A 113401-nucleotide genomic window follows, 5' to 3' on the forward strand; every position below is an offset into this window, starting at 1 on the left:
CACCCTGGTTCTCGAGCGAGGCCACCTTCTGGGCCGTTCGAGCCGACTACCGGATCATCGGCCGCTGGGACGCGCTGGTGGAGGTGAGGCAATTGTCGGTCAGCGAGGCACAGGACAGCCGACTGGGCGCCCTCGCGGGAATCTACCGGCACCTCGGGGACACCATCAAAATCGGCGTCGGCTACAATTTCACCGATTATTCCGACGACCTCACCGATCTCAGCTATGACGAGCGAGGATTCTTCGTCAACTTGATCGGCAAGTTCTAGGACGGGGACGGTCCGGTGGCAGGGTCGGGCCGCCACATCCTGGATATTCCTTACTCAAGCTATAACAAATCCGAAAGGCGTCCCCGTCATATGTGATGGGAAGCCTTGGCCGGGTTCGGCTAGGATAAGTCCGAGGCTGGGAACAACTGGGCATGATCATGCAGCCGGCGAGGCTTCAAGGGCACGACCGCAACGACGACCATGTCGCGCATTACTGGCGCGAAGGCTATGCCGTGGTTCGTGGCGTCTTCAGCGCTTCCGAGATCGCCGTGATCGCCGAGGCGATCGAAGCGATCCATGACGAAGCGCTCGCTCACGGACGCTGCTTCCGACACGGCAATCTCTTCTACAATGTGACGGACGGCGCCGACGGACAGCCTCTCGTTCGAATGGCGCAGTGGATGTCCTATCACCAGCCGGTTCTCAACGCCGTTCGCCTCGACCGGCGCATCGCCCACCTGCTGGAGCCGCTGATCGGAAGCGACCTCAAGCAGATCATCAACCAGATCCACTGGAAGGCGCCGGGGAGCCAGGGCGATTTCGCCTGGCACCAGGATTCGCGCTTTCGCCGGCCGGCACGGGCCTATCGCAATCTCGGCACGGCCTATGTGCAGACCGGGCTCGCCATCGATCCGCACACCCCGGAATCCGGCTGCATGCGCTTCATTCCGCGAAGCCATGCCCTCGGCAATCTCAAGCTCGACGAAAACACCAAGGTGCTCGGCTCGGCGATGAGCGACGAAGTGCTCGCCGCGGCCGGCCTGTCGGCCGCCGACGCTGTCGATCTCCTCCTCGAGCCCGGCGACCTGGCGCTGTGGAGCCCCTATCTCGTCCATGGGTCGGGGACCAACCGCTCGAACCACCGCCGGCGGCTCTACATCAACGGCTATGTCCGCGCCGGCGACTGCGATCGCGGCGAATGGGCATTCCGGGGCGGCGAGCCGGTGTCATTCGGGCCGCAGCAGGCGCTCGTGCATTACGAAGAGCTGCGGGAACGGCCCGAGCCGCATTATCCCTAGGGGCGGGGCCTGAGCCGACCGCTGCCGCCGCGAGGCGGCGGCAGCGCCGGTTCAGAAGGCAATTCGGAGGGTCGCCTGGAACAGCCGGCCCGATTGCTCCCGCTCGAGCTCGAACTCGTCAATGTCGCCTGCGGCACGATTGTCGAGTATCTCGTCGAACGAGTCCCCATCATATTTGCGGAAGGTTTCCCGCTTGGCCCGGTTGAGCAGGTTCTGGGCCGACAGCCGGAGCACGACGTTGCGGCCGAAGCGCCGCTCGATAAAGGCTTCGAGATCGGGGTCGTAACTGAGCTCGACGGTTTCGTCGAAATTGCTCTCGACCGCGCGGCTCCGGCCCGACAGCGAGGCGCCGAAACTCATGTCCCACGGCCGAACCGTTTGGATGAAGCCGACATTGTAGACGTGGTGCGGCTGGTTGTTGAACCGCCTTTCCTCTCCGGTGAAGGGGTCGGTCGTCTCGCTGTCCAGATAGGTATAGTTGGCGAACAGCCCAGTATCGGGAAGCCCGGCGAAATCGAGCGACGCGGAAAGATCCAGCTCTACGCCCCAAAGCCGTCCGTCGCCGATATTCTGCGGCGTGAAGCGGTTTTCGCCGATGCTCACGAGCTCGATGAGGTCGCTGATGTCGCGATAGAAAAGGTTGATGCCGAAGATGCCGTTTCGGCCGAGCCGCCGTTCGTAGCCCAGGTCGGCGCCCCAGGCAGTCTGGTTGCGAAGGGCCGGATTGCCGATGGTCGTGTCGTCGTCTCCCGGCGTTTCCTCCTCTTCAAACGGGGAAAGCAGGTCGTAATCCGGACGGCGGACGGTACGCGCGAAGGAAGCGCGGAACTGGTCGGCGGCGGTCGGCGCATAACGGAGATGAACCGAGGGGTTGAGCGTCTCGTCGTCGAACGAAGCGGAAACGCTCTCGCCCGAAACGTCACGACGGGTGATCTCGTAGCGAAGGCCGGCATCGATGGTGAGAACCGGCGAGGGCTGGAAGGTGAGCCTCAAGTAGGGATCGTAGCGATTCTCGTCGATGCTGAATTCGCCGCTGAGAAGATCGCCGTCATTGAGCCCGTCGCGCTCCTTGTGAAGCAAGTCGATTCCGATCTTGACCTCGAGCGGCGAGCCATTGCCGAACAGCAGGCTTGCGGTTCCGCTATATTCGTTGTCGCGGATCCGGAGCGTTTCTTCCTCGTCGAGCTCGACGTCGGTCAGATCGTCCTCATTCTCCCCAACGAAGGTCCGGACGTCGGTATTCTCGCGGAAACCGGCCCAACCCGCCGAAAGACCGAGCTCGGCAAAGCCGACCGGGAGCCGAAGGTCGGCTTCGAGGGCATAGGTGCGCTGGCTGATCCGTTCCTCCTGAACTTCCACCTCGTCGAATTCGAGCTCTTCGCCCTCCAGGGTGATCGAGGTCTCGTCCTCGTCGCGATCGGTATCGACGAACAGGCCGGACAGGCGAAGGCGACCTTCGCCGACCGGGGCGTTGATCTCGAAATTGCCGGAAATGTCGGTTCCGTCGCGGGTGTCGTCCTGAAGCTCGAGATTGTCGAATTCGGGATCGGTCTCGTCCGATCCGGAAGGAACCTCGTCGCCGAAGCGCAGCGAGACCTTCTCCTTCGGGTTGCGGCGCTGCTGATAGTTGAGCGCGGCCCAGAAGCTGGTCGCGCCGATTTCGCCCGCATAGGCGCCGGAGGCCGACGGCCGAACACCGCCATCCTCATTCACCAGAACGCTTCCGCGAAGGAAGCCGCCGCGGAAGGAGGCGCTTTCCTTGGTGATGATGTTGAGCGTTCCGGCAACGCCTTCGCTCGACTGGTCGGCGCGGGGCGCCCGGACGATCTCGATCCGCTCGACCAGGTCGGCCGGGATCCGATCGACGAAGAAGCTTCGATCGGCTTCGGCGCCGGGCGCTCGGCGTCCATTGATCAGGATGTTGGTGAAGCCCGGCGGCAGGCCGCGCATCTGAACGCCGTCATATTCGAGCACGTCGGAGGTGAAGGTCACGCCCGGCACCCGCTTCAGCATCTCGCCGACGGAAACCGGCTCGAACCTTTGGAAATATTCGAGATCGTAGGACAGGACCGGATTAACGTCGGTGGTGCGATTGCGGAAAACGAGCGTTCCGGTGACGATGATGTCCCGTGCTTGATCGGTTTCCGCGACCGGCTGGGCCGGGGCAGCGCCGGTAGAGCCTTCGTCCTGGGCAGCGGCCGGCGCAGCGAGTGCGCCGAGCGCGCAGCCGATCAGCCACGTGGTTCTGAATGACATGGTTTCCCCCCAAAGCTGTAATCGAACGGACTTTATCGGCGCCTATCGCCGCCCCGTCGCAGCGGGGGCTTAGGGGGAGAGCATGACTGGATCCGGTCGTTTAGGTTTCGGTTGGATGACCGCTCCGCTTCTGGTGCTGGCGGCGGGCTGCAGCTCCATCGGCGTGGGCGGAGCGCCTGCCGTCACGCTCGTTCCGGCGGGCGAGACCGTTGCGGTCGCGACCGCCAATCAGGACGCCGCCGACGATCCCGCAATTTGGGCCGCCCCTGCCGGTGCGACGGCGATGCTGGGCGGCCGACGAATTGCCGGCTTCATCGCCGGCACCGACAAGAAGGCCGGCCTATATGTCTATGGGCTCGACGGTTCCGAGCTCCAGTTTCTGCCCGAAGGCCGGCTCAACAATGTCGACCTTCGCGAGGGCGTGGTCGTGGAGGGGCGCCCGCATGTGCTGGTCGGCGCCAGCGACCGCGGCCGAATGGGGATCGCGCTCTATCTCTTCGATCCGGCGAACGAAGATCCGGCCAACTCGCTCCGACCCTGGGGCTTCCTCCCCAGCGACGTGGCCGAACCTTACGGCTTCTGCATGGGAATGGCAGGCGGAGTGCCTCACGCCATTCTGATCGGAAAGGATGGCCAGCTCCGCCAGGTCCGGATCGAGGCGACTCTGCAAGGGCCCCGGGGCCAAGAGGTCCGGCGACTCGCGGTCGGCTCCCAATCGGAAGGCTGCGTCGTCGACGAGGAATCCGGCCGGCTCTATGTCGGCGAGGAACTGGTCGGGGTCTGGAGCTACGGCTTTGACCCGGCTTCGGGCGACGACCGGCAGCTGGTCCAGGCCGTGGATTCGACCGGGCGACTGGTCGCCGACGTCGAAGGCGTCGCTCTGATACGGGACGGCGGTCGAAGCTATCTGCTCGTGTCCAGCCAGGGCGACAGCGCTTTTGCCCTTTGGCGCGTCGACATCGGCGAACCCGAATATGTCGGGCGCTTCCGGGTCGGGGCAGCCAACGGGATCGATGCCGTCACCGGGACGGACGGTATCGACGCCCGCAGCGGCCCCGTGGGTCCTTTCCCGGAAGGCCTGGTGGTTGTCCAGGACGATCGCAACGAAGGCGCCCAGAACTTCAAGCTGATCGATTGGCGCGAAATCAGAAGAGCGCTCGGGATCGATGGCTCAAGCGAGTAGCTCGACGAAGCGACTGGCTCGACCGATGCCGCGGGGCATGATCGATGCGGGTCCCGCGAACCTCGGGCGAAGCGCCTTGCCACAGCACGGTCTTTCGAAGCGATCGGTCTATTGACAGGAAGGCGCTAATCGGGCGGCTTGTGGGCCGCGACTGTCCGGGAGTTCGGATGGCGTCGCACGGGAGCTTCGCTGAATGACGAACTTCGCCGAGCAATCGGACATGATCGGCCAAGAGGAGACGCTTCGGCCGCCTCCCAAGGACAATCTGGAAAGGCGCGTATTCCGGATCACCGTAGTGGTCCTGGCGACGCTTGCTGCGGCCTATGTGCTGTGGCTGCTGGTCGATCTTCTTCTCCTGCTGTTTGCCTGCGCCCTGGTTTCGCTCATTTTGCTGAGCTTCACCAATGCGCTTCGAAGGCGCTCAAAGCTGCCCTTCGGGGTCGCACTGGCGCTCGTCGTGGCAGGACTGCTTGGGCTGATCGGCGGATCGACCTGGTTTTTCGGAGCGACCATGCAGGCGGAATTTGCCGAACTGGCCACCCGCCTTCCGGCCGCTTGGGCCGATCTGCAGGAACGAATGAGACTTTCCCCGATCGGTACCGCCCTGCTCGACCGTGCACAGGGTTTGGCACCGAGTGGGCAGGCGATCGTCAACGCCGCCACGAGGGCCCTGGCAGCGGTCGGTGGGGCCCTGTCCGGCCTCATCCTCGTCCTGGTCGGCGGGCTCTATCTTGCCGCCCAGCCGACACTCTATGCGGCAGGCCTCCTTCGTCTCATCCCGGTGAGCGCCCGCGGGTCGGCGGCCGAAACGCTCGATGCCATTTCGGTGTCGCTCCGGAACTGGCTGAAAGGCCAGGCCCTGGGAATGCTGTTCGTCGGTATCGGCACCGGGCTCGGTCTGTGGCTTGCCGGAGTTCCCGCCGCCTGGGCGATCGGCCTCGTCGCCGGATTGGCGGAGTTCGTTCCCTATCTCGGCATTCTCGTCGCGGGGATTCCGGCGGTCATTCTCGGCTTCGGCCAGGGCACCGAAACCGGACTGTGGACGCTTGCCGTCCTGATCGGGGTTCAGCAGCTCCAGGGCAATCTGGTGATGCCGCTCCTCCAGAACCGGATGGTCGACCTCCCGCCTGCAGTCACCATTTTCGGAATCATCGCCGCCGGGATCCTGTTCGGTCTGCCCGGCGTACTGCTGGCGACGCCGCTTACCATCGTGGTGCTGGTGCTCGTCCGCCGTCTCTATCTTGAAGAGGACAAGCAGGAGGTGCTCGCGAGCGGTGATGCTCCTCCGGCGCCGCCACCTCCCGCCACCGCCACTTGAGCAACGGCCTCGACGAGGCTCACAGCGAATAGCCTCCGTCGGCGACGAGACAGGCGCCGGTGACGAAGGCTGCGGCGTCGGAGAGGAGGAAGGCGATCTGCTCCGCGATTTCGGCAGGCTGGGCGAAGCGGCCGAGCAAGGTTCCGGACGCCATGGCTCCGAAAGCGGCCTCCTCGCTCCCGGCGCTCTTCACCAGCTCCTGGAAGAAGGGCACGGCGCTCCAGATCGGAGTTTCGACTCCGCCCGGGGCGACGGCATTGACTCGGATTCGGTGCGGCGCCGCTTCCTTGGCTGCGATCCGCGCCAGGTGGATGACGCCCGCCTTGGATGCGCCATAGGCGGCAATGCCCGGCTCCGCCTTCAAGCCCGCCGCCGAAGCGGTAAGCACGATGGCACCGCCCTGGCCAGTGCCCCGGATCGCCCGCATCGCCGCCTGAAGGGTAAGGAAGGCGCCATCGAGATTGACCGCCATCACCCGGCGCCAATCGGCGAAGGTCATTTCCTCGATCGAAGCGCCATCGGCCACGCCGGCATTGACCACCGCATCGGTAAGACCGGTCAGATCGGCCTCGGTCCAGAGCCGCTCGTTGGTCACGTCGCCGACGATCAGCTGCCGCTCGCAGGGAAGCGAAAAGGCAAAGTCGCGAAGTCGATCCTCGTCCTGATCGACGAGGATCAGCTTCTTGGCGCCGCTACCGGCAAGGCGGGTGGCGACCGCGGCTCCTATTCCCGAAGCGGCGCCGGTTATCAGCGCGACGGCGCCATCGAACTCCTGCATGACTCCGGCTTATACCGAATTCGGGTTGGCTGGACACACCCATGTGCCGGACCCGTTCCGACGCGCTAGGCGGCAGCGTCGATCCCGAGCTCGCCGAGCTTCCGGTAGAGGGTGGAGCGACCGATGCCGAGGCGCCGAGCCACTTCCGTCATTCGCCCGCGATAATGGCCGATGGCCAGGCGGATGACGTCGGCTTCGATTTCCTCGAGGGGGCGCAGATTGCCGTCGGGACGGTAAAGGGTGATCCCGGGACCGTGCGCAAGCGCGGCGGTGGCCGACTGCCCGTCCAGCCGACGGGCGTGAAAGTCGTCGGCGCGGCGGCCATGGGCGGCTTCGGCGGCGATCTGCGGGAAGTCGGCCGCCGTGAGGGCGTCGCTTTCGCACAGCACGGCAGCCCGGAATAGGGCGTTCTGGAGCTGGCGCACATTGCCGGGCCAGCCATAGGACATGAGCACGCCCAAGGCGTCGTCGGTGATCGACAGATGACGCATGCCGGGCTGCTCGGCAATTCGGGAGAGTAGGTGCCGGGCAAGGGCGGGCAGGTCGCTGATCCGGTCGCGAAGCGGCGGGATCGGCACGTGAACGACGTTGAGCCGGTAATAAAGATCTTCCCGGAACCGGCCGGCAGCGACCTCGTCGACGAGCCGTCGGTTGGTCGCAGCGATGATCCGAACGTCGACGGTCAAGGTGTTGCGACTGCCGACGCGCTGAATCTCGCCGGTCTCGAGGGCACGGAGGAGCTTGACCTGGGTGTCGAGCGGAAGCTCGCCGACCTCGTCGAGAAAGAGGGTGGAGCCGTCAGCGTCCTCGAAACGGCCGATATGGCGATCGAAGGCGCCGGTGAAGGCGCCCTTTTCATGACCGAACAGGACCGATTCGACGAGATTGCCCGGAATCGCTCCGCAATTGACGGTGTGAAGCTGCTTCCTGCCCCGCGGCGAAGCGGCGTGGATCGCCTGCGCGATGATCTCCTTGCCCGATCCGCTTTCGCCTTCGATCAGGACGGAAACCCGGGCGCGCGCCGCCTTGGCAGCGACGGCCAGTGCCGCCCGGAAAGCGGGTGCGGAGCCGACAATCTCCTCGAAACCGAGCGATTTGTTGATCTTCTCCGAGAGTGGCCGGAGTTCCCCGGCTCGCTTGCGCCGGTCGGTGGCGGCGTTGAGCGCGGTCAGCAGCCGATCCGGAGCGATCGGCTTGACCAGGAAGTCGCTGGCACCGGCACGCATCGCGTCGACGGCGCAGGCGACGCTGGTCTGGGCGGTCAGCACAAGCAGCGGAAGATCGGGCTTCAGGGCTCGGATCTGGCGGATCAGTTCCATGCCCTGTTCGCCGGGCAACCAATGGTCGAGAAGGATGGCGTCGAACTTCGGCTCCTGCGGATCGGCCATCATCGCCCGGGCCGATTCGAGATCGTTGGCCCCGCGCACCCACCAGCCGGCGCGAGCGCCGATGGCGGAAATGAGTCGGCGCTGCGCCGGCTCGTCATCGATCAGTAGCAGGCAGCGGGTGGGGTCCGGCCGCATTTGTCTTGTCCCTTTCGTCCGAAAGCGGGACCGGGACTAACCGAATCCGGTAAAGGCGCTCTTAAGAGGTCGTCGGTCGCAAAGTGGCTTGGTGCTGCCGCGAAATGGCGACCGTTCGCAGTGCCGGCTTGCCCTCGGCGGCGCACGCTTGGTAAGGGACATGCCGAACAGGGAAATGAGGAAGTCATGGCAGCCGAAGGCGACGCCGACCGGATGACCCGGTCGCACCAGAACACCTACAATTTTTTCATCGGCCTGATGAAGTGGGGCACCATCATCAGCGCGATCACGGCCATTATCGTCATCATGATCATCCGCGCCTGAGGCGCGAAAGGGGGGCGGGTTGAAGATCGCGGTACTCAAGGAGAGCGAGGCCGGCGAACGCCGCGTCGCCGCCACGCCCGAAACGGTCAAGAAGTTCGCCGCCCTGGGAGCGACGGTCGTCGTCGAGTCCGGCGCCGGGTCGAGCGCAAGCGTCTCCGACGCCGATTATGAGGCGGCGGGCGCTCAGATTGTGGCTCGGGCGCAGGCGCTTGACGGTGCCGACGCCATCCTCGTGGTCCAGGGTCCCGATCCGGCAAGCCTCGCCGGTGCCAGGCCGGGCGCCATGCTGGTCGGGGCTTTGAACCCGTTCGGCCGGCGCGATCGGGTGGACGCTTATGCGTCCGCAGGAATCGAGGCGATGGCGATGGAATTCGCACCGCGAATCACCCGCGCCCAGTCGATGGACATCTTGTCCTCCCAGGCGAACCTTGCCGGCTACAAGGCGGTGCTCGATGCCGCGGCCGAATATGGCCGGGTGTTTCCGATGATGATGACGGCGGCAGGCACCGTTCCGGCGGCTCGCCTGTTCGTCATGGGCGTCGGCGTCGCCGGCCTTCAGGCGATCGCCACCGCCCGGAGGCTCGGCGCTGTCGTCTCAGCGACGGACGTGCGCAGTGCGACCAAGGAACAGATCATGTCGCTCGGGGCCAAGCCGATCTTTGTCGAAAGGGTCGCCGGGATCGAGGGCGAGGGGGCCGGCGGCTATGCCACCGAGATGTCCGACGAATATAAGGCGGCCCAGGCGGAGCTGGTGTCCAGCCATATCGCCAAGCAGGACATCGTCATCACCACCGCTCTGATCCCCGGAAGGCCGGCGCCGAGACTGATTTCCGACGCTCAGATCGCGACGATGCGGCCGGGCAGCGTGATCGTCGATCTCGCGGTCGAACAAGGCGGCAATGTCGAAGGTGCAGTGGCGGGCGAGGTGGTCGAACGCCACGGGGTCAAGATCGTCGGCCACCGGAATGTGCCGAGCCGGCTCGCCGCCGACGCCTCGGCTCTTTACGCGCGCAACCTTTACAACTTCCTCTCCGCCTTCTGGGACAAGGAGGCGGGCAGGCCGGTCCTGCCGGACGATGACGAGATCGTCCTGGGCGTCCGCCTGACGCAAGGCGGCAAGGTCGTCAGCGAGCGGCTGCTCTCGGCATGAGGACGGCGGCGGCCAAAGCGGGGATGCTTTCGGCCGCCGTCCTGCTGTCGCCCGGCTGCAGTGGCGACTCCGACGAGCGGATGACCGAGACGAGCGAGCCGATCCGCCGCGCCAGCTTTCGGAGCCTGGCGGCTCGGGACTTCCTTGCATCCTGCCCCGGCGGCGCGAACCGCAGCGAGACGGCACGCCAGGTGGAGCGCCTCGAGGAACTGAAGGCCTTTGCCCGACGCAAGGGTGCCGGACATTCGCTCTGGCTGGCCGAAAACGACTGGGCCGCCGTGGTCCGGCGCTCCGAACGTGAGCCCTGTCCGCCCGGCGAGCCGGCTTATGGCGAGGCGTTGGCCGCGTTCAGCGGGACTCTCGATTCGCTTGCGGCCAGGATCGCAGAGCATCCGGCGGAGGCCAGGCGATGAAGGCCGCGCTCGCCCTCGCTCTGGCGCTGATCGTTGCGGGATGTGCCGCCCCCGGTCCGGTGCCCGGATCCGGGTGGAGCCGCGCGCCCGATCTGTCGGCTTATTCGGCGATGACGACCGTCGCGACCGTGGCTCGCGAGCAGGCAGCGCTCTGCTACGGCTATGATCCGGCGAGAGTCTCGGCAGATTGGGAACGGGATTTCGGCGGGCGCGAGGGAGCGGTCGTCGCCGCTCTGGTCGCCAGGCACGGGGAGGCGGCCGTACGCAAGGCGGAGGCCGAAGCGGCGCCGACGCAGCGGGTCGACTGTCCGGAGGTTCAGAATGCGCGCTGGCGCCGTAGCTATTCGCGGCTGCTGCGCCTGCTCGAAGTTCGGCTGGGGCTAGCTTAGCCAAGAAGAGGAGGGGGCGTTGGATTTCATCAGCATATTGTCCATTTTCGTGCTGTCCTGCTTCGTCGGCTATTATGTCGTCTGGTCGGTCACTCCGGCGCTTCACACGCCGCTCATGTCGGTGACCAACGCCATCTCCTCGGTGATCGTGGTCGGCGCCCTGATTGCGGCGATGGCGGCGGCGGTGCCGGGCGCGAAATGGCTCGGCCTGGCCGCGGTGGTGATGGCCAGCATCAATATTTTCGGCGGCTTTGCCGTCACCGAGCGAATGCTCGCCATGTACAAGAAGAAGGAGCGCAAGGGGTGAGCGGCCGCTTCGGCACCGCTTCCTTTTCGATGAAGACCCAGGGGGGAAAGAACCATGCATGAGACCGCCGCCCCGCCCGCATGGGTGATGCTCGCTTATCTGGTGGCAGGCATCTGCTTCATCCTTGCCCTGAGGGGGCTTTCGAGCCCGGAAACGTCACGAACCGGCAACCGCATGGGGATGGTCGGAATGGCCATCGCCGTTGCCGCGACCCTCGTCTCGCACGAGATTGCGGCGCTTTGGGAGATCGCGATCGCGATCGCGATCGGCGGAGCCATCGGCTTCGTGATCGCCCGCAGGATCGCGATGACGGCGATGCCGCAGCTGGTCGCCGCCTTTCACAGCCTGGTCGGCCTGGCGGCGGTCGCGGTCGCGGCGGCGGCCTATCTCAATCCGGCGGCATTCGGAATCGTCGATTCGGCCGGCCAGATCTTCCAGGTCAGCCGGATCGAGATGGGCCTGGGGTCGGCAATCGGCGCGATCACCTTTTCGGGATCGGTAATCGCCTTCCTGAAGCTCAACGGCAACATGTCGGGCAAGCCGATCATGCTGCCGCTCCGCCACGTGATCAATCTCGGAACGCTTGCGGCGATCCTCGCCCTGATCGCCTATTTCACCCAGGACCAGAGTCCCTGGGTGTTCTGGACCCTGACCGGGCTCGCCTTCGCGATCGGCTTCCTGCTGATCATTCCGATCGGCGGCGCGGACATGCCGGTCGTGATCTCGATGCTCAATTCCTATTCGGGCTGGGCTGCGGCGGCGATGGGGTTCACGCTTCAGAACAGCGCCATGATCATCACCGGCGCCCTGGTCGGAAGTTCGGGCGCGATCCTGTCCTACATCATGTGCCGGGCGATGAACCGCAACTTCATTTCGGTGATCGCCGGCGGCTTTGGCGGCGATGCCGCGGCCGGCGGGGACGCCCAGGCGACCGACCGGCCGTGGAAGCGCGGTTCGGCCGAGGACGCGGCCTTCCTGATGAAGCAGGCGGAACTGGTGATCATCGTCCCCGGCTACGGCCTCGCCGTGGCCCAGGCCCAGCATGCGGTGCGCGAGCTTGCCGACCTGCTCAAGGCGGAGGGCGTCACCGTCAAATATGCGATCCACCCCGTCGCCGGCCGGATGCCCGGCCACATGAACGTCCTGCTCGCCGAAGCGAACGTGCCCTATGACGAGGTGTTCGAGCTCGAGGACATCAATTCCGAATTCTCGCGGGCCGACGTCGCCTTCGTGATCGGCGCCAACGACGTCACCAATCCGGCGGCGAAGACCGACAAGAGCTCGCCGATCTACGGAATGCCGGTGCTCGACGTCGAGAAGGCGAAGACGGTGCTGTTCGTCAAGCGCTCGATGGGCGGTGTGGGCTATGCAGGCATCGACAACGATCTTTTCTACCGCGACAACACCATGATGCTCCTCGGCGACGGCAAGAAAATGGCGGAGGAAATCGTCAAGGCCATCGACTAGTCCGGGGGACTGGTCGATTGACGATTTCCGGAGCCATCGGAGGAGATTGTGAAGTCAATGGACTGAGCCGGGGGCTCAGTCCGCTTCACGATCTCGTCAAGGCCATCGACTAGTCCGGGGAACTGGTCGGTTGACGATTTCCGGAGCCATTGAGGAGATCGTGAAGGCCAGAAGCTGAGCCGGGAAGGGCGCCGCGCCTTGAGGCTTGCCGGAACGGCCGGGCAATGGCAGGAGAACGGCCGCCCGGGCGGTTAGCTCAGTTGGTAGAGCATCTCGTTTACACCGAGAGGGTCGGCGGTTCGAGCCCGTCACCGCCCACCATCCTTGATCCATGTGACCAGGACCGATTCGGCCTTCGGAGGCCGCGAACGGGACGCTCGAGACTGCCCCTCGTCGCCGCCAAGCTCGGAATTGCGACATCGAGAAACCTGCCGCAAGGCGGGGCCCTGCGCCTGCGAAAGACCCGGCGGCGATCAGCCCGTACTGTCCCTGATATGGCCCGCTCGGCAGGACTCGAACCTGCAACCTTCGGGTTCGAAGCCCGACACTCTATCCAATTGAGCTACGAGCGGCCGGCTCGCTTGCGTCATACTGCAACGGCAGATTGGCTCGGGTTTCGACCGGGGTCTGAACCGAAGCCACTCCAGGCGACGATTGATCCAGGCCGAGCCACGGTGCCTCTCAGGCAGTCGCAACGACCGATCCACGGTAACGCATTTCGCCAAGCCGGTACAGGGTTTTCGCCACGAAAGACTGTGTTCGTGGAGCGGCGGAAGACTGTTCGACCGTGATCCCCGCTCCGAAGAACAAGTCAATCCAGGTTAGGGCGATTTTCCAGGAACGCGAACCCCTCCGAAAGTGTTGAAATGCGTATGGAATCCCGAACCGCATCGACTTCCAGAGTCGACCTTCCGCCGCTTCCGCCCTCGGTGGCGGTTCTCCCCTTTCTCTTCATGCGCCGCTCCGGAAGCGATTCCGAATGGGACTTCCACGCCGCCTTGGCCGCGGCCGTCGCGGCGGAGCAGGCCGATACCAGCCACCGCAACACCGTCAGCCGGATCGCCTATCTGCTGTGCGAGATGGCCTGCCAATATGGTCGGCGTACCGGTGACGCCTTCGCTCCGGTCCCCTTGTCGCGGATGGAACTCGCCCGCGCCATGGGCGTGAGCCTGCCTCGGGTGAAGCGGGTTCTTGCGCTTCTCGCCCTGTCCCAGGCGATCGAAAGCAGCGGGGAGTCGATGCGGGTGCAGGATTGGCTGCGGCTGTGCGACGTTGCCGGCTTCGACTCGGGACGGCTCGGCGGCAGGGTGGACGACGAAGCCGAGCCCGAGGCGCGGAACGTGGAAGCGCTGCCGGTCGTGGAAACGCCGCTGGTGTTGACCGCTGCCGGCGATCAGGCCTGCTTCGTCTGATCAGTTGTGCGCCGAAGGATCGTCGCCGCTGTGCGGCGCAGGCTCCGTCGGCTGCTCGGTGAAGCCTTCCAGTCCTCCCAGTTCTTCGACGTCCCGGGTGATCTCCACCGAGCTTGAGCAATAAAGCGCGACCAGCTCGGCAATGGATGTCAGCGCGCTGACATGGATTCGCTCATAGCTGTGGCTCGCGTCGATCCCGAAGGTGATCAGAGCGGTCCTCACGTCGGCCCCGCCTTCGAGCGCAGAGGCGCTGTCTGACCGGTAATAGCGGAAGACGTCGCGCTGGTGCGGGATCGAATTTTCTTCGCAGAGTCGGATCAATTTGCGGGTGAGATGGTAATCGAACGGCCCCACCTGGTCGGCCATTCCGATCGTCACCCCGAATTCGGCGCTGTTCTGGCCGGGCGCGGTGGTGCCGTTGTCGATCGACACCATGGCGACGACATTTTCGAGCAGAACGGCCGAAGCGCCCGAGCCCACTTCCTCGGTGATGGTGAAGATGAAGTGGATGTCGACAGGCGTGGTGACCTTGGCATCGACCATCGCCTTCAGCGCCGCGAGCGCGGAAGCGCAGCCGGCTTTGTCGTCGAGATGGCGCGAGACGATATAGCCGTTGTCGAGAAATTCGCTGCCCGGATCGATCGCGACGAAGTCGCCGATATGGATACCCAGCGCCTCGACGGTCGGCCGATCGTGGCAGTCCGCGTCGATCCTGACTTCGACATGGGGCCAGCCGACCGGTTGCGTATCGACTTCCTCGTTGAACGTATGTCCCGAAGCCTTGAGCGGCAGGATCGTGCCGCGATAGCTGCCTTCCTCCGTCAGGATCGTGCAGCGCGTCGTTTCGGCCGATCGCGACGACCAGGTGCCAATCGGAACGAGCTCGAGCCGGCCATTGTCCTTGATCATCTTCACCGTCGCACCGAGCGTGTCGAGGTGCGAGACGATGGCTCGAGCCCCTTCCATGCTTCGGCCGCGGTAAAGCGCCAGGATGGCTCCGCGGCGGGTGACGGAGAAGGAGACGCCGATCCGGGTCAGCTCCTCGCAGACATAGCGGACGATCGTGTCGGTGTAGCCGGTGGGGCTCGGAATGGCGAGAAGGCGGGCAAGCTGCTCCACCAGATAGGCTTGATCGATCGCTAGCTTCATGGGCTCAGTTGGCAGCCATCGTCAGTGGGAACAAGAGGTCGATGAAGCGCTCGGCGGTCGGCTGAGGCTCGTGGTTGGCGAGTCCCGGCCGCTCGTTCGCTTCGATGAAGACATAGTCCGGCTCGCTGTGACTTTTCACGATGAAATCGACCCCAACCACCGGGATGTCGATCGCCCGCGCGACCGCAATGGCGGCCTCGACCAGCTGCGGATGCACTTCTGCGGTGACGTCGTGAATCGTGCCGCCGGTGTGCAGATTGGCGGCCTTGCGCACTGGGAAGGCGGCGCCCGCCGGCGGTATTTCGTCGAGCTCGTAGCCGGCCTTGGCGACGCAGCGTTTCGTCTCCTGGTCGATCGGGATCTTGGATTCCCCTCCGGTTGCGGCCGAGCGCCTGCGCGACTGGCGCTCGATCAGCTGGCGGACGGTGTCGCGTCCGTTGCCGACCACTTCCGCAGGACGGCGGATGGCCGCGGCGACGAGCTGGAAGTTGATGATGACGAGGCGCAGGTCCTCGCCCCTGTGGAAGCTTTCGACCAGCACTTTTTCGGAAATGGCCGACGCGGCCTCGATGGCTCGCTGGACGCTCTCCATCGATTCGAGATCGACGGCGACTCCGCGCCCTTGCTCGCCGCGTGCCGGCTTGACCACCAAGGATCCATGCCGCTCCAGCATCGCCCTTACCGCTTCTTCGTCGGTCGCCTCCACCTCCTCCGGAACGACGACTCCGGCAGCCTCGACGATCCGGCGAGTCATCGCCTTGTCGTCGCAGATCGAAAGGGCGACGGCGCTGGTCAGTTCGGACAGGCTTTCGCGGCAGCGCACCGTCCGGCCTCCGAAATGGAGCTGAAACAAGCCGCCTTCGGCATCGAGCACGTCGACCATGATGTTGCGCCGGCGCGCCTCGTTGATGATGATCCGCGCATAGGGGTTCATCGCCTTGGCCGGGTCGTGGCCGGCGAAGAGACGCTCGTTGATCACGTTGCGCCGCTTGACGGCAAAGACGGGCAGGCGGTGGAAACCGAGTTTCTCGTAAAGGGCGATCGCGCCCTTGTTGTCGTGAAGGACCGACAGATCCATGTAGCCCGCGCCGCGGGCGATATAATGTTCGGCAAGCCAGCGGATCAAAGCCTCGCCGACTCCGAGATGGGGCGTCTGCGGATCGACCGCCAGGGTCCAGAGGGACGAGCCGCGCTCGGGATCGTCGAAGGCGTGGCAATGGTCGATCCCCGTCACGGTGCCGATGACGGCTCCGCTCTCCTCGTCTTCGGCAACGAAATAGGTGATCAGCCGGGCATCCTCCGTTTCCTGGAAGAATTCGGGCTGTACCGGTACCATCCGATGAAGGGCGTAAAGGCGGTTGACGGCGTCGGCATCGGTGTCCGGAACCATGCGTCTGACGAAGAAGCCTGACGGCTTGCGATCCCAGGCGCGGTAGGTGGAAAGATTCAGGCGATAGGTGTGGCTGGGATCGAGGAACAGTTCCGCCGGCGCCGAGGCGATCAGCACATGCGGGTCGGTCACGTACATGGCGATGTCGCGCTGGTTGGGCTCCTCGGCGCGTATCTCGGCGACGAGATCCTCGACATCCTCGAAGGTCTGGGCGAACAGGACCCGCCCCCAACCGCATTCGACCAGCGCATTGGTCCGGAATTTGGCATCGTGGGGAAATCGGCCGAACGGGAAGAGGGGGCGGCGGGGGCGCACGCGCGTGGCCATCAGCCCACCCCGTGCGTCTGCAGCCACAGCTCGAGCAGTCCAACCTGCCAGAGCTCGGAGCCACGCAACGGGGTGATGTGGGCGGTCGGTTCGGCGAAAAGCATTTCGAGATAATCGCCTGAGAAGAGTCCCCGTTCCCGCGCCGAGCTGCTCGTCAGAGCGTCGCGAACCAGCTCGAGATAAGGCCCGTCGACATATTTCAGCGCCGGCACCGGGAAATAGCCCTTGGGCCGGTCGATCACCTCGGACGGGATGACCCGCCGAGCCACTTCCTTCAGGATGCCCTTTCCGCCCTGCGCGAGCTTCAGCTCGGCCGGCATCCGGGCGGCAAGTTCGGCGAGGTCGTGATCGAGAAAGGGGACTCGGGCTTCGAGGCCCCAGGCCATGGTCATATTGTCCACGCGTTTGACGGGATCGTCCACCAGCATCACCGTGGAGTCGAGGCGAAGCGCCTTGTCGACCGGGTTCGTGGCTCCCGAGCGGGCGAAATGCTCGGTGACGAACTGAAGCGGGAGAGTGGCGCCGTTTCGCCAGTCCGGTCCCAGATGTCGGTTGAGCGTTTCGGGATCGCGGTCGAAAAAGGCTCTCGAATAGGCGGCGACCGGATCGTTTGCGCCAGCCATCGGCGGATACCAGTGATAGCCGGCAAAGACTTCGTCGGCGCCCTGGCCGGACTGGACCACCTTGATATGCTTGGCGACTTCGCGGGAGAGAAGATAGAATCCGATATTGTCGTAGCTCACCATCGGCTCGGCCATTGCCTCGATCGCGCCGGGCAGTTCCCTCAGAAGGTCTTGCGAAGGAACGAATATCTTGTGGTGATTGGTGGCATAGTGGCGTGCGATCAGGTCGGAATAGGCAAATTCGTCGCCCTTCTCGCCATGCGCTTCTTCGAATCCGATCGAAAAGGTGGAAAGTCCGTGTTGCCCCATGTCGGAGAGGAGTCCGACGATCAGGCTTGAATCCACCCCTCCGGACAGGAGAACGCCGACCGGCACGTCCGCGACCATCCGCCGTTCGACGGCCGTCCGCAAAGCGTCCATCAGCAGCGCTTCCCATTCCTCGACGCTGCGACGGGCATCGCCTTCGGCCGGTCCGAAATCGAGCGTCCAGTAGGTCCTGTCGGAGAAGCTTCCGTCTTCCTCGTAGATGCGCACCGTTGCCGGAGGAAGTTTCCGGACGCCTTTCAGGATCGTCCAGGGTGGAGGAACGACGGCGTGCCAGCTCATGTAGAACTGAAGCGCTTCGCGATCGATGGACGTATCCACATCACCCGCAGCGACGATCCCGGGAAGCGTGGAGGCGAAGCGCAGGCGCCCGGGCGACTCACTGTAGTAGAGCGGCTTGATCCCGAAACGGTCGCGGGCAATCGCGATCCGGCCGCTGTCGCGCTCATGGATGGCAAAGGCAAACATGCCCTTGAAGCGCTCCACGCATTCGGCTCCCCAGGCATGCCAGGCCTTGAGGATCACTTCCGTGTCGCCCCCGGAGAAGAAGCGGTAGCCGAGCCCCTCAAGCTCCTGGCGAAGCGGCTGGTAATTGTAGATGCAGCCGTTGAAGACGAGGTCGAGTCCAAGTTCCGGATCGGTCATGGGCTGGGCGGAGCGGCTCGACAGGTCGATGATCCGAAGGCGCTGGTGACCGAGGCCGACCCGACCGCGCATCAGCTGCCCGCAAGCGTCGGGACCCCGCCGCGCCTGGCTCCGCATCATCGCGGCGACCGCCGCCGCGTCCGCCAGACCGGAATCGAACCGTACCTCGCCGGCTATTCCGCACATATCTTCATCTCTCCGCGTTGTGCCGGGCGGGCCGGACGGCCCCACGGGCAAGGCCCCAGGGTCGAGGCCGGTACAGGATCAGGCGTCGCCGAGCGCGACCAGCGGACTGCCGGACTACAGCTCCGGCACTGTCTCGAACTATTGGTCCATCGATCGAGCGTCGGCAACCCATGCTGCGACGGGTGGCCGCCGCCACCCGATCAACTGCCGGAACCCGAACGAGGTTCACCCACATTGATCCAGGTTACACAATTTACCGGCTTGGCCGAAAGGACGCTGTTGCCGGCGATCGGCGGTCGAGGATCACAGGCTGATCCAGCCCAGCATCAGCAGGATCAGCAGGGTCCCGAGGGCGGTGATCAGAAGCGATCCCGCGCAGCCCAGACGATTGGAGAAGAACAGGAACATGGATGCATGGCTCCGGAATGGTGAGTCCAGAGCCTAAAGTCGAATCGCGCTAGAGGTTCCGGATCAGCTTCACGGCGACCGCGATCCACTCCGGGTCGCTGACGACCGCCTGTCGCTGGCCTGTTCCAAGGGGGAGGAGGTGAAGCTTGTCGCCTTCACGTCCGATCAGTCGGCCGAACAGGAAGCGGCCAGCCGGTCGAGGCACGAGGACATCGCGGTTGAGCGCTTTCGGAAAGTCGGCCGGGGCCATCCGGTTGGCCCAGATTTCGTCGCCGCTGCGATAGTCGCCGATGCCGGCACTGACGTGGATCGCGACCAGTCCGGGCGAGGGAAGAGGTGGAACGGCGACGCCTTCGCTGTGCGGCGAATGGGCGCCCTCGACGTCAAGAGTCGCAGCAATTGGAACCTCCTCTCGAGACGGCAGCCGCACCAGGTCGGACGCTTCGACGCCAAGCGCCTGCGCGATCCGGTTGAGCCAGGCGACGGACACGGTCCGAGAGCCCATCTCCAGCCGCCCAATCGTCTGCGGCGTCGTCCGGGGTCGGCAGCGCTCTGCGACGTCCTGGAGCGTCATCCTCTTTGCCCGCCTGACTTCCCTGATCCTCGTGATCATGTTCGTTCCTAACCAGATCGGTTTCCTGCTTCTGGATTGTTCGTTCCGATATGGCAATGCAGGAGCCTGCCGGATTGAGCCCAGCGAACAGCACAGCGCATCCTGAACTGACCGAAAACGTTCAGGCGAAGTGGCGATCTTCTTCACCAGCGACACCCATTTCGGCGATCATCGCACGCTGAACATCCACAAGCGCCCCTTCGCTTCAGTGGCGGAGATGGACTCGGTGTTGCTCGAGCGGTGGAACCGTGCGGTGGGCGAGGGCGACGAAGTCTGGCACCTCGGCGACTTCGCCTTCAAGGGAGAGGCGGTGGAGGGGCTGCTGGCGCGGCTCAATGGAACCAAGCACCTGATCTGCGGCAACAACGATCCCCCGCTCACCCGACAGTCTGTCGGCTGGGCGAGCGTCCGCGACTATGCCGAACTGGAACTGGACGGGTGCAGGCTGGTGCTCTGCCACTACCCCTTCCGAAGCTGGAACGGCCAGCATCGTGGGGCCGTCAACCTGCACGGTCACAGCCACGGCAGGCTAAAGCCGATGCCTCGGCAGCACGATGTCGGCGTCGATATTCGGGAATGGCGACCGGTGGCGCTCGATCAGCTCCTCTGAGCCAGAGCGCTTGCACAAGATTGGCTTTGGAGCGAGAAGACCCGGCGCAGCCGGGGGAGTAGGCCGCGAGGATCTGAGTCGGCGTCGATCGCAAGCCGGATCAGCAAGGGGATGGGCATGGCCAGCATCGCAGCGGGTGACGAGCCGACCATGACGGCACCGGCGGCGAGTGAGCGCGCCACTCCCGTGGGACAGCGGATCGAAGCGCTCGACTTCGTCCGCGGCGTCGCTCTGTTCGGCATCTTGCTGATGAACATCACCGGCTTCGGGCTACCCGACGCCTATATCAACCCCACCAATGCCGGCGGCGCCACCGGCGCCAATCTCTGGTCGTGGATCATCGTTCAGATCGGGTTCGAAGGAACTCAGCGCGGCCTGTTCTCGATGCTGTTCGGAGCGAGCGTGATCCTGCTTACCACCCGACTGGAGGCGTCGGGGCGAGCCGACGCAGCCGACATCTACTTCCGACGCAACTTGTGGCTCATCGCTCTCGGCTTCGTGAACGCCTTCGTCTTCCTGTGGTATGGTGACATCCTATACGCTTACGGCGTCACCGCCTTGTTCCTGTACGCATTCCGCAACATGGCGGCTCGCTGGCTGATGACGATCGGCGTGGCGACCCTGCTTCTGGGCGCGCTGTGGAACGGCGTCGACACATCCAAGATGCTCGCCAAGCACGAGGCGTGGCAGGACGCCGTTACGGCCCGCGATTCCGGGGCCGAGCTGACGCCGGAGCAGGAGACGGCGATTTACGCCTGGGAAGAAGCCCGTACGGAGTTCAAGTCCCCGCCCGAGCGGATCGAGGAAGTGGTGGCGGCGCATACCAGCGGTTATTTCGCGGCTCTTGCCCATGTCGCGCAAATCAACAGCTGGTGGCAGACCTGGGGACTGTACCGCTACTTTTTCGACATGTTCGGAATGATGCTGATCGGCATGGCGCTCTATCGCTGGGGCGTGCTGACGCTCAAGCGCTCAACGCGGCTCTATCTTGCCATGATGGGTATCGGCTATGCGGTGGGACTGGCGGTCAATGCCATGGAAACACGCTGGATCCTCGACCATCAGTTCAGCGCCGTCGCCTTTGCCCAGGCGAATGTCAGCTACGATGTCGGGCGGCTGGCGACGACAATCGGCCATCTCGGGGCCTTGCTTCTGTTCGTCAGATCGGGGTTGCTGCCGTGGTTGAGACGAGCGCTCGCAGCGGTCGGCCAGATGGCGGTGACCAATTATCTCGCCCATTCAGTCATCTGCGGGACATTGTTCATCGGTCTCGGCTGGTACAACCAGCTCGAGCGCTACGAACTTTACTTTGTCGTGCTGGCGATCTGGCTGGCGCAGCTCGTCATCAGCCCGCTCTGGCTCCGCCACTACCGGTTCGGACCGGTCGAGTGGCTGTGGCGCTATCTCACCTACATGAAGCGCCCGCCGCTTCGGCATACGGCGGTTCCAGTGACGGCCTCGGCCGTTTCGGCGGCCTAGCGCGAAACCGGCACGTCCGCTGGGGTCCGCGCCCCATATTCCTGGGCATAACGATCGTTTCTGGACCAGAAGGGCTGACGTTCGCTTCCGGCGAGAAGCTCTTCGAGGACGTCGAGATGGAGGTGCCAGCCGCCCGACACATCGATCACCATCGCTCGGCTCGGCAGTCGCCGGTGTGTCAGGATGAAGAGCGTCTGCTCGCCTCTCGATTCGAGTTCCCAGCTGACTTCGGTCGGCGGACCGGATTCCTCGAACCAGTTGAAGATGAGCCGCCTCGGGGGATCGATCGCGACGATCTCTCCTCCGGACTCCAGGCCTTCATATTGGCGAAACCGCTCCGGGACCTCCTCGTCGGCAGGCGCCAATTCGGAGTTCCGGAAGACGAGCGTCAGTGCGCCGCCCGGGCGAAGCTCCATCTCGCCGCCGGCGAACCATTGGCGCCTGAGCTCGGACCGAGTCAGATATTCCCAGACCCGCTCGATCGGGGCGGGAAGGAGGCGCTCGAAGCGGACGGCGCCCGCCTCCGTGACGATCCCGTACTCGCTCATCCTTCTTTCTCCTGTTCGAGTGCGGCCTCGAGCGCATCGAGCCGCTGGTGCCACTGCCCGCGCACTCTGCCGATCCATTCGTCCACGGCCGCCAGCCCGTCCGGGTCGAGACTGTAGATGCGCCGCTGGCCGTCGACCCTGAACTGGACGAGTCCGGCCTCGCGTAGCGCCTTCAAGTGCTGGGACACGGCCGGAGCGCTGAGCGCGAATTCGGCGGCGAGCGCACTGGCGCTGAGTGGGCCCCGCCCCAGCAGTTCGATCATTCGTCGCCGGTTGGGCTCGGCAAGGGCAGCGAACTCATCCATTGGAGTAACTTAAGCAGATACTTAATTAAGTCAATACTAAAATACACCGTGGATGACGAGGGTCTGCGGCGGCGCTATGCCACAAGCAGATTGAAGCCCAGGGGAGACACTGCCGTGATCATCTACGGATCGTCGCTATCGCCATATGTCCGCAAAGTGCTGGCCTTCGCGGCGGAGAAGGGAATCGAGGTCGAGCTGAAGCCGACCGGTAACTATCCTGCCAAGGACCCTGGATTTCTCGAAGCGAGCCCCTTTGCCAAGATGCCGGCGCTCCGGGACGGCGACTTCACCGTCGCCGATTCGACGGCGATCGTCGCCTATCTGGAGGCCATCAGGCCGGAACCGAATCTGATCCCAGACGAGCCGAGGGCGCGCGCCCGCACGATCTGGTTCGATGAATATGCCGACACGATCCTGAATGCCTGTGGCAGCAAGATGTTCTACAACCGGGTGGTTGCGCCCCGCTTCCTTGGCCAGCCCGGCGACGAACCGGCAGCCGCGAAGGCCGAGTGTGAGGAATTGCCGCCTTTGCTCGATTATCTGGAGAAGGCGGTCCCGGAGAGCGGTTTCCTCGTCGAAGACCGGCTCACGCTTGCCGACTTGTCCGTCGCGAGTCCGTTCGCCAACTTCCGCCACCTTGGCCTCGTCATCGAGCCGAACCGGTACCCGAAGGTCACCCGCTACGTTGAAGCGATCCTCGGCCGGCCCAGTTTCAAGCCATGGATTGATCGCGAAAGCACCTTCCTCGCCCAAGTCGCTCGACCGATCCTTCCGAATCCGGCCTGAGCAGCCTGATCGGGGGCAGGGTCCCGGTTCCGTTCGGCGGCTGAGCTCTTCGCAGCAAGTGGGAGGTTGCGGAAAAATTGAGAGTCAACAAGGCATTAACCCGCATCCTCGAGTTCATCCGATCGTTTCAGGAGCTGCTATCGAGGGAACCAGATGCCGCCCGCTCGTCCTGCTCTGACCAACCTTGCCACGCTGCGCTCCGAACAGCGGTTCGAAACTCGCCTGCCGGCGATCCTGGTGGTCGGGAGGCGGGCGCTCTCCGCCCGATTGCTCGACCTGTCGCGGGGAGGAGCGCTCATCGAGGCGGCATCGCCGCCTCCTGCGGGTAGTCACGTGAAGGTGCGGGTCGCGGGATCAGAATTGGAGGGCCGAGTCGTCTGGGCAGAGCGAACGCGTTTCGGATTGCGCTTTGCCGCAGAGCTCCGGGCAACCGAATTGCTCTTGTTGCTCAGCCGCGCTCGAGATTCGGCGAAGGCCGCAACCGTGGCTGCAGCTTCGCCTGTGCAGACATGACGCAAGTTGGCCCCCGGCCGGTCAGCCGGAGGCCTTCGAACCGCGGGTGTTGCTCGCGTTACGGGCTGTCTGGATCGTCATCGTCGAAGATGACGCCTGTCGCGGTGAGGATTCCCAGCACCACGATCGTAACCGCCACCAGCGGCGCGAACAGGCCTCCACCTGCGAGCGCGTTGGAGTCCTCGGCAGCCGGCGCAGCACGCTGGATCGAGAGCGCCGAAGCGTCCTGTGACTGCGCGAGCGCGGGAGTGGTGGCGAGAGACGTCGCTGCCGCCAAAGCAACCAAATTACGAAACATTCTTGCTACTCCTGGCCCAGAGTTTCTGGTGCGCAGTCAAATCTTGGCAACCTGAACTGGTGCCAGTCGCATCGACGAATCGGGGCCGAACTGAGCCGAGTCGCTCTCGGTGCGTGGGCAAGGCTGCGAATGGAGGCGCGGAGGCACTGGACAAGCGCCGACAAGCGGCACCCGGATCGGACAGGTGGCGCCATCTTCCGGCGAGTGCCGACAGGATCTTGCTTTCTGGGTAGAATGTCGCGCCTGATCAGTGGCGAAGGTCGGCGATCGCCTCGCCGCTTTTCTCCTCTTCCAGCAGAACCGCGGCATCCCCATTGGCCGACAAGCGTATCCGGTCTCCCTCGATGGCGGCAACGAGCCCTGCGGAAAGATAATGATGATGGTCCCGGTGCGTGCCGCTGTCGGCGCGGATCAGCTTGATTCGGTTTCCTTCAACTCTGTCGACGGTGCCGATATGGACTCCGTCGGCGCCAATCACTTCCATATGCTCGCGAATCTGGCTGAGGTCTGGCATCGCTCATTCTCCTCTGGCACGGAACGATCCGGGCGGCACTTCGATGCATCGCCGGCGGTGAGCGTCACCGGCAGTCGTCGGGAAACTGAAGGACGCCAGCCCTGATTTCCTCCACGACGCGCAACGCACTTTCGCTGGTCGCGCCCGAATGGTCGCCCGGTGTGACTGCGAGGCCGGTGAGCACGGCCTCGGCCTCGTCGAAGGCAGCGCACAATTGGTCGGTCAGTTGCGGCTGGCTCTCGGACAATCTCCTGAGGACCGAGATAAGGACCGCCTGCAGGGCCGCAACCTCGGCATGGAGGATGGCTGCTTCCGGATCGGTCATCGACGGCCAACCCGGAATTCGAGTTTGGGTTCCCGCACGATGCACGGCGATCAGCCGCTGCTCTCTGCCTGGTGCGGAGGGAGGGTGAACCTACCGCTGCTGTGCGCCAGGTCCGAACGCGTCGGCTAGGCCGCAGCCTCGTACCAGCGGCGCGAACGCTTCACGATCGACACGACGGACAGCATGACCGGCACTTCCACGAGCACTCCGACGACGGTGGCAAGAGCCGCTCCGGAATTGATCCCGAACAGCGAAATGGCAGCCGCGACCGCGAGCTCGAAGAAATTGGAAGCGCCGATCAGCGCGGCCGGCGCGGCAACGCACCAGGCCACTCCGAACCTGCGGCTCAACCAGTAGGCGAGCCCCGCATTGATATAGACCTGGATCAGGATCGGCACGGCCAGCAAGGCGATGACCAGCGGCTGCGCCAGGATCTGCTCGCCCTGAAATCCAAACAAAAGGACGAGCGTGGTGAGCAGGGCCAGGAGCGAAACCGGGCCGAGCACGCTCAGCAGCCGGTGAAGATCCGGCTGGCCCCCATGAGCCAGTGCCGAGCGCCGAAGCAGCTGGGCAACGACCACCGGGATCAGGATGTAGAGAATCACGGACAGCAGAAGCGTGTCCCAGGGAACGGTGATCGACGCCACGCCCAGGAGCAAGCCGACGATCGGAGCGAAGGCGAAAACCATGATGAGGTCGTTCAGTGCGACCTGGCTGAGCGTATAGTTCGGCTCCCCGTCGCAAAGGTTCGACCAGACGAAGACCATGGCGGTGCAGGGCGCTGCGGCGAGAAGGATGAGACCTGCAATGTAGGAGGGTATGTCGCCCGCAGGAAGCAGTGGCGCGAATAGCCAGCCGATGAAGAAGCTGCCGAGGGCTGCCATGGAAAAGGGCTTCACCGCCCAGTTGATGAACAATGTGACCCCGACGCCCTTCCAGTGCTGACGGACCGATCCGAGAGCGCCGAAGTCGATCTTCAGAAGCATCGGGATGATCATCAGCCAGACCAGCGCCGCGACCGGCAGATTCACCCGTGCCAGCTCGGCCGCGGCAATGGCCTGGAACAGATCGGGAAAGAGATGCCCGAGCGCGATTCCGACGACGATGCACAAAGCCACCCAGACCGAGAGGAAGCGCTCGAACACCGACATGGCGGGCCGCGGTGAATGGGACACTGCTTCTGACATTCTTACCTCGAAATACGGAACTTCGGCTTGCGCTCGGTTGCGAGGAGGGCGGTCGAAATCGCTGGAAATGCTCGGCCTTGCAGATCGCTCGCGCTTCCCGGCCCATCTCGCTGGGCAGGTCAGCAGGCGGCCACGCTTCCTTCAGCCTCTCGCCCGATCGACTGGAGACGATCGCGCAGGGCCATTGGGTCCAGGTCTTCGAACGGGAGCGCGAGGAACAGCGCGATCCGGTTCCGCAGATGATGGAGCGCCCGCTCGAAGGCTTCGCGCTGCCGAGCCTCATCGGCCCTTGCGGGATCTTCGATCCCCCAATGGGCCGTCATCGGCTGACCGGGCCAGACCGGGCATGTCTCTCCTGCCGCGTCATCGCAGACGGTGAAGATGAAATCCATTGCCACGGCGCCCGGAACGGAGAATTCGTCCCAGCTCTTTGAGCGCAGGCCGTCGATCGGCAGCCCGATCGATCTCAGCGTCTCCAGTGCGGCGGGATGCACCTGCCCTCGAGGAAAGCTGCCGGCCGAAAAGGCGCGGAAGCGACCAGCGCCCTCGTGATTGAGCAGCGCCTCGGCGAGTATGGATCGAGCCGAATTGCCGGTGCACAGGAAAAGCACGTTGTAGACCCGGCTCATGCGGCGAGGTCCTGGGTGACGTAGCGCCTGACATAATCGGGTATTCGATAGCCTGCGGACTTCCGCCATTCAGGATCGGTCCCGAGCCGAAGCAGGGCCTGAGCGAACATCTCGACCGGAGGTTTCTTGAATTCGCGCCCCTGCCAGACCCATGCGCGAGTTTCGCCGGCTCCGCCTTGCGCGCCGATCCGGTGTTCGGGGAAGAGATCGAGACTGCCGATACGGATCGAGGGCGATCCCTGGATCCTGACAAGCTCGGCTTCGCGCAGGGTTCGGACCTTCAGGTGGCGAACCTTGGCGAGGATTCCGAGCCGGTCGAGCACGGGAGACACCAAGGCGATCGCTTCGTCGAGGCGTGATCGTGCATCGTCGCAGGCCCGGCAGGAGTCGCGCTCCTGAGTCGGCATCTCAACCTCGATATAGTCGATCTCTGCGACGAAGACCTGCGGGCTCGTGGCACCGTCCATCGGAACCTCCCTGATCAGGCTTCGGCAGGCGCGCAGCAGCGCGCCTTCAAGGCTTCCGGGGAGGCGGATTGGCCGAGAGCGTCAAAGGCCGGGCTTCCGCCATAGACAGTGGATTCGCCGCTCGTGTGGAACGCTTCCCAGATCAATCCGTCCGGATCCGAGATCCAGCTCTTCTGCGATCTGGCATAGCAGCAGGTCGTCTTGCCTTCGTCCAGCACCGGCCGGTCGGCCGCCTTGAGCCGGCCGTACACTTCGACCAGCTCGCTTTCCTGGTCGACCTGGATGCCGAGATGCTCGAATCCGCGCCTGGCCCGCTCGCCGCTGGAAATCGCGAAATTGACTCGGGGGTCCTCGAGCATCCACTTGGCATAATCCGGCTTCACCACCGTCGGCTCGCTTCCGAAGAGGGTCGAGTAAAAGCCGATCGAACGATCGAGATCGGTGACCCCGACATGGACGTGCAGTCGCTTCATGCAGATTTCCTTTCCGCTTTTGGGGGCGCCTTTGCCGGTTCGCCAGCTGCTCCAGTGCAGGCGGCGCCGGAACAGCAATTTTCCATCAGGAAGCCGACCAGCGCGTTCATGGCGGAATAGTCGGCGGAATAGATGAGCGACCGGCTTTGCCGCTCCTGCTTGATCAGCCCAGCCCGGTTCAGATGAGCCAGATGAAACGAAAGCGACGAGTTGGGCACCCCGAGCGATTCCGCAATGGCGCCGGCCGGCATGCCCGCTTCGCCCGCCTGGACGAGCAGGCGAAAGATGGAGAGGCGGTGCTCCTGAGCGAGCGACCCCAAAGCGGCAATGGCTTCGGCACTGTTCACAAATCACCTCGTCGTTTCGATGTTTCTGGAATTATCGTCTTGATGCTCGCGAGTCAACGATATTTCTACAAGTCCCGAAATGAAGGCGCTGGACCAGCAGTTGCCGCTCCACACCCGCGATGCGGATCGTCAGCCGGATCGGGGGATCTCAGTTCGGGATCACTGGCGCCAAGCACCGCCGGCTTCATTTCCTGCCCGATACAATAAATCCCTTGATCCTGATCAGTTTAGGCACCAGAAATCGCCTCGGGGGGCGGGAATGGGCTTCGGCCTGCGAGGATATTTTCATGGCCCATTCCGGCGCGTTTGAAACGCACCTGGCTGACCGTCGGTTCGAGTTGCTGGTCAACTCGGTGACCGATTATGCGATTTACATGCTCGATCCCGAAGGCCGGATCGTGACCTGGAATCCGGGCGCCGAGCGCTTCAAGGGCTATTCCGCCGACGAGATTGTCGGCCAGCATTTTTCCCGTTTCTTCACGGATGAGGATCGTGCCGCCGACTTGCCAGGGCGGGCCCTTCGCATTGCAGCCAGGGAGGGGCGGTTCGAGGCGGAGGGCTGGCGCGTCCGCAAAGACGGTACCCGGTTTTGGGCCAACGCGGTTCTCGACCCGATCCGGGGAGAGGATGGCACTCTGCTCGGCTACGCCAAGATCACTCGCGACATCACCGCACGCAAGCAGGCTGAGGAGGCACTTCGAAGGAGCGAGCAGCGCTTCCAGATCCTCGTCAACTCGGTCACCGACTATGCCATCTACATGCTCGACCCGCGCGGACATATCGTCAGCTGGAACGCGGGAGCGCGTCGGTTCAAGGGCTACGAAGCCGACGAGGTCATCGGCGATCATTTCTCCAAATTCTTCCCGCCCGAAAGCCGGCGCGAGGGGATGCCGTCGAAGATCTTGAAGACGGCAGAAGAGGAGGGCCGGTTCGAAGGCGAGGGCTGGCGGGTTAGGAAGGATGGCAGGCGCTTTCTTGCCCACGTCGTCGTGGATCCCATCAGGGACGAGGAAGGCAAGCTGATCGGCTTCGCGAAGATCACTCGCGACGTCACTGAGCGCCGCGAGCAGGAAAGGGCGTTGTACGAAAGCGAGCAGCGCTTCCGCCTGCTCGTTCAGGGGGTGCGCGATTACGCCATCTACATGCTCGACACGGATGGCCGGATCACCAATTGGAATCAGGGCGCCCAGGCGATCAAGGGCTATGAAGAGTCCGAGATTGTCGGCCAGCATTTCTCGCGCTTCTACACGGAGCAGGACCGGGCATCCGGCGAGCCCGCGCGGGCGCTCGAAACCGCCCTTCGAGAAGGCAAGTATGAAAGGGAGGCCTGGCGCGTTCGCAAGGACGGCACGCTGTTCTGGGCCCACGTCCTGATCGACCCGATCTACAACGAGGTCGGCGAGCATGTGGGCTTTGCCAAGGTCACCCGCGACGCCACTGAACGGAAGCGGGCACAGGAAAAACTGGAGGAAACCCGGGCGGCGCTGCTCCAGGCCCAGAAGCTGCAGGCGCTCGGCGAGCTGACCGGTGGGATCGCCCACGATTTCAACAATCTGATGACCGTGATCGGTGGCTCCGTGGACCTGCTTCTCAAGCGCCGCGACCTGCCGGAGGACAAGCGGGAACGCTATCTTCAGGCGATCGCGGAAACGGTCGATCGGGCGACCAAGCTAACTCAGCAATTGCTGGCATTCGGCCGTCGGCAGCCGCTGAAGCCGGAGGTGATCGACCTCAATCTCCGGCTCGACGCCTTCAGCGAATTGATCCGGCGAAGCCTTGGCAGCCGGCACGAACTCCGCCTGCGGCTCGACCCGTCATTGTGGCGGACGGAAGTCGACCCGACCGGCCTCGAGGCCGCCATCCTCAACGCCGTCATCAACGCGCGCGACGCCATGCCCGACGGCGGAACCCTGACGATTGTCACCGAAAACAAAGCGGAGGCGGAAGGAGACAAGGTCTGCATCTCGATCAGCGACACCGGGGAGGGGATCGATCCCGAGCTGATGGAGCGCGTGTTCGAACCCTTCTTCACGACCAAGCCGGTCGGCAAGGGCACTGGCCTCGGCCTTTCGCAGATCCACGGCTTCGCCGCGCAGTCCGGAGGCCGGGCCGAAATCGACTCGACGCCGGGCCAGGGGACGACCTTGCGGATCCTGCTGCCGCGCACCGAAAAACCGTTGGTCGAGGAACTGGACAGCGGACCACAGGCTGCGATCCCCTCCGGGCTTCGAGTCCTGCTGGTCGAGGACAATGACCAGGTCCGCGAATTTGCCCGGAACATGCTCGAGGACCTTCATTGCCAGGTCATGGAATCATCGGACGCCGACGAGGCGCTCTCCCTCCTCCGCAACGAGGCGGTCGACCTGGTTTTCTCGGACGTCGTGATGCCGGGAATGAGCGGCGTCGAAATGGCCCGGCGAATCCGCAGCGAAGCTCCGAACCTGCCGATCCTGCTGGCCACGGGCTATAGCAACGAACTGTCGCCCGACATGCGCAACGAGTTCGAGCTCCTGAGCAAGCCTTATGGACCGACCACAATGGCAAGTGCGATCGTGACCGCTTTCGAAAAGTCCCGAAACGGCACCCGCTGAGCAGCTCCTCGAAAAGCAGGGTCGCGCTTGCCGCGGGAGCGCCAAAGGCGATTATTTTCGTTCCTTTCGGATGCGAAACTTCGTTGCGACTGTCTCGTTCTGCGCACATGCTCGAAGACTCCTCATCCCGCATCGAAGCCGAATCGCTGCTTGAACCGGGCCGCAACTGCTGGCGGATCGAACGGGCGAGCCGGGCGTCACTTATCGTCGATGCGGCCGACTATTTTCGGCTGGCGCGCGCAGCGATGCTGAAAGCGAAATCCCAGATCCTCCTGATGGGATGGGATCTGGATACCCGACTGAAGCTGATCGAGAGGGAAGAAGATGGGGAAGCGCCGATTCACCTCGGGCCTTTCATCTCCTGGCTGGCGAGGCACAGGCCGGGTTTGCGCATCCGGATCCTGGCTTGGGATGGGGAAGTATACCGGCTGCTGGGACGCGGGACGACGTTGGCGCGGATGGCCGCCTGGCGATTGTTCAACAGAAGCATCGACTTCAAGCTCGATAGCACGCCCCCGCGCCACTGCAGCCACCATCACAAGATCCTCGTGATCGACGATGCCCTGGCTTTTTGCGGTGGAATCGACATGACGGGTTCGCGCTGGGACACTCGCGATCACCGCGACGATGAGCCGGGGCGAATTCGACCGACGACCCATCGCCGCTACGGACCCTGGCACGATGCGACGATGGCGCTTGAGGGAGACGCGGCACGCGCGCTCGGCGATCTCGGACGCCACCGGTGGAAGATGGCCTGCGGTGAGGCGCTTGATTGCACCGACGGCCCTTGCGACCCTTGGCCGGACGAGCTCGAGCCGCACTTTCGCAACGTGGAGGTGGCGGTCGCCCGCACCCGGGGGGAGAATGGCGAACATCAGGAGCTTCGCGAAATCGAGGCTCTGTTCCTCGACATGATCCGGAGCGCGAGGCGCTTCGTCTATGCCGAAAATCAATATTTCGCGTCTCGAGTCATCGCCGAGGCGATCGCCGATCGCCTGAGCGAACCCGATCCGCCCGAGTTCGTTCTCGTGAACCCGAGAACGGGGGAAAACTGGCTGGACGATACGGTGATGGGAGCCGCTCGAGCGAAGCTCGTCGAGGAACTCCGCAAGGCGGACCACAAAAAGAGGTTCCGAATCTACACGCCGGTCACCAAGAAGGGACAGGACATCTACGTCCATGCCAAGGTGACGATCGTTGACGACCGGATGCTGCGCGTAGGATCGGCCAATCTGAACAATCGTTCGATGGGGCTCGATACGGAGTGCGACGTGGTGATCGACGCGGCCCGCACTGCCAATCGCGGGCGTGAGCAACGGATTGCGGAGCTGCGGTTCAGCCTGATTGGCGAACATCTCGGGGTGGCGTCTGAGCGGGTTTCCCAAGCTATGGCAGATTCAGGGTCGCTGATTGCCGCGATCGAGCAATTGCGCGGCCCCGGTCGAAGCCTCGTTCCATTCGAACCGCCAGGTTTCACAGCGGCATCGGAGGCTGTGGCCAAGAGCGAGATCGCCGATCCCGAAAGCGCCGGCGACGCCTTCGAGCCGCTCGCCCAGCACCGTCTGCTCGGCGGGCTGAGACGGCGGCTCCGGCTCCGTCGACCACGTCGTTAGTCGGACATTTACGGTTCACCCCGTAATTGCCCCATATGTCCGGAACCGCCGCTCCTTCCACTTATCACCCGTCCGAACATCAGCGCCAGGTCGACGAACTGGTGGCGGCGGTGCGCGCCGAGGTGAAGGCCCGCCCCACCTTGTTCAGGCCGCCACCGCCGGCGCTCGCACCCTCGGAAGATGCTCTCGATCACCGGATCGCGGAGGAAATCGAATGTGTTCGCCGCCACCTCGACCAGCTCGGCAGCACTTTGGTGTCCGACCCGATCCTTCTCAACCGGCATTCCAGCCAGCTTCAGGCCATCGACCAGATCAACCAGACCTTGGCTCATCTCGCTCGGGTGATCTCGGCTGAGGACAAGCAGCAGGCGGCAAGTCAGGTAAGCCTCGAGGCGCTGAGGGCGCGACTTCAGAGGCGGCCGCTGTCGGCCTTGTTCTGACCGGCGATTGATTCTCTCGGAGTCTCCGCATTTACCTGTGGAGCCGCTACGTCGCGAGGGGCAGCCTGACGCGGAAGCAGGTGCCGCCTTCCGGTCGGTCCTCCGCCCGAATGTCGCCACCGATCGATTCGACGATGGTCCTGCAAATCGAAAGTCCGACGCCGAGGCCATTCTCCTTGGTGGTGACGAACGGCTCGAAGAGCCAGCTCCTGACTTCCGGCGACAAGCCTTCCCCCGAGTCGCTGATTGCCAGCTCCGCCTCATCGCCTGCTTTTCGAGTGACGATCTCCAGCTTGCGGATCTCGCTCCCCTCCATCGCTTCCACGGCATTGCGAAGCAGATTGAGCACGACCTGCTGAAGCTGCACCTGATCTCCGGAAACGGCGAGGTCCGGAGCGAGGTCGACTCGGACGGCGATTCCGAGCCTCGAAGAATCGATTAGGCCAAGGGCGATCGCTTCGCGCACCGCCCCGGCGAGGTCGAACCGGCATCGCCGCGGCCGCCCTTTTCCGATCATGTCCCGAGAACGCCGAATGATGTCGCCGGCGCGGCGGGCGGCTCCCGCAATGTCGGAGATGACGATCGACAGCTCGTCGACGCTCGGCGGGTCCGACGCCAAGAGTCGGTGCGCGGCCGCGGCATAGTTGCTGATGGCTGCCAGCGGCTGGTTGAGCTCGTGGGCGAGCGTGATCGCCATCGCTCCCATCGCGCTCGCCCGCGAGATATGGACCAGCTCCGCTTGTAACATCCGAATCCGATCCTGTGCCAGCTTCTGGTCGGTGATGTCGTAGCCGGCGAAGATGATCCCCTCGACCTTTCCATCGGCGTTGAGGATCGGCTGATAGACGAAATCGATGAAACCGTTTTCCAGCGGGCCGTCGGTGCCCCGGCGGATCTGGAACGGAACGCCGAGACCGCGGTGCGGCTTGCCGGTTTCGAGAACTTGATCGCGAAGCTCGAGAAATCCCTGTTCCTTCAGTTCCGGCAGCGCTTCGCCAAGGGGGCGCCCGACGATGTCGCGATAGCGTGTCAGTTCGCAAAGGGCGGTGTTGGCGAACTCGACGAAATGATCCTCGCCCGAGGTGATCATGACGAAGCCAGGAAATTGCTGAAACAGGTCGAGCCAGCCCGACGGCGTCGCGAGCTTCGGGCGGATGGAGGATTCGGTCTCTGCCATGCGACCGTCTTGCCTGACCTATGATTGGGCGCAAGCCGCCTGACCGCCGTGCGGCTTCAGATTCGGCGCACCAGGATGGACTGGCGGTTCATTGCGCGCTCGAGGGATGTTGGAGACGCGGGTCGGTCGGACGGAAGGTTCGGGTCCAACGCGATCGAGCTTGAAGCATAAGTCGCAAATCGACGCTCCTGCTTTCGAGCGGTGGTGACTTCGAGGCTGATCATCGGCTCGTTCATGGCTTCCTCCAGCTTGCGGAACAGCAGGAGCTCCGTCTATGGAACCTGAACATTAGTTGAGGTCAAGCGATGAATCCGGAGCCTTCGAAGCCGTTGCCGAAGATATTGACGGTCGGAGAGCTTGCGCGACGAAGCGGCGTCGCTGTTTCCGCCATTCACTTCTACGAGCGAAAGGGCCTGATTGAGGGCTGGCGCTCGGGCGGAAACCAGCGGCGCTACGAGCGCGCGGCCTTGCGGCGCATTGCGATCATCAAGGTGGCGCAGCAGCTGGGAATCTCGCTTGCCGAGATCAGGTCTCGCTTCGCTTCGCTTCCGGGGGACCGAACGCCGGGAAAGTCGGAATGGGCGAAGCTCGCAGCCGAATGGCGGGGCGAACTCGATCGACGAATCGCCCAGCTCATCTTGCTGCGGGACCGACTGGACGGCTGTATCGGCTGTGGCTGTCTTTCCGTCGATCAGTGCCCGTTGCGCAACCCTGGCGACTCTGCCGGCAAGGAAGGTGCGGGGCCGCATTATCTCGATCCGGGTCGGGAGCTGGCGAAAGCCGGCGCAACCGGGACTTTGCCAGTGGCTCCCTAAGTCGGGTCCGACTGCCGCGGGAATTCGTGGCGAAAACTTCCTGATCTGCTACTTGCCGCGCCATCGGGAGGCGGCAGCATGCGGCTGAATATCGAGGTTGAGCTCAACTATCGGTTTGCCGCTCCGACGGACCTCTTGCTGGCTGTCGAAGTAGCGCAGCTGCCGGACCAAAGACTGGTCGAGGACCTGCTCACGATCAATGGAGCAGGGCCGCTGAGGCCGCTAGACGGCCAGGATGGGGTAGGCCGTCGGACATGGATGGAGGCTGAAGGTCCGTTTGTGGCCGTCTACCGCGCGGTCGTCGACGTCGACCGGCCGCTGAGCGATATCGCATCTCTTGCCGCCATGCCCCAGCGGACCTTGCCAGCCGAGATCATCTCCTATCTCTGGCCGAGCCGCTATTGCGAGGCGGATCGCTTCGAATCGTTCGTCGAGCGTGAGTTCGGCGGATTGGCAGGAGGCGCCAAGCTGGTCGCGATGGCGGACTGGATCCACCGAAGGCTCGACTATCGTTCGGGGAGCAGCGATTCGACGACGACGGCCGTCGACACTTTCGTGTCGCGTCGGGGCGTATGCCGCGATTATGCTCATCTGCTCGCCGCCTTTGCTCGCGCGGCTGGAATCCCGGCCCGGCTTGTTTCGGCTTATGGCTGGGATGTGGATCCGTCTGACTTCCACGCTCTGGTTGAGGTTTGGCTCGACAATGGCTGGCATCTCCTCGACCCGTCACGACTTGCCACACCGGATGGCGTGGTTCGGATCTGCGTCGGACGGGACGCGGCCGATATCGCTTTCATGACAAGCTTCGGTGTCGCCGAACTGAGCAGTCAAAGCGTGAAGGTCTGGCGGGACGGCGAGGGCAATTGAGCTTCATCCTTGCCGCGGCGGGCTCCGTTTTGTTTGTCAGTGCCGGCGGGGGCATTCGAGGGCGGCCTTGCGAAACAGCGCCGCAGACAGGAGCCAGAGGCCGCCAAGGACCGCGCTGAGGATCCCGCCGCGCAAGTCGGCCGACATTCCAACGACGCTGACAATGATCTGGGCGATGCCCGCGGCCGCCATGGCGTAGGTCATTCCCGCGGCCTGAAACCGCGCAACCGTCGCGCCGGCAAGGGCCAACGCGATGACCGCAAAGAAGACAAGGTTGTAGGCGTTGCCTTCGTCACCGATCATTCCGACCGCTCCGGTGGCCCAGACGATCAGGAATGAGGCTGCGAGAGCCAGAGCAATGCCCAGGCGGAAGGCGCGGTTCTCCGATACCCTCACAGTCAACTCGAACGCCAGGCCGACAATCCCGATCAGCAGGCTCGCAAAGACGAAATCGCCAGCGGTCCAGTTCACCTCCGCGGAGAATTGCATAGCCACCAGCGGCAGAAGCAGCAGGAGCATCGCAAGCCCCCAGCCAATCGCTCGCCAAAGACCGCCGGCTTGTACGCTGCTCTTCATGCTCAATCTGTCCATCCTTGATCTCCCCTGCTGGTCTCGGGGCGGAATGGCTCGGCTGCACCATGAGCGGCATGAGCAATTGCTGAGATATTTCTGAAAACATCGATTCCGATTGTGGGGGCCAATCCGACACGACCTATCCCGTGTTCCGCTAAACTGGACGACGGCAGACATGAGGGGCTGGGCGCCTGCTGTCGGAACCTTGAGAGGCTTTCGGGCTTCTATGCCGCCATGAGCGACAAGACCCATGACGAAGCCAGTGAAGTGACGGTGGAGGAAGGGCAGGTCCTGGTCGACGGGCCCGACGGGGTCGCCGTCGCGATGACTCCCGAAGCGGCTGCCGAAACCTCGCACCGCTTGCTTTCCGGAGCCGCGGAGGCGCGAGGCCAGGAGAGACTGGCGCGCCGGCGGACCGGCAACCGAAACCCCGAACGGGACTGATTGCCCTTTCAGGCGCCGGCGAGGTCGGGGCGGGTTCCCCCGATCGGAAGCCGTGCCAGGGTTCTTTCTATCGGCTGCGATTCCTTGGCGCTGTCCGATCGCTTCGGATCCGGCAAAGGCAGACGGATTCGATGAGTCGTTCCAGTGGGGGAGGAGTCCAGTTCATGGCTGCCGCCGATCTGTCTGATGAACCTGTCGACCAATCGGGTACCGAGACCCTCGCGGCCGGTTCGAATCGCGATCCCGCGGCCATTGTCGGCGACTTCAAGCTCGAGTGCCTCGCCGTCGCGGCGACTTCTTATCTCGACGGTTCCGCAGCCATCCGGAAAGGCGTGCTTGACGGCATTGGTGACTAGCTCGTTGACGACGATCCCCAGGCTGATCGCGGAATCGGCGCGGACCGTGGCCTCCACAAATTCGGTGCGCAGCTTGACCCCTTCCGGCAGAATGCCGCGGCCGATCTGCTCGCACAATTCCTGAAGATGTTCGTCGAGTCGCACGCAGCCGAGCCCGACGCTGCTCAGGGCAAGCTTTTCGTAGGCAAGCGAAACGGCCCGGATCCGATCGGCCGCCTCCTGAAGTGCCGTTTTGACCTCGGCATTGGTGGCACGGTTGCACTGGAGCGATATGAGACCGAGAACGGTCTGGAAATTGTTGTGGGTCCGGTGATCGATCTCCCGGAGCGCCTCGCCGAGAAAGTCGATCTGTCGCTGACGTCGTGCCCCGCTTGCCGCCACCTCTCGCTGGTAGAGGGTGATCACGAGCAGGATGACCAGCTCCGAAATGCTGGCCATGAGCAGTGAGTTGAGCGCGCCGGCGTCGAGCATCTTCAAGCTGCCCTGAATTGGCACCAGCGAATACCAGCTCAGTGATTGTCCGATCCCGAGCGCGATCAGGCCGCTGCGCCAGCCGGCGAGCAAACATGCCAAGACGACGGCCAGGAAGCTGAGCGCATAAGGAGAGCTGCTTCCGGTGAACGGGAACAGCAGCAGTCGAATGCCGAAAAAGAATGCTGCTGCGGCAACCCCGACGACGATCTCCGTCACCCGTGGTGGCAGTGCCCTGCCGAGCCGCTCGGGCAGCCGATTTCTCAGGATTTGCCTCACCTTCACCACCCCCCTGGATGGCCGCCCCAATAGCAGCCAGCCGTTCTTCAGCCGCTAATCTGGAGCAGTTTCTGCAGAAAAATCAGCTACATGCGGACGGTGGAGAAGTCGGAAACCTAGAGCAGCAGGCGAGCTGTGGCCATTCCGGCGACGAGGGCGAGAATGGAGAGGAGCACCGATCCGACAACATAGGCGGCGAGCTCGACCCATTGCCCTCGTTGCCACATCAGCGCGGCATCCAGGCTGAAAGCGGAAAATGTCGTGAAGCCGCCGAGGATTCCGGTGACCAGAAAAAGCCGAAGGCCCTGACCCGCTCCCGGTCTCATCATCAGCCACTCGGCGACTACGCCCATCAGCAGCCCTCCAAGGATGTTCACGAAGATCGTGCCGTAAGGGAATTCGGGGCCAAGCCACGCCAGGGCCGCGCGGCTGACTTGGTAGCGCAAGAGGGCACCGAGCCCGCCGCCGATGAAGACGACCAGGGCATTCATCTGGTCACCTTACCCGATCGAGTTGCGGCAACCCGGGCGGCCGGTCGGCCCCCGCGCCGGTTCTTCTTGCCCGAGCTGCGGTCTGTCGCGAAGGAGATGTGCTTCGACGAGAGCTAGGCTGCGGCAGGGAAGAGCCTGCCTCCAATGGCCTGAACTCCCGTGCGTCGGCGCTGTTATTGCGGCTCCATTGCCATCTGGTAGCGCTCGATGAAGTTGGTCCTTGCGTCGGCGATTTCCTCATCGGCGGTCTGCTCGGCGGTCGCTCTTGTTGCTCGAAGGTCGGTTTCCCGTCGGATGAGGGCGGCTCGGAACGCCGTTTCCTGAGCGCCGCACTCGCGCGGAATGGCGGCCTCGAAATCGGCCGGCGAAGTGCTGGCCCCAAGGCTCCGGTCCATCAATCCTCGAAGGCAGGAGGTGTAGGTTTCACGAGCGCTTCGCGTCGTATCCGTCGCCATGGCCTGAGTGGCGGCGGCAACCAGGGCAAGCATCGACCAGATCATGGCTAGTCCCCTACTGCTTGTAATCGACAAGCCTACGCCACCGGGGTCGAAAAGAAAAGAAGAAGCGGCAAGGACGGAAGCAAGCGGATCGCTACGGACCGCTGACCTCTCGACCCGCAGTCCGACCGCGGCTGACCTTCCTGGAATTGCTGCTTCACGCCCGAGCGGGTCAGTGGCCGCTGACACCCCCGAACCGCACTGGCGGCAGCTTCGCGACAGACGATCGGCAGGGCGGTGGTGAACAGAAAACATCGACACAAGTGCTTATTCAGAAAGGAGTTTTCGCGTATCGATCCAGGTCGTCGACAATATCGGCTGCGACAATTTTGCCACAGTTTCCGTCGGATCGGAAAAAGTTCCTTGCTGCGGTGCAACCAGAGTGGCAGGGGCACGTTACGGCTCCAGTCTGTAATCCGCAGTTCATCTTAAAGGTGAGCTGCGGCTTTTCAGCAACAGGTGTGCGGCTAAGCGTGCTTGCACGTAAACTCCGCTTACCGTAAGGAGTTCACGTCGTTCCCGCTTGGGACGCAGAAGAAAGGGGAAGATTATGCGGAAGCTCGCCATTGTTGTGGCGCTGTCGTCCACTATGCTCGCGACCCCGGCACTGGCGCGCGATGGCGCCTGGTATGTCGGCGGCGATTTTGGTGCGATGATCGTTGAGGATATCGGCTACGATTTCGGCCGTTCGCCCACCATTCCGGGCGGCAACGCCCAGGTCGAAGTCGACCATGAATACGGCTTTGACGGTGCGCTCTTCGCTGGATACGATCTTGGCGCGTTCCGGATCGAAGCTGAAGCTGCCTACAAGCGGGCGCGTCTCGACGAGATCGAGAATACGATCGTTCTGCCTGGCTTGGGTGGTGTTGGTGGTTCGCCTGCGGCCCAGGCCACTCGCGATGCGGGCGGCGGGAGCTCGTCCGCGCTCAGCTTCATGATCAACGGCATGCTCGACTTCGGCGACGATGAAGGCCTCAGCGGGTTCGTCGGTGCCGGCGTGGGCGTGGCTCGTGTCAGCTACAACAACCAGCGTCTGTTCGCCAACCAGGGCGCCTTCCTCGACGACTCCGACACGCGCTTTGCATGGCAGATCGTGGCCGGCGTTCGCCAGGCGATCTCGGACAATATCGATGTGACGCTGCGTTATCGCTTCTTCAACGTCGACGATATCGAGACGGTGAACTGGCTGGGCGACGTCTCCTCGACGCGTTTCCGGTCGCACAGCTTGCTCGGCGGCATCACCTTCAACTTCGGCGCTCCGCCGCCGCCTCCGCCGCCTCCGCCTCCGCCTCCGCCTCCGCCTCCGCCGCCGCCCCCGCCGCCCCCGCCGCCGCCGCCTCCGCAGGTGACTCCGGGGCCGTTCATCGTGTTCTTCGATTGGGACCGTGCGGACATCACTCCGCAGGCGGCCGCGATCCTGGACAACGCCGCGGCCTCCTATCAGCAGACCGGCAATGCCCGCGTCGTGCTGGCCGGCCACGCCGACCGTTCGGGTGCGGCGGACTACAATGTCGGCCTCTCGCAGCGCCGTGCGGACAATGTGCGCCAGTACCTCGCTGGCCGCGGTGTTCCGGAAAGCGCGATGACGACCGAAGCGTTCGGCGAGAGCCGCCCGCTGGTCGAGACTGCCGATGGCGTCCGCGAGCCGCAGAACCGGCGCGTGGAAATCACCTTCGGTCCCGGCTCCGGCTGGTAAGAAGGGGTCCGCCGCTCCGGCGGTGGATCGCAAAGGAATTGGGAGTCGGCCTTGGGGCCGGCTCCCTTTCTTTTTGCCCGATCCTCGTCGACCTCTGCCGATCTGGGAGCGGCATGGTTCGCATTCCGAACAGAGCGGACGCCTTTCAGCGATGGCGCTGCAACGCTAGGGACGGAGGCACGTTGACCAGCTAAGGAGGCGACCGAATGAAACGGATTTCAGCGATATTCCTTGGAGCGGCTTTGGCTTGTGGCTGTTCGACCACACCCGATGAGCTTCCGTCGCCGCCGCAGGGCAGCGCATCCGCAGACATTCGCGACTCCGCGGGCCGGCTTGTCGCTCGTGCCGAAGCCTCGCAAGCCGATGCCGGCGTTCGGTTGCGGGTGGAGGCGGCGGGGCTCGCTCCCGGAATCTATGCCGCCCACATTCACACCGTCGGACGCTGCGACCCGCCGGGCTTCGAGAGCGCGGGGTCTCACTGGAATCCCACCCAGCGGGAGCATGGCGCCCAAAATCCGCAGGGACCGCATCTCGGCGATCTCCCCAACCTCGCCGTCGGCACCAATGGCCAAGGACGGCTTGAATTCACCGTTCCCGGAGCGATGATCGGTGGAGGGGCGCTGGCACTTTTGGACGCAGACGGCGCGTCGGTCATGATCCACGCCAGCCCGGACGATTACCGCACCAATCCCAGCGGAAACAGCGGCGCCCGCATCGCCTGCGGCGTGCTCGGTTGAATTCGGAAGCGGTCTAGATCGGCTCGCCCGCGGCGCGAGCGCGCTCAACCTTCGTGGCCTCGAGCCGTTCCAGGTGGCGCGAGCCGATCCACAACCCGATCAAAGTCAAAGGCGGCATCAGGTAGAGGGCGGCAATGCCCATCTGAAGACTGCCGGTGAGCACGGACATCTTGCCTGCATAATAAGGGCCAAGGGCGAGTCCGACCATGGTGGTGCCGAGAATGTAGGTGGCACCGGCCGTGGCTCGCATCCTTGGAAGAACGAGATCCTGGAGGGTGGCGACCGCTGCGCCCACCCAGGCGGAGGCCAGCATGTGGGCAAGCGGGTTTACCCAATAGAAAGCGGTCAGGTTGTCGGTCGTCAGCATGAAGGCGATCAGCGGCAGGGGCAGAATGGCGGACAGCATGTTGACGAAGATCCGGCCGCGCGGATCACGCTGGCGCCACAGGTCGGAGACATAGCCGCCGAGTATGACCCCGGCCGCGGCGGAAATCGCCGCCGACCAGCCGAGGATGAAGCCGACTTCCTCCTTTGCGCTGAGGCCGCCGAGATAGCGGGCCGGGGCTTCGCCGCCGCCATAGAAATAGGCTTCGACATAGGGAGGGATCCAGAAGCTCGTCGCATAAGTGACGAAGGAGATGCTACCGAAGGTGATGGCGAGCAGAAGGACGATCGGTGAGCCCCAGATAAGCCGATAGGCGGGAAGATCCCTGGCCCTGAGCGACTGCACCCATGAGAAGATGGCGTAGACGCCCAGGCCGTAGGCAATCCACTGCGGCGCATCGCCGGTGAGCCGGTAAAGGCCGTAGCCGACCAGCAGAACCAGAGCGAGCACCAGCAGATTGGTACGAAGCGCTCCGGGAATGCGCGCGACGTTGAAGAGGGTCAGCGGAGGCAGGATCGCCACCAGCTCGCGGCCGAAATCGCGCCAGGCATTGGGCCGGACGACCGGTTGCGGCAGTCCGTCCGATGCGCCACGCTGCGGCTCGCGCAGCGTGAGCACCCAGAGGGCCAGAAGCAGGCCGGGCAGCCCGACGGCAAGGAAGGCCGCCTGCCAGCCGGCCAGGCCCAGCGGTGCCGCCGCGGGATCGGGAAAGGCGCTGTTCCAGCGGCTGACGACGAACCCGCCGATCGGAAGGCTGAGGGCGCCGCCGATATAGAGCCCGCTCGAATAGATGGAGAGTGCTGTGGCGCGCCGCTCCTTGGGAAAGCTGTCCGATATCATCGAATAGGCGGCCGGCGAGGCGCTCGCTTCGCCGATCCCGACGCCGATTCGGGCCGCGGCCAATACTCCGAAGCTGTTGGCGAACCCGGACAAGGCGGTCATGGACGACCAGAGCGCCAGGCCCATGGCCATTAGCCGCCCGCGATACCAGCTGTCGGCAAGGCGGCCGAGCGGAATGCCGAACAAGGCGTAGAAGACGGCGAAGGCGGTGCCGTACAGAAAGCCGATCTGTGCGTCGGAAACGTTGAGGTCGCGCTTGATGTCGCCGACCAGGATCGAGAGGATCTGCCGGTCGATGAAGTTGACGATGTAGACGAGCACCAGGACGAACAGCGCGTACCAGGCATAGGCGCCGATACGAGGCTTGGCGATTACCGGAGCGGCTTCGTCGCTTGTCGTCGCCATACCCACCCTCTCTCGCTCGTTTTGCCAATGGCTAGCACAGCGCCGCGCTTTGGCAACTCGGCTGTTGCCGCCAGGCGCGAGGTTTCGAGCGCGGCTTGATTAGGTGCGGTCGAGCCGCGCCGGGCGGCCGGGTCAAGCGGATTTGCCCGCGCTTCCCGGCCGAAGCAGCTTCTTGCGTCAGCTCCTCGCCATTTCCGTGGTTCGATGCAGCACAAGGTATAACGTAGAATAAATATGCGGGTCGCAGCAGAAGCTGGCAAATGTTAGTTACCGTTTAGAAACAATCAGGTCTTCGTATCAATGCTCATGCAATTTTTGCATTGATTTACAATTGGCCCGGCAGAACTCGTGTATATACCGTAATCCGCAGGTATTGCGTAATGGTTCGATAACCTCAATGATGAGAAAGTCGTTTCGGATCGACTAGTCGGACAAGTGCCGACGGCACTCGCGGGCTGGAAGGTTCGGGTCAAAGGCAAACTGTCGGCGACGGCAGGACGCAAAGCCTCCGGGCTCGAAAGAGCTAGCGGGGTTGCCAGGGGAGCGAGTGACGTGAGGGGTGGCGACGCTAAGGCCCTGAAGATTCTCCGCCTCGGCGGCGCCCCCTACCGTCCAGTCCAAACTCAAAACGAAAATCTGTGGTCGACCGTCGACTGGCAGGCGCCGGTTGACGAGGCGTGCGTGTGAGGGGGAGTCGATGAGCGTAAAGAGCAGTCAGGCCGGACGCGGAAATCGCGCCCAAAGAAAAACCACGCGCTTGTTGTGCAGTGTCTCCATTCCGGCACTCGCGTTCATCGCGCTGCCACCGATCGCCCAGGCGCAGGATACGGTTTATTGGGACCCCAACCGGTCGCAGGTCGGCAGCGGCGGCAACGGCAACTGGGATACGTCGACCGAATCCTGGAGCCAGACGAACAGCGACGTACTCGGCAACTGGGTTGCGTGGGTCAACGACCCGGACAATCCGAACAACGCTGTCTTCGGCACGACCAGCGGCACGACGGCCGGTACAATCAACGTGACCGCACCGATCATCGTCCGCAACATCACCTTTCAGAGCGCGAACGGCTGGGTGCTGAACGGCGGTGCGATTACTCTGGCGGGTGCGACACCAACAATAACGGCCAGCAGCACCACGACCATCAATTCGGTGCTCGCGGGTACCTCCGGCCTCACGAAGGACGGCGCGGGCACGCTCGTCCTGACCGGCGCCAACACCTATACCGGCGGTACGACGATCGATGGCGGCACGCTGCAGATCGGTAGTGGCGGCGCGACCGGCAGCATCACGGGCGACATCGACAATGAGGGGGCGCTGGTAGTCGACCGTTCGGGTGCGCTCACGCTCGACGGCACGATTTCGGGCAGCGGATCGCTCACCAAGCGGGGCAGTGGAATCCTGACGCTGACCGGCACCAACAGCTATGCAGGTGGCACGACGATCGCCGGCGGCACGATTCAGGTTTCGAGCGACGCCAACCTCGGCGATGCGGCCGGCACGCTCTCGCTGCAGATCGGGACGTTGCAAGCCGGCGCCTCGTTCACCTCGGCACGCAATATTCTGGTGGGCGGTGCCGGATCCAATGGCATCGACACCCAAGGTTTCGACGTGACGCTGAGCGGCACTATCGGTGACGGTCCTAACAGCTCGTTCGGCAACTTCTTCGGCAAAGTCGGCACCGGAACGCTCACCCTCACGGGTGCCAACAGCTACACCACCCGCACCGTGATTGCCGGCGGTACGCTGGCATTGGCCGGCGCCGGCACGATCGGCAGGGGCAATATCATCGTGGGTGCAGGTACCGTCTTCGACATCTCGCAGACCGATGTCGGCGCGCGCGTGATCCAGCTCAACCCCGGGCCCGCGGGCACGATCGCGCTTGGCTCCAAACGACTGACGCTCGGATTCAACAATTCGTTCAGCGGTTGGTCGGGGACGATCACAGACGGTGGAATCGGCGGCGGCACCGGCGGCAGCGTGGTGATCACGGCGCCCGCGGGTGTGGTCGGCTTCCTGGAGGCGAACAGCTATACCGGCGGCACGACCGTCGCCGCGGGAACGTTCGAGCTCGTCGGCAACGGCTCGCTTTATTCCGGTGGCGCGGTCGCCGTGAATGCCGGCGCCGTCTTCAGAATTGCTGGACTGGCGGGATCGGGAACGACGATCGGCGACCTTTCGGGCGCGGGAACCGTAGCGCTCGGCAGCAAGTCGCTGACCTTTGGAACCGGCAACGACACCGCATTCTCAGGCACCATCTCCGGGGTCGGCGGCGGGCTGGTGAAGAACGGCACCGGGACCACCGTTTTCAGCGGTGCCAACAGCTATACCGGCACCACAAACGTCATCGCAGGTACGCTGCTGGTCAACGGCAATCAGTCGGCCGCGACGGGCCTTACCAGCGTCGCCTCGGGCGCGACGCTCGGCGGCACCGGCACGATCGGCGGCGATGTCGTCATTGCCGATGGCGCGACGCTGGCGCCTGGCGCCGGCGGGGCAGGGGGGCTCACCATTAATGGCGACCTGTCGCTCGGTGCGGGCTCGCTGCTTGCCGTCGACTTCGGCCGGGCCAATGCGCCGGGCGATCCGCTCAACGACGTGGTCAATGTCGGCGGAGACCTGACGCTGGACGGCACCCTCAATGTCGCAGTGACGCCGGGCGGCGCCTTCGACATCGGTCTGTACCGGATCGCCACTTATGGCGGCACGCTCATCGACAATGGCCTTGCGATCGGCACCGTGCCCTCGGGCGCCTCCGTCTTCGTGCAAACCTCCGTCGCCAACCAGGTCAACCTGATCAACCTCGGCGGCGCGACGTTGAGCTTCTGGGACGGCGCGGCCGGTCCCAAGTTCAACACTGCCGTCAACGGCGGCAACGGGGTCTGGCAGAACGGGACCGGCAACGACAATTGGGCCGATGCGACCGGCGCGGTCAACGCCGGCTACAGCGACGGCGCCTTCGCGATCTTCACCGGTACCGCCGGGACGGTCACGATCGACGATGATCTGGGGGCGGTCACCGCCTCCGGTCTGCAGTTCGCCGTCGACGGCTATACGATCGATGGCGACGCGCTGACGCTCACCGGGGCGCAATCCGTGATCCGCGTCGGCGACGGAACGGCGGCAGGGGCGGGTTATACCGCCACCATCGCCAGCGAAATCGCCGGCGCTACCCAGCTGGTCAAGACCGATCAGGGCACGCTCGTGCTGACCGACGCCAACAGCTACACCGGGGGCACCGCGATCAATGGCGGCATCCTTCGAATCTCGAGCGACGTTAATCTGGGCGATGCTGCGGGCAGCTTGAGTTTCGACGGCGGCACGCTCAACACGACGGCGGATCTGACTAGCGTCCGCGCGGTGGAGCTCACCGGCGCCGGCACCTTCCTCACCGATGGAGGTACGACGCTCACCCTCGGCGGCGCTCTTGCCGGTGCGGGCAGCCTGGCCAAGAACGGAGCCGGCACGCTCGTCCTGGCCGGTACGGGCGCCTATGTCGGCCTGACCAGTGTCGGCGCGGGCACGTTGCTGGTGAACGGCGATTTTGCGGGAGCAACCGGTCCGACCGCGGTCGCTTCGGGGGCCAGCCTCGGCGGCACCGGCACGATCGGCGGCGACGTCACGCTCGCCGATGGTGCCACCCTGACGCCGGGGGCCGGCGGGGCGGGGACGCTCACCATCGCCGGAGACCTGTCGCTTGCGTCCGGAAGCCTGCTCGCCTTCCACCTTGGCGAAGCCAATGTGGCCGGGGGCGCGCTCAATGACCTCGTCAATGTCGGCGGCGACCTTGTGCTCGACGGGACGATCAATGTCTCGGTCACGGCCGGCGGCAGCTTCGACGTCGGCGTCTACCGCTTGTTCAACTATGGCGGATCGCTGACGAACAATGGCCTGACGCTCGGAACATTGCCGACCGGCAGCAACGCGTCCGTACAGACGTCGATCGCGGGACAGGTCAATTTGGTCAACTCGGCAGGACTTACCCTGAATTTCTGGGACGGCGGAGCCGGGCCGAAGAATGATGGCACAATCAATGGCGGCAGCGGCGTCTGGCAAGGCGGCGGCGGCAACGACAATTGGGCCAATGCCGACGGCCGGGTCAATTTGGCCTATTCCGATGGCGCCTTCGCCATTTTCGGCGGCTTGGGCGGCAATGTCACGGTCGACTCCAGCCTCGGCGCCGTCACTGCGGCCGGAATGCAGTTCGCCGCCAACGGCTACACGATCGTCGGCGACGCTATCGAGCTGACCGGAACGCAATCGACGATCCGGGTCGGTGACGGCAGCGCAGCGTCGTCAGGCTTCACGGCGACGATCAACTCGGCCCTGGGTGGTTCGACTCAACTGGTCAAGACGGATGCCGGCACCCTCGTGCTCGGCGGCACCAACAGCTATTCGGGCGGCACCCTGATCAGCGGCGGAACGGTTCGGATCTCGGCCGACGCCAATCTCGGCGCGGCGAGCGGCAACGTCATCCTGGACGGCGGAACGCTCGCGACCAGCGCCAGTCTCAGCAGTGCCCGCGACATCGTCCTGGCCGGTCCGGGAGCAATTTCGACGGTGAGCGGCACGACCTTCACCTTTGCTGGCCTGCTGACCGGATCGGGAACCCTGACCAGCAGCGGCGGCGGCACCTTGCTTCTGACCGGCAACAATTCGGCTTTCGCCGGTAGCACTCGGGTCGAGGGCACGATGGTCGTGAACGGCAGCCTGTGCGGCGACGTGAACGTGCTTGCGGGCGCCCGTCTGGGAGGCACGGGCACCGTCTGCAGCACCGTCAACGCCGGCACGGTCGCTCCGGGAAATTCGATCGGCACCCTGACGGTAGCCGGCAGCTATACCGGAGCGGGCGGAACGCTGGAGATCGAGGTCGAGCTCGGCGGCGATGCTTCGCCAGCCGATCGCCTGGTGGTGACCAACGGGACTTCGGGATCGACACAGGTGGTCGTCGTCAACGTGGGCGGACTGGGCGCCCAGACGGTCGAAGGCATCAAGATTGTCGACGTCACCGGTGGCGACTCGAATGGTACCTTCGCGCTGCGCGGTGATTACAGCTTCGAAGGCAGCCCGGCGGTCATTGCCGGCGCCTATGGCTATCGGCTGTTCCAGGGCGGAGTATCGTCGCCCAACGACGGCGACTGGTACCTCCGCTCGGCCCTGCTCGACGGGTCCGGCGCGCCTCAGGGACCGCTCTATCAGCCGGGCGTTCCGCTCTACGAAAGCTACACCGGCACACTCCAGACGCTCAATGGCCTGCCCACGCTTCAGGAGCGGGTCGGCAACCGGCAATGGTCGGGCTTCACCGCTTCCGGAGTCGGAATGTGGGGCCGCATCGAAGCGGCCCGGCATCGTCCGGACGCGGTCGTTTCGACCAGCGGAAGCGATGTCGATACCGACAGCTGGGGCCTCCAGATCGGGTTCGATGCCGCCCTGACACAGGCCGATGGTGGCACGCTCATCGGCGGAGTGAACGCGCGCTACGGCACCGCCGATGCGCGGGTTCGCTCCCGGTTCGGCAATGGCGAGATCGACACCAAGGGCTACAGCCTTGGCGCGACTTTGACCTGGTACGGCAATGGCGGCTTCTATGCGGACGCCCAGGCGCAGTTCAGCTGGTATGACAGCGATCTCGAATCCGACGTGCTCGGCACGCTTGCGCACGACAGCCAGGGCTCGGGCGAAGCTTTCAGCGTGGAGGTCGGACAGCGCGTGCCGATCGGCGGAAGTCTCAGCATCACGCCGCAGGCACAGATCGCTTATTCCCGTGTGCGGTTCGATACCTTCCTGGATCCCAACCAGGCGCGGGTGTCGTCCGACAATGGCGAAAGCCTGCGCGCACGCCTCGGCCTGTCGCTCGATCACCAGAGGAGCTGGCAGCAGCAGGGCGGGGGCATGGCGCGGACTCACCTGTACGGCTTCGCCAATCTCGAGCATGAGATATTGGACGCCAGCCGGGTGGATGTTTCCGGAACGCCGCTGCTTCGCCGTGACGATCGGCTGTGGGGCGAAGTCGGCCTTGGCGGCAGCTACAGCTGGGCCGATGGCCGGTTCGCCATCTATTCCGAGCTGTCGGCCAATACTGCATTGTCGAACATCGGTGACAGCAACAGCCTGCGGGCGAATGCGGGGTTCCGGATGCGGTTCTGACTTCCGGGGCGGTTGAGGGTGCAGCCTGTGCGGTCGTGGGAATCAGAGCCATGCGCATTCGCCGGAACAAGGGTTGCGCAGCTGTCTGCTCAGAAGCGCAGGGCCGCCGTCATTCCGGCAGTGCGAGGCCTCAGCGTCATCTGCCGAAGCGGCGCTCCGGTGGCCGGGACCAGTTCGGCGCTGCTGAACAGGACGGAACGGTCGTTGAGAAGGTTCCGAATGAAGGCGCCGACCCTCCACTCGTCCGTTTCGTAGCCGACGCGGAGGTTGACACTGTCGAACCCCGATCCGCGATAGACGCGTGGGTCGTAGCTTACGGCGCCAGGCGAGGGCGCGCGTCGGTAGGATCCGGCAAAGCGGTAGGAGGCCCGCAAATACGCCTGTCCCTCGCCCGAGATCGTGAACCGATATTCGGTTGCCAACCGGCCTGACCAGCGGGGAACGAACGGAACCCGGTCATCCTGGGCGACGATGACCTTGGACGGGCCGGAGCCGGCGGGAGCGGCGAGCACCGTTTCCCGGAAGCGCGCCTCGACGAGGCCGATCGAGCCGCTGACGAGAAGTCCGGGAAAAAGGCTAGCGTCCAGCTCGGCCTCGAAACCTTCATTCCGAGCGGTGCCCAGATTGTCGGTGAAGGAGAATCCGCAATTGGGAAGAGTGACCGGCTGCTGGATTCCATTCCAGTCGATCCGGAAGACGGAGGCGGCAAGTCGAAGTCGCTGGCGCGCGAGCACGAGCTTCGTTCCGGCTTCGTAGCTCCACAGCGTGTCGGACCGGTACGAGGTGGGCGCCTCCTCACGGCCGAAGGACGCCAGGTCTTCGCCGCAGTTGGCGCTCGGCACCGGCGGATTGGCACCGCCGATGCGAAAGCCCTTGCCGACACTCACATAGAAGAGCCGCCCCGGCCCGGGACGGTAGCTCAAGCCCAGCCGCGGCGTGATCGGGGTCTCGCGCTGGCGCTGTCGAGCCGGCCCGCCAAGCGATCCGCCAGCATAGGGCCCTTCGGAAAGTACTTCCAGGTCCAGTCGAGAACGCGAGATTCGGGCGCCGCCGCTCAGTTCAAGGCCGGGCAGGGGATGCCACGCCACCTCACCAAAGCCCGCAATCTGGCGTTCCCGAAGATGTTCGGCGCCGCGGTAGGTCACACCGCCGGCGAGCAGCGGCACTCCGAAAACCTCCTCGACGCTCCCGCCGAGCAGCTGCTGGACGAGATCCTCCACCCCCGGCTCCACGACTTCCTGTTCGAGGGCCAGCTTCGAGCGCTGATAGAAGACGCCCGCAACCCAGCGCAGGGAAGCATTTTCGGGCGAAGCGATCCGAAGCTCCTGAGTGAACCGTCTCTGGCGCACATCGGAATAGCTCGAAGTCCCGCCCACCGGCACGAGTCCAGGAATGGCACCGCCGAGAACGAGTTCGCCGAATGTCAGCGAATAGTCGGTGACCTGTTCATCGACCCGGTCAAGCCAGGCCGAAACACTGGTCAGCGTCGCTTCACCAAGCTCGAAGCGGGCCGTGAGGGACGGCAGGATGAATTGATCGAGTGCCGGCTGGGGAAGGATGTTCGCCTGACGATGGGGACCCAGCTTGCTGTCGTAGAAGGGATAATCGCCCCGGTGGCCCCGCTGGTAGCTGAACGCGGGCACCAACTCCGCACGTTCGCCGAGCGCGAGCTTCAGGCCTGCGCGCAGCCCAAGAACGGAGACGCGGTCGACATTGCTCGCCCGCACCTGACCGCTTCCTGGATCGACGCGATCGACATGGCCGGCATCGACCCGCCGGTAGACGGCCGCGCGAAATCCGACCTTGTCCGGAACCAGGGGAGTGCCAACCGCCCCTTGCAGCTCATGGCTCATCCCGCCGCCTTCGGTGAAGGCGATCTCGCCGCTGGCCCTCAGGTCGCTCGTCGCCAGGTCCGGCTGCCTGGTAATGAAGCGGACCGTCCCGCCCATGGAGTTCGCACCGAACAGCGTGCCTTGCGGCCCGCGCATGACTTCGATCCGTTCCACATCGAACGTCCTGAGATCGATGTTGCGCGAGAATCCGAGGGCACGGACCTGGACCGGGATGTCATCGACATAGAGGCCGACGGTCGCTGACCCCGCGGCTGAGAATATGCCCCGGATCGACGGCGTCTCGACGCCGAGCACGCCATTGGGTGTGGACGAGAAGTTGGGAACGTCGCGGGCGAGGTCGCTGACCGTCTCGATGCTGCTTGAATCGAGTGCTCTCTCGTCGAGGGCAGCCACGCTCAGCGGCGTGTCGTCGATCCGTTCCTCGACCCGCCGTGCGGTGACAAGGATGGACGTCTCCGTCACCTGGGCAGCATGGGAAGGCGCGACCAGGTTTCCCGCCAGGATCATAGCCGGCGCCAGCACCCTTCTCGCCACGGCAAGGCTTGGACGCGAGCGAGCCGCGAGTTCTTCCTGCCCCGAATTGGAACAAGTGGGCCGGCGTGCCGCCGCGCGGTCACCAAATGCTGAAATCGTCATGTCATTGCCCCCAGAGGAAAAAAAGGGCAATGTGGCCCGGCTGTCAAGCAATTGCGTCGCCCTTGGGGAGGGGCGGCGCTCATCATGTCCCGGCTGTGCAAATGCCGGACGGACAGGCTTAGCGGGTGGGCGAGTTGATGTCGCAGCAGTTTCGAACGGAAGACATTTACGACGCGGCCACCGATGATGAAATTTTCGATCAGCTTGCCCTGACTCTCGCCAAAGCAATCGGCGCTCGCTCCGGAGTCATTCATTGGAAGGACTTCGAAAGGGACACGGAGGAAGTCTCCTATTCCGGCTACTTCACCGGCGACCAGATGGCGGTTTACGAAAAGCATTTCGCGGATTTCGACCTCTGGTCTGCCGCGGTGCGTCGACCGGAGCGGGTAAACCGGGTCTGGGATTGCGAGCAGCTGGTGCCCAGCGGGGAATATGAAACAGGACGGCTCTACAACGAGTGGATCCGGCCGATGGGCGACGACTCCTTTCGAGGGCTTGGAGCCGCGCTGCAGACGGAGACGGCCGTAGGCGAGATCGGATTCCACCGGGGGAAGGATCAGCCTCCCTTCGGCCCGGACGCCCTCAAGACCGTTGAACAGGGCCTTTCCCACATCCGCCGAATGGTTTCGATCAGGAGCAAGTTCATCGCTGAACGGCGCTCCAGCGACAGCGCGGCGGCGAGCCTCAACCTCATGGGCGACGCCGTTTTCACCCTCGATACAATGGGGCGACTCATCCACTGCAACCTGGCCGCCGAACGAATCCTGCAGCGCGGAGATGCTTTGATACTGAGACAGGGGCGCCTCCGGGCGCCCCAGCCGCGCGATCAGCGGGCGCTCGAAGCGGCGATTGCAAGAGCCACTGATCCATCCGCCAGCGAGGCAAGCGGCCTTCTCCTCCATCGCGGCCGCGGAAGGCCCTATGAGATCTCAATCCTGTCGGCATGTCTGGCGGGACAGCGCCGGGTCTTTCTCGTCCTCACCGATCCCGACGCGACCAACGCAGATCTCGAGAACCGGCTGCGCGCTCTGTACGGCCTTACGTCGGCGGAAGCCGAGGTTAGCGCCCGTCTCGCAGCCGGGGCTTCGCCGGCTCAGCTGGCGGAGGAGCGGGCAGTTACCGTGGGAACGGTCCACTCCCAGCTCAAGTCGATTTTCTCGAAGCTCGGCTGTCGGCGGCAGTCAGAATTGGTTGCGATAATCAGCGGCTTGCCTCGTCTTTACTCCGACAGCTGAGCGCGTCCTGCCGTCGATCCTTTCGCGGAAAACCGCTCAGCATACCATGTTCTGGAGATGAGCTTCCGCACCACAATCCCCTAAACCTGCCAACGCGAGGGGCAGGCCGGCGCACAGATGCGCCGGCCCACGCATGAAGTGCAGGGGACAGAAATGCGAGGGGCCGTCAGTTATCGAGCGCTGGGCGCGCTGAGGCGCGGTGAAAGCGTGGCCGCGAGTTTCATGTTCGCGAGTCTGCTGGCGATGCAATCGTCGCCTGCACTGGCGCAGGCCGGGCCTGCCGCGCCGCCGACGCGTGAGGAAATCGAGCGCGTTCCGGTGCGAACGGACCCGGACCGGCGGGCGCGGCTGGAAGTGGAAGGGGCCACTCCGGCCGCGCCCTGTGCGCTCGACGACGCGCGATTCAACGACGTTCGCTTCACCCTCGGCGCCGTCGAATTCGAAGGTCTCGGGCCAGTGTCACCTTCCCTGCTGGAAGGCAGCTATGCCGGCCTCGTCGGGAGCGAACATCCGGTTTCGGTCCTTTGTCGAATCCGCGACCGAGCCGCCGCCCTTCTCGCCGAAGCCGGCTATCTCGGAGTCGTCGAGATTCCGGAGCAGCGCCTGGGTGACGGTCGGGTTCGCTTTCGAGTCGTGCTTGGCCGACTTACAGCCATTCGCGTTCGCGGCGACGCCGGTCCTTCCGAACGCCTCGTCGCCGGTTACCTCAGGCGACTGACTCAGGAGCCGGTGTTCAATCGCGCCGACGCCGAGCGCTACCTGCTCCTGGCCGGCGATCTGCCAGGCTATGACGTGCGGCTCTCGCTTCGATCCGCCGGAACGACGCCAGGCGAGCTGGTCGGTGAAGTGGCGGTGGTGCGGTCCCCTGCGACTCTGGTCGCGAACGTTCAGAATTACGGATCCCAGGCGCTCGGGCGGTTCGGCGGTCTGGTCAGCGCCGAATTCTACGGCCTGACCGGGCTTGGCGACCGGACGAGGCTTTCGGCCTTCTCGACGCTCGACTTCCAGGAGCAGCAGACATTGCAGCTCGGGCACGACTTCCGGGTGGGAAGCGAAGGCCTGACCATTTCGGCTCAGGTGACGGGAAGCTGGGGCAATCCGGACGTCAACCTGGCCGGGGTCGACATCGAATCGACCACCTTGTTCGCGTCACTGGAGGCGAGTTACCCCTTCCTGCGTTCCCGTCAGTCAAGCGTCAGCGGATCCCTCGGCTTCGACTATGTGGACCAGGACGTCGACTTCAACGACCTCGCGCTGACTCGCGACCGGGTAAGGGTGCTGTTCGGCCGTCTCAGTTTCGACTCGATCGATTCCACAAGCCTTTCGTTCAGCGGCGGCTATTCGCCGGCCGAGCCGCGCTGGGGCGGCCGTGGCTTTCTGGAAGTCCGGCAGGGCATCGATATCTTCGGTGCCTCGCCCGATTGCCGATCGGCACCGGCCGCCTGCCTTGCTGCGGGCGTGACCCCGCCGAGCCGGATCCTCGCCGATCCGACCGGCACCCTGATCCGCTTTGCCGGATCGGCCGAGTTCCGGCCCATCCCCAACGTGACGGTCGTGCTCGGATCCCGTGCCCAATATAGCGGCAACGCCTTGCTCTCGTTCGAGGAATTCTCGGCAGGCAACTACACGATCGGTCGTGGCTACGATCCCGGCATCATGCTCGGCGACAGCGGCGTCGGAAGCAGCATCGAAGTCCGGATCGGCAGCCTTGCGCCGAAGTCCCGGGAGGATGTGGCCGTACAGCCTTATGTCTTCGCCGAAGTGGCTCGGGTCTGGAACGAGGATCCGACCGCGGGCGATCCGAGACTCTCGTCGATCGGTGGCGGCGTCCGGGCGCTCTGGGGTGACCGAATCCAGGCGGATGTCTCGCTTGCGGTGCCGCTCGAGCGGGCCGGGCTTCAGACGGAGCGCGGCGATGTTCGGCTTCTCTTCAGTCTCACGAAAAAGCTTTTGCCCTGGAGTTTCCAATGACCCCTTTCGGACAGGACAGGAATCGTCGCTCCGCCAAGGCATGGCTCCGGCTGAGTTGTGCCGTTGCGCCGATCATTGCCGCCGCTGGCCTGATGGCGGAGCCGGCGCGATCGCAGGCTTTCAACGGCTCTCCGACGGTCGTCTCCGGCCAGGTGGTTTTCGATCGCTCGACGCCCGGCATTGAAACGATCACTGTTGTCGAGGACGCAATCGTCAACTGGACTCCAGTCGAAGATTCGAACGGAAGGATCAATTTCCTTCCGGCTGGGAACACCGTCACGTTCCAGGACACGCTTAACGCTGGCGGCTTCGTCATTCTCAATCGGATACTTCCTTCCGGTACCGGTATCGTCGAACTCAACGGCAACATCGTCAGCCAGCTTCAGACGACGGCGGGGGGCATCGGAGGGGGCACTGTCGCCTTCTACAGCCCCACCGGGATCCTCGTCGGAAGCACCGCGCGATTCGACGTTGGCAGCCTGATCCTCACGGCTGCGGATCCCGATCCGCTGAGTTTCCAGGAGTTCGGGACGGCGAGCGGCGCCCTGTCGCTTGCTACGGCGCCGGGCAGCACCGCCCGAGTCGAAATCCAGCCGGGCGCAATCATCGACGCGAGCTCAGAGAACAGCTTCTTCGCCATCGTTGCCCCGCAAATTATCATGGGCGGAAACATCCGGGTCAACGGCTCGACCGCCTATGTCGCCGCCGAAGCCGCCGACCTGACCCTGGTGGACGGGCTGTTCGACATCGTCGTCACCGTCGGGACCAGCGTCGCGGACGCCATCATTCATACCGGGAGCACCGGTGGCCCGGCGCGGACCGGCTCGGACGCCAGTCAGGTCATCTACGCCGCCGCGGTGGGTCAGTCCCAAGCCGTGCGGCTGCTGTTCTCGGGTAATCTCGGCTTCGATCCGGCTTCGGACGTGAGCATCGTCAACGGCGAAGTGTTTCTCGTGGCTGGCGGCAATGTGGTGGGTGGCAATGGTGCGTCATTCGCGTCGACCCCTGGCGACCTCATCGTCACCAACGCGACGGTCACCTCGCTCTTCTCAGGGCTTGCCAGTCGCGATCTGCGGTTGATCGCTAATGGCTCCGGCAATCTCGATTTCCGGAACGATGTTCGCCTCCTCGCCAGCAACGACGCCCTCTTCGTCGCGAATGGCGGAACGGCGGCGGTTACCGGCAGCCTGTCGGTCAGTGCGCAGGCGAACGGTCGGAATGTAGGAGCCACGGGCGATCAAAGTCTTGCGGATGCGTCAGCGGGCGTAGCTCGGATCGTGGCCGAGAATGGCGGCACGATCACCATTGGCCGCAATGCGTCCGTCAACGCTTCCGCTCAGGGCGGTTCGGGTCCGAACGGAGGATCGGCGACCGGAGGCATCGCGGGCGTGATCGCGGTCGGCGGCGACATTCAGGTCGGGGGCAGCATTTCGGCCAGAGCGGACGCCGTGGGCGGCAATGCGACCGGGCCTGGCGGAGTCGGCGGTTCCGCCCAGGGGGGAACGGCGTTCATCCAGGCACAGTCGCCGGGAGCGGGAAGCATTACCGGCAACAACGCCTTTGTATCGGCGAACGGTACCGGCGGCGTTGGCGGTGCTGGCGACGGCGCTACGATCGCGGCCGGAGCGGGCGGTACCGGAAGGGCAGGGCTTTTCCAGGGCTCGCTCAATTCCGGCGGTGCCTTCATTCTGGCCGGAATCGATGCAGGCAATCTGTCGCTGACCAACATCACGCTTCAGGCAATCGGCAGGGGCGGCGCGGGCGGCATAGGTGGTACGGGACAATCCGGAGGCGCGGGCGGCGAGGCCTTCGGCGGCACAACTCAATTCGGTTCCTTCCGCGGAGAAGCTCCTGGCGACGTTCAGGGCTCGGTTGCAGATTTCGCGACTGCCAGCGCCGATTCCTCCGCTTTTGGCGGCAATGGCGGAACCGGTCCTGCAGGACAGGGCGCCGGCGGTGCAGCAACCGGGGGTGGAAGCTTCATCAGCGGAACGAGCGGCGGCCAGGTGACGGTCGACAGCATCACGCTGCTAGCCAATGCCCAAGGCGGGACCGGTGCCAACGGCGGAGCGGCGGCGGGCGGCTCTACGATCGTGTCCAGCTCTGGCGCTATTGACGTTGCAAGTGCCACGCTGCGTTCGACGGCAACGGGGGGTACCGGTGCCGGCGGTACGCTGGGGACTGCCACGGGCGGCTTTGTCGGGGTCGAATCCGTTGCCGGTGTCGGCGGCTCGGCTGGGGACATCGAGATCGGCAGCTTCACGGCCGAACTCCTCACTCAGGGCGACGAGGCGACGAGCAGTGCCGGCACGGCCGGCATCATCATCGACGCCGGCGAGGCGCGTTTCACGACCTTCGACATTTTCGGCGACGAGAGTGGTCCGACGTCGGTAGCGCCTTCGGCATCGACGATCGCCGTGGCGGGGCGGCTGACCTTCCTCGAGCGCGCTCAAATCCTGCTTTACGGCGACATCGACATCAGCACGACCGGAACCGGACAGATCCTCGGCGGCCCGGACGAGCTTACGCCGACCGCGGACCTGCTCTTCGCCAGTCGGGTTGGAACGATCACCGTTGACGGCGAAAACGACAGCTTCTTCAATATCGGCGCGCAGTCTCTGACCTTCGTTTCCGCGGGCTTCGACCTGCTCGACGGGGCCAGTCTCCGGGCGTTCCGGGTCGCTCTGGACGTCACCGATGCGGGCGGCCTCGCCACGGTCGGGGGAAGCGGTGAGGGCCCTGGCTATACATTCACCGCCGAAGAGGCGGACCGGATCGAAGCTCGGGAATTCTATTTCAGCGGCAACGACCTCGTCGTTCGCGACGTCTTCATCCCCGGCTCTCCGGAGGGCGGGGTCAGCTACGTGGAGATCGAGGGGGACACGATCAGTGTGCAGGGGAGGGTAGAATATCTCGCCGGTCCCGATGACACGCTTGAAATCGATGCGGAAGATTGGATCGAGGTGATTACCCCGACCGGTTCGATCAGCCTCAACGACGGCACGACCTTGTCCGGGCGGCTGCTGCTCGATGCACCGCGGATCGTCGTCGCCGATGCAAGCCTCGCGGCCCAGATCCGAGCCGATTCCAATTTCAGCGGACTTGCCGAAGCGCTGGCGACGAACAATGGCCCCAATAATCCGGAAGGCTATCTTCAGGCATCGACGATCCGCTTCCTGCTGGAAAGCGAGACCCTGAACGAGATCTATATCCAGAACAGCGGCAGTAGCAGCGTGTTCGGTGGCACCGCTGCTCGAGTGCCCGGACTCAGCTTCGGTCCCGAAGAAGATGACGACACCGGTCCGTTCGAGGTTCGGTTGATCGGTTACGGCGCGGGCCTCGACTCCAATGGAACGGTCGTCACCAACGCAGACTATGCTTCGACGGTCGATTTCGGAGAGTCGTTGGGAATCACCTACACCTCCGATTCAACGTTCAATGCGGTGGCCGTGAACGCACCACCGCCGCCACCGCCGCCACCGCCGCCACCGCCCCCACCGCCCCCGCCACCACCACCCCCGCCGCCACCACCGCCACCGCCACCACCACCGCCCGTCGATCCGGTGGAGGGAAGCGGCGCACTGGTGGGGTCCGAAATCATCAACGGACCGATCACCCAGTCGATCGAACTCGAGCCCGGCGAGGACGAGCGCGATGTCGCCTTCGGCGCCGCCTTTCCGGCCCTCGTGGATACCGCAGAGCTGACGATCGACTCTTCGATCGACCAGGCAGTGGCAAGCGGCGGCGACAGCGCTCGATGGCGCAGCGCCGAACCGGACGACGACGATGACGACGATGATGACGATGACGATCGGCAGGACGAGCAGGAGCAATGACCGTGACTCGAGAGATTTTGTTCGGATCGGTGGCTGTCCTGACCTTGGCGGTTGCGATGACTTCGGCCCCGGCCCAGGAACGTCGGGTCAGCCTCGCCGACAGCGTGCAGATCGGATCCAATGCCTTGTGCTCGGCTCAGTTGCTTCCGGTGAGCCCGGGCGACGGAATGTTCGACCGATCCTACGCTCTGGTCTGCCGCGACGCCGCGGCTCCGGTCGGGCGGCTTCACGAGCTGCGAGGAAGTTTCGATCGCGCGCTGGAACGTCTTCAGGGCACGCAAACGGGTTCTTGCACGCCGGCTGAACCGCAAGCGATCGATGGACTTGGTGAAGTCAGAGTCCTGAACTGCAGAACTGAAGCCGGCCTGCTTCACGTGGCCTATCTGCTCGAGCGCGGCAACCGGGTTCTCGCTGCGCAGGGCGTTTCCGGTTACGACAGTGCGCTCAAGGTGGGACTTCAAACGCTTGCGCTCGACCGAGTGGTCGACGTGCCGGTCGAGGTGGCGGTTACAGAAGGCAGCGATGCGGCGGCCTTTGCGCGGGTTCAGGCCACACAGCTGTCTCCGGAAGCCGCATTGGCGGAAGCCTATCGGCGCAGCAATGCCGGCGACTATGCCGCTGCTGCGGAGTTCTTCGCTGTTGCTGCCGGTACCGACTCGACGATCGGGAGCAGCGCCGAGGCTATGCTCAACGCTGCGCTTCAGGAATCCAATCTCGGAAACCATGCGCGCGCCGAGGAATTGTTCCAGGCGGCCGTGCCGGCGATCGGAACGAACCCTGTGTTCGCCCGGATGCTCCGCAATTATCGCGCCATACATCACCTCAACGAAGGTGATCGGCAGGCGGCCCTGGAAGTCCTTTCACACCCCTTGCCTCCCGTTGAGGGCCTGGATCCTGCGAGCGTCGCTTCGCTGCAGATCGATCGAGCCCTTGCTGAGCGGCTGAATGCGGAAGCGGTGGGAGCGGATTCGCTTGCTCTTTCCGGAGAAACATTGCTCCCGTCGGAGCGTGCCGAAGTTCTCGATGGCCAGGCCGCCCAGTTGCGCGGTGCCGTTCACCGGCTCGGCGGCGATCCGGCGCGCGCTCGGACCGAACTCAACCAAGCGCTGGCACGGCTCGCGGCGGTTCGCGGCGGACGCATCGGTTCGGTGGCCTGGATGCGCGCTCAGATCATGGTGGAGCTTGCCGCCATCGCCGAAGCCGAACGCAACGTCGCCGAAGCGGAAAGGCTTTACCGTTCGGCCGCCGATCTGGTGGCCAGCCGATACCCTTCCTCTCCCGCGCTCCTTTCGTCGCAGGCAGAACTTGCCGGCTTCCTTGCCCGGACCGGACGTGAGGAGGAGGCCATCGAAATCTACCGATCGGTTGTCGCACTCGCTCAAAGCACGCCCGCGCCGACACTCAAGACGTTGATCGCACCCTATCTCGACCTGCTCTCGCGCCGCTCCGATCAGTCGGCTGTGGCGGCCGACATGTTCCAGGCTGGGCAGGCGCTCGTTCGCCCTGGTGTCGCTCAGACCCAGGCGGTTCTTGCGCGCGAGCTTTCCGCCGGGAGCGACGCTGCGGCAGCCCTGTTCCGTCGGTCGATCAACCTGTCGCGAGAAGTGGAGCGGACCCGGATCGCGCTCGCCGGGCTGACCAGCCGCCCGAACGCAACCGATGCGGAAAGTCTGCGCTTAGCCGAGCTCCAGGAGCGGCTCGCCCGCCTTCAGGAGCTCCAGGTCTCGACCCAGGCTGAGTTGGCTCGCTATCCACGTTTCCGTGCGGTGTCGAACAACGCGATCGATCTCGCCGCCCTCCAGCAGGAACTTCGACCCGCCGAGGCTTATCTGAAGGTCATCGTACTCGATGGCGCCAGCTATGCACTCTTCGTCACGCAGGATTCGGCACGCGCCTATCCGATTGGGATGGGCGGCGATGAGCTGGATGAGCAGGTGACGGCGATCAGGGAATCGATCGTCAAGATCGAGAACGGCCAAACCGTGACTTACCCGTTCGACGTCGAACGCGCGCATCAGCTTTACCTGCGACTCTTCTCCCCGGTGGAGTCCGAACTGGCCGAGATTCGCCATCTCGTCTTCGAGCCGGACGGTGCGTTGCTGACCTTGCCGCCGAACCTCCTGGTGACAAGCCCGGAGAGCGTCGCCTCCTATCGGGCACGAGCAAGCCAGCAAGGAGGCGACGAATTCGACTTTACCGGCGTCGCCTGGCTCGGCCGGCGGATGGACGTCACCACAGCGGTTTCGGCGAGCGCGTTCCGGGACGTCCGCAACGCCCGCCCTTCGGATGCGCGCCGGCCCTATCTCGGACTCGGCGAGAACCAGCCGCTCGACGTGATCGCCGCGCCGTCAGGAACGCGCGGAGGGATTTTCGGCGGCTCAGCTTGTCAATGGCCGGCGGCGACCTGGGCTCGGCCGATCTCTGCGGCCGAACTCGTGACGGCGCGGGGAACGATCGAACGCTACAGCGGATCGGGCGGCGAAGTCCTCACTGGGGGCGCATTCTCCGACACCGCCGTCAAGCAGATGCCCGGAATTGACGATTTTCGAGTCATCCATTTCGCGACTCATGGCCTCGTGACGGCTCCGCAGCCGGACTGCCCAGCCCATCCGGCTCTCGTCACCTCGTTCGGCGCGGATGAATCCGACGGGCTTCTGACCTTCGCCGAGATCTTCGATCTCCGGCTGGACGCGGATCTGGTCATCCTTTCCGCCTGCGACACGGCCGGGAGCGCCAGCGTGACCACGACTCGCGCGGCCGGGATCACCTCGGGCGGTGGCACCGCGATGGACGGACTGGTCCGCGCCTTCGTCGGCGCCGGGAGCCGAACGGTTCTGGCGAGTCATTGGCCGGTCCCCGACGATTTCTCGGCGACCCAGCGCCTCGTCTCCGGCCTGTTCACGGCTCCGGCGGGCACCTCGACAGCGGAAGCGCTGAAAGTGGCCCAGCAGGCCCTGATGGACGACCCGCAAACCTCCCATCCTTATTACTGGTCCGCTTTCGCCATCGTGGGTGACGGATCGACCCCGGTCATTCGCTCCGGCGGAACCTCGACAGCGGATTCCGGCCAAGGGCCTGGCACCGGTGGGCGAAGCCTGGCCGGCGCCATGGCAACAAGGTGAAGCAAGTGCTTGCGGAGCGGGTCTGAAGCTCGCGCGCAGTCGAGAGCCGAGCCTCTTCCAGGCGTTGGCGAGGCAAAGACTGACGCTTCGTTTCTGACCCGCCCCAAGCCCGGATCGACCGGCAGCGGAACGCGAGGCGGCGCAAGCCATTGATCGGCGGATGATCCGCTCCGCGCTCTCGATCCGGAGCCTGCTGCTCGCCGTCTTCATGCTGATGGCGGGCGGTGGCCTCGTCACGACTCTGGTCGGCCTGCGCCTGGAGGAATCGGGGCACAGCCCGGTCACCATCGGCCTGGTCACGAGCAGCTATTTCGCCGGGCTGACGATCGGATCCCTCAGCGTCGCCCGGATCATCCGCCGGGTGGGTCATATCCGCACCTTTGCGGCGACGGTGGCCCTGATGTCGGCAAGCACGCTGGCTTACGGCCTGCAGGAGCAGGTCGGTCTCTGGCTCGTCCTTCGCCTCATCGACGGCCTGTGCATGGCAGGCGTCTACGTCTGTATCGAAAGCTGGCTCAATGACCGGGCGGAGCGCTCCAGTCGAGGCACACTCCTCGCCGCCTACATGATCGCCATCTATACCGGTCAGGCGATCGGACAGTTCCTCCTGAACCTGAATCATGAGCCGTTCCTGCCCTTTGCCCTGGCCTCGATCCTCGTCACCCTTGCCATCATTCCGGTCGCTCTGACGCGCTTGTCTGGGCCTGAACTGGTTGAGCTGGCGAACTTCTCCGTCGGCCGGCTCTACGCGGCATCGCCGCTTGGGTTTGTCGGAGTCGGTGTGACCGGCCTGATCGTCGGCGCCTTCTACGGACTGGGCGCGATCTATGCGCGAGGATCCGGGCTGTCGGTCTCGGCCACGGCCCTGTTCATGAGCGCCGTGATCGCCGGCGGAATAACGCTTCAATGGCCGATAGGTTGGCTGTCCGATCGTTTCGAGAGGCGACGGATCACGATCGGCGTGATCGCCGGCACCACGGCGACCGGGGTGGCACTGGCGGCCGTCGGGTCCTCGGCCGCGCTGCTCATGCTCCTCGGTGCCCTGTTCGGCGGCCTCGTCTTCGCTCTCTATCCCCTCTGCGTCGCTCACACCAACGACCATCTGACCTCAGCCGAGCGGGTCGGGGCCAGTGGCGGCCTCGTTCTCGTCTACTCGATCGGCGCGGCGCTGGGACCGCTCGCCGGTTCGGTGGCGATGACGGCGGTCGGGCCCGCCGGCCTGTTCGGATGGACTTCCGCCTGCGCCGGCGCCGCGCTGGTCTTCGGCCTGTGGCGGCAGCGTCGCCGGGCGCCCGTGCCGGAGGAGGAGCAGGGACCCTATCAGTTGCTTCCGCGGACTTCGCCGCAAGTGGCAGCGCTCGACCCGCTCGCCTCAGAAGACTGAAGCCATTCGCCAGACTCGTCGGCGGCACGAAGCGAGCGCGGAGGTTGTTGTCGCCTGGCCGGATGGCATCACGTCATCCGCCTGGCCTGGCGAAAGCTGGCGTAGCGCTTCAGCAGATCGTCGATCAGCTGATCGGCGGTGTGGCCGGTTACGTCATGCGGTTGGTCGCCTTGCGAGGAATGGGCGACCGCCCGATAATGATGATCGGGCGCACCGTCGCGAGCTTCCACAAGCGCGAATCTGGGAGCGCGATAGCCGCGGACCCGGATGCAGTAATGGAAGCTGTCCTGATCGCCGTGGGGAATGGTGAGGTCGAGCCGCTCCTCATTCTGCACCAGACTGGGCTGAAGGCCGCTGGCCCGCATCGACTCAGCGACCTGGGCGAGCGCGGGCCGGGCGGTTTGCGCGAGATAGGCCTGAACTTCCTCCTTGCGATGATAGTGGAGGATGGTCGCGAGGCGCTGCTGCCAGTTGAGAGGTACGGACGATCGCGGGGACTCGGCCGCGGCGGCGGAAAGGTCCATGACCGTTCCCTTGCCCTCCATCTGCAGCGCTCGAAGCAGACCGTAGCAGATGAACACCATCACCATGGCGAATGGCAGCGCGCTCGCAATGGCAGCGGTCTGGAGACCCTGAAGACCGCCGGCAACGAGCAGTACCGCTGCAACCACGCCCGCGCCGACGGCCCAGAAGACGCGCTGCCAGACGGGCGAACTTCCGACCCCGCCCGAAGTGATCATGTCGATCACCAAGGCTCCGGAATCTGCTGACGTGATGAAGAAGGTCATGACCAGGATCGTGGCCAATCCGGAGGCGATCGCGGACAGCGGCAATTGTTCGAGCGTGACGAACAAGGCCACCGGCAGGTCGTTGGCCGCGGTTTCGGCGATCGGAGCCACTCCGCTGAGATCCAGGGCAATCGCGGTATTCCCGAAGACCGTCATCCACAGGAAGCTGAAGAGGACCGGTACGATGAGGACGCCGGCGACGAACTCGCGAATGGTTCGGCCGCGCGAAATTCGCGCGATGAACATTCCGACGAAGGGCGACCACGCCATCCACCAGCCCCAGTAGAAAAGCGTCCAGTTGCCGAACCAGGGGTTGGGTTCGTAAGCGTACATGGCGAAGGTGCGCTGAACCAGCTCGCTCAGATAGCTGCCGATATTCTGGACATAGGCCTGGAGCAGGAAGACGGTCGAGCCTGCGAACAGTACGAAGACGAGAAGCAGCGCCGCAACGATGATGTTGAACTCCGAAAGCCGTTTGACGCCGCGGTCCAGCCCCAGCATGACCGACAGCGTTGCCGCTCCGGTGATCAGGGCGATGAGCAATATCTGTACGCCGGAGTTGGTCGGAACGCCGAACAGGTAGCCGAAGCCGGCATTCACCTGAAGAACTCCGAAACCGAGCGACGTCGCCACTCCGAACATCGTCCCGATCACGGCGAAGATGTCGATCGTATGGCCGATCGGGCCATAGATCCGGTTGCCGATCAAAGGGTGAAGGGCGGATCGGATGGTGAGGGGAAGACCTCGTCGAAAGGCGAAATAGGCGAGGGCAAGCCCGACCACGATGTAGATCGCCCAGGCATGAAGGCCCCAGTGAAGAAAGGTGAGCACCATCGCCTGGCGCGCGGACTCGACGGTTCGGCCGGGTCCCACGGGGGGTGAGGCGTAATGCTGGATGGGCTCCGCCACGCCGAAGAAGACGAGTCCGATGCCCATCCCTGCGCTGAACAGCATCGCCAGCCAGGAAAGGTAGCTATAATCCGGCTCGCTGTCGTCCGGCCCGAGTTTCACGTCGCCATAGCGACTGATCATCAGAAACAGGACGAAGACCAGGAAACCGGCCACGACGATGATGTAGAACCAGCCGAAATCTTCAATGATGAAGGCCTGGACTCGCGTGAAGAGCCGCTGTGCCTGGTCGGCGAAGAGGCTGCCGAACAGGACGAAGGCGAGGATCAGGGCTGCCGAAGTCAGGAAGACAGGAGGGTTGATCGACAGTTTCGCTGGCCCCGCCGAGGCGGCCTCGGTTCCGGCGGGATTGCCGCCACTGCTGTTACCGCTGCTTTCCATGTGCGGCGAACGAGGGTGAGCGCTGCTGGTTTCGATTTCCGCACTGCAGCAAGCAATTTTGGCGGTGAACGACTCCGGTGAGCCTCGATCCGGGAAGCAGAGTCGCAAGTCAGGATGGATCGCAAGGATCTGCTCGCGATCTTCGGTCGGCGATATTCGACTCGTTCATCCAGTGCTGTCGCAGAGGCTTGGCTCTTTGAGGGGTGCCTCGGCTTGACGCGAGAACAGGACCGCCGTCAGCCCGATCGCCGCTGTCGCCGCGCCGGCAAGTGCGACGGCCGGGTAGCCGAGACCGACGGCAATCACTCCGCCACCCAGCGCTGCGCCAACGGCATTGCCGAGGTTGAACGCGCCGATATTGACCGACGAGGCGAGGTTTGGAGCCTCCGCTGCTGCCGCCATCACTCGAACCTGCAAGGGTGGCACGAGGGCGAAACTCGCAACGCCCCAAAGGAAGACGAGGAGGGCCGTTGGGGCCGGGAAGGGCATTAGCCAGGCCAAAAGGACGAGAACGGCTGTAAGGGAGGCCAGGGTCACGATCAGTGTGCGGTCCACCGACCGGTCCGCAAACCTTCCGCCCAGCCAGTTGCCCACGGTCAGGCCGACTCCGTAGGTCACCAGCATGGCGGTAACGAAACCGAGGGATCCCCCTGTCGCCTCCCGAAGGATGGGCGCGATGTAGGTGAACACGGTGAACATCGCGCTCGAACCCGCTACCGTCAGCCCAAGCGCCGCCAGGACGCGGGGGCGGACAAGGATCCGAAGTTCGGCCCGGGCATTGCCTCCAGCGGTTGCGGGCAGATCCGGAAGGGTCAGGCGCAGGGCCGCCATGGTCGCGAGACCCAGTGCTCCAATCCCCCAGAACGCGGCTCTCCAGCCGAGATGTTCGCCCGCCCAGGTTGCGATCGGAACCCCGACGACATTGGCGATGGTCAGCCCCATGAACATGGCGGCGACGGCGCTTGCCCTTCGCTCCGGCGCCACGAGCCCAGCTGCGACGATCGACCCGACTCCGAAAAAGGCGCCGTGATTCAGCGAGGTGACGAGGCGGGCGGCAAGGAGCATGCCGTAGCTGCCGGAGATGGCAGCCATGAGGTTGCCGAGGGTGAAGATGCCGGCAAGGAAGATCAGCAATGTCCGGCGCGGTATGCGGCCGGTGGTCAGAGTCATCAGTGGGGCGCCGATCACGACTCCGAGAGCATAGGCGCTGATCAGAAGCCCACCCAACGGAATGGACACGCCAAGGTCGCCGGCAATGACGGGAAGGAGCCCCATCGGGGCGAACTCGGTCACTCCGATTCCGAAGGCGCCTACCGCGAGCGCCAGAAGTCCGGGATTGAGCTTCATGGAGTGGTTCCTGCGCGAGCAAAAGGGGTTGATCTTGGATCGAAGTGCATAGATGCAGCCTCGGCTGCTGGCGGAGAAGCCAGCCCGGATGCGAAGGACTTTTGAGTTTGATGCAAAGATGATGCACGAGGATCGCGCCCGAGCACTCGAGATCTTCGTGACGGTGGTTGCCGCCGGCAGCTTCTCGGCGGCCGGCCGGCGCCTCGATCTGACCCCGTCGGCGATCAGCCGGGCGATCGACCGGCTCGAGCGACGCCTCGGAGTCCGGCTGCTGCTTCGGTCAACGCGATCCCTGACGCTGACCGCCGAAGGACATTCCTATCTCTGCGGGGCCCGCCGGATTCTGGCGGATCTGGAGGAGGTCGAGCAGGAAATCGCCGAACAGGCGGCGCCGCGCGGACGATTGCGCATCAGCGCCGCTCTGTCCCACGGTCGGCTCTGCATCGTGCCCCTGCTTCCCGAATTCCTGACGCGCCACCCGCAGATCCTCGTCGATATCGGGCTCACCGATTCCCTGGTCGATGTCGCTGCAGGTCAGGCGGATGTAGCGATCCGCTTCGGCCCGCTGGCCGACAGCCGGTTGACCGCTCGAAAATTGGGGGAGACTCGCCGGGTCGTTGTCGCTTCGCCCAATTATCTGCAGCGCTTCGGCAAGCCTGAGGTCCCGGAGGACCTGCACGGCCACAACTGCCTCAGTTTCAACTTCCGGCGAGCCGAGCCGATCTGGCCGTTCCTGAAGGCGGGCCGCCATTATGCCTTATCGGTCTCGGGCAATATCGAGGCCAATAATGGCGAAACTCTCGGCCAGCTCGCCGCCGCGGGAGCCGGGATCGCACGGGTCGGCGCGTTCAGCGTTGCCGACGATATCGCAGGCGGCCGCCTCGTTCCCATTCTGGAAGCCTTCAACCCAGGTGACGTCGAACCCGTCCATGCCGTTTTCGTTGGCGGCGCCAACACGCCCGCACGGGTACGGGCTTTTGTCGACTTCCTCGCGGAACGCCTCGGCAATTCGATCGCGAGCCGAGCGATTTGAACTGCCGGACTGTCCGGCTAAGCGCTCTTGTGGCGATGCGCTCGCTCGGCTGAGCCTAGGTAGAATTGCGTAGGCCCGATCGAGCAAATGTTTAGGCGCCGCTTGCTACCGGCGGGATGACTCTGCCGGGATCCAGAATGGTTCGCTCGCTTGTACATCGCCGATTTGCGCGACAGGTCGTGGTTCCTATTGCTCTGTCGATCCTGCTCGTCGCGCTTCTCGTCGCCGGTCTCCTCGTCACTTCGGCACGCCAGGCCGATGCCGCCGCGCTCGCCCGGCAGCAGGAACTGATGCGGCTTGTTCTTGCCCAGAGTCTGGCCAGGATAGCCCATGATCAGGAGGCTTCGACGGTATGGAATGATGCCGTCGAGCAGCTCAGCGTCGCTGAGCCCGACGCTGAATGGCTCGACAACAATCTCGGCGTCTGGTTCGGAACCTATTATCATCACGATGAAACCTACATCCTTCGCGCAGACGGCACGCCGGTCTACGCGATGCGGGAGAGCCGCCGAGTTCCGCCGTCGGACTATGGCCGCCGTGCCGGTTCGCTGCAGCCGGTAGTCGAAGACCTCCGCGCCGCGCTTCGACGGGGCGACGAACCCGCACAAGGCTTCTCCAGCGTCGGCGCCGCTCGGTTCACGATCGTCGGCGCCCGTCCGGCGATCGTCAGCGCGAAGCCGATCGTGCCGGAAAACGAAACGGTTCATCAACGGCCTGGCACCGAGCCGCTTCATATCTCGGTACGCTATCTCGACCGTGACTTCGCCCAGCTGCTCGGGCGCACCTATCAGTTCGACAATGTCCGGTTCCTGAGGCGCGCCGAAACACAGGGCGACGATGCCGTGCAGCCGATAATCGGATCTGGCGGCGCCCCGATCGGCTTTCTCGCCTGGGCACCCTTCCGGCCCGGCCGCGGGATCATCGGCAGACTGGCTCCTGCACTGGCGGGGGCGCTGGTGATCGTCGCCTTGATCGTCTCGGGACTGATCGTCAGGATTCGAAAAAGCACCCTTCTGCTCATCGCCAGTGAGGCACAGGCCCAGCATCTCGCTTTCCATGATGCCCTGACAGGCCTCGCCAATCGCGCACGCTTCGAAGACCAGCTCGAGCATGAACTGGCGCGGGTGAAGCGCGACAGCCAGAGGATCGCCCTGCTCTACCTTGATCTCGATCGCTTTAAGCATGTCAACGACAGTTATGGCCATCCCGTCGGCGACGAACTTCTGCGCCTCGTCGCTCGCCGCCTTCGCGCCCTGACTCGTGAAACCGACATGATTGCCCGACTTGGCGGCGACGAGTTCGCGATCTTGCAGACCGGCGTCCGTTCGCCCGGCGAAACCGAAAGATTGTGCATGCGCTTGATCGAGGCGCTCAATGAGCCTTTCGAGATCGGCGACATGGCCGTCCATGTCGGGGCCAGCATCGGCTTCGCCGATGCGCCGGCCGATGCGGTCGATTCGGTCGAACTCACGCGAAAGGCAGATATTGCCCTCTACGCGGCCAAGACCGGCGGCCGTCACCGTTACGAGCGCTTTACCGATCCAATGGACGAGACCGTCCAGCAAAGACGCGAGATCGAACGGGACCTGCGGACAGCTTTGGCCGCGGGTGATCAGCTGTCGGTCAGCTTCCAGCCGCTGATCGATGCGAGCGATATGCGCCTTTCGGGCATGGAGGCCCTGGCGCGCTGGAGCCACCCGACAAGGGGAGCAATTCCGCCGTCAACCTTCATACCGATCGCTGAGGACACAGGGCTCATCGAGAAGCTGGGATGGTGGATCTTGCGCGAAGCGTGCAAGGTCATCGCCTCCCGGCCGATCCCCTCCATCTCGGTCAACGTCTCGCCGGTCCAGCTTCGAAATCCCGCTTTTGCGAGGGACGTCCTGGCCTTGCTCGATGAGTTTGAGGTTCACCCCTCCCGGCTTGAGCTCGAGCTTACCGAGACATGCCTGGTCGAGAAAGCCGACCAATGCCGGCCAAACATCGCTTCCTTGCGCGCGGCAGGCGTGCGGGTTGCGCTCGACGACTTCGGCACGGGCTATTCATCGCTCAACCACTTGCGCGAGTTCGAGATCGACAGGGTAAAGATCGATCGCTCGTTCGTGGACAGCATCGAGGGTGGCGGGGACGGAAGGGCGATCATCCAGGCGATTGTCGACCTTGCCCGCGCTACCAAGCTGAAGGTCACGGCCGAGGGGGTGGAGACGCCTCACCAGAGCCAGTTCCTTTCGAGCATCGGCTGCAACGAGCTTCAAGGCTACCTCCTCGGACGGCCAATGCGGCTGGCTCAACTCGATGGCTTTCTGGCAAGGGCGCCGCTCGCCGCCTAGGGGCCGCAAAGTCCGATGCTCCTGCAGCCTCATAGGGATGGCGCGCCCGGCAGGATTCGAACCTGCGACCCCAAGCTTAGAAGGCTCGTGCTCTATCCAACTGAGCTACGGGCGCGTGCGGCGGCATTAGCGCGCTTTCACGCAGTTCGAAACGCCGCACATGCAGCCATCGCCGCAAGCCACACCGTGCGGCCGTATGGCGGTGGGGGCGCCCCGGCGAACCGGTCGCCCACCTTCCGTCAGCAGCGCCGGCCGCGATTGGCCGGATCGGCGTAGCGGCCGCTATCCGAATCCGAGCAGGAACGGCGGCAGCTGCGACCCCGGTTGGCTGGATCCGCGTTCGGTCCACGGTCGGAGTCGCTGCATCCACTGGTCCTTCGGCGGCAGCTTCGACCATTATTCGCAGGATCGGCATTCGGCCCCCGATCGGAGTCGCTGCACCCGCTTACCCGTCGCCGGCAGCTTCGGCCGTTTCCGGCCGGATCGGAATTGGGTCCGGCATCGGAATCGCTGCACCCGCTTGTTCGGCGGCAGCTGCGGCCGTTGCCGATCGGATCGGAATTGAGTCCGCTGTCGGAGTCGCTGCACCCGGACTGGCCGGCAAAAGCAGTGCTTGTGACTGCGCCGAGCGCGCCCGCTGCCGCAATGCTGCCGGCCACCGTGCCGAGAAAGGAGCGTCGGTTAAGCTTACGCGTCGGCTTCATGGCAAAACCCCCTTGCCGCGAATGTTGGCGCCGGAATGATAGCAGGAAACCGCTTCACAGGAAGGCCCAGAGTGAAGCAGGATCCGAAATTGCCTGTCGAAGGCTGCTGATTGATCCACTCTGGGAAAGCCCGGATCTCAGCTTGCCGCTTTGGCATTGGCGACAAGGGCGCTAGATGAACCTCGTGGGGACGAATGTCGAAGCGGTGGAGGCGGGGGCGCTGGCGCAGCGGCGGCTTCGCTTCTTCGACTTCGTCATGGCGGCGTTCGTCACCATTCTCCTGCTTTCCAATGTCCTCGGTGCCGGCAAGGTCGCGGTCGTCGACGTTCCGGGCTTCGGCACCTGGCCGTTCGGCGCGGGCATCCTCTTCTTTCCCGTCTCCTACGTGATCGGGGACATCCTGACCGAGGTTTACGGCTATGCGCGGGCCCGGCGCTGTATCTGGGCGGGGTTCGGCGCGCTGCTGTTCATGGCGTTCATGTCCTGGGTCGTGGTTGCGCTTCCGCCGGCGGCGGACTGGACCGGTCAGGCGGCCTACGAGCAGGTGTTCGGCCAGGTGCCGCGGATCGTCCTGGCGTCGATGATCGCCTTCTGGGCCGGGGAGTTCGTCAATTCCTACGTGCTCGCCAAGATGAAGATATGGACCCGCGGCCGCCATCTGTGGACGAGAACCATCGGATCGACGGTGGCGGGGCAGGGGGTCGACAGCCTGATCTTCTATCCGCTCGCCTTCTACGGTGCCTGGAGCGACAGCCTCCTGATCAAGGTGCTTCTTACCCAATGGGCGTTGAAGGTGGCCTGGGAAGCCTTGCTGACCCCGGTCACCTATGCCGTGGTCGGCTGGCTCAAGCGGAAGGAAGGGATCGACGTCTTCGACGAGCAGACCGATTTCACGCCCTTCCGAGCGCGCGTCTAGTCATAGGTCCAGTTCAGCAGGGAAAGCGCCAGCAAGGCGGCCGCGACCCAGATCGAGAGCACGATCAGCAGTCCGGCGAGGCTTCGCGGCCGCTCGGCCGCAGCGGCCGCCGTCGCCCGATGCTCCTCGAACAGCCCGGGCGGGAGCATCTTCAGGAACAGCCAAAGGCCGGCCGGAATCAGAAGCGCGTCGTCCACGAGCCCGAGCACCGGAATGAAATCCGGGACCAGGTCGATCGGCGAAAGCGCATAGGCCGCCACCAGCAGCCCGAAGGCTCGGGCATGCCAGGGCGTCCTCGGATCGCGCGCGGCCAGCCACATGGCATGGACGTCGGTACGAAGCCTCCTGATCAGCGAGGGCGAGCCCTTCGCCATAGCGATGCGCTAGAGGACCTCGAACAGCCCGGCCGCACCCATTCCGCCGCCGACGCACATCGTCACCACGACATATCGGGCGCCCCGGCGGCGCCCCTCGAGCAGGACATGGCCGGTCAGGCGAGCGCCCGACATGCCATAAGGGTGGCCGATCGAAATGGCGCCGCCATTGACGTTGAGCTTGTCGTCCGGGATTCCGAGCTGGTCCTGGCAATAAAGCACCTGGACGGCGAAGGCTTCGTTCAGTTCCCAAAGGTCGATGTCGTCGACCGTCAGGCCGAAGCGCTTGAGCAGTTTCGGAACCGCGAAGACGGGGCCTATTCCCATTTCGTCCGGCTCGGTGCCGGCCACGGCCATCCCGAGATAGCGGCCGAGCGGCTGAAGGCCGCGCTCGGCGGCAAGGCTTGCCTCCATCAGCACGCAGGCGGAGGCGCCGTCGGACAGCTGGCTGGCATTGCCGGCCGTGATCATCGCCTCCGGGCCCATCACCGGCTGGAGCGAACGCAATCCTTCCAGTGTCGTGTCGGGTCGATTGCCTTCGTCCTTGGTGATCGTGACCTCCTGCATGGAGGTCTCGCCAGTCTCCTTGTTCTTGACCGCCATTTTCGCGGTCACCGGCACGATCTCGTCGTCGAACCGGCCGGAGGCCTGGGCGGCGGCGGTACGCTGCTGCGAACGCAGCGCATATTCGTCCTGCCGCTCGCGGCTGACGCTGTAGCGCTTGCCGACCACCTCGGCCGTGCCGATCATCGGCATGTAGATGCCGTTGTGCATCGAAAGCAGTTCGGGGTCCGGCCCGAGCCGCATCTCCGGGGTCTGGACGAGACTGATGCTCTCCACCCCGCCAGCGACCATCACGTCCATCCGATCGACGATGATCTGCTTGGCGGCGGTGGCGATCGCCATCAGGCCGGAAGCGCACTGGCGGTCGATCGACATCCCCGAAACGGTGACGGGAAGGCCGGAACGCAGCGCAGCGGTACGTCCGATCGTCGTCTGCACGCCCTGCTGGAGTGCGGCGCCCATGATGACGTCGTCAACTTCGGCGGGATCGATCTTCGCCCGCTCTACCGCCGCCTTGATGGCGTGACTGGCCAGCGTCGGCGACGGCGTCGCATTGAAGGCACCGCGATACGCCTTGCCGATCGGCGTTCGGGCGGTGGAAACGATGACGGCTTCGCGGTTGGCCATGTTCATTCTCCTGTCGAAGGCAAGTTGGGCATGCCGGGTTCCGGCGCAAGATCGAAAGTGCCGCAGATCAACGCGACGCCCTGGTAGAAGGCGACGAGCTGGACGATCTCAAGCATCTGCTCCTCGCTGAAGACGTCTTTAAGCCGGTCGAAATCGGGGTCGCTCAGGCGCTTGTCGAGGATCAGGCGATCGACCGTTTCCAGGAGCACGCGATCGGTACTCGGCCAGAGGTCGGGATCGATCGGCAACTCGGCCGTTGCCTGGAGCTGTTGCGTGGAAAGGCCGGCACGACCGGCGAACAGCTTCGCATGCACGCCCCATTCGTAGTCGCAGCCGCAACGGGCGCAGGTGCGCAGAATGACGATCTCGCGTTCGCGCAACCCGATCGGTCCACGATCGAGCAGCGAGGCCGAAGCGAACTTGCGCCAGGCGCGTTCCGATCGCGCGATCGTCCGGAACAAGGCCAGCGGCTCCATTCCGGGCGGCATCGTCCGTTCCATCGCCTCGGCAAACCAATCGGGCCAGGGCCGTTCAAGGGGCGCGAGCCGGCTCATACGAAGATCAGGCCGATCCAGTCGGCGATCAGTGCCGGCTTGTCCTCACCCTCGATTTCGACCGTGACCTTGTGGACGAACTGCCACTGGCCTGGTCGTTTCTCCTCGAACCGCTCAAGCCGGAAGCGGCCGCGCACTCGCCTGCCGGAGCGAACCGGGGCCATGAAGCGCACTTTGTCGAACCCGTAATTGACGCCCATCCTGACATGCTCCGGCCGGAGCATGGCGTCCGCCGCCATCCGGCTCAGCAGCGAAAGGGTGAGGAAGCCGTGGGCGACGGTGCCGCCGAACGGAGTCGTGGCGGCGGCTTCCGGATCGACATGGATGAACTGATGGTCCTGGGTGACGTCTGCGAAGGTGTCGATCGCCGGCTGATCGACCAGGATCCAGTCGGAAACGCCGACTTCGCTTCCGACCTTGGATTGGATCTCTTCGATGCTGGCGATGGGCATTCTTGACGTCTAGAGGCAGCGCGACACGAGACTCAAGCCCCACGAGGACAGGATTATGGCGGACGCTACGGCAACCGCGCGTACTGAAATTCGGCGACTCTTCCGCGCCCCCGAACCCGAGGTTTTGAAGCCGCTGCTTCGCGACGCCGCGCTCGACGTCGATTCGCGCCGGCGAGTGGAGCAGCGCGCCAGGAACATGATCAAGGAGCTTCGCTCCGCCCAGTCGCGAGGCTGGGTGAACCAGTTCCTCCAGGAATATCGGCTGAACACCCAGGAGGGCGTGGCCCTTCTGTCGCTGGCCGAGGCCTTCCTGCGGGTGCCCGATCCCGAAACCGCCGACCAGCTGATCGCCGACAAGCTCGGCGAAGGCGACTGGCGCTCGCACAAGGGCAGGTCCAACTCGGCACTCGTCAACAGCGCCACCTGGGGACTGGTGATCGGACGCGCTTTGACCAGCGACAGCGAACAGGCCAGCGTTCTGAAGAAGCTGATCGCCCGGACCGGCGAGCCCTTCGTTCGCCAGGGCGTAGGCGCGGCCATGCGGATGATGGGCGAGATCTTCGTCATGGGCCGGACGATCGGCGAAGCGATCGAGCGGATGCGTAAGCGCGAGAATAAGGGCTTCACGGCCAGCTTCGACATGCTGGGCGAAGCCGCCCGGACCTTTCCCGACGCGCAGCGTTACTTCGAAGCCTATGAAGGCGCGATTCATGCCGTTGGCCGTGTCGCTCAGGAGGGGCATTCCATCTCGGTCAAGCTCTCGGCGCTCCATCCGCGCTATGAAGTGGCTCAATATGACCGCTGCGTTCCCGAACTGATCGAAAAGGTCGAGGCGCTCGCCGTTCTTGCCGCGGGATACGACATTCCCTTCACCATCGATGCCGAGGAGACGGAGCGTCTGGAAATGAGCCTCGACATCATCGAGGCGGTCGCAGGCTTGCCCTCCCTGAAGGGATGGGACGGGCTCGGAATGGCCATCCAGGCCTATGGCAAGCGCGCTCGCCCGACCATTGCCTGGGCCGACGCTCTTGGAGCGAAGACGAAGCGCCGGATCGCCGCCCGGCTCGTCAAGGGTGCCTATTGGGACACGGAGATCAAGCGCACTCAGGAACAGGGGCTGCCGGATTATCCCTTGTTCACCAGGAAGTCGGCCACCGACGTGTCCTATCTCGCCTGTGCCCGCGACATGCTTCAGGCGAAGAATATCTACCCCGCCTTTGCGACCCACAATGCGTTGACCGTCGCGACGGTTCTGGAATGGGCCGGTGAAAGCCGCGATTTCGAATTCCAGCGGCTGCACGGAATGGGCGAGGGCCTCTACGAACCGCTGGTCCGGGATCAGGGCTACCACACTCGGATCTATGCGCCCGTTGGCGGCCATCGCGACCTTCTCGCCTATCTCGTTCGTCGGCTTCTCGAGAACGGCGCCAATTCGAGCTTCGTCCACCAGCTTGCCGACGAGAATCTCAGCGACGACGATCTGCTTGCCGATCCGGTGGCGAAGATTGCCGCGGTAGGCGGAACTCGGCACCCTTCGATCGCGCTGCCCGAGGATCTGTTCGCCCCGGAGCGCAAGAACAGTCAGGGCATCGACCTCAACGATCGCTCGGAGCTCGGGCGGGTGGCGAAGATCGTCGCCGGACCGATGGAGTGGCAGCCGGCCGTCACCTCGGCTGGAGAGCATTCCGACCAGTGCCGGACGGAGGCGGGCCGGGCGGTCGGTCGGGCTCTGGCGGGCTTTCCCGCCTGGTCGGGACGGAGCATCGAGGATCGCGCCGCCTGTCTCGATCGGCTTGCCGCGCTGCTCGAGCGCGAGCGCGACACGCTGATGAAGATCGCGGTTCAGGAAGCCAAGAAGACGATCCCCGACGCGCTCGCCGAGGTCCGCGAAGCCGTCGACTTCTGCCGTTACTATGCGGCTCAGGCGCGCAGCGGACTCCAGCCGATCGAGCTTCCGGGTCCGACGGGGGAGCGCAACCTGCTGCGCATGGAGGGCCGGGGAGTCTGGGTGTGCATCGCGCCCTGGAATTTCCCGCTCGCCATCTTCCTGGGGCAGGTGACGGCCGCGCTCGTCACCGGCAACACCGTGGTCGCCAAGCCGGCGCCGCAGACTCCGGACATCGCCGCTTATGCGGTGGGCCTTGCCCACGGCGCCGGCATTCCGGAGGACGCGCTGGTTCTGGCGGCCGGCGGACCGGACATGGGCGCCGCGCTCGTGGAAGATCCGCGGATCGCCGGAATTGCCTTTACCGGATCGACGGCCACCGCCAAGCGGATCGCCCGTACCCTCGTCGCGGACGACGATCGGCCGCTCATCCCGCTGATCGCCGAAACCGGCGGAATCAATGCGATGATCGTCGATTCCACCGCCTTGCCCGAACAGGTGGTGCAGGACGTGATCACCTCCTCTTTCCGCTCCGCGGGCCAGCGCTGCTCAGCCCTTCGGCTGCTCGTCCTCCAGGAGGATGTCGCCGAACATACGCTGGAGATGCTCAGCGGCGCGATGGACACGCTCGTCGTCGGCAATCCGGCGGAGCCGCGCACCGACGTCGGGCCGGTCATCGACCGCGGCGCCTATGACCGTTTGATGGGCTATCGCGCGTCCGTTCAGAATCGCTGGCTGAAGACGGTGCCGGCGCCGGAAGATGGCCTTTACGTGCCGCCGACGCTCATCTCGCTGGCCGCGATCGAGGATCTCAGGAAGGAATGGTTCGGTCCGCTGCTGCACGTCACCACCTGGAAGGCGGGAGAGCTCGGCGAAACCGTTCGTCGGGTGAATGCCAGCGGCTTCGGGCTCACCATGGGCCTGCACAGCCGGATTGCCCGGGCGGCTGAAACGGTGGAGCAGTCCGCGACGGTCGGCAATCTCTACGTCAACCGGTCGATGATCGGCGCCATCGTCGGGTCGCAGCCGTTCGGCGGCGAAGGCCTTTCAGGGACGGGGCCGAAGGCGGGCGGTCCTCACTATCTGCCGCGATTCTGCGCCGAGCGGGTGACAAGCACCGACACGACAAGTTCCGGAGGCAATGCCACTTTGCTCAGCCTGGAGGATGTCGGCCTCTAGCGTCAGCGCCCGGATCAGGGCGCTGGCGCGAGATGGGTCGGAATGTCGCGGGGATCGACGGGCTTGCCGTCGAGGCCGCCGAGAAAACCCATCTGGGTCGGATAGGCGAAGTCCACGTCCAGCTCGGCAAATCGCCGCATCATGCCGAGGATGACCGCCTGCCGGGTGGCCATGAACTGGGTATAGTCGCTGCTCTCGACATAGAAGACGAGCTCGAAGTCGATCGACGACGCGGCGAACTGGAAGGCATGACAGCGATCGAAGCGCGCAAGTGGCTGGCTTTCCACGATCTCCTTTATCTCCAGCGGAATCCGGGCGAGCATGTCCGGCGGCGTCTGATAGATGACGCCGAACGGCATCACGGCCCGCCTTTCCCGAAGCAGGGCCCAGTTCTGCAGCTGCTGCTCGAGCAGCTTGGTGTTGGCCATCACCACTTCCTCGCCATTGAGGGCTCGGATCCGGGTGCTCTTCAGTCCGATATGCTCCACGGTTCCGGTCATGGGCGGACTTCCGAAGCTGATCGTGTCGCCCTTGCGAAAGGGCTTGTCGAAGATGATCGAAAGCGCCGCGAACAGATCCGAGAAGATACCTTGAGCGGCGAGGCCGATCGCGATTCCGCCGATGCCCAGTCCGGCGACGAGACCGGTGACGTTCACGCCGAGATTGTCGAGGATCAGGATGATCGCGATCGCGAACAGGGCGACCGTCACCAGCAGCCGGATGATTCCGATCGCCGAGCCCAGGGTCCGATTGGTGTCGTCCTCGCCGACCCGATGTTCGATGAAGCCGAGGATCAACTCGCGGGCCCAGACGGCGGCCTGGAAGGCCGCAGCTACGGTGAACAATATGTCGGCCAGCCGCTGCAGTGCCGACGGGGCGTTCGCTTGACTCAGGACGAGCTGGATCGTCGTCATGATGATGAAGAAATTGTTGGTTCTCGCCAGTGCGCGGCCGAAGATCAGTCGCCAGCTCACCGTCGAATCGCGGTCCCTGATCAGCCGGTGTCCCACCCGGCGGAGGAGGTAGAGCAGCCCGGCAATCAGGATCCCCGCGCCGACGGCAAGAGCGATGTCCAGGCTGTTCCTTCCGGCCCAGTCGATCACTTCCTGCCAGCGCACGGCAACGCTTCGAGACACTTCGCTATCGATCATCCGGCAGCTTTAGCGGGAGGACTTGCCGCGGACCAGACGGCGGGCCTCGCAAGGCAGCGCGTCGAGAAACTCGATCAGGCCGCGCTCTGCCGAACTCAGATATTTCGTCGCCTTCGGAAGGCTCCGCCCGCCGATCGCTCCGGCATCCTTTGCTGCCTCGATGAGCGCCGGGTGGACATAGGACTTGCGACTGATCGCCGGCGTGTTGCCCAGTGCTTCGGCCACGGGGGCGATGACGTTCTTCAGCCGGATCCGGCCTTCTTCTTCGCCTCGCCGGACCATCTCCTCGAAGGCGATGACACTGGCGCCCCAGGTCCGGAAATCCTTGGCCGTGAACTCGTCGCCCATCGTTTCGCGGATATAATCGTTGACGTCCGACGAGGTCACCGGACACACTTCGCCATCCTCGTCGACATATTCGAACAGATGCTGCCCCGGCAGGTCCTGGGTGCGCCTCGCGATCCGGACCAGGTGCCGATCGGTGATCGTCACCGTTCGCTTGATGCCGTGCTTGCCGGCATAGCTGATCTTCAGCTGGCCGCGTTCGACCTTCGCGTGACGGTTGCGCAGGGTGGTTGCCCCGAAGCTCTTGTTGTCCTTCGCATATTCCTCATTGCCGATGCGCATCCGGGTTTCGTCGATCAGCCGGACGACGGCACCGAGAACGGTATCGCGGCGGAGCGATCGGCCGCTCAGGTCCTTTGCGATCCGGCGGCGAAGCTTCGGGAGCTTGCGTCCGAAATCCGCCAGCCGCTCATATTTGAGCGTTTCCTGCTGCGCCCGGAAATCGGGGTGATAGCGATATTGCTTGCGGCCGCGAGCGTCCCAGCCGACCGCCTGGATATGGCCGCGCGGGTCGGGACAGAACCAGCATTTCTCGTAGGCCGGCGGCATTCCGATCGAGTTCAGCCGATCGATTTCCTCCCGGTCGGTGACTCGGCTGCCGTCGGGGTTGAAATATTGCCAATAGCGTCCCCGCCGCCTGCGCGTGATCCCCGGTTGGCTGTCGTCGACATATCGGAGCGAAAGCTGAGCGGCCATGGAGCGGCTCTAAAGCGCTTGCCCGGCCACTTCGTTCCAGCCTCCGTCAGGCGGTAGCGCCCGCGCGGGCAGCCGCCGCTTTCTCGATCCAGCCGTCGAAGGCGCGGTTCAGCCCCCGCTGGGCCGGGCGCTCGATCAGATGGTAGAGCAGGACCGACGCGGCCAGGGTGAGCGCCAGGAAAAGCCCCAGCAAGCCGAAGGAGACTTGGCCGGCTCGCTCGACGAACAGGATCTTGAAGGCGACGAAGCCGAGAAAATGGACCAGATAGGTCGAATAGCTGATCTCGCCCAGATAGTGGATCGGTCGTGAGGCCAGCGGGTTCAGCTTCCGATCGGCGGTCATCGCCAAGAGGAAGAGGAGGGAAGCGAGCAGGGCAGGGGCGGCCGCCGTTTCGCCCAGGGTACCGATCATCCACAAGGTTGCGGCGAGCGAGAAGATGGCCAGCGCCGCCAGCCCTGCCGGCCCTCCGCAATCCCGCTTCCAGATCACGCACAGCATCATCCCGATGGTGAATTCGAGGATGGCACGGGCGATTCCGAGCCTCGCGATCTGGTGATCGAGTATGTCCGCGCCGGCCCCCTGGAACAGGAGGTGAAGGGCGGCGGCCGAGGCACCGGCCACAGCCAGGAGGACGAAGGATGGAAATCGCCGCCAGTCGATCGCCAGGACGAGCAGGGGAAAGAGCAGGTAGGCGGCAAGCTCGCCGCTGATCGACCAGGATGGATCGTTCCACGCCAGATCGCTCGTGAAGCCCCAATTGTGGATCAGCAGAAGATGGAGCGGAAGCTGCGCCCAGGGAAATTGCTCCGGATCGGGCTTCCCCGCGACCCATAACGCGAGCGCGAAGGCCGCCGCGCCGCCGAGGATGAAGATGTGCAGCGGCCAGATTCGGGCGATCCGGCGGGCAAGGAAACGCGGCACCGATGCCCAGCCTTCGATCCGAAGCCGTTCGCCATAATTGAGATAGATGACAAATCCCGAGAGCATGAAGAAAAGGTCGACCGCCAGATAGCCCTTGGAAAGAATGGCCATGGCTTCGGGAGGAAGCTGGCCGGCGGCGGAGACCCGGATGTGGTACAGCACGACGAACCAGGCCGCGATCCCTCGTGCGCCGGTGAGGGCGGGGAGATCCGCGCGGGGCTCGACCGCCGCATTCATGCGACGGCCCTTGCCGCGTCGGTCGGCACCTCGGCCGGTCGGCCGAACGCTCGGGCGCCTTTCGACGCTTCGCGCTCGCGACGGCGGATCAACTGGTCGAGCCCGATCTGGACTCCGATCATCAGCAGCATGAAGGGCTGGAAGGCGACCGCCACGAACAGGGCCCCTACCAGGTAGATGATCTGGAAGTGCTGAAGCGCGGTTGCCAGCGGCGCGATCCAGGCATCCTCGTCCGTTCGTCGCCAATAACGGCGCCGCAGGATTTCGAGCCTGACCAGGGAAATGACCTGAACCAGAAGGAACAGGATCAGCCCGGGATAGCCCTGTTCGCCGAGCATCTCGAAATAGGAACTGTGCCAGGCGCGGCCCTGATCGACCTCCGCCTGGGTGGAGATGATCTGGACTTCGCCGGCCGACGCCGTGTTCGTCGTCTGGACCATGATCCGATTGCCGCGATAGGCGCCAAAGCCGCCGCCGAGCGGCCGATCCTGGACATAGTTCCAGGTCCAGGCCCAGACGGCCAGCCGCGTGCTTGCCGACTGGTCCGCCTCATAGCTCTGGATGGTCGACATCCGCGCGGTGAAGGATTGCGGAAGAAGAGGGAGGGCGGCGAGCCCGAGCAGCGCCGCTCCACCAAGATAGAGGAACCGGCGCTTGACGTCGCGAAGCATCAGCACGGCAAGAACGGCGATGCAGACCAGCCCGGTGCGCGCCTCGGTCCCGATCGGCATCAGCAGGCAGGCGAAGATCAGGCCGCCGGCAAACAGCTTCACTCGCCAGTCGGACGGAAAGATGGTGCCGAAGCGGGCGAGCCAGAGGATTAGCGGGATGATGCCGATGGCGATCATCGAGATCGTGCTGCTCTCGTAGAGGCCGCTATTATTGTCGACCATCAGGTTCAGGACGCCATAGCCTCCGCCCGAAAGGACCGTCTTGATCCCGCCGACAATGACGATGGCGGCACAGGACAGGATGAGGAAGAGGAGCGCGGCTTCGACGCGAAGCTTGGTTCGAAGGGTCAGGGGCAGGAAGATGGCGAAGGCCAGCGCCTTGGAGGCCCAGTCCCATTTTTCCGCCGCTTGGACCGGAAAGTCCGCCTGTCCGGTCGTGTAGAAGGCGTAGCCGAGCAGGAGCACCATCAGCCCCTGGCGGGCGGAGAAGGGGAGGCCCTTGCGTGCATCGACGACCAGCCACGCCAGGAAGGCCAGGCAGGCGACGATCATCGACAGCGGAATGCTGTTCAGAAGATAATAAGAGAGCCGCTGCGGCGAAACCGTATCGACGTAGAGATAGGCGAGGACGAACAGGAAGGGCCGGCGCAGCCCGAGCGCCAGCAAGGCGGCAAGAAAGCCGACGAGTGCGAGGTCACGCACCGCGGTCCCGCTCCTTGTTCCAGAAGGAAGCCGAGCGCTTTTCGCCCGGTCGCGGGGCGGGCGCCGTTTCGTCGTCCAGGTCCGGCCGCGACAGCAGGCGCCATGCCGCGAGCAGCATCAGGCCATGGGTGAGGCCAAGCGCGAAATTGTCGATCATCGAAGCTCTTTCCGGCCGCGCCTTTCCAGGGCTGAATAGACCGGGGCGGTTGATGCGCCGTTAAGCAGCGCCGTCTTTTCTTAAGGATCGGCGGCTAGGAAGAGCGGCCATGTCCGGCCTCTTTCTCGTCAGTGCCCGGGAGCCCGAATTCGCCGACCGCGCGATGGCTTCGGCACGCGCCCAGTTCGAACGGCACGGCTTTGGCGGCGTCGCCGAGCAGGAGGTTCGGGGCTGGCGGCTGCTCCATGCCCCGCACATCATCGGCGGGCCGCAGAACCTGCTGATCGACGGCGATGATCTCGTCGCGGTCGCCGGGACTCTCGTCTTCGATGGGCTGATGGGCCGCGCGGCGCTCGAGAAGCTGCTCGGCACGATCGAACTGCCGGCGGTGGACTGGAACCGATTCCGCGGTCATTTCATCCTCCTCGTCCGAAAGTCGGGAAGGACCTTCCTGATCGGCGACTACTTTGCCGCTTTTCAGCTCTTCCACGATCCCGATCGCCGGATCCTGTCGACGTCGCTGCTCGCCGCGATCGAGGCGCTGCCGCGCCTCTCCTTCGATCCGCAGGGCGTCTACGAATTCGCCTTCAACGTCACGCCGACCGGCAACGACACCGTCTTTTCCGAGCTCAAGACCCTCGGGCCGAACCAGGCGCTCGAACTCCTGGCGGATGGGAGCGTGCAGCTCCATTCGCTCGCGAAGCCGCTGCCGGATCGGATCTTGCGCATGCCGCTCCCGGATCGGCTCGCCCGCCACCGGGAAAGACTGGCTTCGGTGGTTCACGATCATGTCGCGATGTTCGGCGATCTCGTCTTTTGCCCGCTTTCGGGCGGTCTCGATTCGCGGCTGGTGCTGGCGGCGCTCCGCGCCGAGGGCTGCCGGCCCAACGTCTATGTCTATGGCGGTGCGGACAGCCCCGACGTTCGGATTTCGAGGGACATCGGCGCCGCGCTCGGCTTTGCCGTCGAATGGGTGGACAAGGAAGCCCGGAAGATCGCGCCGGACGAATTTCCGGAACAGGTCGAACGCAATTTCCAGGAATATGACGGCCTGCCCAATTATGGCGAATTGTTCGAGAATGGCGGCAATGCGGCCGCTCGCAACGCCCGTCATCGCGACGGAGCCATGTCGGTTTCCGGCGGCTGCGGCGAGGTCTTCCGCAACTTCTTCTTCCTTCCCGATCGTCCCTTCACCGCTGCCGCCGTCGCACGCACTTTCTTCGCCCGCTACAGCCGGAGCGACACGACCGACCTCTTCGACGAAGCTCTTTTTCTTCGCAATGTCGAGGACAAGATACTGGACTCGCTCGAACGCCCGGGCGACCGAGCGGCCCTGCCGCGCGCCGTGGTCGAGCAAATCTATCCGCGCGTTCGCTGCCGCTCGCTGTTCGGACGGGAGATCAGCCTGGAGGCGCGCTACGGCGCTTATCTCATGCCGTTTCTCGACCACCAGGTCGTTGCCGAGGCGATGACCCTGCCGCTCCGGCTCAAGAATGCCGGAGCCTTCGAAGCGCAGCTGCTGAACTTTCTCGATCCATCGCTGGCGGCCTTGCCGTCGGCCTATGGGCACGATTTCGCCGGACCACCGACCTGGCGTCATCGCTTCAGCGAGTGGTCGACCCGGGTGCGCCCGATCGCGCTTCGGAAGCGCAGCTATGCGATCCAGCGCCGCTTCGGCCCCGTCGCCGACGAGCATGGCGGGCTTCTCACGCCGGAATATATGAACCGGGTCGTCGATCCGGACTTCCCGATCATGCGGCGCTTCTTCCGGATCGGCCGGATCTCGGACAGCGGATTGATGCGGCGGATCGCCAATCTGGAATATCTGGCGGAGCGCCTCGGGTCGCGCCTCGCAAGCTAGCTCAGCGCCGATCCAGCAAGGTCACCCGTTGGCCGACGCGATTGTTGCGGACGACGAGCCGATCGCCGCTCCAGTCGCCGATGAACGTCGTCGTCCAGCGGAAGTCCGGAACGACTGACGCCTCATTGTCCTCGATCACGAGACCGTCGGAGCTGTTCTCCCTGCCTTCGGGCGCAATCGCGATCAGCGTCGAATAATTTTCCTTGCCGGTGCCGTTGACGAACATGTTGCCGGCGATCCGGCCCGTAGCACCCTGGGAAAGATCGATCAGATAGTTGGTGTTCGATCCCCGGCTGTCGTCGAAGCTGCTGTCGAGCACTTCGATCCGGGGCGCTCGGCTCTTGAGGTAATGGCCGCCGGTGCCGCGTTCGAAGCGCGTGTTGGTGATCCGAAGCGCACCATAATGGCCGATATAGAGCGAATGGGCGCCATCGCCGTCGGGATGACGACCCAGGCCGCTGAAGGTCGAATAAGCGATCGAGATCGTCCCGTTCGGGTCGGCGGCCGAGAGGATCCCGCACTGGCCGTCGATGAACAGGCTTTGCAGCACTTCGAGATCGCCTTGCTCGATCCGGATGCCCGCGCCGTTGCCGTCGGGCACTTGCATGCGGGTGAAGACCAGGCCCTCGACCCGCGCCGATCGGCCGCGCAGGACCAGGGTCGCCTTGCCTTCGCACATCCCGCCGTCAAACACGGCCCGGCCCGGCGTGGCGGCGACATAGGCGATCGAGCCGGCTTCCTGGACGGCACAGTCCCGGTACCGCCCCGGGGCGATCCGGATCGTTCCCGTCCCGTCGCCGATCGCCGCCACCGCATCGCCGAGCGCGCCGAAGCTTTCGCCGGTTTCGACGACGGTGAACGGAGCTTGGCGCTGCGCCGTCGCGGGCGCCGCCATCGTCATCCAGAGCAGCAGCAGAGTGGATCGGCGGGTCAGCTTGTTCGTCATGTGTCCCGCCTTAATCGATCGCGGTTGACGGGCCGTTAAGTCGATCATGGCATGAAGCCGCGCATGCGGATCCTGCATGTTCTCGATCATGGCCTGCCTCTGCACAGCGGCTACGCGTTCCGGACGCGCGCGATCGTCAAGGCGCAGCTGGCTCAGGGCTGGGAGGTGACCTGCCTCACCAGCGCTCGTCATCGCCGGGAGGGCCCGGACCCGGAAATCGTCGATGGCATCACCTTCCATCGGACTCCCGCTCCGGCCCCGGCTCCGGCGCCGCTCGGCGAGTGGCGGGAGGTGAGGGCGCTTTCGGCGCGGCTCGATCGGCTGGTGCGGGAATGGCGGCCGGACCAGATCCACGCCCATTCGCCAGTCCTGACGGCGCTTGCGGCGCTGCCGGTCGCGCGCCGCCACTGCCTGCCGTTGCTCTATGAAATCCGCGCCTTCTGGGAGGATGCGGCGGTCGGCAACGGAACCGGGCGCGAGGGGTCGGCTCGCTACCGGCTGACGCGTCTGCTCGAAACCTATGCGGCCCGCAAGGCCGATGCCGTCGCCGTGATCTGCGAAGGCTTGCGCAGCGATCTGATCCGGCGCGGAATCGATCCGGACCGGATCGTCGTTTCGCCGAACGGGGTCGACATGGATCTGTTCGGCAGCCCGCCGCCGGCCGACCAGGCCTTTGCCCGCTCGCTCGGCCTGGAGGATTCCGACACGGTGGGCTTTATCGGCTCCTTCTACGACTATGAGGGACTGGACGACCTGATTGCCGCGATGCCGCTGCTCGTCGATCGACGGCCTAAGGCTCGGCTTCTGCTGGTCGGGGGCGGACCCATGGAAGCGGCCCTCAAGGCGCAGGCGTCGCAATCGCCCGTCGCCGATCGAATCCGGTTCGTCGGTCCAGTCCCTCATCAGGAAGTCGAGCTTTATTATGCTCTGGTCGACATCCTCGCTTATCCGCGCAAGGCGATGCGGCTGACCGAGCTGGTGACTCCGCTCAAGCCGCTCGAGGCGATGGCGCAGCGCAAGCTGGTGGCCGCTTCGGACGTCGGCGGTCACCGCGAGCTGATCGAGGACGGAGTCACGGGAACGCTCTTTCCAGCCGGCGATCCCGGCGCCCTGGCGGCGGCTCTGGCCGAACTTTTCGATCGACGCGAGACCTGGGAAGAAAGGCGGGACACGGCCCGCCGCTTCGTCGAGCGCGAGCGTAACTGGTCGTCAAACATTTCGCGCTATGCCCCCGTCTATCAGCGGCTTACAGGCAAGACATCATGATTGGATCCCTCGCGGGAGTTATCCGGAACGGAGACCGGAACGCGCTCGATGCGCCGGTGGCGGCGCTCGCCGGGCTTGCGGTTGCCTTTCTTGCCTTTGCCGCTCCCGCTGACCTGCTCTCGGCAGTCGTCGGAAGCACCGGGCTCCCTTCCTTCATTCCCGCCGCCGAACCGCCGCTCGGCCCGAAGGCCCGGTTCCTGCTCGGCGCAGCGGGCGCGATCGTCATTTTCGCCCTTGTCTTCCTGCTCCTTCGCTGGCTGGATCGGCTCGGTTCGGCTGGAACCCGACCGGATCGCGAGCTGGAAGAAGTGGAAGCACCGCGCCTGCGCCGGCGCGACATCCATCCGGATGCACCGCCCCGACCGCCGCTTCTGGCCGGTCTCGAACTTGGCGAGCCGCTCGTGGAGGCAACGCCGGCGGCAAGAGTGGCGGCGCCGATAGCGGTCGAACCTGAAGCGACGCTGCCCCCGCCGGCGCCTCCGCCCCGCGCGGCGGAGCCGCCAGTAGAGCCCGTCCCCGATCCGGAACCGATCGCGTCAAGCAAAAATGAAGCGATCCCGGAGCTGATGAAGAGACTGGAGCAGGGTCTCGCGCGTCGCCGGACCGCCGTCGAACCGACGCGGGTCGCCGATCCGCCCGCCTTCGATCCGGATCCCGGCCAGGATCGGCTGCAAAGCGCCCTCGAAAGCCTGCAACGGCTCGCCTCGCGCCAGGACTAGCCAGGGGCCGCGGGCGCCGGTCGCCCGCAATCGTCGGTCCAGTCTAGCGGCGGCGGTCGTTCAGCCAGACGGCGCCGAGAGCGGCCAGCCCGAGTCCAAGCCCGACCAGGAAGCCGATGCTCGGCTCGCCGACCAGCAAACCGCCGATCACTCCCAACAGGATCGCCGCGGCAAGCAGCGCCCCGCCGGACTTGGGATTGGGCTCAGCCATGACTGCCTCATACCGCCCCAGTGGCGCTTCGCCAGCGTGAAATCGCTTTGGTTTACGGCCCGTTGAGCAATGCCGTCGGGCAAATGGAAAGATCGCCCTGCTAATTGAGCCAGGGTCAACGATAGAGCGGCTGGGGAAAGCCTTGTACGAGCATGTTCACCTGCCCGACCGCGCGGCGGCAACCGACGCGGCGGAGCTGATCACCCGATTTGGAGCGCATGCGGCCAGCGAAGCGGCGGCGCGCGCCGACCGCAGCCGCGAACTCGGGAACGTGGTTCATTTCTGCCGCTGGCGACAGATCGAGCGGATGATCGTGCTGCTCGGCTCGGACGGCTCCGGACGCACGGTCCACTGACTCCGACCGTCTGAGAAGAAAGGCGAATCCGTTCTGGCGCCGTACATCGTGCGCGGCTAGTTTCGCGCCATGTTGCAAGTCGTTGCGGGGCGGCGTGCAGCGGCCTCCTTGGCTGCCCTTGCCCTGATCCTTTCCACCGGTGCGCAGGCGCAGCCGGCCGAGCCGCTGGACGAAGTGGACCAGCCGCTCGACCCGTCCGCCCCGCTCGATCCGTGGCCGGAGCTCGGCGTCGAGTGGCCGGACATGGAACAGGATCCCGGCGACGAGATCCCCGATCTCCCGGACCCCGCTCTGGCCGATGCCGCGGCCGCGCGCAGCTATGCCTATCGGATCGAGGGGCTGGAGGGGGAGGAAGCCGAGGCACTGCTCGCTCGCTTTCGCGAGCTCTCGACTCTCGAGGAATATCGCGGCGACGCCGCCAACGCGGCTCAGATCGACCGCCGCGCCCGCGCCGACGCGGACCTTCTGGCGGAGCTGCTTCGGGCGCATGGCTATTATGACGGGCTGGTCACCACCCGGGTCGAGCCCGGCTCGGACGGTGCCTATCTTGTGACCCTGACGGCTCAGCCGGGGCCACTCTACCGCTTCGCCGAAATCAGCCTGCCGGGGCTCGAGCAGGCTGACTCAGAGGATTCCGCCGCGCTTCGCGAGGTCTTCGCCATTTCCGAGCAGGACCCGGTGAATGCGGCCAAGGTGAACGAGGCGCAGGCCGCGCTCAGGGCCGAGCTCGGCCGTCGCGGCTATACCTTTGCCGAGCTGGGGGAATTGGACATTGCGGTGGATCATGAAAGCCGGACGGCCGCCCTCGTTCTTCCGGTCCAGCCGCAGGGGGCTCGTCGATTCGGCCGGATCATCGTCGAAGGCCGGCCACTTTTCAGCGCCCGCCATCTCGAAACGATCGCCCGCTTCGACGAAGGCGATCCCTATCGCACTCCGATCGTCGAGGACCTTCGCCAGGCCCTGGTCGCAACAGGCCTGATCTCTTCGGTTTCGATCCGACCTGTGGAGCGGCCCGAAAGCGACCTGGTCGACCTGGCCGTCGCTCTTGAGCCGGCGCCGATGCGCACCATTGCCGGCGAGGCGGGCTATGGCACCGGCGAGGGCATCCGTCTGGAAGCGAGCTGGCAGCACCGCAACCTGTTGCCGCCGGAAGGCGCGGTGACGTTCCGGGGCGTGGTGGGCACCCGCGAACAGCTTGCCTCGGCGACCCTGCGCCGGAACAATTTCCTTCGCCGCGATCAGGTTCTGACCGCTCAGATCGCCGCCGCGAATATCGATCGTCCCGCCTTCGACGCCCGCACCTTCGTGCTTGCGGCAGGCCTGGAGCGCCAGACCAACATCATCTGGCAGAAGGACTGGACCTGGTCGCTGGGCGCCGAATTGACCGCCACCGACGAAGAAGATGTCGACATCGATTCAGGCATGACCCGGCGGCGGACCTTCTTCATCGGAGCGCTTCCGGTCTTTCTCGGCTATGACGGGTCGAATGACCTGCTCGATCCGACTTCGGGCTTCCGGCTGTCGGCGCGCTTCTCGCCCGAGGCGTCGCTCGAATCGGGAAGCTTCTTCTATGCGCGAGCGCAGCTTGACGGCAGCTTCTATCAGCCGCTCGGCGACTCGGTGACCCTGGCCGGCCGAGCCCGGCTCGGCACGATCTTCGGCGCCAGCCGAGACCGGATCGCGCCCTCGCGGCGTTTCTATGCGGGCGGAGGCGGATCGGTGCGCGGCTATGGTTTCCAGCGGATCGGCCCGCGCGACCCGGTCTTCGACGATCCGATCGGTGGCCGAAGCCTGGCGGAGCTGGCCGTCGAGGCGCGAATCCGGTGGCGCGACTTCGGAATCGTGCCGTTCCTCGACGCCGGCAACATCTCGACCTCGCCCTGGCCTCGATTCGACAATCTCCGCTTCGGGACCGGGATCGGTGTTCGCTACCACACCCGCTTCGGCCCGATCCGGGTCGACGTCGCAACTCCCCTCAATCCGCAGCGAGGCGATCCCCGGGTCGCGGTCTATGTCTCGCTCGGCCAGGCCTTCTAGGTGAACGAAGCGGCCGTCGATCCGCTCGGGGCGCCGGCGGAGGCGCTGGCCGAGCCGGAGCGCACCCGCCGGAGCTGGCGCGGCTGGGTCTCGCAACTGGCCAAGCTTCTCGTTTCCCTTGCTCTGGCGCTGATGCTGATGTTCGGCGCTCTTGTCGCCTTTCTCGATACCAGCCCCGGACATCGGTTCATCGTCGACCGGATCGCCGCCATGTCCCCGCCGTCGGGTCTCCGGATCCGGATCGGTCGGATCGAAGGGTCAATCTGGGGTCGGACCCAGTTGAAGGATGTTCGCCTCTATGATCCGGAAGGTCTGTTTGCGGAATCGCCCGCCATCGCCATGGACTGGCGCCCGCTTTCCTTCCTGTTCAACCGGCTGCTGATCCACGAGCTCGATTCGGATCTGGTCATCCTCCATCGCCTCCCGGATCTGATCGAGCCGGAAGAACCGGGGCCGGTCCTCCCCCGCTACGACGTGCATGTCGGCCGGCTCGACGTTCACCAGCTTCGGATCGGCCGTCAGGTTGCCGGCCGCGAGCGGGTCGGAAGCCTCGGCGGAGAAGCGGAGATCCGAAGCGGCCGGGCGCTGATCGGACTCGAAGCGCAGATCCGCGACGGCGGCGACCGGTTGCGGCTTCGCCTCGATGCCGAGCCGGACCGCGACCGGTTCGATCTCGAGGTCCGGGTCCGCGCTCCGGAGGACGGCGTGTTCGGCGCCCTGTTCGGAACTCGCAGGCCGCTTCGGCTCGACCTGGCCGGGCGAGGGAGTTGGAGCCAGTGGCGCGGAGTTGGGCAGCTCGACATTTCCGGTCGACGCACCGCCGATCTTCGGCTGGCGATGAATTCCGGCCGGTTCGAGGCGAGGGGATGGGCGGCGCCTTCGCCCTTTCTCCAGGGCAAGCTGCAACGGCTCACCGCCAACCGGGTCGTCCTCAACGGTGCCGGCACCTTCGCCGATCGGCGGCTCGACGCCCGAGTTTCGCTCCGCTCCGATGCCCTGAGAGTGGAAGCCCAGGGCGGCATCGATCTCGGCCGAAGCCGGTATGACGATGTCCGGATTGCGGCCGAGCTGCTTCGGCCGCCGGCCTTGTTCCGCAACATGAGCGGTCGGCAGGTCCGAATGACGGGACTGCTGGATGGCCGGTTCGGACGGGTGGATTTCCTATACCGGCTGACGGCGCCGTTCGTCGCCTTCGATCGGACCGGCTTCGAGGAGGTTCGAGCCACCGGCCGAGGCGTGCTGACCTCGGCTCCGGTGCGGGTTCCGGTTCTCGCCACGGTCCGGCGCGTTACTGGCGTGGGAGAGACGGCTTCGGCCATCCTCGCCGATCTTCGCCTGGAAGGGGCACTCAGCGTCACCGCCCGGCGTCTCGAGGGCGACCGTCTGGCCTTGAACTCGCGTCGACTTCGCGGCCTGGCCAGTCTTGCGGTGGACCTTCGCACCGGCGACTATGTCGTCGTCGCCAATCCGGCGATGCAGGCTTATCCGATCCCGGGCTTCGGGATCGTCGACGTGCAAAGCCAGCTTCGCGCCGTTCCGGGCCCGGGTCGACGCGGCACCGTAGTCACCGGCAACGCCCGTGCGCAGGTGCGAAGGCTCGACAATCGCTTCCTCGCCTGGGTGGCCGGTGGTCTGCCGAGTCTGGAAACGGCGCTCACCCGGGGAACCGACGGGGTCATCCGTTTCTCGAACCTGCGCATCGCTTCGCCGGACCTGGCGCTGACCGCCCAAGGGTTCAGGCGCCGCGACGATACCTACAGTTTCGAGGCCTCCGGCCGGCACGGCGAATATGGTCCGTTCAGGCTGACGCTCGAGGGAAGGCTGGACCGCCCCAGGCTTGCGGTTCGGCTGGATCGGCCCGTCGAGGCGCTGGCGCTTCGCGACGTCCTTGTGAACCTCGAACCGGATCCGACCGGCTTCGCCTGGCGGGCGGAGGGCGGATCGATGCTCGGGCCCTTCACCGGCAGCGGCGGGATCCTGCTTCCCTCCGGCCAGCCTGCCTTGATTCAGGTGGCGGCGCTCAACGTCTCCGGCACTCGAGCCACCGGCGCCCTGCGTTCCGATCCGGGCGGATTCACCGGCCGGCTCGACGTGGACGGCGGCGGGCTCAGCGGCCGCCTGCTCTTCGATCCGGTCGGCGACAACCAGCGGATCGCCGTCAGCCTTGCCGCCAACGAGGCCCGTTTCGCCGGTCCGCCGCCGATCGTGATGCGGCGCGGGACGATCGAGGGAGTCGTCATTCTCGATCTCGCCGGCAATTCGGTGGAAGGCCGGATCCAGGGTCGGGGCGTCAGCCGCGGCCCGCTGTCGATTGCGAGCCTCGACGCACGGGCGAGCCTTCGCGGCGGGACGGGACAGGCGCGTCTCAGGATCGCGGGATCGCGAGGGCGCGATTTCTCCTTCGACGCTCTGGCCGATGTCGCGCCCGGCCGGTTCCGAGTGACGGGCAGCGGAACCCTCGACCGGCGCCCGCTCGAACTGGTGACCCCGGCGGTTCTGACCCAGACGGCGGAGGGCTGGAGGCTTGATTCCACCCGCTTCCGCTTTGCCGGCGGCAATGCGAGCCTGGCGGGCCTGTTCGGCGAGCGCACCGAGATCGACGCCCGACTGGAAGCGATGCCGCTCACCGTCCTCGACATCGGCTATCCGGAACTGGGCCTGGGCGGGATCGCCTCGGGGCTTCTTCGCTACCGCTCTCCCTCGCCGGGCGCTCCGCCGACCGGCGAAGCCAATCTTCGGATTCGCGGCCTCACCCGGGCCGGTCTCGTCCTCTCCTCGCGCCCGGTGGATATCGGCCTCAACGCCCGTCTCGACGGGGTCAATGCCGCGGCCCGGGCGGTGGCGGTGAGCGAAGGGCGGACGATCGGCCGGGCCCAGGCCAGGATCTCCCCGATCGGCGGTTCGGGCAGCCTGTTCGATCGGCTCGCTCGCGCTCCGCTGGCGGCGCAGATCCGCTACAACGGCTCGGCCGATACTTTGTGGCGGCTGACGGGTATCGAGCTGATCGACCTGTCCGGCCCGGCCGCGATCGGCGCCAATCTCGGCGGGACTCTCGAAAATCCGGTGATCAACGGGTCGGTGCGGACCGCGGGCGCGCGGCTTGAAAGTGCCGTCACCGGAATGGTGATCGAAAATCTGCAGTCCGTCGGTCGCTTCGGCGGATCGCGACTGCAGATCCAGCAATTCCGCGGCTCGACTCCGGGTGGCGGAACCGTGTCGGGGTCGGGTATGCTCGACTTCGCCGCGGCGCGCGGAGTCGGAATGAACTTCGACGTTCGCGCGGAAAATGCCCGGCTTCTCGACCGCGACGATATCCAGGCGGCGGTGACCGGCGATCTCGACATCCGTTCGGACGGCCAGGGCGGCTCGATCGCGGGCGCGGTTCGGTTGAACCAGGGCCGTTTCCGGCTCGGAAGCACGACCGCGGACGCCCAGGTGGAGCGGCTGAACGTGCGCGAACTGAACCGGCCGGACGACGATCTCGGGCCGGTCGTCCGGCGGGTGGCGCCGTGGCGGCTCGCGCTCGACGTCGACGCGCCCAACCGGATGATGGTCACCGGCCTTGGAATGAACAGCGAATGGAGCGCTGACCTCGAGGTCGCCGGCACCGTCACCGAACCCCGGATCACCGGCGAGGCCGAGCTGATCCGCGGCACCTATGATTTCGCCGGTCGCCGCTTCGACCTCATCCGGGGAAATATCCGGTTCCAGGGCGAAAGTCCGGTCAACCCGCAGCTCGACATTGCCGCCGAGGCACGGGTTCGCGGCCTCAACGCCCAGATCCGGGTCAGCGGACGCAGCCAGCGGCCGGAAATCGCCTTCACCAGCACGCCGGCTTTGCCGCAGGACGAGCTTCTTTCCCGGATCCTGTTCGGAACCTCGATCACCAATCTTTCGGCGCCGGAAGCGGTGCAGCTCGCCGCCGCCATCGCTTCGCTCAACGATCCGGGAGGCGGGCTCGACCCGATCAACGTGGTTCGCCAGTCGATCGGGCTCGATCGGCTTCGGATCCTTCCCGCCGACGTCACCCAGGGCATCGGCACCCAGATCGCCGCCGGCAAATATTTCGGCCGGCGGGTCTATGTCGAAGTGGTCACCGATGCCCGCGGCTATTCCGCGACCATCGTCGAATATCAGATCACCCGATGGCTTTCCCTGCTGTCCAGCATTTCGACGATCGGCCGCGAAAGCGTCAACTTGCGCGTGTCTCGGGATTATTGAAGCCGGCGAAGGCTGCGCGAGCGGCTGTCGGGCTCTCGAAATGCCGGGAGGACTCCAGTGGCTCGGAGTGTAGAAGAAGCCTAAGCTGGATCCGGGAGGGGAGAGAAGGTGAAAGCTGGCCGGATCCTTGCTGTCATGGGCCTGCTGGTCGTCCTCGTCGCCGGCGGCTTTCTGGTGCTGCGTTCGCGAGCGCCGGTGGAGGCGGCCGGCGATCCCGAGCCGATCTCCCGCCCGCCGGCGCAGCAGGCCGACGTTCCGGTGCCTTCACCGGCCGATACCGAGCCTGTCGACCTTGGAACGGCGCTCGGCCTTGCGAGCCTGGCCGAATGCCGCCCCAGCCCCGCTTTGGCTTCGATCCTCGACCAGATGGTGAGGATTGATCCGCAGTCTTCGGAGAGCCGGCGCGGCGGTCCGATCAGCGTCCCGGGCCACGATCGAGCGCTCGTTCCGACGTTCGAGCGGACCCGCGAGATCCAGGGCGATGCCGACATCCGGTCCGTCACCGCCGATCTCGACCTGAGAGGCGGGTGGCACGACCTGACCGTCACCGGCCTGCGGCGAAGCTTCTTCGAGGAAAGCGACGCCTCGTCGTTCGAGATCCGTTTCGCTGACCCGCCGGCGCGGGTTCACGAAACGCTCGTCCGCAACGGCTTCCGCCTGCCGACGATCGGCGATTTCGCCGATGTCGGCGGGGAAATGGGCCTTGTGCCGGCGATCGGGCTGGAGCGCACGGACAGCGGCACGGCGCTGGTCTGCGCGACGGGCTAGGTTGGCGGCGACCGCTTCGCACGCGAGGCACAGCGGCTCCTGGCTGATATTCACCCCGTGCAGCCGATCCGGAAGCTGGAGGAGCTTCGGATCGGCCGCTGATCCGGATCAGCTGGAATAATACATGTCATATTCGACCGGGCTGGGCGTCGTCTCCCAGCGCAGCACTTCCTCCCACTTCAGCTCCATATAGGCGTCGATCTGGTCCTCGCTGAACACGTCGCCGCGGGTCAGGAAGGCGCGATCGTGATGAAGCGCAAGCAGCGCTTCGCGGAGCGATCCGCAGACGGTCGGGACCTCGGCCAGCTCCTGGGGCGGAAGGTCGTACAAATTCTTGTCGATCGGATCGCCCGGGTGGATCCGGTTCTGGATTCCGTCGAGACCCGCCATCAGCAGCGCCGCATAAGCGAGATAGGGGTTGGCTAGCGCGTCGGGGAAACGGAACTCGACCCGTTTCGCCTTCTCGCCCGATCCATAGGGGATCCGGCAGGAAGCGGAGCGGTTGCGGCTCGAATAAGCGAGCAGCACCGGCGCCTCGAAGCCGGGGACAAGCCTCTTGTAGCTGTTGGTCGTCGGGTTGGTGAAGGCGTTGAGCGCCCGCGCATGCTTGATGACCCCGCCGATGAAGTAGAGCGCGGTTTCCGACAGGCCGGCATAGCCGTTGCCGGCGAAAAGCGGCTTGCCGCCTTTCCAGATCGACATGTGGGTGTGCATGCCCGATCCGTTGTCCGACTTGATCGGCTTGGGCATGAAGGTGGCCGTCTTGCCATAGGCATGCGCGACCTGGTGGACGACATATTTGTAGATCTGCATCCGGTCGGCGGTTTCGGTCAGGGTGCCGAACATCAGTCCGAGCTCATGCTGGGCGGCGGCGACCTCGTGATGATGCTTGTCCATCGGAAGCCCCATTTCGAGCATGGTCGAGACCATCTCGGCGCGCACGTCGACGGCGCTGTCGACGGGAGCGACCGGGAAATAGCCGCCCTTGGCGCGCGGACGGTGGGCCAGGTTGCCGGTCTCGTAGCGGGTCGCCGAATTGGTCGGGAGTTCGACATCATCGATGGTGAAGGAGGAGGAGGCATAGCCGTCCTCGAAGCGGACGTCGTCGAACATGAAGAATTCGGCTTCGGGCCCGACATAGATGGTGTCGCCGATTCCGGTGGCCTTGAGAAAGGCTTCGGCCCGCTTCGCCGTCGAGCGGGGGTCGCGCGAATAAAGCTCGCCGGTGCCGGGATCGACGATGTCGCAGAACAGGATGGCCATCGGGGTCGCGCTGAACGGATCGATGTAGAAGGCGTCGAGATCCGGCTTCAGGATCATGTCGCTTTCGTTGATCGCCTTCCAGCCGGCGATGGAGGAGCCGTCGAACATGAATCCGTCGTTGAGCTGGTCTTCGTCGACGGCGCTCGAACACATGCTGAGGTGCTGCCACTTGCCCTTGGGATCGGTGAATCGAAGGTCGACCCATTCGATCTCGCCGTCCTTGATGTCCTGAAGGATCTTGCCCGCGTCGTTCGCCATCTTGGAAATGCCCTTGATCAGAGTGCTGCCGATTCGCGCGCCCCACAGAATCGGGAGGCGGCGTCGGTGCCACGATCCCAACGCCCCGTCGCGCCGTCCAGAGCCGAAAGGCCAGGGGTGAATATTTCACGCAGGGGCGGGGAGTCCCTGCAGCCAGCCGGGGCGGAAGGTCAGTATGGGCGGCGCTGCGCAGCGATCAGCATTCGCAGGAGCATGGCGACGGGGCGGGGAACGCCCACCTTGCCCTCCAGCCAGAGGCTCACCGTGGAACGGCTGACCCCGATCGCCGAGGCAAGGTCGCTTTGCGTTCGGTAGCCGAGCGTGCGCATCGCCGCGCGCAGCTCTTCCGGAGACATGGAGGCCTTGAGACTGTCGTCCACTAGAGTGGCAATTCCATCATCCGCCTGGCCGAACGGCCGCCCGCCGAACTTCCGGAAACCCCCAGTTCTCCCGGATCGCTTCGGGAAGGCTTCGAACGGCAGGCGACTTTCGGGCCCGGCACTTCAGTCCGGGGCCGATGGCAGCGGGAGGCGGGCCGGTCAAATGGCGTCTGAGCCCCGTTCGCCGGTTCGGATCCGGACCGCTTCCTCGACGCTGTAGACGAAGATCTTGCCGTCGCCGATGCGTCCGGTCTGGGCGGCCTGGGCGATCGCTTCGACCACGCGCTCGGCCAGCCCGTCATCGACCACCACCTCCAGCTTCACCTTCGGCAGGAAATCGACGACATATTCGGCGCCGCGATAGAGCTCGGTATGGCCCTTCTGCCGACCGAAGCCCTTCGCCTCGGTGACCGTGATCCCCGACACGCCGACTTCGTGAAGTGCTTCCTTCACCTCGTCGAGCTTGAACGGCTTGATGACCGCCTCGATCTTCTTCACCCGAACCTCCGTTGTTGAGCCGCCGCATAGGCGCTGCCGACCGAGTCGCACAACCGGTCGACGCGAACCGCTTCGCTCAGCGCGCGTTCAGGTGTAGAATGACAGGATGGCTCCTGTAGAGCCATGACAGTAGAAAGCCGAACCATGCGCAAGCTCCTTCCCCTCATCCTTGGCGGTGCGCTTCTCGCCACCGGATCCGCTCAGGCCGCGCCCCGCGATCCGCAGGCGCAGCTTGCCCGCGAACTCGAAGGCCGGGTGGCCGGCGATCCGGTCGACTGCATCAGCCTTCACCAGGTCCGCTCCAGCCGGATCATCAACGACACGGCGATCGTCTACGATGCCGGAAGCACCATCTATGTGAACCGGCCCCGCTCCGGCGCCGAATCGCTCGACAGCTGGGACACGATGGTCGTCCGTCCGTTCGGAAGCCGGCTGTGCAGCGTCGACACGGTGACGATGATCGATCCCGGTTCGCGGATGATGAGCGGAATCGTCTTTCTCGGCGAGTTCGTTCCCTATCGCCGGGTCCGCGACAGCTCGACCGACTGAGCCAGGCGAGCCGCCGATGCAGCGCGAAGGGCGGGTGCTGCCGATGGGCGACGCCCGCTTTTGAATTTCTGACGACGCTTCCGCCGCCTCAGGCGTAAGGCGGTTTGTCCAGCCCTTGCGGGCTCTTGGTGAAGATCTCGCAGCCCGTCTCGGTGATCCCGATCGAATGTTCGAACTGGGCGGAAAGCGAACGGTCGCGGGTGACGGCGGTCCAGCCGTCGTCGAGCACCTTGCAGTCGGGCTTGCCGATATTGATCATCGGCTCGATCGTGAAGAACATTCCGGGCCTCAGCTCCGGTCCGGTGCCGGGGCGGCCGGCATGGACCACTTCCGGAGCGTCGTGGAACACTCGGCCGAGTCCATGGCCGCAGAAATCGCGAACCACGCTGTAGCGCTGTTTTTCGGCATGGGTCTGGATGGCGTGGCCGATGTCGCCGAGCCGGTTGCCGGGCCTGGCCTGCTCGATCCCGAGCATCAGGCATTCATAAGTGACGTCGACCAGCCGCCGCGCCTTCAGCGGTGCGTCGCCGACCAGATACATCCGGCTCGAATCGCCGTGCCAGCCGTCGACGATCGGGGTGACGTCGATATTGACGATGTCGCCTTCCTTGAGGACCCGGTCGGCCGAAGGGATTCCGTGGCACACGACATGGTTGATCGAGGTGCAGCAGCTTTTCGTATAGCCGCGATAGCCGAGCGTTGCGGGAATGGCGTTGCGGGCGCGCATTTCGGCGAACACGATGTCGTCCAGTTCCTGGGTGGTCACTCCGGGAACGACATGCGCCACGAGCGCGTCCAGTATCTCGGCGGCCACGCGCCCGGCGGCGCGCATTCCGGCGAAGCCTTCGGGTCCGTGAAGCTTGATGGCGCCGTGACGGCCGATGACGGCATCGTCGCGATCGAGAAGACGGGTATCGGTCATCGAGAGGATATAGCGAGGCCGGCTGCGATTTGCACCCATGACGCGCAACTTTCCAGCCGGTAGAGCAGCGTCATGGACGATCGGATCTGGACCGCGGCGCTGCTGGTGATCGGCGACGAAATCCTTTCGGGACGGACCCAGGACCGCAACGTCTCGCCGATCGCCACCTGGCTGAACCTGCAGGGCATCCGCCTCGCCGAGGTTCGGATCGTTCCGGACGAGATCGATCGCATCGCCGAAGCGGTGAACGCGCTTCGCCAGGCCCACGATTATCTGTTCACGACCGGCGGCATCGGCCCGACCCATGACGACATCACCGTCGACGCGATCGCCCGGGCCTTAGGGGTTCCGGTCATCGTCCATCCCAAGGCGAGGGCTGCGCTCGAAGCTTATTATGCCGATCGCGGCGGAGCGACCGAGGCACGCCTCAGGATGGCGCGCGTTCCGGAGGGCGCGGAGCTGATCGAAAATCGGGCGTCCGGCGCGCCGGGAATCCGGATCGGCAATATCTTCATCCTCGCCGGAATTCCCCAGGTCGCGGCACTGATGATTGAAGCCCTGACCGGCCGGCTCGAAGGCGGCCGGCCGATGCTGTCCCGGACGATCGGCTGCTGGGTTCCGGAAAGCGAGGTGGCCGAAACCTTGCAGGAAACCGAGCGCGCCCATCCCGGTTGCCAGATCGGCTCCTATCCCTTGTTCCGGGAAGGCAATGCCGGCGCCAATTTCGTCATCCGCAGCACGGACGGAAGGGCGCTGGAGGCGTGCCGTGCCGACCTGGTCGATCGGCTCCGCTCGGCGGGGCGCGAAGTCATCGCCGAAGGCATTTAGCGGCCGATGGCGCATGTCCTGCTCGGCTGGGAGCTTGGCGCCAATCGCGGCCATGCCGTCCGCCTTGCCGAGCTGGCGCGCACCCTTCGGAACGCCGGCCATCGAGTCAGCTTTGCGCTGCAGCGGATCGACGCCCTTTATCCGCAAGAGGTCGCCGGCGATCCGGTCTGGCAGGCGCCGGTGACGCCGCGCCTGCTGACCAGCGCCCGCCGCCCGTCCTACGGGCCGCCAACCGGAATGGGCGACATCCTCGTCCGCCTGGGAATGGACGATCCGGGCATCGTCTCGGCCATGATCCAGGCCTGGCGAGGACTGCTCGACGCGGTTCGTCCGGACCTCGTCCTGGCCGAATTCGCGCCCTTCCTGCTCATGGCCGCGCGCGGGCGGGTGCCGACGGTGGCGGTCGGTATCGGCTTCACCAATCCCCCTGCCGGGCTCGATCGCTTCGCGCCGCTGGTCGATCATCCGCCCTCGTCCGACCAGGATCGGACTCTGGAAAGCGTCAATTCCGGCCTCGCGGCTGCGGGCTCGCCGCCGCTTCGGCGCCTGCCGGAGATGTTCCTGGCCGACCGGGTCGCGGTGGAAGGTTTCGCCGAACTCGATCCCTATGCGGCTGACAGAGGCCCGCCGCTTGCCCGGCCGGTGCCGGCCGACGCGCCCGCCACCGACGGCGGCGGCGAGGAGGTGTTCGTCTACGGCCCCGAGCGGCTGGACGAGGCAGCACCGCTGTGGGCCGGCCTGGCGGCGGCCGGCGTCCCGGTCAGGGTCCATGTGCCCCGCGCCTCGCCGCAACTGAAGGCTGCGCTCGCCGGCCGGGGCTTCGCCGTCGAGCCCGATCCGCTGCCGTTTCGACGGATCGTCGAGCGCTCGCGCCTCCTCCTTTCCCATGGCGGCCACGGCTTCGTCTCGTCGGGCCTTGCGTCCGGCCTCCCCCAGGTCGTTTGCCATTATGATCTGGAAAAGCTGCTCAACGGCCTTGCCGTCACCCGGCTTGCTCTCGGCGGCCATGTCCCGCTCAATGCCATCAAGCCGGAGGCTTTCGGCGCCTCGCTGGCCTCACTCTATCGCGACGAAGCGCTCGCCGATCGGGCGCGCAAGGCGGGCGACGAGTTCCGCACCCGGCCGCTGCCGGACCGGGACGGGATCGTCCTGGAGGCGATCGCCGATCTGGCCTGATCTCGGCTTCGTTCTGCACCGGGAACAATGTCCGGGCGCGGGCGCTATGCGGCTCAGGAGCCGAGATGGACCGCGCTTTCACCTGGTTCGCCGCCCGCGTGTCCGCGCTGGCCGGTCAGCCGGCGAGCTTCGCCGTCGCGATCGCCCTGGTCCTGGTCTGGGGCGTCACGGGGCCGGTCTTCGGCTTCTCCGATACGTGGCAGCTGGTGATCAATACCGGAACGACGATCGTCACCTTCCTGATGGTGTTCCTGATTCAGAACAGCCAGAATCGTGACGGTGCGGCGATGCAGGCCAAACGGGACGAACTGCTTCGCGCCCAGGACAAGGCCCGGGCCCAGTTCATCGGCATCGAGCACCTCACCGACCAGCAGATCGAGGAGATCAAGGCCGCGCTGGAGCGGGAGGTCGGCAACCGCAGCGACAAGGCGGGCACCGCCGATGATACGGTCGAGCAGCTGCTTGAACGCTACTGATCGGGAGGGCCAGAAGCCTTGGTCGGCGTGAAGCCTTTCCCTGAACCCCAGTCGCAGATCAGTCCCGGCAGGAGCAGTAGCCCCAGGTTGGGATGCCGACCGGGGCGCGCTACACGCGCGGAAACAGCTTATGAGCGGAGGAGTGGGCATGGGGGACGAGAACAAGGCAAACGCGTTCATCGAACGGCAGGTGGGGATGCTTCCCGGCGAGATGCGGCTCGAGTGGGATGAAGTGACCAGCGGGCGTGCCGTAGGGCGCTTCGTCGTTGCGCGCCGCCACATGGCCCCGAACGGCTATCTGCACGCCGCCTCCATCGTCGCGCTTGCGGATTCCGCCTGCGGCTATGGCTGCGTCGCCTCGCTTCCCGACGGCGCCGCGAGCTTCACCACGATCGAACTCAAGGCCAACTATCTCGGCACCGCCCGAGAAGGGGAGACGGTCGCCTGCTCGGCCCGGCTCGTCCATGGCGGGCGATCGACCCAGGTCTGGGATGCCGAGGTCGTCAACGAGACCTCCGGCAAGACGATCGCCCTGTTCCGCTGCACCCAAATGATCCTCCATTCGCGCTGAGGGCGAACCGAGGAAGCGAGGTTTCGTCAGGAGCTGGAGAAAGAGCGGGAGAAAGGAATCGAACCATCGCGTTGCCCTGTAGGGCGAAGCGCGATTGCAGGAATCGAGGGGTTCGTCTGGAGCTGGAAAATAGGCTGGAGCGGGTGAAGGGAATCGAACCATCGCGTAGCCCTATAGGGCGGAGCGCGATCAAGGAATCGAGGGGTTCGTCTGGAGCTGGAAAATAGGCTGGAGCGGGTGAAGGGAATCGAACCCTCGTCGTAAGCTTGGGAAGCTTCTGCTCTACCATTGAGCTACACCCGCTTCGGCCCCGTATCTAGGCAGGTGCCGGAGCCTTGTCGAGAGGTGAGGGGAGGCGGCGGGTTGCCGTCGGATCCTGCCGGTTTGAAGGCGCAAATCTCTGCCTGATCAGTGTGATTTCACGGCTCGCCGATCGATCGCCAGGCTTGGCACCGAAATAGGCTGAGGTCAGGCGACTGACGTCAGGCCTGGCCAGGATCTAGTGACCCGGAATCGTAAACCAGATCGACGCTCCGCCATCCTCGTTGTTCGCGGCCCAGATCCTCCCTTCATGGGCTTCCACGATCGTTCGGCAAATGGAAAGGCCGACGCCAAGCCCTCCGGTGGTCGATTGCCCAAAGCAGGAGAAGAGGTCTGCCGCTTGCCCCTCGGGAAGGCCCCGGCCGCGGTCCCTGACCCGCACCGTGACCTGCCCGTCACTCCCCCTCGCGGCGGAGATGGCGATTTCGGCCCTGGTCCCTTCTGGCGTTGCGCGGCAGGCATTCTGGACAAGGTTCAGCAGCAATTGTTCGATCTGGACCGGATCGGCCTCGATCCAATCCGCCGATTTGGCGATGTCGACGTTCAGCTGATAGCTTGAGCAGATCTGGCTTGCCTCGACGAGCGCCCGGACGTTTTCCGTCAAGGCCTTCAAGGAGGTGCGTTCGCGACGAGCCAGTCCCTCCGACACGATGTGCCGCATCCGGCGGATGATTTCGCCTGCGCGAATGACCTGACTCTCGGCCTTGCTCAACAAGTCCTTGACATTCGCTCCCGTGGAGTCGTCGCGTTCGGCCAAATAGTACTGGCTGATCGCGATCCAATTTGCCGTCGCGGTGAGCGGTTGGTTGAGCTCATGGGCAATGGTCGTTGCGACCGTGGCCATGGCGGTTCTCTGGGAAATTTCGCTCAGTTGCGTTTCCAGTTGGCGAAGCGCTTCCTCCGCTCGCTTCCGTTCCGTGATGTCCTGCATGGCGCCGACCATTCGCCTGGCAGCACCGGGCTCGGTCGGGACCAGATAGCCACGGTCGAACATGTGAGCATAAGTTCCGTCTGCCTTGCGCAGCCGATATTCGTCGGACCAGATTTGTCCGTTGCCCGCGATGACCTGCTGAATTCCGGTGCGGACTCGCTCATGATCTTCCGGATGGACCAACTTGAGCCACCATTCCGAGCTGCTCTCGACGAACAAGTCGCTAGGGTAACCCAGCATCGCATCCTCGGCCGCAACCCGATCGATGGAGCCATCATCGAGGTTCCAGTCCCAGATGACGTCGCCGGTTGCCCGGGCGGCGAGCGCGTACCGTTCTTCGGCGCGGCGAAGCTCCTGTTCGAGTTGTACCTGATCTTCGATGTCCTCGATGGTTCCATACCATTTCAGGATGCGACCTGCGGCATCGCGGCGTGGCGATGCTCGAGAGCGTACCCATCGATAGGATCCGTCACTCAAGCGGAGGCGATAGCGCGCGTCGAAGCTGCGGCCGCTGGCGAGGCAGGCATTCCAGTCCCTTGTCACCCGACCTCGATCGGCGGGATGAAGCGCCTTCTCCCAGCCGCTCCCAAGCCGCTTCGCCCGCTCCGGACCCAGCATCTCCAGCCATCGAGGCCCGACTTCAAGGATCCGGCCGCTCGGATCGGAGGTCCAGGGGATCTGCGGGCTCAGCTCAACGGTTGCTCGGTGATGCGCTTCGCTCTCGCGGATCCTTTGCTCCATCTGCTTCTGCGCGGTGACGTCGGAGACGAATCCGACGAGAGCGACGGCCTCTCCCGAGGGGGCGCGCGCCGCCTGCCCCTTTTCCAGCACCCACTTTTCACCCGCCCTCGAATCACGAATCCTGTAGGTAAGCGTGAAAGGCCTGTTTTCGGAAACCGCGGCTTCGACTTCAGACGAAATGACGGGGAGATCGTCGGCGTGAACGATGCTTGCCCAGGTGATCCGTCCCCCGAGAAACTCCGCAGGCTCGACTCCGCACAGTTCCTGTACCCCGGGGCTCACATAATCGAACTTCCACGGTGGCTCGATGGAACATCGGTATGCCATGCCCGGAAGTGCGCTGAGGAGCAGGAGTTGATCTTCGGTCGTTAACATTCAGATTCGTCTCATTGCGGAATCACAGGCGCTCAATTCAGCGTCCCTTGTTGCCACGCATGGATGTGCGCGTGAATCACAATGCCCATTTTTTCCTATATTATCCTAAACTTCGGCTTCCTCCGATTTTGCGAGTCCACGATCGACCCTGGTCAGTCCAGCATCCGGGGCTCCTGGTTCGTCAAGGGTAGCGCCCGAGCCAACCCGGAGTCCCCCTTGCCCAGCGCTCTCCGGAAGCGCATAGCGAAAGGGCTTTCACGGGAGGCGAACGATGGAAGCCCTCAAGAAAAGGCGGCTGTCGAAGCGGCTGACCTGGTTCGCGGCGATTCTCGGCTTCGGATCGGTGGCGGCGGCCCTGGTGGCCTCGATCGGAGCGGGGCAGGGGGCCTGGGATTTCCGTCCCGCCTTTACCGTGCTTCGCTATGCCTTCTTCCTCGCGATCGGTGGGATCCTCTTCGCTCTCGCCGGGCTGATCGCCGGCCGGCAGCTCGCGCCTCGGCTGATGATCGTCAACCTGCTCGCCCTCCTCGTCGCCGGCGCCTTCGTCCTTTATCTCGGCAACCTGGTCCGGATCGCCCGCACCGTTCCGCCGATCCACGACATTTCCACCAATCTGGAGGACTGGCCGCGCTTCTACCGGCTGACGGTGCGCGCCGACAATCTCGCCAACATTCCCGACATGGGCCGGCCGGAACTCGTGGCGCTGCCGCCGCGCGAACGCTGGAGGGCTATTCACCGCGAACATTATGGCGACATCGCCACCATCCGCGTTCCCTGGAGCGTCGCCGAGACGGTCGATCGAGCGCGCGCCTTGGCCGAGGAGCGGGGCTGGCAGATCGTCACCACCGATCGTGACCGCGGGATCGTCGAGGCGGTCGACACCAGCCGCTTCTTCCGGTTCAAGGACAATGTCGTGGTTCGCGTTCGCCGGGTGAGCGAGGGCAATGGTTCGATCGTCGACATGCGCTCGATCAGCCGGGTGGGAGTGAGCGACGTCGGAGTGAATGCCGAACGGGTGCGGAGTTTCCTGGCCGACCTTCAGCGCGGTTGAAAGGGAAGTCGCCGGCCTTGTGCGGCCGCTATCCCGGAGCCCGGCGCCCGCCTTCTTCCGCTTCTTCCTCCGTCACCCTTTCCACCGCGGCACCGGCGGTGAGCCCGTGGACGAGGGTGGACAGGAGGATGGTGAAGGCGATCGTCGCCCAGAGCTGCCCTTCATTGACGAACTCGAGATGCGAGGTCGCATAGCCGAGATAGTAGATCGATCCGATCCCCCTCACGCCATAAGCGGCGACCACGAACCGTTCGCGCGGAAGAAGGTCGGTCCCGGCCAGCCCGATCCATCCTGCCAGCGGCCTGATCACCAGGACCAGGGCGAGCGCCAGGACGATGTGCGCCCAATCCAGCTCCAGCCAGAGCACCGGGAGAACGGCGCCGACAAGAATGAGCAGAACGGCGGTCAGGCCGTGTTCGATCGCTTCGTTGAAACCGTGAAGGCGCCCGTGAAAGGCATGCTCGCTTTCCGCCCGGCGAAGGACGAGGCCTGTCACGAAGGCGGCAATGAAACCATAGCCTTCCAGGAGTTCGGTCGCTCCGTAGCAGACGAGAACGCCAGCCAGAGCCAGGACTCCCGAACCCGTCTCCGCAAGGACGTTGCGCCGCGGAATCGCGAACAGCAGCTTGCCGAGCAGCCAGCCGATCGCCGCCCCGGAAGCGGCGCCGACGGCAATCCGATAGATCACGTCCCGTCCCAGCCATTCCAGGCCCCATTCTCCCGGAACGAAGCCCTGGGCGGCAATGATCAGGCCAAGATAGACGAAGGGAAAGGCCAGGCCGTCGTTCAGTCCGGCTTCGGTGGTGAGGGCGAACCGGACCGGATGCTCGCCTCCTTCGGTCGGCGGGCCGACCTGGACGTCGCCGGCGAGCACCGGGTCGGTCGGCGCAAGCACCGCCCCGAGCAGAAGCCCGCCCGCCAGGGTCATCCCCGCAAGCGACCAGCCGAGCAGGGCGACCGCGGCGATCGTCAGCGGCATGACGAGGGCCAGCAGCCTCACCGTCGGGCGCCAGCGTCGATAGTCGGTGAGATTGTCGATCCGCAGACCCGTTCCGAACAAGGCGATGATGACGGCAAGTTCGCTGGTCAATTCCCAGATGCGCGGAGCTTCGCGCGGGTCGAGGGCGGCCGGCATTCCGGGAATGAGGGCAAAGGAAACGGCGCCCGCGAGGATCAGCAAGGCGGAGGCTGCGGGCTCCCGACCGGAGAAGAAGCGCGGAACCCAATAGGCGACGAGGATCCCCAGGCCGACGGCCGTCAGCGCGAGATGATAGGGGTTCAACCCGAAGAAAGGCTCGTCTGCCATCCGTCCTCGATCCGCGCTCCGGTTCCGTGTCGGCGCTACGAGCCTCGTCGCCGGAAGTTCCGCCACCGTTACAGGTCAGCAGGCGAGGGGCCTGCGCGCCGTTCGGCCTGATCCCCGCGAAGCGACAGACGAGAGGCGGGCGCTGCTTGACGCTAACGTCAACGTAACCTAGCAGGAGCCGATGTCCCAGGCGCTCCATTCCGATTACCGCCAGTCGGACCGCCAGGCCCGAACCTATACCATCACCCAGCTGTGCGAGGAGTTCGGAGTGACGGCCCGAGCGCTTCGCTTCTACGAGGATGAAGGCCTGATCTCCCCGCAGCGACAGGGGCTTTCGCGAGTCTATAGCTGGCGCGACCGGGCCCGGCTGGCCTGGATCCTTCGCGGCAAGAGGGTCGGCTTTTCGCTGTCCGAGATCCGCGAGATGATCGACCTCTACGATGTCGGCGACGGGCGCCACCAGCAGCGCCGGGTGACAATCGAGAAATGCCGCGGCCGGGTCGATCTCCTGAAGAAGCAGAAGCTGGATATCGACGCCACCATCGACGAGCTGGAGCGCTTCATCGCCATGGTCGAGGCGGCCGAGACCGCCGAATCCCCATCCGCCGAACAAGCCTGAGAGGAAGCCGATGCCCACCTACACCGCCCCCGTCCGCGACACGCGCTATGTGCTCGAACAGGTGCTTGGGATCGATCGCTATTCCAACCTTCCGGGTTTCGAGAATGCGACTCCCGACCTGATCGAGGCGATCCTCACGGAAGGCGGCCGATTCGCTTCGGAAGTGCTTCACCCGCTCAACCGGACCGGAGACGAGGAAGGCTGCACCCGGCACGAGGATGGCAGCGTCACCACCCCCAAGGGCTTCAAGGAAGCCTATCGCCAGTTCTGCGAGGGCGGCTGGACGACCCTTTCCGCGCCGGAGGAATTTGGCGGCCAGGGGCTGCCTTCGGTGCTTTCGACCGCGGTGACGGAATATCTGCTTTCGGCCAACCAGGCGTTCGAAATGTATAACGGCCTGACCCAGGGCGCGATCGCCTCCATCCTCGTCAAGGGCTCCGAGGAGCAGAAGCGCCTCTATCTTCCGAACATGGTCGCCGGGCGCTGGACCGGAACGATGAACCTGACGGAGCCGCATTGCGGCACCGATCTCGGCCTCCTCAAGACCAAGGCGGAGCCGCAGCCGGACGGCAGCTACAAGATCACCGGAACGAAGATCTTCATTTCCTCGGGCGAGCACGATCTGGCCGAGAACATCATTCACCTCGTCCTCGCCAAGATCACCGGCGCTCCGGACAATGTGAAGGGCATTTCGCTGTTCATCGTCCCCAAGTTCCTGGTCAACGAGGACGGATCGCTGGGCGAGCGCAACGGCGTCGTCTGCGGCTCGATCGAGGAGAAGATGGGCATTCACGGCAATTCGACCTGCCTTCTCAATTATGACGGCGCCACCGGCTATCTGGTCGGCGAGCCGGAAAAGGGCCTGGCGGCGATGTTCATCATGATGAACGCGGCCCGGCTGGGCGTCGGGTTGCAGGGCCTGGCCCAGGGCGAGATCGCCTACCAGAACGCCGTCGCTTATGCGCGCGACCGGCGGCAGGGACGCGCCCTCGTACCCGGCGAGCGGGAGGAAGGGGCCAAGGCCGATCCGATCATCGTTCATCCCGACGTTCGCCGGATGCTGATGGAAGCCCGGGCCTATAACGAGGCCGGGCGGGCGCTGGTGCTTTGGGGGGCGCTCCAGGTCGACATCAGCCGCAAGGCGCAGACTGAGGAGGAGCGCGAGGCCGCCAACGATCTGCTGGGGCTGCTCACGCCCGTCATCAAGGGCTATCTCACCGACAAGGGCTTCGAGGTCGCGGTCAACGCCCAGCAGATCTATGGCGGCCACGGCTATATCCGCGAATGGGGCATGGAGCAGTTCGTCCGCGACGCTCGCATCGCCCAGATCTACGAAGGCACCAACGGCATCCAGGCGCTCGACCTCGTCGGCCGCAAGCTCCCGGCCAATGGCGGCCGGGCGATCCAGGCCTTCTTCCGGATCGTCGGCGAGGAAGCCGGCGCCGCCAAGGGCGACGAGCAGCTGGGGCCGATCGCCTCGGCCGTCGAGCGGGCGAACAACGATCTCCAGACGGCGACGCTCTGGTTGATGCAGAACGCGATGACCAATCCGAACAATGCCGGAGCGGCGGCCTATGCCTACATGCATCTGACGGGCATCGTCAGCCTTGGACTGATGTGGCTTCGAATGGCGAAAGCGAGCCAGGAGGCGCTCGCCGGCGGCACCGAGGACCCCGCCTTCCACGAGGCCAAGCTCACCACCGCCCGCTTCTTCGCCGAGCGGATCATGCCGGAAAGCAACGCTCTTCGCCGCAAGATCGAGGCCGGCGCCGACAGCCTGATGGCGTTGCCCGCAGAGGCTTTCTAACGGGCCAGCTCGGCCCAGTCATAGGTCAGTCGCGGCCGGCGAAGTTCGTCCAGCTTCCGGCGCCGTTCCGGCCGGCTCATGGCGAGCGCCCAGCTCCAGGCCGAATCATAGTCGGGGCCGATCCGGCGCTCGATCCGGACCATCCGGTCGGCAAAGTCGCGGCCGTAAAGCTCGGTCCAGACGTCGTAGAGGAACAGATAAAGCAGGCGGTGGTCGTCCGAATCTTGAGACCGCGGCAGGGTCAGAGCGAGCCGGTGACCCATTTCGTGGACCAGGGTCGCCCGTTTATAGGCTGGCGAGTAGCTGGCCCTCAGACGCATCGAACGACCGTCGAAAGCCGTCATCGGCGGGCCTTCCGACACGATCACCTCGATCGGCGCTGCCGGAAACGCGATTCCGGTGGCCGCTTCGAGGGCCGCAACGATCCTCGGACCTTCGCTTTGCCAAAGCGCCCGATATTCCTCCGCTGCAGCCGCGAAGCCGGCATTGATCGGAAAGAAGGCGACCGGCGGTGCCGCCGCGCCCAGCACGGTCCAGAGACCGATCGTGATGGCTGCCATCCTGAAGCCGTTCACGGCCACTTTCCCCCCTCGCCGAGGGCCTAACTCTGGTCCTGGGCGGTCGGGAAGGGCCTCAGGCCCGGCGGTGCCTTTGTGGGACAGTTATGGCCTTGGCGGCGGAGTCGCGGTCCATCACCACGCCCTGGAAGTGGCTGATCGGATTGGGACGGCTGATCAGATAGCCCTGGACCTGGTCGCAGCCTTCCGAGCGTAGGGCATCGAGCTGTTCCGGCGTTTCCACGCCTTCCGCGACCACGGGCACGCCGAGGCCGCGGCCGAGCCCGATGACGGATCGGATGATCGCCCGCGATTGCGGATTGACCATCATGTCCTGAACGAAGCTTTGATCGATCTTCACCTTGTCGAAGGGGAACATCCGGAAATAGGAGAGAGACGAATAGCCGGTGCCGAAATCGTCCATCGAAATCTGGACTCCGAGCGCCTTGAGCCGCTGAAGGGTCGCCAGCGCGCCTTCGGCATCCTTGATCAGCAAACCTTCGGTCACTTCCAGGTCGAGCCGATCGGGTGCGAGTCCGGTTTCGGCGAGCACGCGTTCGACCGATCCGACCAGGTCGTCGTGGATGAACTGGAGCGGCGACAGATTGACCGAAAGTTTCAGCGGCGGGTTCCAGCTCGCGGCTTCGCGGCACGCCTCCCGAAGCACCCATTCGCCCAGCTTGATGATCAATCCGCTCTCCTCGGCGAGGCGGATGAAGACGTTGGGACAGATTCGACCGAGTTGGGGATGGTTCCATCGCAGCAGGGCTTCGAAGCCCAGTATCGAGCCCGTCTCGAGATCGGCGAGCGGCTGATAATGGACCTTGAGCTCGCCCTTGCCGATCGCAAGCCTCAGGTCCGCTTCGAGCTGCCGGCGCTGGCGAAGGGCCTCGTCCATGGCGGCTTCGTAGAAGCGGCTCTGGCCGCGCCCCTCCGCCTTGGCGCGATACAGGGCCATGTCGGCATTCTTGATCAGCTCGCCCGGATCGCCCGCATCGGTTGGAAAGACGGCAACGCCGATGCTGGCGCTGATCCGGACCGACTGGCCGCCGACTTGCAGCGGCTGTTCAAGCAGTTCGATTATCCGCTGCGACAGCAGTCCGGCATCGCCGGGCTGCTGGCCGCCTGGCTGGATTAGCGCGAACTCGTCGCCGCCGAGCCGAGCCACCAGCTCGCCGCCTGAGACGATCGAACGCAGCCGGTTGGCCACTCCGATCAGAAGCTCGTCGCCGGCCGGGTGGCCGTGAATGTCGTTGACGGCCTTGAAGCCGTCCAGGTCGATGCACAGCACCGCGAGGGGCTCGTCCGCGGTCGACGCCCGCTCCACCTGGCGGGCGAGACGTTCCGTGAACACGGCCCGGTTGGGAAGGCCGGTCAAAGCGTCATTATAGGCGAGATGGGCGATCCGGGCGGCGGCTTCCTTCCGCTCGCTGATGTCGCGAACGGCGAGAACCCGTCGCTCCGCTCCGCGCCAGCTCAATGCGCGAACCAGCAGTTCGACCTCGCACGCCCTTCCGCCGGAGCAGGCCAGCCGGCACTCGGTTGCCGAAGTTTCAGAGGCCTCGGCAACCGCGGCAAGGTCGAGTCCGGGAAAGAGCTGCTGGACGTCTTCGGGCATCGAACCGAGTCGGTCGTAACCGGCCAGCCTCAAGAAGCTGCGATTGGCGTCGATGATGCGGTCGCCGTCGACCACGACCAGACCCTCGATGGCGGCGTCCGCGAAGGCGCGGATCCGCTGAGCCTCGTCGGCCGCATTCCGCATCAGCTTGCGGTCGAACAAGACCATGGCGAAGCTTATCGACAGGATTGTTATCGCCATGGCGATGACTGCGATGGTCAGGGCGTCGGTTCCGATCGCTCCGGCCGGCACCTCCAGCAGCGGATCCGGATAGACGGAGGCGGCCGCCATTGCCGTGAAGTGAAGCCCGCAAATGGCGATCGTGAGGAGCAGGGCGGCGCGCCACTGAATGAGATCCTGCCGGTGCCGGCGATCGGCGAGCGCCGCCGCGCTGAATGCGATCCCGATCAGGATCGAAGCCAGGACATAATCCTGGTCCCAGACGATCCGGCCGGCCAGCTTCACGGCCGACATGCCGATATAGTGCATCGTTCCGATGCCGCAGCCGATGATCGCTCCGCCGATCAGCGGCGACCATCGGCTCCGGCGAAGCGAGACCCACCACCCCGTCCCGGTGAGGAGGACGGCGGCCATGACCGACAGCAAAGTCAGGCCGCCATCATAGCCGATCGGAAGATCGGGCTGATAAGCCAGCATGGCGATGAAGTGGGTGGACCAGATGCCGGTGCCGGAGACGAAGGCGGCAAGGGCGAGCCAGGCGAGGCGGCGGTCGCGGCCGGTCCGGGCGCGCTCGACGATCGTCAGCGCCGTAATCGCCGACAGCAGGCAGATGATCCCGGCGATGAGAACCAGCCGGAAATCATGTTCTTGGACGATGCAGGTGTAGACGCGCAGCATAGGTCTCTGTCTTCGAGGCCCGGGCGCGTTAGGACTGTTACGGTGAAAATGCGGTAAACCTCGATAGCTCCTCCCGTTCGAAGCGCTCCAGAATTGGCAACTGGCTCGGAAGAATCATCTCGCGCGCCCTTGGGAGCGTGAACCAGGCGGCGCGATCCACTTCCGGAAAGCTCTGCATTCGCCCACTTCGCGGCGGCCATTCGAGGGTGAAGTGGTTGCTCTCGATCCGCTGCGGATCGAGATCCCCCTCCAGCGCGAAGGCTTCGACCCATTTGCCGCCCTTCTGCCGAATTCGGCCGAGCGGAACGAGCGTCCCTTCGGGGCAAACGCCGATCTCCTCCTTGAACTCGCGACGGGCACAGGCCTCGATGTCTTCGCCTTCTTCGACCAGCCCCTTGGGAATGGCCCAGGCGCCCTCATCCCTTCGGCGCCACTGCGGTCCGCCGAAATGGGCGAGCAGCACTTCGCATTCTCCGCCGCACCGACGCCAGAGCAGAATCCCGGCGCTCAGCGTCGCCATTCAGGCAGTCTCGAGCTGAGTGAATCGGACCGGAAGGACGGCTCGGCTATGAACCGCGCCGCCGCGATCCTTGTCGACGACGCTCAGCTGCTGGACCTCCTTGCCGCCGAGGGGGATCACCATCCGTCCCCCCGGCGCAAGCTGCTCGACCAGAGCTTCGGGCGGCTCGGGCGCGGCGGCCGTGACGAGGATCCGATCGAATGGCGAATGCTCGTTCCATCCGCGCGAGCCGTCGCCAACCCGGATGTTGACGTCGAGGCCAATCGCGGCAAGCCGCACTCGCGCCGCTTCGGCGAATTCCTCGACGATTTCCACGCTGAAGACCCTGGCGTCGAGCTCCGCCATCACCGCAGCCTGCCAGCCCAGCCCCGTTCCCACTTCGAGGACGGACTGGTGCTGCTCGATGTCCAGAAGCTCGAGCATCAGCGCGCCGATGAAGGGCTGCGAAAGCGTCTTGTCGAAGCCGATCGGCAACGGCGTGTCCTGATAGGCGACGGCTGCCAGCTGGGCAGGCACGAACAGGTGACGCGGCACTCGAAGCAAAGCGTTGCGGAGCGGCGTGCCGAGGGCGTCCTGGCCGATCTCCTCCTCGGCAAGATCGAAATGCATGTCGATCACCTCGACCATGTGCCGCCGAAGAATGGCAAGATGGGTTTCCGTCATCGGCTTCATTCGCGCCGCTCCTTCTCGCTTCCTCTCCGATCGTGGCAACGCATCCGCTTGCCAGCCGCTCCATGCCGAGTCCACAAAGGTGGGAAGAGAGGAGCCTTATGCTGGTCACCGAACTCATCCGCCGAGGGGCGCTCTACCATGGCGATCGAACGGCCGTCCTGTTCGGAGAGGACCGCCTGACCTTCCGTCAGGTGGATCTCGTCTCGAACCGGCTCGCCAATTTCTTCGTTTCGGGTCTCGGGCTCGGGAAAGGCTGTCCGATTGCACTGCTGCTCGACAACGGCCTCCATTCCATTCCTTGCGACTTCGCCTGCGTGAAGGCGGGTCTCACCCGAACCCCGCTCAATGGACGGCTGTCGCTCGCCGAACATCGCCAGATGCTCGAACTCACCCGGGCCGAAATGCTGGTCTATGGCCCGACCCAGAGCGAACGGGCGGCGGCGCTCAAGTCGGCGATTCCGGACCTGAAGCTGTTCGGACTCGGATCGGCCGAAGCCGGTCCGGACCTGCTCGAACTCGCCCGGAACGCCTCGGATTCCGATCCGCGCCTTCGCCACGATCCCAATGACGTCATTCTGGCGCTGTTCACTTCCGGAACGACCGGCAAGCTCAAGGCGGCTCAGCACACGCACGCCAGCTATTCGGCCGTGGTCCACAATATCCTGTCGAACCTGGTCGATCCGCGGCCGGGGGAGGCGATGCTTCACGCCGCCTCGATGATCCATGCGAGCGGCACGTTCGTTCTTCCCTATTGGCTTCGGGGCGGAGCGGCGGCGGTCCTGCCGGGCTTCAGTCCGGCCGATTATGTCGAGGCCATCGAACGCTGGCGGCCGGCCGCTCTCAATCTCGTCCCCACCATGTTGCAGATGCTGTTCCAGCTGCCCGGGATCGAACGGGCGGATTTCCGATCGGTCGAAACGATCCTCTACGGCGCCTCGCCCATGCCCCGGCCCGTGCTCGAAAAGGGGCTGGAGCTCTGGGGT

The 113401-nt window shown here is 64.9% G+C and carries 97 protein-coding genes, 4 tRNA genes and 1 riboswitch (2 of these 102 only partly in view); of the genes, 50 read left to right on the forward strand and 51 right to left on the reverse strand.

Going from position 1 to position 113401, the window contains the following annotated elements; all coding sequences use genetic code 11:
• Both ACRYLT_RS11170 and ACRYLT_RS11175 read left to right on the forward strand, forming a co-directional pair.
• Window positions 1-269, forward strand: the 3' end of a protein-coding gene (locus ACRYLT_RS11170) for a hypothetical protein (RefSeq protein ID WP_482664172.1). It extends 3367 nt beyond the left edge of the window; only the last 269 of its 3636 coding nucleotides appear in the window; the start codon falls outside the window, past its left edge; its stop codon occupies window positions 267-269.
• Window positions 270-421: 152 nt separating this feature from the next.
• A complete protein-coding gene (locus tag ACRYLT_RS11175) occupies window positions 422-1288 on the forward strand; it encodes a phytanoyl-CoA dioxygenase family protein (RefSeq protein WP_482664173.1) in 867 nt (288 codons plus the stop codon).
• A 51-nt stretch (window positions 1289-1339) separates the two neighbouring features.
• On the opposite strand, the gene ACRYLT_RS11180 is transcribed toward ACRYLT_RS11175, so the two are convergent.
• Window positions 1340-3544, reverse strand: a complete 2205-nt coding sequence (locus ACRYLT_RS11180) for a TonB-dependent receptor plug domain-containing protein (protein ID WP_482664174.1) — start codon at window positions 3542-3544, stop codon at window positions 1340-1342.
• A gap of 115 nt (window positions 3545-3659) precedes the next feature.
• Between ACRYLT_RS11180 and ACRYLT_RS11185 the strand changes: the two genes are divergently transcribed.
• Both ACRYLT_RS11185 and ACRYLT_RS11190 read left to right on the forward strand, forming a co-directional pair.
• A complete protein-coding gene (locus ACRYLT_RS11185) occupies window positions 3660-4727 on the forward strand; it encodes a phytase (protein ID WP_482664175.1) in 1068 nt (355 codons plus the stop codon).
• A gap of 193 nt (window positions 4728-4920) precedes the next feature.
• Window positions 4921-6045: an AI-2E family transporter gene (locus ACRYLT_RS11190; RefSeq protein ID WP_482664176.1), complete on the forward strand. Its 1125-nt coding sequence runs from the start codon at window positions 4921-4923 to the stop codon at window positions 6043-6045.
• Between the two features lie 19 nt (window positions 6046-6064).
• Here ACRYLT_RS11190 and ACRYLT_RS11195 read toward each other — a convergent pair whose 3' ends face one another.
• Both ACRYLT_RS11195 and ACRYLT_RS11200 read right to left on the reverse strand, forming a co-directional pair.
• On the reverse strand, window positions 6065-6823 hold the full coding sequence (locus ACRYLT_RS11195; RefSeq protein ID WP_482664177.1) for an SDR family NAD(P)-dependent oxidoreductase: 759 nt from the start codon (window positions 6821-6823) through the stop codon (window positions 6065-6067).
• 65 nt (window positions 6824-6888) lie between these two features.
• A complete protein-coding gene (locus tag ACRYLT_RS11200) occupies window positions 6889-8346 on the reverse strand; it encodes a sigma-54-dependent transcriptional regulator (RefSeq protein ID WP_482664178.1) in 1458 nt (485 codons plus the stop codon).
• Window positions 8347-8532: 186 nt separating this feature from the next.
• On the opposite strand from ACRYLT_RS11200, the gene ACRYLT_RS11205 reads away from it, so the two are divergent.
• From ACRYLT_RS11205 to ACRYLT_RS11235, 7 genes are all read left to right on the forward strand, one after another.
• Window positions 8533-8670: an aa3-type cytochrome c oxidase subunit IV gene (locus ACRYLT_RS11205; protein ID WP_482664179.1), complete on the forward strand. Its 138-nt coding sequence runs from the start codon at window positions 8533-8535 to the stop codon at window positions 8668-8670.
• A 19-nt stretch (window positions 8671-8689) separates the two neighbouring features.
• Entirely contained in the window at window positions 8690-9820 is a 1131-nt protein-coding gene (locus tag ACRYLT_RS11210) for a Re/Si-specific NAD(P)(+) transhydrogenase subunit alpha (RefSeq protein ID WP_482664180.1), read from the forward strand.
• Entirely contained in the window at window positions 9817-10233 is a 417-nt protein-coding gene (locus ACRYLT_RS11215; RefSeq protein ID WP_482664181.1) for a hypothetical protein, read from the forward strand. The genes ACRYLT_RS11210 and ACRYLT_RS11215 overlap by 4 nt, the downstream gene beginning before the upstream one ends.
• A complete protein-coding gene (locus ACRYLT_RS11220; RefSeq protein WP_482664182.1) occupies window positions 10230-10622 on the forward strand; it encodes a hypothetical protein in 393 nt (130 codons plus the stop codon). The genes ACRYLT_RS11215 and ACRYLT_RS11220 overlap by 4 nt, the downstream gene beginning before the upstream one ends.
• Before the next feature lie 19 nt (window positions 10623-10641).
• Window positions 10642-10929 carry an NAD(P) transhydrogenase subunit alpha part 2 gene (locus ACRYLT_RS11225; RefSeq protein WP_482664183.1) on the forward strand — a complete coding sequence of 96 codons (288 nt, stop codon included), beginning with the start codon at window positions 10642-10644 and terminating at the stop codon, window positions 10927-10929.
• Window positions 10930-10983: 54 nt separating this feature from the next.
• The gene (locus ACRYLT_RS11230) at window positions 10984-12396 is read left to right on the forward strand and encodes an NAD(P)(+) transhydrogenase (Re/Si-specific) subunit beta (protein WP_482664184.1); all 1413 of its coding nucleotides are present in this window, start codon (window positions 10984-10986) and stop codon (window positions 12394-12396) included.
• Between the two features lie 245 nt (window positions 12397-12641).
• Window positions 12642-12717: transfer RNA gene (locus ACRYLT_RS11235), tRNA-Val, on the forward strand.
• Window positions 12718-12891: 174 nt separating this feature from the next.
• On the opposite strand, the gene ACRYLT_RS11240 is transcribed toward ACRYLT_RS11235, so the two are convergent.
• A tRNA-Arg gene (locus tag ACRYLT_RS11240) sits at window positions 12892-12968 on the reverse strand.
• Window positions 12969-13262: 294 nt separating this feature from the next.
• On the opposite strand from ACRYLT_RS11240, the gene ACRYLT_RS11245 reads away from it, so the two are divergent.
• Entirely contained in the window at window positions 13263-13808 is a 546-nt protein-coding gene (locus ACRYLT_RS11245; protein WP_482664185.1) for a helix-turn-helix domain-containing protein, read from the forward strand.
• Here ACRYLT_RS11245 and ACRYLT_RS11250 read toward each other — a convergent pair whose 3' ends face one another.
• The 4 genes from ACRYLT_RS11250 to ACRYLT_RS11265 form a co-directional block, all read right to left on the reverse strand.
• Window positions 13809-14957: an osmoprotectant NAGGN system M42 family peptidase gene (locus ACRYLT_RS11250; protein WP_482664186.1), complete on the reverse strand. Its 1149-nt coding sequence runs from the start codon at window positions 14955-14957 to the stop codon at window positions 13809-13811.
• A 4-nt stretch (window positions 14958-14961) separates the two neighbouring features.
• On the reverse strand, window positions 14962-16674 hold the full coding sequence (gene ngg, locus ACRYLT_RS11255; RefSeq protein ID WP_482664187.1) for an N-acetylglutaminylglutamine synthetase: 1713 nt from the start codon (window positions 16672-16674) through the stop codon (window positions 14962-14964).
• Window positions 16674-18452 carry an N-acetylglutaminylglutamine amidotransferase gene (locus ACRYLT_RS11260; protein ID WP_482664188.1) on the reverse strand — a complete coding sequence of 593 codons (1779 nt, stop codon included), beginning with the start codon at window positions 18450-18452 and terminating at the stop codon, window positions 16674-16676. Before ACRYLT_RS11260 ends, ngg begins: the two co-directional genes overlap by 1 nt.
• A 457-nt stretch (window positions 18453-18909) precedes the next feature.
• Window positions 18910-19473: a helix-turn-helix domain-containing protein gene (locus ACRYLT_RS11265; protein WP_482664189.1), complete on the reverse strand. Its 564-nt coding sequence runs from the start codon at window positions 19471-19473 to the stop codon at window positions 18910-18912.
• Between the two features lie 130 nt (window positions 19474-19603).
• Between ACRYLT_RS11265 and ACRYLT_RS11270 the strand changes: the two genes are divergently transcribed.
• Together ACRYLT_RS11270 and ACRYLT_RS11275 are read left to right on the forward strand one after the other, a co-directional pair.
• On the forward strand, window positions 19604-20083 hold the full coding sequence (locus tag ACRYLT_RS11270) for a metallophosphoesterase family protein (RefSeq protein WP_482664190.1): 480 nt from the start codon (window positions 19604-19606) through the stop codon (window positions 20081-20083).
• Between the two features lie 117 nt (window positions 20084-20200).
• Window positions 20201-21562, forward strand: a complete 1362-nt coding sequence (locus tag ACRYLT_RS11275; RefSeq protein ID WP_482664191.1) for a DUF418 domain-containing protein — start codon at window positions 20201-20203, stop codon at window positions 21560-21562.
• Here ACRYLT_RS11275 and ACRYLT_RS11280 read toward each other — a convergent pair.
• Window positions 21559-22110 (reverse strand): SRPBCC family protein, encoded by a 552-nt coding sequence (locus ACRYLT_RS11280; RefSeq protein WP_482664192.1) that lies wholly within the window; start codon window positions 22108-22110, stop codon window positions 21559-21561. The two genes, ACRYLT_RS11275 and ACRYLT_RS11280, sit on opposite strands and share 4 nt — an antisense overlap.
• Window positions 22107-22415 (reverse strand): ArsR/SmtB family transcription factor, encoded by a 309-nt coding sequence (locus tag ACRYLT_RS11285; protein WP_482664193.1) that lies wholly within the window; start codon window positions 22413-22415, stop codon window positions 22107-22109. Before ACRYLT_RS11285 ends, ACRYLT_RS11280 begins: the two co-directional genes overlap by 4 nt.
• Window positions 22416-22529: 114 nt before the next feature.
• Here ACRYLT_RS11285 and ACRYLT_RS11290 point away from each other — a divergent pair, with 114 nt between their 5' ends.
• Both ACRYLT_RS11290 and ACRYLT_RS11295 read left to right on the forward strand, forming a co-directional pair.
• On the forward strand, window positions 22530-23201 hold the full coding sequence (locus tag ACRYLT_RS11290; RefSeq protein WP_482664194.1) for a glutathione S-transferase family protein: 672 nt from the start codon (window positions 22530-22532) through the stop codon (window positions 23199-23201).
• Between the two features lie 153 nt (window positions 23202-23354).
• The gene (locus ACRYLT_RS11295; protein WP_482664195.1) at window positions 23355-23714 is read left to right on the forward strand and encodes a PilZ domain-containing protein; all 360 of its coding nucleotides are present in this window, start codon (window positions 23355-23357) and stop codon (window positions 23712-23714) included.
• Between the two features lie 58 nt (window positions 23715-23772).
• On the opposite strand, the gene ACRYLT_RS11300 is transcribed toward ACRYLT_RS11295, so the two are convergent.
• The 8 genes from ACRYLT_RS11300 to ACRYLT_RS11335 form a co-directional block, all read right to left on the reverse strand.
• Window positions 23773-24012: a hypothetical protein gene (locus ACRYLT_RS11300; RefSeq protein ID WP_482664196.1), complete on the reverse strand. Its 240-nt coding sequence runs from the start codon at window positions 24010-24012 to the stop codon at window positions 23773-23775.
• Between the two features lie 247 nt (window positions 24013-24259).
• The gene (locus tag ACRYLT_RS11305; RefSeq protein WP_482664197.1) at window positions 24260-24526 is read right to left on the reverse strand and encodes a DUF2171 domain-containing protein; all 267 of its coding nucleotides are present in this window, start codon (window positions 24524-24526) and stop codon (window positions 24260-24262) included.
• A gap of 64 nt (window positions 24527-24590) precedes the next feature.
• A complete protein-coding gene (locus ACRYLT_RS11310) occupies window positions 24591-24851 on the reverse strand; it encodes a hypothetical protein (RefSeq protein ID WP_482664198.1) in 261 nt (86 codons plus the stop codon).
• Between the two features lie 125 nt (window positions 24852-24976).
• Window positions 24977-26038: an ACR3 family arsenite efflux transporter gene (gene arsB / locus ACRYLT_RS11315; RefSeq protein ID WP_482664199.1), complete on the reverse strand. Its 1062-nt coding sequence runs from the start codon at window positions 26036-26038 to the stop codon at window positions 24977-24979.
• Between the two features lie 119 nt (window positions 26039-26157).
• Window positions 26158-26667, reverse strand: coding sequence for an arsenate reductase ArsC (locus ACRYLT_RS11320; RefSeq protein ID WP_482664200.1), 510 nt, complete (start codon window positions 26665-26667; stop codon window positions 26158-26160).
• Window positions 26664-27134 carry a DUF2703 domain-containing protein gene (locus ACRYLT_RS11325; protein WP_482664201.1) on the reverse strand — a complete coding sequence of 157 codons (471 nt, stop codon included), beginning with the start codon at window positions 27132-27134 and terminating at the stop codon, window positions 26664-26666. Before ACRYLT_RS11325 ends, ACRYLT_RS11320 begins: the two co-directional genes overlap by 4 nt.
• A 14-nt stretch (window positions 27135-27148) precedes the next feature.
• Window positions 27149-27607 (reverse strand): ArsI/CadI family heavy metal resistance metalloenzyme, encoded by a 459-nt coding sequence (locus tag ACRYLT_RS11330; RefSeq protein WP_482664202.1) that lies wholly within the window; start codon window positions 27605-27607, stop codon window positions 27149-27151.
• On the reverse strand, window positions 27604-27954 hold the full coding sequence (locus ACRYLT_RS11335) for an ArsR/SmtB family transcription factor (protein WP_482664203.1): 351 nt from the start codon (window positions 27952-27954) through the stop codon (window positions 27604-27606). Before ACRYLT_RS11335 ends, ACRYLT_RS11330 begins: the two co-directional genes overlap by 4 nt.
• Window positions 27955-28241: 287 nt before the next feature.
• Here ACRYLT_RS11335 and ACRYLT_RS11340 point away from each other — a divergent pair, with 287 nt between their 5' ends.
• From ACRYLT_RS11340 to ACRYLT_RS11350, 3 genes are all read left to right on the forward strand, one after another.
• On the forward strand, window positions 28242-30545 hold the full coding sequence (locus tag ACRYLT_RS11340; protein ID WP_482664204.1) for a hybrid sensor histidine kinase/response regulator: 2304 nt from the start codon (window positions 28242-28244) through the stop codon (window positions 30543-30545).
• A gap of 83 nt (window positions 30546-30628) precedes the next feature.
• Entirely contained in the window at window positions 30629-32158 is a 1530-nt protein-coding gene (locus ACRYLT_RS11345) for a phospholipase D-like domain-containing protein (protein ID WP_482664205.1), read from the forward strand.
• Between the two features lie 35 nt (window positions 32159-32193).
• Window positions 32194-32598, forward strand: a complete 405-nt coding sequence (locus ACRYLT_RS11350; protein WP_482664206.1) for a hypothetical protein — start codon at window positions 32194-32196, stop codon at window positions 32596-32598.
• 46 nt (window positions 32599-32644) lie between these two features.
• Here ACRYLT_RS11350 and ACRYLT_RS11355 read toward each other — a convergent pair whose 3' ends face one another.
• On the reverse strand, window positions 32645-33775 hold the full coding sequence (locus ACRYLT_RS11355; protein ID WP_482664207.1) for a sensor histidine kinase: 1131 nt from the start codon (window positions 33773-33775) through the stop codon (window positions 32645-32647).
• Between the two features lie 56 nt (window positions 33776-33831).
• Window positions 33832-34011: a hypothetical protein gene (locus tag ACRYLT_RS11360; protein ID WP_482664208.1), complete on the reverse strand. Its 180-nt coding sequence runs from the start codon at window positions 34009-34011 to the stop codon at window positions 33832-33834.
• Between the two features lie 69 nt (window positions 34012-34080).
• Between ACRYLT_RS11360 and soxR the strand changes: the two genes are divergently transcribed.
• Both soxR and ACRYLT_RS11370 read left to right on the forward strand, forming a co-directional pair.
• A complete protein-coding gene (soxR, locus tag ACRYLT_RS11365) occupies window positions 34081-34590 on the forward strand; it encodes a redox-sensitive transcriptional activator SoxR (RefSeq protein WP_482664209.1) in 510 nt (169 codons plus the stop codon).
• A 78-nt stretch (window positions 34591-34668) separates the two neighbouring features.
• The gene (locus ACRYLT_RS11370; RefSeq protein ID WP_482664210.1) at window positions 34669-35457 is read left to right on the forward strand and encodes a transglutaminase-like domain-containing protein; all 789 of its coding nucleotides are present in this window, start codon (window positions 34669-34671) and stop codon (window positions 35455-35457) included.
• Window positions 35458-35493: 36 nt separating this feature from the next.
• On the opposite strand, the gene ACRYLT_RS11375 is transcribed toward ACRYLT_RS11370, so the two are convergent.
• Entirely contained in the window at window positions 35494-36048 is a 555-nt protein-coding gene (locus ACRYLT_RS11375) for a hypothetical protein (protein ID WP_482664211.1), read from the reverse strand.
• 216 nt (window positions 36049-36264) lie between these two features.
• Between ACRYLT_RS11375 and ACRYLT_RS11380 the strand changes: the two genes are divergently transcribed.
• Window positions 36265-36474, forward strand: coding sequence for a hypothetical protein (locus tag ACRYLT_RS11380; RefSeq protein WP_482664212.1), 210 nt, complete (start codon window positions 36265-36267; stop codon window positions 36472-36474).
• A gap of 8 nt (window positions 36475-36482) precedes the next feature.
• Here ACRYLT_RS11380 and ACRYLT_RS11385 read toward each other — a convergent pair whose 3' ends face one another.
• The 3 genes from ACRYLT_RS11385 to ACRYLT_RS11395 form a co-directional block, all read right to left on the reverse strand.
• Window positions 36483-37580 carry a sensor histidine kinase gene (locus ACRYLT_RS11385; protein WP_482664213.1) on the reverse strand — a complete coding sequence of 366 codons (1098 nt, stop codon included), beginning with the start codon at window positions 37578-37580 and terminating at the stop codon, window positions 36483-36485.
• 116 nt (window positions 37581-37696) lie between these two features.
• A complete protein-coding gene (gene crcB / locus ACRYLT_RS11390; RefSeq protein ID WP_482664214.1) occupies window positions 37697-38071 on the reverse strand; it encodes a fluoride efflux transporter CrcB in 375 nt (124 codons plus the stop codon).
• Between the two features lie 173 nt (window positions 38072-38244).
• Window positions 38245-38571 (reverse strand): hypothetical protein, encoded by a 327-nt coding sequence (locus ACRYLT_RS11395; RefSeq protein WP_482664215.1) that lies wholly within the window; start codon window positions 38569-38571, stop codon window positions 38245-38247.
• Between the two features lie 547 nt (window positions 38572-39118).
• On the opposite strand from ACRYLT_RS11395, the gene ACRYLT_RS11400 reads away from it, so the two are divergent.
• A complete protein-coding gene (locus ACRYLT_RS11400) occupies window positions 39119-40264 on the forward strand; it encodes an OmpA family protein (RefSeq protein ID WP_482664216.1) in 1146 nt (381 codons plus the stop codon).
• Between the two features lie 206 nt (window positions 40265-40470).
• Window positions 40471-41001, forward strand: coding sequence for a superoxide dismutase family protein (locus ACRYLT_RS11405; protein WP_482664217.1), 531 nt, complete (start codon window positions 40471-40473; stop codon window positions 40999-41001).
• Window positions 41002-41014: 13 nt separating this feature from the next.
• Here the strand turns inward: ACRYLT_RS11405 and ACRYLT_RS11410 are convergent, their stop codons facing one another.
• Window positions 41015-42631: a spinster family MFS transporter gene (locus ACRYLT_RS11410; protein WP_482664218.1), complete on the reverse strand. Its 1617-nt coding sequence runs from the start codon at window positions 42629-42631 to the stop codon at window positions 41015-41017.
• Window positions 42632-43095: 464 nt separating this feature from the next.
• Window positions 43096-43171, forward strand: a riboswitch (cyclic di-GMP riboswitch).
• Between the two features lie 157 nt (window positions 43172-43328).
• Here ACRYLT_RS11410 and ACRYLT_RS11415 point away from each other — a divergent pair.
• The gene (locus tag ACRYLT_RS11415) at window positions 43329-48776 is read left to right on the forward strand and encodes an autotransporter outer membrane beta-barrel domain-containing protein (protein ID WP_482664219.1); all 5448 of its coding nucleotides are present in this window, start codon (window positions 43329-43331) and stop codon (window positions 48774-48776) included.
• An 89-nt stretch (window positions 48777-48865) separates the two neighbouring features.
• On the opposite strand, the gene ACRYLT_RS11420 is transcribed toward ACRYLT_RS11415, so the two are convergent.
• The gene (locus tag ACRYLT_RS11420; RefSeq protein ID WP_482664220.1) at window positions 48866-51136 is read right to left on the reverse strand and encodes a TonB-dependent receptor; all 2271 of its coding nucleotides are present in this window, start codon (window positions 51134-51136) and stop codon (window positions 48866-48868) included.
• Window positions 51137-51402: 266 nt separating this feature from the next.
• Here ACRYLT_RS11420 and ACRYLT_RS11425 point away from each other — a divergent pair, with 266 nt between their 5' ends.
• The 5 genes from ACRYLT_RS11425 (at window position 51403) to ACRYLT_RS11445 (ending at window position 62813) form a co-directional block, all read left to right on the forward strand.
• Window positions 51403-52500 (forward strand): helix-turn-helix transcriptional regulator, encoded by a 1098-nt coding sequence (locus tag ACRYLT_RS11425; protein ID WP_482664221.1) that lies wholly within the window; start codon window positions 51403-51405, stop codon window positions 52498-52500.
• Window positions 52501-52653: 153 nt separating this feature from the next.
• Window positions 52654-54471 (forward strand): ShlB/FhaC/HecB family hemolysin secretion/activation protein, encoded by a 1818-nt coding sequence (locus ACRYLT_RS11430; protein WP_482664222.1) that lies wholly within the window; start codon window positions 52654-52656, stop codon window positions 54469-54471.
• Complete coding sequence (locus tag ACRYLT_RS11435) at window positions 54468-58307, forward strand: beta strand repeat-containing protein (RefSeq protein ID WP_482664223.1); 3840 nt, start codon at window positions 54468-54470, stop codon at window positions 58305-58307. The genes ACRYLT_RS11430 and ACRYLT_RS11435 overlap by 4 nt, the downstream gene beginning before the upstream one ends.
• Window positions 58304-61429 carry a CHAT domain-containing protein gene (locus tag ACRYLT_RS11440; protein ID WP_482664224.1) on the forward strand — a complete coding sequence of 1042 codons (3126 nt, stop codon included), beginning with the start codon at window positions 58304-58306 and terminating at the stop codon, window positions 61427-61429. The genes ACRYLT_RS11435 and ACRYLT_RS11440 overlap by 4 nt, the downstream gene beginning before the upstream one ends.
• A 160-nt stretch (window positions 61430-61589) precedes the next feature.
• Window positions 61590-62813 (forward strand): MFS transporter, encoded by a 1224-nt coding sequence (locus ACRYLT_RS11445; protein WP_482664225.1) that lies wholly within the window; start codon window positions 61590-61592, stop codon window positions 62811-62813.
• 68 nt (window positions 62814-62881) lie between these two features.
• Here the strand turns inward: ACRYLT_RS11445 and ACRYLT_RS11450 are convergent, their stop codons facing one another.
• Together ACRYLT_RS11450 and ACRYLT_RS11455 are read right to left on the reverse strand one after the other, a co-directional pair.
• Complete coding sequence (locus ACRYLT_RS11450) at window positions 62882-64891, reverse strand: BCCT family transporter (RefSeq protein ID WP_482664226.1); 2010 nt, start codon at window positions 64889-64891, stop codon at window positions 62882-62884.
• A gap of 165 nt (window positions 64892-65056) precedes the next feature.
• A complete protein-coding gene (locus ACRYLT_RS11455; RefSeq protein WP_482664227.1) occupies window positions 65057-66238 on the reverse strand; it encodes an MFS transporter in 1182 nt (393 codons plus the stop codon).
• 88 nt (window positions 66239-66326) lie between these two features.
• Between ACRYLT_RS11455 and ACRYLT_RS11460 the strand changes: the two genes are divergently transcribed.
• Window positions 66327-67271, forward strand: coding sequence for a LysR family transcriptional regulator (locus tag ACRYLT_RS11460; RefSeq protein WP_482664228.1), 945 nt, complete (start codon window positions 66327-66329; stop codon window positions 67269-67271).
• A 137-nt stretch (window positions 67272-67408) separates the two neighbouring features.
• Window positions 67409-69601 (forward strand): putative bifunctional diguanylate cyclase/phosphodiesterase, encoded by a 2193-nt coding sequence (locus ACRYLT_RS11465; protein ID WP_482664229.1) that lies wholly within the window; start codon window positions 67409-67411, stop codon window positions 69599-69601.
• 38 nt (window positions 69602-69639) lie between these two features.
• On the opposite strand, the gene ACRYLT_RS11470 is transcribed toward ACRYLT_RS11465, so the two are convergent.
• A tRNA-Arg gene (locus ACRYLT_RS11470) sits at window positions 69640-69716 on the reverse strand.
• Window positions 69717-70480: 764 nt separating this feature from the next.
• Between ACRYLT_RS11470 and ACRYLT_RS11475 the strand changes: the two genes are divergently transcribed.
• On the forward strand, window positions 70481-71221 hold the full coding sequence (locus ACRYLT_RS11475; RefSeq protein WP_482664230.1) for a queuosine precursor transporter: 741 nt from the start codon (window positions 70481-70483) through the stop codon (window positions 71219-71221).
• On the opposite strand, the gene ACRYLT_RS11480 is transcribed toward ACRYLT_RS11475, so the two are convergent.
• Genes ACRYLT_RS11480 through ACRYLT_RS11495 form a run of 4 tightly spaced genes read right to left on the reverse strand, consistent with a single transcriptional unit; the run spans window position 71218 to window position 73792 of the window.
• Complete coding sequence (locus ACRYLT_RS11480) at window positions 71218-71595, reverse strand: YkvA family protein (RefSeq protein ID WP_482664231.1); 378 nt, start codon at window positions 71593-71595, stop codon at window positions 71218-71220. The genes ACRYLT_RS11475 and ACRYLT_RS11480 overlap by 4 nt on opposite strands.
• A 9-nt stretch (window positions 71596-71604) precedes the next feature.
• Entirely contained in the window at window positions 71605-72786 is a 1182-nt protein-coding gene (locus ACRYLT_RS11485; protein WP_482664232.1) for an acetyl-CoA C-acyltransferase, read from the reverse strand.
• 2 nt (window positions 72787-72788) lie between these two features.
• Window positions 72789-73340, reverse strand: a complete 552-nt coding sequence (locus ACRYLT_RS11490; protein WP_482664233.1) for a carboxymuconolactone decarboxylase family protein — start codon at window positions 73338-73340, stop codon at window positions 72789-72791.
• Window positions 73337-73792 (reverse strand): MaoC family dehydratase, encoded by a 456-nt coding sequence (locus ACRYLT_RS11495; RefSeq protein WP_482664234.1) that lies wholly within the window; start codon window positions 73790-73792, stop codon window positions 73337-73339. The genes ACRYLT_RS11490 and ACRYLT_RS11495 overlap by 4 nt, the downstream gene beginning before the upstream one ends.
• A gap of 55 nt (window positions 73793-73847) precedes the next feature.
• Here ACRYLT_RS11495 and putA point away from each other — a divergent pair, with 55 nt between their 5' ends.
• A complete protein-coding gene (putA, locus tag ACRYLT_RS11500) occupies window positions 73848-76856 on the forward strand; it encodes a bifunctional proline dehydrogenase/L-glutamate gamma-semialdehyde dehydrogenase PutA (RefSeq protein ID WP_482664235.1) in 3009 nt (1002 codons plus the stop codon).
• Between the two features lie 14 nt (window positions 76857-76870).
• On the opposite strand, the gene ACRYLT_RS11505 is transcribed toward putA, so the two are convergent.
• The 5 genes from ACRYLT_RS11505 to ACRYLT_RS11525 are packed head-to-tail and all read right to left on the reverse strand — an operon-like array spanning window position 76871 to window position 81737.
• Window positions 76871-78007, reverse strand: coding sequence for a mechanosensitive ion channel family protein (locus tag ACRYLT_RS11505; protein ID WP_482664236.1), 1137 nt, complete (start codon window positions 78005-78007; stop codon window positions 76871-76873).
• A 9-nt stretch (window positions 78008-78016) separates the two neighbouring features.
• Window positions 78017-79048 (reverse strand): DNA topoisomerase IB, encoded by a 1032-nt coding sequence (locus ACRYLT_RS11510; RefSeq protein ID WP_482664237.1) that lies wholly within the window; start codon window positions 79046-79048, stop codon window positions 78017-78019.
• 46 nt (window positions 79049-79094) lie between these two features.
• Entirely contained in the window at window positions 79095-80207 is a 1113-nt protein-coding gene (locus ACRYLT_RS11515) for an acyltransferase family protein (protein WP_482664238.1), read from the reverse strand.
• Window positions 80204-81580 (reverse strand): DUF5935 domain-containing protein, encoded by a 1377-nt coding sequence (locus ACRYLT_RS11520; RefSeq protein WP_482664239.1) that lies wholly within the window; start codon window positions 81578-81580, stop codon window positions 80204-80206. The genes ACRYLT_RS11515 and ACRYLT_RS11520 overlap by 4 nt, the downstream gene beginning before the upstream one ends.
• Window positions 81573-81737 carry a hypothetical protein gene (locus ACRYLT_RS11525; RefSeq protein WP_482664240.1) on the reverse strand — a complete coding sequence of 55 codons (165 nt, stop codon included), beginning with the start codon at window positions 81735-81737 and terminating at the stop codon, window positions 81573-81575. The genes ACRYLT_RS11520 and ACRYLT_RS11525 overlap by 8 nt, the downstream gene beginning before the upstream one ends.
• 109 nt (window positions 81738-81846) lie before the next feature.
• Between ACRYLT_RS11525 and ACRYLT_RS11530 the strand changes: the two genes are divergently transcribed.
• Window positions 81847-83598 carry an asparagine synthetase B family protein gene (locus ACRYLT_RS11530; RefSeq protein ID WP_482664241.1) on the forward strand — a complete coding sequence of 584 codons (1752 nt, stop codon included), beginning with the start codon at window positions 81847-81849 and terminating at the stop codon, window positions 83596-83598.
• Between the two features lies 1 nt (window position 83599).
• Here the strand turns inward: ACRYLT_RS11530 and ACRYLT_RS11535 are convergent, their stop codons facing one another.
• Window positions 83600-84544, reverse strand: coding sequence for a right-handed parallel beta-helix repeat-containing protein (locus ACRYLT_RS11535; protein ID WP_482664242.1), 945 nt, complete (start codon window positions 84542-84544; stop codon window positions 83600-83602).
• Between the two features lie 63 nt (window positions 84545-84607).
• On the opposite strand from ACRYLT_RS11535, the gene ACRYLT_RS11540 reads away from it, so the two are divergent.
• A complete protein-coding gene (locus ACRYLT_RS11540; protein WP_482664243.1) occupies window positions 84608-85810 on the forward strand; it encodes a TIGR04063 family PEP-CTERM/XrtA system glycosyltransferase in 1203 nt (400 codons plus the stop codon).
• On the forward strand, window positions 85807-86529 hold the full coding sequence (locus tag ACRYLT_RS11545; RefSeq protein WP_482664244.1) for a hypothetical protein: 723 nt from the start codon (window positions 85807-85809) through the stop codon (window positions 86527-86529). Before ACRYLT_RS11540 ends, ACRYLT_RS11545 begins: the two co-directional genes overlap by 4 nt.
• Before the next feature lie 43 nt (window positions 86530-86572).
• Here the strand turns inward: ACRYLT_RS11545 and ACRYLT_RS11550 are convergent, their stop codons facing one another.
• Window positions 86573-86740: a hypothetical protein gene (locus ACRYLT_RS11550; protein ID WP_482664245.1), complete on the reverse strand. Its 168-nt coding sequence runs from the start codon at window positions 86738-86740 to the stop codon at window positions 86573-86575.
• A 142-nt stretch (window positions 86741-86882) separates the two neighbouring features.
• On the opposite strand from ACRYLT_RS11550, the gene ACRYLT_RS11555 reads away from it, so the two are divergent.
• The 4 genes from ACRYLT_RS11555 to ACRYLT_RS11570 all read left to right on the forward strand — a co-directional run bounded on the left by ACRYLT_RS11555 (window position 86883) and on the right by ACRYLT_RS11570 (window position 94121).
• Window positions 86883-87095 (forward strand): hypothetical protein, encoded by a 213-nt coding sequence (locus ACRYLT_RS11555; RefSeq protein ID WP_482664246.1) that lies wholly within the window; start codon window positions 86883-86885, stop codon window positions 87093-87095.
• 108 nt (window positions 87096-87203) lie between these two features.
• On the forward strand, window positions 87204-89132 hold the full coding sequence (locus ACRYLT_RS11560) for an autotransporter assembly complex protein TamA (RefSeq protein ID WP_482664247.1): 1929 nt from the start codon (window positions 87204-87206) through the stop codon (window positions 89130-89132).
• On the forward strand, window positions 89133-93353 hold the full coding sequence (locus ACRYLT_RS11565) for a translocation/assembly module TamB domain-containing protein (RefSeq protein ID WP_482664248.1): 4221 nt from the start codon (window positions 89133-89135) through the stop codon (window positions 93351-93353). It begins immediately after the preceding gene.
• 108 nt (window positions 93354-93461) lie between these two features.
• Window positions 93462-94121, forward strand: coding sequence for a hypothetical protein (locus ACRYLT_RS11570; protein ID WP_482664249.1), 660 nt, complete (start codon window positions 93462-93464; stop codon window positions 94119-94121).
• Between the two features lie 108 nt (window positions 94122-94229).
• Here ACRYLT_RS11570 and glnA read toward each other — a convergent pair whose 3' ends face one another.
• From glnA to ACRYLT_RS11585, 3 genes are all read right to left on the reverse strand, one after another.
• Entirely contained in the window at window positions 94230-95642 is a 1413-nt protein-coding gene (gene glnA, locus ACRYLT_RS11575; protein WP_482664250.1) for a type I glutamate--ammonia ligase, read from the reverse strand.
• A gap of 170 nt (window positions 95643-95812) precedes the next feature.
• Window positions 95813-96022, reverse strand: a complete 210-nt coding sequence (locus ACRYLT_RS11580; protein ID WP_482664251.1) for a helix-turn-helix domain-containing protein — start codon at window positions 96020-96022, stop codon at window positions 95813-95815.
• A gap of 159 nt (window positions 96023-96181) precedes the next feature.
• Entirely contained in the window at window positions 96182-96520 is a 339-nt protein-coding gene (locus tag ACRYLT_RS11585) for a P-II family nitrogen regulator (protein ID WP_482664252.1), read from the reverse strand.
• 144 nt (window positions 96521-96664) lie between these two features.
• Here ACRYLT_RS11585 and ACRYLT_RS11590 point away from each other — a divergent pair, with 144 nt between their 5' ends.
• Entirely contained in the window at window positions 96665-97069 is a 405-nt protein-coding gene (locus ACRYLT_RS11590; RefSeq protein WP_482664253.1) for a hypothetical protein, read from the forward strand.
• A gap of 88 nt (window positions 97070-97157) precedes the next feature.
• Here ACRYLT_RS11590 and map read toward each other — a convergent pair whose 3' ends face one another.
• Complete coding sequence (map, locus tag ACRYLT_RS11595; protein ID WP_482665435.1) at window positions 97158-97991, reverse strand: type I methionyl aminopeptidase; 834 nt, start codon at window positions 97989-97991, stop codon at window positions 97158-97160.
• A gap of 72 nt (window positions 97992-98063) precedes the next feature.
• On the opposite strand from map, the gene ACRYLT_RS11600 reads away from it, so the two are divergent.
• The 4 genes from ACRYLT_RS11600 to ACRYLT_RS11615 all read left to right on the forward strand — a co-directional run bounded on the left by ACRYLT_RS11600 (window position 98064) and on the right by ACRYLT_RS11615 (window position 101042).
• The gene (locus ACRYLT_RS11600) at window positions 98064-98819 is read left to right on the forward strand and encodes a competence/damage-inducible protein A (protein WP_482664254.1); all 756 of its coding nucleotides are present in this window, start codon (window positions 98064-98066) and stop codon (window positions 98817-98819) included.
• 6 nt (window positions 98820-98825) lie between these two features.
• The gene (locus ACRYLT_RS11605) at window positions 98826-99995 is read left to right on the forward strand and encodes a glycosyltransferase (protein WP_482664255.1); all 1170 of its coding nucleotides are present in this window, start codon (window positions 98826-98828) and stop codon (window positions 99993-99995) included.
• A gap of 65 nt (window positions 99996-100060) precedes the next feature.
• Window positions 100061-100471 (forward strand): low affinity iron permease family protein, encoded by a 411-nt coding sequence (locus tag ACRYLT_RS11610; protein ID WP_482664256.1) that lies wholly within the window; start codon window positions 100061-100063, stop codon window positions 100469-100471.
• A gap of 148 nt (window positions 100472-100619) precedes the next feature.
• A complete protein-coding gene (locus ACRYLT_RS11615; protein ID WP_482664257.1) occupies window positions 100620-101042 on the forward strand; it encodes a PaaI family thioesterase in 423 nt (140 codons plus the stop codon).
• Between the two features lie 229 nt (window positions 101043-101271).
• Here the strand turns inward: ACRYLT_RS11615 and ACRYLT_RS11620 are convergent.
• Both ACRYLT_RS11620 and ACRYLT_RS11625 read right to left on the reverse strand, forming a co-directional pair.
• A tRNA-Gly gene (locus tag ACRYLT_RS11620) sits at window positions 101272-101345 on the reverse strand.
• A gap of 196 nt (window positions 101346-101541) precedes the next feature.
• The gene (locus ACRYLT_RS11625; RefSeq protein WP_482664258.1) at window positions 101542-103410 is read right to left on the reverse strand and encodes a PAS domain-containing protein; all 1869 of its coding nucleotides are present in this window, start codon (window positions 103408-103410) and stop codon (window positions 101542-101544) included.
• Between the two features lie 271 nt (window positions 103411-103681).
• Between ACRYLT_RS11625 and ACRYLT_RS11630 the strand changes: the two genes are divergently transcribed.
• The gene (locus tag ACRYLT_RS11630) at window positions 103682-104461 is read left to right on the forward strand and encodes a DUF1499 domain-containing protein (RefSeq protein WP_482664259.1); all 780 of its coding nucleotides are present in this window, start codon (window positions 103682-103684) and stop codon (window positions 104459-104461) included.
• 28 nt (window positions 104462-104489) lie between these two features.
• On the opposite strand, the gene ACRYLT_RS11635 is transcribed toward ACRYLT_RS11630, so the two are convergent.
• Window positions 104490-105767 (reverse strand): cation:proton antiporter, encoded by a 1278-nt coding sequence (locus ACRYLT_RS11635; protein ID WP_482664260.1) that lies wholly within the window; start codon window positions 105765-105767, stop codon window positions 104490-104492.
• A gap of 181 nt (window positions 105768-105948) precedes the next feature.
• On the opposite strand from ACRYLT_RS11635, the gene ACRYLT_RS11640 reads away from it, so the two are divergent.
• Together ACRYLT_RS11640 and ACRYLT_RS11645 are read left to right on the forward strand one after the other, a co-directional pair.
• Complete coding sequence (locus ACRYLT_RS11640) at window positions 105949-106386, forward strand: MerR family transcriptional regulator (protein ID WP_482664261.1); 438 nt, start codon at window positions 105949-105951, stop codon at window positions 106384-106386.
• A gap of 10 nt (window positions 106387-106396) precedes the next feature.
• A complete protein-coding gene (locus ACRYLT_RS11645) occupies window positions 106397-108193 on the forward strand; it encodes an acyl-CoA dehydrogenase C-terminal domain-containing protein (protein WP_482664262.1) in 1797 nt (598 codons plus the stop codon).
• On the opposite strand, the gene ACRYLT_RS11650 is transcribed toward ACRYLT_RS11645, so the two are convergent.
• Genes ACRYLT_RS11650 through ACRYLT_RS11665 form a run of 4 tightly spaced genes read right to left on the reverse strand, consistent with a single transcriptional unit; the run spans window position 108190 to window position 112418 of the window.
• The gene (locus ACRYLT_RS11650) at window positions 108190-108768 is read right to left on the reverse strand and encodes a hypothetical protein (protein ID WP_482664263.1); all 579 of its coding nucleotides are present in this window, start codon (window positions 108766-108768) and stop codon (window positions 108190-108192) included. The two genes, ACRYLT_RS11645 and ACRYLT_RS11650, sit on opposite strands and share 4 nt — an antisense overlap.
• Window positions 108769-108826: 58 nt before the next feature.
• Window positions 108827-111226: an EAL domain-containing protein gene (locus ACRYLT_RS11655; protein WP_482664264.1), complete on the reverse strand. Its 2400-nt coding sequence runs from the start codon at window positions 111224-111226 to the stop codon at window positions 108827-108829.
• A gap of 37 nt (window positions 111227-111263) precedes the next feature.
• On the reverse strand, window positions 111264-111746 hold the full coding sequence (locus ACRYLT_RS11660; RefSeq protein WP_482664265.1) for an NUDIX hydrolase: 483 nt from the start codon (window positions 111744-111746) through the stop codon (window positions 111264-111266).
• Window positions 111747-112418 carry a protein-L-isoaspartate(D-aspartate) O-methyltransferase gene (locus ACRYLT_RS11665; RefSeq protein WP_482664266.1) on the reverse strand — a complete coding sequence of 224 codons (672 nt, stop codon included), beginning with the start codon at window positions 112416-112418 and terminating at the stop codon, window positions 111747-111749.
• 98 nt (window positions 112419-112516) lie between these two features.
• On the opposite strand from ACRYLT_RS11665, the gene ACRYLT_RS11670 reads away from it, so the two are divergent.
• On the forward strand, window positions 112517-113401 hold the 5' portion of the coding sequence (locus ACRYLT_RS11670) for an AMP-binding protein (RefSeq protein WP_482664267.1). 648 nt of this gene lie beyond the right edge of the window; 885 of the gene's 1533 nt are visible here — the first part of the coding sequence; its start codon is at window positions 112517-112519; its stop codon lies off the right edge, out of view.

The sequence above is a fragment of the Sphingosinicella sp. SM1-17 genome (assembly GCF_056821765.1).

Excerpts from the sequence above, each read along its gene's own strand:
- ACRYLT_RS11175 (WP_482664173.1), top strand. The coding sequence starts at position 422 with ATGATCATGCAGCCGGCGAGGCTTCAAGGGCACGACCGCAACGACGAC.
- ACRYLT_RS11180 (WP_482664174.1), bottom strand. The coding sequence starts at position 3,544 with ATGTCATTCAGAACCACGTGGCTGATCGGCTGCGCGCTCGGCGCACTC.
- ACRYLT_RS11185 (WP_482664175.1), top strand. The coding sequence starts at position 3,660 with ATGACCGCTCCGCTTCTGGTGCTGGCGGCGGGCTGCAGCTCCATCGGC.
- ACRYLT_RS11190 (WP_482664176.1), top strand. The coding sequence starts at position 4,921 with ATGACGAACTTCGCCGAGCAATCGGACATGATCGGCCAAGAGGAGACG.
- ACRYLT_RS11195 (WP_482664177.1), bottom strand. The coding sequence starts at position 6,823 with ATGCAGGAGTTCGATGGCGCCGTCGCGCTGATAACCGGCGCCGCTTCG.
- ACRYLT_RS11200 (WP_482664178.1), bottom strand. The coding sequence starts at position 8,346 with ATGCGGCCGGACCCCACCCGCTGCCTGCTACTGATCGATGACGAGCCG.
- ACRYLT_RS11205 (WP_482664179.1), top strand. The coding sequence starts at position 8,533 with ATGGCAGCCGAAGGCGACGCCGACCGGATGACCCGGTCGCACCAGAAC.
- ACRYLT_RS11215 (WP_482664181.1), top strand. The coding sequence starts at position 9,817 with ATGAGGACGGCGGCGGCCAAAGCGGGGATGCTTTCGGCCGCCGTCCTG.
- ACRYLT_RS11220 (WP_482664182.1), top strand. The coding sequence starts at position 10,230 with ATGAAGGCCGCGCTCGCCCTCGCTCTGGCGCTGATCGTTGCGGGATGT.
- ACRYLT_RS11230 (WP_482664184.1), top strand. The coding sequence starts at position 10,984 with ATGCATGAGACCGCCGCCCCGCCCGCATGGGTGATGCTCGCTTATCTG.
- ACRYLT_RS11245 (WP_482664185.1), top strand. The coding sequence starts at position 13,263 with ATGCGTATGGAATCCCGAACCGCATCGACTTCCAGAGTCGACCTTCCG.
- ACRYLT_RS11250 (WP_482664186.1), bottom strand. The coding sequence starts at position 14,957 with ATGAAGCTAGCGATCGATCAAGCCTATCTGGTGGAGCAGCTTGCCCGC.
- ngg (WP_482664187.1), bottom strand. The coding sequence starts at position 16,674 with ATGGCCACGCGCGTGCGCCCCCGCCGCCCCCTCTTCCCGTTCGGCCGA.
- ACRYLT_RS11260 (WP_482664188.1), bottom strand. The coding sequence starts at position 18,452 with ATGTGCGGAATAGCCGGCGAGGTACGGTTCGATTCCGGTCTGGCGGAC.
- ACRYLT_RS11265 (WP_482664189.1), bottom strand. The coding sequence starts at position 19,473 with ATGATCACGAGGATCAGGGAAGTCAGGCGGGCAAAGAGGATGACGCTC.
- ACRYLT_RS11275 (WP_482664191.1), top strand. The coding sequence starts at position 20,201 with ATGGCCAGCATCGCAGCGGGTGACGAGCCGACCATGACGGCACCGGCG.
- ACRYLT_RS11280 (WP_482664192.1), bottom strand. The coding sequence starts at position 22,110 with ATGAGCGAGTACGGGATCGTCACGGAGGCGGGCGCCGTCCGCTTCGAG.
- ACRYLT_RS11285 (WP_482664193.1), bottom strand. The coding sequence starts at position 22,415 with ATGGATGAGTTCGCTGCCCTTGCCGAGCCCAACCGGCGACGAATGATC.
- ACRYLT_RS11295 (WP_482664195.1), top strand. The coding sequence starts at position 23,355 with ATGCCGCCCGCTCGTCCTGCTCTGACCAACCTTGCCACGCTGCGCTCC.
- ACRYLT_RS11300 (WP_482664196.1), bottom strand. The coding sequence starts at position 24,012 with ATGTTTCGTAATTTGGTTGCTTTGGCGGCAGCGACGTCTCTCGCCACC.
- ACRYLT_RS11305 (WP_482664197.1), bottom strand. The coding sequence starts at position 24,526 with ATGCCAGACCTCAGCCAGATTCGCGAGCATATGGAAGTGATTGGCGCC.
- ACRYLT_RS11310 (WP_482664198.1), bottom strand. The coding sequence starts at position 24,851 with ATGACCGATCCGGAAGCAGCCATCCTCCATGCCGAGGTTGCGGCCCTG.
- arsB (WP_482664199.1), bottom strand. The coding sequence starts at position 26,038 with ATGTCAGAAGCAGTGTCCCATTCACCGCGGCCCGCCATGTCGGTGTTC.
- ACRYLT_RS11320 (WP_482664200.1), bottom strand. The coding sequence starts at position 26,667 with ATGAGCCGGGTCTACAACGTGCTTTTCCTGTGCACCGGCAATTCGGCT.
- ACRYLT_RS11325 (WP_482664201.1), bottom strand. The coding sequence starts at position 27,134 with ATGGACGGTGCCACGAGCCCGCAGGTCTTCGTCGCAGAGATCGACTAT.
- ACRYLT_RS11330 (WP_482664202.1), bottom strand. The coding sequence starts at position 27,607 with ATGAAGCGACTGCACGTCCATGTCGGGGTCACCGATCTCGATCGTTCG.
- ACRYLT_RS11340 (WP_482664204.1), top strand. The coding sequence starts at position 28,242 with ATGGCCCATTCCGGCGCGTTTGAAACGCACCTGGCTGACCGTCGGTTC.
- ACRYLT_RS11350 (WP_482664206.1), top strand. The coding sequence starts at position 32,194 with ATGTCCGGAACCGCCGCTCCTTCCACTTATCACCCGTCCGAACATCAG.
- ACRYLT_RS11355 (WP_482664207.1), bottom strand. The coding sequence starts at position 33,775 with ATGGCAGAGACCGAATCCTCCATCCGCCCGAAGCTCGCGACGCCGTCG.
- ACRYLT_RS11360 (WP_482664208.1), bottom strand. The coding sequence starts at position 34,011 with ATGAACGAGCCGATGATCAGCCTCGAAGTCACCACCGCTCGAAAGCAG.
- soxR (WP_482664209.1), top strand. The coding sequence starts at position 34,081 with ATGAATCCGGAGCCTTCGAAGCCGTTGCCGAAGATATTGACGGTCGGA.
- ACRYLT_RS11370 (WP_482664210.1), top strand. The coding sequence starts at position 34,669 with ATGCGGCTGAATATCGAGGTTGAGCTCAACTATCGGTTTGCCGCTCCG.
- ACRYLT_RS11375 (WP_482664211.1), bottom strand. The coding sequence starts at position 36,048 with ATGGACAGATTGAGCATGAAGAGCAGCGTACAAGCCGGCGGTCTTTGG.
- ACRYLT_RS11380 (WP_482664212.1), top strand. The coding sequence starts at position 36,265 with ATGAGCGACAAGACCCATGACGAAGCCAGTGAAGTGACGGTGGAGGAA.
- crcB (WP_482664214.1), bottom strand. The coding sequence starts at position 38,071 with ATGAATGCCCTGGTCGTCTTCATCGGCGGCGGGCTCGGTGCCCTCTTG.
- ACRYLT_RS11395 (WP_482664215.1), bottom strand. The coding sequence starts at position 38,571 with ATGATCTGGTCGATGCTTGCCCTGGTTGCCGCCGCCACTCAGGCCATG.
- ACRYLT_RS11400 (WP_482664216.1), top strand. The coding sequence starts at position 39,119 with ATGCGGAAGCTCGCCATTGTTGTGGCGCTGTCGTCCACTATGCTCGCG.
- ACRYLT_RS11405 (WP_482664217.1), top strand. The coding sequence starts at position 40,471 with ATGAAACGGATTTCAGCGATATTCCTTGGAGCGGCTTTGGCTTGTGGC.
- ACRYLT_RS11410 (WP_482664218.1), bottom strand. The coding sequence starts at position 42,631 with ATGGCGACGACAAGCGACGAAGCCGCTCCGGTAATCGCCAAGCCTCGT.
- ACRYLT_RS11415 (WP_482664219.1), top strand. The coding sequence starts at position 43,329 with ATGAGCGTAAAGAGCAGTCAGGCCGGACGCGGAAATCGCGCCCAAAGA.
- ACRYLT_RS11420 (WP_482664220.1), bottom strand. The coding sequence starts at position 51,136 with ATGATCCTGGCGGGAAACCTGGTCGCGCCTTCCCATGCTGCCCAGGTG.
- ACRYLT_RS11425 (WP_482664221.1), top strand. The coding sequence starts at position 51,403 with ATGTCGCAGCAGTTTCGAACGGAAGACATTTACGACGCGGCCACCGAT.
- ACRYLT_RS11430 (WP_482664222.1), top strand. The coding sequence starts at position 52,654 with ATGCGAGGGGCCGTCAGTTATCGAGCGCTGGGCGCGCTGAGGCGCGGT.
- ACRYLT_RS11435 (WP_482664223.1), top strand. The coding sequence starts at position 54,468 with ATGACCCCTTTCGGACAGGACAGGAATCGTCGCTCCGCCAAGGCATGG.
- ACRYLT_RS11440 (WP_482664224.1), top strand. The coding sequence starts at position 58,304 with ATGACCGTGACTCGAGAGATTTTGTTCGGATCGGTGGCTGTCCTGACC.
- ACRYLT_RS11445 (WP_482664225.1), top strand. The coding sequence starts at position 61,590 with ATGATCCGCTCCGCGCTCTCGATCCGGAGCCTGCTGCTCGCCGTCTTC.
- ACRYLT_RS11450 (WP_482664226.1), bottom strand. The coding sequence starts at position 64,891 with ATGGAAAGCAGCGGTAACAGCAGTGGCGGCAATCCCGCCGGAACCGAG.
- ACRYLT_RS11455 (WP_482664227.1), bottom strand. The coding sequence starts at position 66,238 with ATGAAGCTCAATCCCGGACTTCTGGCGCTCGCGGTAGGCGCCTTCGGA.
- ACRYLT_RS11460 (WP_482664228.1), top strand. The coding sequence starts at position 66,327 with ATGCGAAGGACTTTTGAGTTTGATGCAAAGATGATGCACGAGGATCGC.
- ACRYLT_RS11465 (WP_482664229.1), top strand. The coding sequence starts at position 67,409 with ATGGTTCGCTCGCTTGTACATCGCCGATTTGCGCGACAGGTCGTGGTT.
- ACRYLT_RS11475 (WP_482664230.1), top strand. The coding sequence starts at position 70,481 with ATGAACCTCGTGGGGACGAATGTCGAAGCGGTGGAGGCGGGGGCGCTG.
- ACRYLT_RS11480 (WP_482664231.1), bottom strand. The coding sequence starts at position 71,595 with ATGGCGAAGGGCTCGCCCTCGCTGATCAGGAGGCTTCGTACCGACGTC.
- ACRYLT_RS11485 (WP_482664232.1), bottom strand. The coding sequence starts at position 72,786 with ATGGCCAACCGCGAAGCCGTCATCGTTTCCACCGCCCGAACGCCGATC.
- ACRYLT_RS11490 (WP_482664233.1), bottom strand. The coding sequence starts at position 73,340 with ATGAGCCGGCTCGCGCCCCTTGAACGGCCCTGGCCCGATTGGTTTGCC.
- ACRYLT_RS11495 (WP_482664234.1), bottom strand. The coding sequence starts at position 73,792 with ATGCCCATCGCCAGCATCGAAGAGATCCAATCCAAGGTCGGAAGCGAA.
- putA (WP_482664235.1), top strand. The coding sequence starts at position 73,848 with ATGGCGGACGCTACGGCAACCGCGCGTACTGAAATTCGGCGACTCTTC.
- ACRYLT_RS11505 (WP_482664236.1), bottom strand. The coding sequence starts at position 78,007 with ATGATCGATAGCGAAGTGTCTCGAAGCGTTGCCGTGCGCTGGCAGGAA.
- ACRYLT_RS11510 (WP_482664237.1), bottom strand. The coding sequence starts at position 79,048 with ATGGCCGCTCAGCTTTCGCTCCGATATGTCGACGACAGCCAACCGGGG.
- ACRYLT_RS11515 (WP_482664238.1), bottom strand. The coding sequence starts at position 80,207 with ATGAATGCGGCGGTCGAGCCCCGCGCGGATCTCCCCGCCCTCACCGGC.
- ACRYLT_RS11525 (WP_482664240.1), bottom strand. The coding sequence starts at position 81,737 with ATGATCGACAATTTCGCGCTTGGCCTCACCCATGGCCTGATGCTGCTC.
- ACRYLT_RS11530 (WP_482664241.1), top strand. The coding sequence starts at position 81,847 with ATGTCCGGCCTCTTTCTCGTCAGTGCCCGGGAGCCCGAATTCGCCGAC.
- ACRYLT_RS11535 (WP_482664242.1), bottom strand. The coding sequence starts at position 84,544 with ATGACGAACAAGCTGACCCGCCGATCCACTCTGCTGCTGCTCTGGATG.
- ACRYLT_RS11540 (WP_482664243.1), top strand. The coding sequence starts at position 84,608 with ATGCGGATCCTGCATGTTCTCGATCATGGCCTGCCTCTGCACAGCGGC.
- ACRYLT_RS11545 (WP_482664244.1), top strand. The coding sequence starts at position 85,807 with ATGATTGGATCCCTCGCGGGAGTTATCCGGAACGGAGACCGGAACGCG.
- ACRYLT_RS11550 (WP_482664245.1), bottom strand. The coding sequence starts at position 86,740 with ATGGCTGAGCCCAATCCCAAGTCCGGCGGGGCGCTGCTTGCCGCGGCG.
- glnA (WP_482664250.1), bottom strand. The coding sequence starts at position 95,642 with ATGGCGAACGACGCGGGCAAGATCCTTCAGGACATCAAGGACGGCGAG.
- ACRYLT_RS11590 (WP_482664253.1), top strand. The coding sequence starts at position 96,665 with ATGCGCAAGCTCCTTCCCCTCATCCTTGGCGGTGCGCTTCTCGCCACC.
- map (WP_482665435.1), bottom strand. The coding sequence starts at position 97,991 with ATGACCGATACCCGTCTTCTCGATCGCGACGATGCCGTCATCGGCCGT.
- ACRYLT_RS11600 (WP_482664254.1), top strand. The coding sequence starts at position 98,064 with ATGGACGATCGGATCTGGACCGCGGCGCTGCTGGTGATCGGCGACGAA.
- ACRYLT_RS11605 (WP_482664255.1), top strand. The coding sequence starts at position 98,826 with ATGGCGCATGTCCTGCTCGGCTGGGAGCTTGGCGCCAATCGCGGCCAT.
- ACRYLT_RS11610 (WP_482664256.1), top strand. The coding sequence starts at position 100,061 with ATGGACCGCGCTTTCACCTGGTTCGCCGCCCGCGTGTCCGCGCTGGCC.
- ACRYLT_RS11615 (WP_482664257.1), top strand. The coding sequence starts at position 100,620 with ATGGGGGACGAGAACAAGGCAAACGCGTTCATCGAACGGCAGGTGGGG.
- ACRYLT_RS11625 (WP_482664258.1), bottom strand. The coding sequence starts at position 103,410 with ATGTTAACGACCGAAGATCAACTCCTGCTCCTCAGCGCACTTCCGGGC.
- ACRYLT_RS11630 (WP_482664259.1), top strand. The coding sequence starts at position 103,682 with ATGGAAGCCCTCAAGAAAAGGCGGCTGTCGAAGCGGCTGACCTGGTTC.
- ACRYLT_RS11635 (WP_482664260.1), bottom strand. The coding sequence starts at position 105,767 with ATGGCAGACGAGCCTTTCTTCGGGTTGAACCCCTATCATCTCGCGCTG.
- ACRYLT_RS11640 (WP_482664261.1), top strand. The coding sequence starts at position 105,949 with ATGTCCCAGGCGCTCCATTCCGATTACCGCCAGTCGGACCGCCAGGCC.
- ACRYLT_RS11645 (WP_482664262.1), top strand. The coding sequence starts at position 106,397 with ATGCCCACCTACACCGCCCCCGTCCGCGACACGCGCTATGTGCTCGAA.
- ACRYLT_RS11655 (WP_482664264.1), bottom strand. The coding sequence starts at position 111,226 with ATGCTGCGCGTCTACACCTGCATCGTCCAAGAACATGATTTCCGGCTG.
- ACRYLT_RS11660 (WP_482664265.1), bottom strand. The coding sequence starts at position 111,746 with ATGGCGACGCTGAGCGCCGGGATTCTGCTCTGGCGTCGGTGCGGCGGA.
- ACRYLT_RS11665 (WP_482664266.1), bottom strand. The coding sequence starts at position 112,418 with ATGAAGCCGATGACGGAAACCCATCTTGCCATTCTTCGGCGGCACATG.